Annotated in this window: 80 protein-coding genes, 3 tRNA genes, 2 pseudogenes and 1 other annotated feature (1 of these 86 cut by a window edge); of the genes and pseudogenes, 35 read left to right on the forward strand and 50 right to left on the reverse strand. The window is 59.0% G+C overall.

What is annotated here, in order from left to right; all coding sequences use genetic code 11:
* From speB to AKG12_RS08985, 3 genes are all read left to right on the forward strand, one after another.
* Positions 1-90, forward strand: the end of a protein-coding gene (gene speB / locus AKG12_RS08975) for an agmatinase (protein WP_046800332.1). The gene continues 864 nt to the left of window position 1, outside the view; 90 of the gene's 954 nt are visible here — the last part of the coding sequence; the start codon falls outside the window, past its left edge; the stop codon is at positions 88-90.
* A gap of 69 nt (positions 91-159) precedes the next feature.
* Entirely contained in the window at positions 160-1,092 is a 933-nt protein-coding gene (gene argC, locus AKG12_RS08980; protein ID WP_052818548.1) for an N-acetyl-gamma-glutamyl-phosphate reductase, read from the forward strand.
* Positions 1,093-1,102: 10 nt separating this feature from the next.
* Complete coding sequence (locus tag AKG12_RS08985) at positions 1,103-1,948, forward strand: aminoglycoside phosphotransferase family protein (RefSeq protein WP_052818549.1); 846 nt, start codon at positions 1,103-1,105, stop codon at positions 1,946-1,948.
* A 6-nt stretch (positions 1,949-1,954) separates the two neighbouring features.
* On the opposite strand, the gene AKG12_RS08990 is transcribed toward AKG12_RS08985, so the two are convergent.
* Complete coding sequence (locus AKG12_RS08990) at positions 1,955-3,058, reverse strand: COX15/CtaA family protein (RefSeq protein ID WP_197283313.1); 1,104 nt, start codon at positions 3,056-3,058, stop codon at positions 1,955-1,957.
* A gap of 244 nt (positions 3,059-3,302) precedes the next feature.
* Here AKG12_RS08990 and AKG12_RS08995 point away from each other — a divergent pair, with 244 nt between their 5' ends.
* Both AKG12_RS08995 and uppA read left to right on the forward strand, forming a co-directional pair.
* Positions 3,303-3,515, forward strand: coding sequence for a DUF2842 domain-containing protein (locus tag AKG12_RS08995; RefSeq protein WP_046800379.1), 213 nt, complete (start codon positions 3,303-3,305; stop codon positions 3,513-3,515).
* 97 nt (positions 3,516-3,612) lie between these two features.
* Positions 3,613-4,845: a polysaccharide biosynthesis GNAT family N-acetyltransferase UppA gene (gene uppA / locus AKG12_RS09000; RefSeq protein ID WP_052818551.1), complete on the forward strand. Its 1,233-nt coding sequence runs from the start codon at positions 3,613-3,615 to the stop codon at positions 4,843-4,845.
* Positions 4,846-4,861: 16 nt separating this feature from the next.
* Here the strand turns inward: uppA and uppB are convergent.
* Positions 4,862-7,140: pseudogene (gene uppB / locus AKG12_RS09005) on the reverse strand (polysaccharide biosynthesis protein UppB).
* A 210-nt stretch (positions 7,141-7,350) separates the two neighbouring features.
* Here uppB and uppC point away from each other — a divergent pair.
* The 6 genes from uppC (at position 7,351) to AKG12_RS09030 (ending at position 13,161) form a co-directional block, all read left to right on the forward strand.
* Entirely contained in the window at positions 7,351-7,923 is a 573-nt protein-coding gene (gene uppC / locus AKG12_RS09010; protein WP_046800338.1) for a polysaccharide export protein UppC, read from the forward strand.
* Positions 7,924-7,939: 16 nt separating this feature from the next.
* A complete protein-coding gene (gene uppD / locus AKG12_RS09015) occupies positions 7,940-9,082 on the forward strand; it encodes a polysaccharide biosynthesis type 4 glycosyltransferase UppD (RefSeq protein WP_052818552.1) in 1,143 nt (380 codons plus the stop codon).
* Positions 9,083-9,322: 240 nt separating this feature from the next.
* Positions 9,323-10,876: a polysaccharide biosynthesis glycosyltransferase UppE gene (gene uppE / locus AKG12_RS09020; RefSeq protein WP_052818553.1), complete on the forward strand. Its 1,554-nt coding sequence runs from the start codon at positions 9,323-9,325 to the stop codon at positions 10,874-10,876.
* Positions 10,873-12,114: a polysaccharide biosynthesis O-antigen ligase family protein UppF gene (gene uppF, locus AKG12_RS09025; RefSeq protein ID WP_052818554.1), complete on the forward strand. Its 1,242-nt coding sequence runs from the start codon at positions 10,873-10,875 to the stop codon at positions 12,112-12,114. The genes uppE and uppF overlap by 4 nt, the downstream gene beginning before the upstream one ends.
* A 78-nt stretch (positions 12,115-12,192) precedes the next feature.
* Positions 12,193-12,342, forward strand: a complete 150-nt coding sequence (locus AKG12_RS29300; protein WP_003496532.1) for a hypothetical protein — start codon at positions 12,193-12,195, stop codon at positions 12,340-12,342.
* 174 nt (positions 12,343-12,516) lie between these two features.
* Positions 12,517-13,161, forward strand: a complete 645-nt coding sequence (locus tag AKG12_RS09030; protein WP_052818555.1) for a hypothetical protein — start codon at positions 12,517-12,519, stop codon at positions 13,159-13,161.
* Positions 13,162-13,234: 73 nt separating this feature from the next.
* Here the strand turns inward: AKG12_RS09030 and AKG12_RS09035 are convergent, their stop codons facing one another.
* Complete coding sequence (locus AKG12_RS09035) at positions 13,235-13,771, reverse strand: DUF1269 domain-containing protein (protein WP_052818556.1); 537 nt, start codon at positions 13,769-13,771, stop codon at positions 13,235-13,237.
* Positions 13,772-14,023: 252 nt separating this feature from the next.
* On the opposite strand from AKG12_RS09035, the gene AKG12_RS09040 reads away from it, so the two are divergent.
* From AKG12_RS09040 to AKG12_RS09050, 4 genes are all read left to right on the forward strand, one after another.
* A tRNA-Pro gene (locus AKG12_RS09040) sits at positions 14,024-14,100 on the forward strand.
* Positions 14,101-14,370: 270 nt separating this feature from the next.
* Positions 14,371-14,631: a hypothetical protein gene (locus AKG12_RS09045; protein WP_046800344.1), complete on the forward strand. Its 261-nt coding sequence runs from the start codon at positions 14,371-14,373 to the stop codon at positions 14,629-14,631.
* A 122-nt stretch (positions 14,632-14,753) separates the two neighbouring features.
* Positions 14,754-15,239, forward strand: coding sequence for a hypothetical protein (locus AKG12_RS30700; RefSeq protein WP_197283310.1), 486 nt, complete (start codon positions 14,754-14,756; stop codon positions 15,237-15,239).
* A 369-nt stretch (positions 15,240-15,608) separates the two neighbouring features.
* Positions 15,609-15,812, forward strand: coding sequence for a hypothetical protein (locus tag AKG12_RS09050; RefSeq protein WP_046800346.1), 204 nt, complete (start codon positions 15,609-15,611; stop codon positions 15,810-15,812).
* Between the two features lie 329 nt (positions 15,813-16,141).
* Here the strand turns inward: AKG12_RS09050 and AKG12_RS09055 are convergent, their stop codons facing one another.
* Together AKG12_RS09055 and AKG12_RS09060 are read right to left on the reverse strand one after the other, a co-directional pair.
* Entirely contained in the window at positions 16,142-16,696 is a 555-nt protein-coding gene (locus AKG12_RS09055) for a dual specificity protein phosphatase family protein (protein ID WP_046800347.1), read from the reverse strand.
* A gap of 138 nt (positions 16,697-16,834) precedes the next feature.
* Complete coding sequence (locus AKG12_RS09060) at positions 16,835-17,422, reverse strand: YqaA family protein (protein WP_046800348.1); 588 nt, start codon at positions 17,420-17,422, stop codon at positions 16,835-16,837.
* 520 nt (positions 17,423-17,942) lie between these two features.
* Here AKG12_RS09060 and AKG12_RS09065 point away from each other — a divergent pair.
* Positions 17,943-18,587 (forward strand): exopolysaccharide biosynthesis protein, encoded by a 645-nt coding sequence (locus AKG12_RS09065; RefSeq protein WP_046800349.1) that lies wholly within the window; start codon positions 17,943-17,945, stop codon positions 18,585-18,587.
* A gap of 4 nt (positions 18,588-18,591) precedes the next feature.
* Here AKG12_RS09065 and AKG12_RS09070 read toward each other — a convergent pair whose 3' ends face one another.
* Positions 18,592-18,867, reverse strand: coding sequence for a hypothetical protein (locus AKG12_RS09070; protein WP_046800350.1), 276 nt, complete (start codon positions 18,865-18,867; stop codon positions 18,592-18,594).
* A gap of 176 nt (positions 18,868-19,043) precedes the next feature.
* Between AKG12_RS09070 and AKG12_RS09075 the strand changes: the two genes are divergently transcribed.
* Positions 19,044-19,118: transfer RNA gene (locus AKG12_RS09075), tRNA-Asn, on the forward strand.
* Positions 19,119-19,218: 100 nt separating this feature from the next.
* On the opposite strand, the gene AKG12_RS09080 is transcribed toward AKG12_RS09075, so the two are convergent.
* Positions 19,219-19,632: a DUF2934 domain-containing protein gene (locus tag AKG12_RS09080; protein WP_052818557.1), complete on the reverse strand. Its 414-nt coding sequence runs from the start codon at positions 19,630-19,632 to the stop codon at positions 19,219-19,221.
* Between the two features lie 171 nt (positions 19,633-19,803).
* On the opposite strand from AKG12_RS09080, the gene AKG12_RS09085 reads away from it, so the two are divergent.
* Positions 19,804-20,043, forward strand: coding sequence for a hypothetical protein (locus AKG12_RS09085; RefSeq protein WP_052818558.1), 240 nt, complete (start codon positions 19,804-19,806; stop codon positions 20,041-20,043).
* Between the two features lie 65 nt (positions 20,044-20,108).
* Here AKG12_RS09085 and AKG12_RS09090 read toward each other — a convergent pair whose 3' ends face one another.
* The 3 genes from AKG12_RS09090 to AKG12_RS09100 form a co-directional block, all read right to left on the reverse strand.
* Positions 20,109-20,552, reverse strand: coding sequence for a TIGR02594 family protein (locus AKG12_RS09090; protein ID WP_080842170.1), 444 nt, complete (start codon positions 20,550-20,552; stop codon positions 20,109-20,111).
* Positions 20,553-20,665: 113 nt separating this feature from the next.
* The gene (locus AKG12_RS09095; RefSeq protein ID WP_052818610.1) at positions 20,666-21,223 is read right to left on the reverse strand and encodes a methylated-DNA--[protein]-cysteine S-methyltransferase; all 558 of its coding nucleotides are present in this window, start codon (positions 21,221-21,223) and stop codon (positions 20,666-20,668) included.
* A gap of 133 nt (positions 21,224-21,356) precedes the next feature.
* Positions 21,357-21,638: a DUF982 domain-containing protein gene (locus tag AKG12_RS09100; protein ID WP_046798901.1), complete on the reverse strand. Its 282-nt coding sequence runs from the start codon at positions 21,636-21,638 to the stop codon at positions 21,357-21,359.
* Positions 21,639-21,826: 188 nt separating this feature from the next.
* Here AKG12_RS09100 and AKG12_RS09105 point away from each other — a divergent pair, with 188 nt between their 5' ends.
* From AKG12_RS09105 to sseA, 4 genes are all read left to right on the forward strand, one after another.
* On the forward strand, positions 21,827-23,266 hold the full coding sequence (locus AKG12_RS09105; RefSeq protein WP_052818559.1) for a cryptochrome/photolyase family protein: 1,440 nt from the start codon (positions 21,827-21,829) through the stop codon (positions 23,264-23,266).
* A gap of 122 nt (positions 23,267-23,388) precedes the next feature.
* Positions 23,389-24,426: a cysteine synthase A gene (locus AKG12_RS09110; RefSeq protein ID WP_035217756.1), complete on the forward strand. Its 1,038-nt coding sequence runs from the start codon at positions 23,389-23,391 to the stop codon at positions 24,424-24,426.
* Positions 24,427-24,438: 12 nt separating this feature from the next.
* A complete protein-coding gene (locus AKG12_RS09115) occupies positions 24,439-25,176 on the forward strand; it encodes an alanyl-tRNA editing protein (protein ID WP_052818560.1) in 738 nt (245 codons plus the stop codon).
* A 16-nt stretch (positions 25,177-25,192) separates the two neighbouring features.
* On the forward strand, positions 25,193-26,614 hold the full coding sequence (gene sseA / locus AKG12_RS09120; RefSeq protein WP_052818561.1) for a 3-mercaptopyruvate sulfurtransferase: 1,422 nt from the start codon (positions 25,193-25,195) through the stop codon (positions 26,612-26,614).
* A gap of 242 nt (positions 26,615-26,856) precedes the next feature.
* Here sseA and AKG12_RS09125 read toward each other — a convergent pair whose 3' ends face one another.
* Both AKG12_RS09125 and AKG12_RS09130 read right to left on the reverse strand, forming a co-directional pair.
* Positions 26,857-27,501 carry a dihydrofolate reductase family protein gene (locus AKG12_RS09125; RefSeq protein ID WP_052818562.1) on the reverse strand — a complete coding sequence of 215 codons (645 nt, stop codon included), beginning with the start codon at positions 27,499-27,501 and terminating at the stop codon, positions 26,857-26,859.
* 53 nt (positions 27,502-27,554) lie between these two features.
* The gene (locus AKG12_RS09130; protein WP_052818563.1) at positions 27,555-28,433 is read right to left on the reverse strand and encodes a DUF4344 domain-containing metallopeptidase; all 879 of its coding nucleotides are present in this window, start codon (positions 28,431-28,433) and stop codon (positions 27,555-27,557) included.
* A 163-nt stretch (positions 28,434-28,596) separates the two neighbouring features.
* Between AKG12_RS09130 and AKG12_RS09135 the strand changes: the two genes are divergently transcribed.
* The 3 genes from AKG12_RS09135 to AKG12_RS09145 all read left to right on the forward strand — a co-directional run bounded on the left by AKG12_RS09135 (position 28,597) and on the right by AKG12_RS09145 (position 31,704).
* Complete coding sequence (locus AKG12_RS09135) at positions 28,597-29,064, forward strand: DUF1203 domain-containing protein (protein ID WP_052818564.1); 468 nt, start codon at positions 28,597-28,599, stop codon at positions 29,062-29,064.
* Between the two features lie 99 nt (positions 29,065-29,163).
* The gene (locus AKG12_RS09140; protein WP_046798894.1) at positions 29,164-29,499 is read left to right on the forward strand and encodes a PilZ domain-containing protein; all 336 of its coding nucleotides are present in this window, start codon (positions 29,164-29,166) and stop codon (positions 29,497-29,499) included.
* A 216-nt stretch (positions 29,500-29,715) separates the two neighbouring features.
* Positions 29,716-31,704 carry a bifunctional 2',3'-cyclic-nucleotide 2'-phosphodiesterase/3'-nucleotidase gene (locus tag AKG12_RS09145; protein WP_052818565.1) on the forward strand — a complete coding sequence of 663 codons (1,989 nt, stop codon included), beginning with the start codon at positions 29,716-29,718 and terminating at the stop codon, positions 31,702-31,704.
* Between the two features lie 44 nt (positions 31,705-31,748).
* Here the strand turns inward: AKG12_RS09145 and AKG12_RS09150 are convergent, their stop codons facing one another.
* Together AKG12_RS09150 and AKG12_RS09155 are read right to left on the reverse strand one after the other, a co-directional pair.
* Entirely contained in the window at positions 31,749-32,291 is a 543-nt protein-coding gene (locus tag AKG12_RS09150) for a DUF2087 domain-containing protein (protein ID WP_052818566.1), read from the reverse strand.
* A gap of 375 nt (positions 32,292-32,666) precedes the next feature.
* Entirely contained in the window at positions 32,667-33,635 is a 969-nt protein-coding gene (locus AKG12_RS09155; protein ID WP_052818567.1) for a LysR family transcriptional regulator, read from the reverse strand.
* 148 nt (positions 33,636-33,783) lie between these two features.
* On the opposite strand from AKG12_RS09155, the gene AKG12_RS09160 reads away from it, so the two are divergent.
* Positions 33,784-34,401 carry an FMN-dependent NADH-azoreductase gene (locus tag AKG12_RS09160; RefSeq protein ID WP_046798890.1) on the forward strand — a complete coding sequence of 206 codons (618 nt, stop codon included), beginning with the start codon at positions 33,784-33,786 and terminating at the stop codon, positions 34,399-34,401.
* 42 nt (positions 34,402-34,443) lie between these two features.
* Here AKG12_RS09160 and AKG12_RS09165 read toward each other — a convergent pair whose 3' ends face one another.
* The 3 genes from AKG12_RS09165 to ilvA all read right to left on the reverse strand — a co-directional run bounded on the left by AKG12_RS09165 (position 34,444) and on the right by ilvA (position 37,483).
* Positions 34,444-35,709 (reverse strand): GGDEF domain-containing protein, encoded by a 1,266-nt coding sequence (locus AKG12_RS09165; protein WP_052818568.1) that lies wholly within the window; start codon positions 35,707-35,709, stop codon positions 34,444-34,446.
* A gap of 117 nt (positions 35,710-35,826) precedes the next feature.
* Entirely contained in the window at positions 35,827-36,135 is a 309-nt protein-coding gene (locus tag AKG12_RS09170; RefSeq protein ID WP_046798888.1) for an HlyU family transcriptional regulator, read from the reverse strand.
* A 73-nt stretch (positions 36,136-36,208) separates the two neighbouring features.
* Entirely contained in the window at positions 36,209-37,483 is a 1,275-nt protein-coding gene (ilvA, locus tag AKG12_RS09175) for a threonine ammonia-lyase (RefSeq protein WP_080842658.1), read from the reverse strand.
* A gap of 80 nt (positions 37,484-37,563) precedes the next feature.
* Between ilvA and AKG12_RS09180 the strand changes: the two genes are divergently transcribed.
* The gene (locus AKG12_RS09180; RefSeq protein ID WP_046798887.1) at positions 37,564-39,021 is read left to right on the forward strand and encodes a TrkH family potassium uptake protein; all 1,458 of its coding nucleotides are present in this window, start codon (positions 37,564-37,566) and stop codon (positions 39,019-39,021) included.
* 96 nt (positions 39,022-39,117) lie between these two features.
* Positions 39,118-39,372, forward strand: a complete 255-nt coding sequence (locus tag AKG12_RS09185) for a heavy-metal-associated domain-containing protein (protein WP_052818569.1) — start codon at positions 39,118-39,120, stop codon at positions 39,370-39,372.
* A gap of 308 nt (positions 39,373-39,680) precedes the next feature.
* Here AKG12_RS09185 and AKG12_RS09190 read toward each other — a convergent pair whose 3' ends face one another.
* The 16 genes from AKG12_RS09190 to AKG12_RS09265 all read right to left on the reverse strand — a co-directional run bounded on the left by AKG12_RS09190 (position 39,681) and on the right by AKG12_RS09265 (position 55,552).
* Entirely contained in the window at positions 39,681-41,174 is a 1,494-nt protein-coding gene (locus tag AKG12_RS09190) for an ABC transporter substrate-binding protein (RefSeq protein ID WP_046798886.1), read from the reverse strand.
* Between the two features lie 238 nt (positions 41,175-41,412).
* The gene (locus tag AKG12_RS09195; protein WP_052818570.1) at positions 41,413-42,423 is read right to left on the reverse strand and encodes an ABC transporter ATP-binding protein; all 1,011 of its coding nucleotides are present in this window, start codon (positions 42,421-42,423) and stop codon (positions 41,413-41,415) included.
* Positions 42,424-42,434: 11 nt separating this feature from the next.
* On the reverse strand, positions 42,435-43,499 hold the full coding sequence (locus AKG12_RS09200; protein WP_046798884.1) for an ABC transporter ATP-binding protein: 1,065 nt from the start codon (positions 43,497-43,499) through the stop codon (positions 42,435-42,437).
* A gap of 139 nt (positions 43,500-43,638) precedes the next feature.
* The gene (locus AKG12_RS09205; RefSeq protein WP_082178768.1) at positions 43,639-44,577 is read right to left on the reverse strand and encodes an ABC transporter permease; all 939 of its coding nucleotides are present in this window, start codon (positions 44,575-44,577) and stop codon (positions 43,639-43,641) included.
* Positions 44,567-45,511, reverse strand: coding sequence for an ABC transporter permease (locus AKG12_RS09210; RefSeq protein WP_046798882.1), 945 nt, complete (start codon positions 45,509-45,511; stop codon positions 44,567-44,569). Before AKG12_RS09210 ends, AKG12_RS09205 begins: the two co-directional genes overlap by 11 nt.
* Positions 45,512-45,580: 69 nt before the next feature.
* Positions 45,581-46,069 carry a Cu(I)-responsive transcriptional regulator gene (gene cueR, locus AKG12_RS09215; RefSeq protein WP_052818572.1) on the reverse strand — a complete coding sequence of 163 codons (489 nt, stop codon included), beginning with the start codon at positions 46,067-46,069 and terminating at the stop codon, positions 45,581-45,583.
* A gap of 11 nt (positions 46,070-46,080) precedes the next feature.
* Complete coding sequence (locus tag AKG12_RS09220; RefSeq protein ID WP_052818611.1) at positions 46,081-47,103, reverse strand: 2Fe-2S iron-sulfur cluster-binding protein; 1,023 nt, start codon at positions 47,101-47,103, stop codon at positions 46,081-46,083.
* Between the two features lie 13 nt (positions 47,104-47,116).
* The gene (locus AKG12_RS09225) at positions 47,117-49,621 is read right to left on the reverse strand and encodes a heavy metal translocating P-type ATPase (protein WP_052818612.1); all 2,505 of its coding nucleotides are present in this window, start codon (positions 49,619-49,621) and stop codon (positions 47,117-47,119) included.
* Positions 49,622-49,783: 162 nt separating this feature from the next.
* Positions 49,784-49,869 (reverse strand) — tRNA-Leu (locus AKG12_RS09230).
* Positions 49,870-50,007: 138 nt separating this feature from the next.
* Positions 50,008-50,733 (reverse strand): hypothetical protein, encoded by a 726-nt coding sequence (locus tag AKG12_RS09235; RefSeq protein WP_052818573.1) that lies wholly within the window; start codon positions 50,731-50,733, stop codon positions 50,008-50,010.
* A 187-nt stretch (positions 50,734-50,920) separates the two neighbouring features.
* Positions 50,921-51,454 carry a MerR family transcriptional regulator gene (locus AKG12_RS09240; protein ID WP_046798879.1) on the reverse strand — a complete coding sequence of 178 codons (534 nt, stop codon included), beginning with the start codon at positions 51,452-51,454 and terminating at the stop codon, positions 50,921-50,923.
* A 267-nt stretch (positions 51,455-51,721) separates the two neighbouring features.
* Positions 51,722-52,060: an integration host factor subunit alpha gene (locus AKG12_RS09245; protein ID WP_003502236.1), complete on the reverse strand. Its 339-nt coding sequence runs from the start codon at positions 52,058-52,060 to the stop codon at positions 51,722-51,724.
* Between the two features lie 242 nt (positions 52,061-52,302).
* Entirely contained in the window at positions 52,303-53,274 is a 972-nt protein-coding gene (locus AKG12_RS09250) for a beta-ketoacyl-ACP synthase III (RefSeq protein WP_046798878.1), read from the reverse strand.
* A 4-nt stretch (positions 53,275-53,278) separates the two neighbouring features.
* Positions 53,279-54,340, reverse strand: a complete 1,062-nt coding sequence (plsX, locus tag AKG12_RS09255) for a phosphate acyltransferase PlsX (RefSeq protein WP_003496661.1) — start codon at positions 54,338-54,340, stop codon at positions 53,279-53,281.
* Positions 54,341-54,440: 100 nt separating this feature from the next.
* Complete coding sequence (locus tag AKG12_RS09260; RefSeq protein WP_052818613.1) at positions 54,441-55,004, reverse strand: YceD family protein; 564 nt, start codon at positions 55,002-55,004, stop codon at positions 54,441-54,443.
* A gap of 8 nt (positions 55,005-55,012) precedes the next feature.
* A complete protein-coding gene (locus tag AKG12_RS09265) occupies positions 55,013-55,552 on the reverse strand; it encodes a ubiquinol-cytochrome C chaperone family protein (RefSeq protein WP_052818574.1) in 540 nt (179 codons plus the stop codon).
* Between the two features lie 270 nt (positions 55,553-55,822).
* Between AKG12_RS09265 and AKG12_RS09270 the strand changes: the two genes are divergently transcribed.
* Positions 55,823-56,353 (forward strand): outer membrane protein assembly factor BamE, encoded by a 531-nt coding sequence (locus tag AKG12_RS09270; protein ID WP_046798876.1) that lies wholly within the window; start codon positions 55,823-55,825, stop codon positions 56,351-56,353.
* Between the two features lie 80 nt (positions 56,354-56,433).
* Here AKG12_RS09270 and AKG12_RS09275 read toward each other — a convergent pair whose 3' ends face one another.
* The 12 genes from AKG12_RS09275 to AKG12_RS09330 all read right to left on the reverse strand — a co-directional run bounded on the left by AKG12_RS09275 (position 56,434) and on the right by AKG12_RS09330 (position 68,815).
* Positions 56,434-58,572: a sodium-translocating pyrophosphatase gene (locus AKG12_RS09275; RefSeq protein ID WP_052818575.1), complete on the reverse strand. Its 2,139-nt coding sequence runs from the start codon at positions 58,570-58,572 to the stop codon at positions 56,434-56,436.
* Between the two features lie 220 nt (positions 58,573-58,792).
* The gene (locus AKG12_RS09280; protein ID WP_052818576.1) at positions 58,793-60,016 is read right to left on the reverse strand and encodes an MFS transporter; all 1,224 of its coding nucleotides are present in this window, start codon (positions 60,014-60,016) and stop codon (positions 58,793-58,795) included.
* A 21-nt stretch (positions 60,017-60,037) separates the two neighbouring features.
* Positions 60,038-60,535, reverse strand: coding sequence for a transcription antitermination factor NusB (gene nusB, locus AKG12_RS09285; RefSeq protein ID WP_052818577.1), 498 nt, complete (start codon positions 60,533-60,535; stop codon positions 60,038-60,040).
* A 4-nt stretch (positions 60,536-60,539) separates the two neighbouring features.
* Entirely contained in the window at positions 60,540-60,986 is a 447-nt protein-coding gene (locus AKG12_RS09290; RefSeq protein ID WP_020809943.1) for a 6,7-dimethyl-8-ribityllumazine synthase, read from the reverse strand.
* 164 nt (positions 60,987-61,150) lie between these two features.
* Entirely contained in the window at positions 61,151-61,783 is a 633-nt protein-coding gene (locus tag AKG12_RS09295) for a LysE family translocator (protein WP_052818578.1), read from the reverse strand.
* Between the two features lie 281 nt (positions 61,784-62,064).
* Complete coding sequence (locus AKG12_RS09300) at positions 62,065-62,676, reverse strand: riboflavin synthase (RefSeq protein WP_052818579.1); 612 nt, start codon at positions 62,674-62,676, stop codon at positions 62,065-62,067.
* Positions 62,676-63,920 (reverse strand): bifunctional diaminohydroxyphosphoribosylaminopyrimidine deaminase/5-amino-6-(5-phosphoribosylamino)uracil reductase RibD, encoded by a 1,245-nt coding sequence (gene ribD, locus AKG12_RS09305; RefSeq protein ID WP_052818580.1) that lies wholly within the window; start codon positions 63,918-63,920, stop codon positions 62,676-62,678. Before ribD ends, AKG12_RS09300 begins: the two co-directional genes overlap by 1 nt.
* A 2-nt stretch (positions 63,921-63,922) precedes the next feature.
* Positions 63,923-64,402, reverse strand: coding sequence for a transcriptional regulator NrdR (gene nrdR / locus AKG12_RS09310; protein WP_003496675.1), 480 nt, complete (start codon positions 64,400-64,402; stop codon positions 63,923-63,925).
* 47 nt (positions 64,403-64,449) lie between these two features.
* The gene (gene glyA / locus AKG12_RS09315; protein WP_052818581.1) at positions 64,450-65,739 is read right to left on the reverse strand and encodes a serine hydroxymethyltransferase; all 1,290 of its coding nucleotides are present in this window, start codon (positions 65,737-65,739) and stop codon (positions 64,450-64,452) included.
* 188 nt (positions 65,740-65,927) lie between these two features.
* Positions 65,928-67,259: a L,D-transpeptidase family protein gene (locus tag AKG12_RS09320; RefSeq protein ID WP_046798868.1), complete on the reverse strand. Its 1,332-nt coding sequence runs from the start codon at positions 67,257-67,259 to the stop codon at positions 65,928-65,930.
* A 374-nt stretch (positions 67,260-67,633) separates the two neighbouring features.
* On the reverse strand, positions 67,634-68,143 hold the full coding sequence (gene ldtR, locus AKG12_RS09325) for a transcriptional regulator LdtR (protein ID WP_169539083.1): 510 nt from the start codon (positions 68,141-68,143) through the stop codon (positions 67,634-67,636).
* A gap of 234 nt (positions 68,144-68,377) precedes the next feature.
* Positions 68,378-68,815: a DUF6163 family protein gene (locus tag AKG12_RS09330; protein WP_046798867.1), complete on the reverse strand. Its 438-nt coding sequence runs from the start codon at positions 68,813-68,815 to the stop codon at positions 68,378-68,380.
* Positions 68,816-68,999: 184 nt separating this feature from the next.
* Here AKG12_RS09330 and hemB point away from each other — a divergent pair, with 184 nt between their 5' ends.
* From hemB to AKG12_RS09350, 3 genes are all read left to right on the forward strand, one after another.
* A complete protein-coding gene (gene hemB, locus AKG12_RS09335; protein ID WP_052818582.1) occupies positions 69,000-70,013 on the forward strand; it encodes a porphobilinogen synthase in 1,014 nt (337 codons plus the stop codon).
* A 98-nt stretch (positions 70,014-70,111) separates the two neighbouring features.
* The gene (locus AKG12_RS09340) at positions 70,112-70,570 is read left to right on the forward strand and encodes an RDD family protein (RefSeq protein WP_052818583.1); all 459 of its coding nucleotides are present in this window, start codon (positions 70,112-70,114) and stop codon (positions 70,568-70,570) included.
* 178 nt (positions 70,571-70,748) lie between these two features.
* The gene (locus tag AKG12_RS09350; RefSeq protein ID WP_046798863.1) at positions 70,749-71,507 is read left to right on the forward strand and encodes an arginyltransferase; all 759 of its coding nucleotides are present in this window, start codon (positions 70,749-70,751) and stop codon (positions 71,505-71,507) included.
* 84 nt (positions 71,508-71,591) lie between these two features.
* On the opposite strand, the gene parC is transcribed toward AKG12_RS09350, so the two are convergent.
* Positions 71,592-73,844 (reverse strand): DNA topoisomerase IV subunit A, encoded by a 2,253-nt coding sequence (gene parC / locus AKG12_RS09355; RefSeq protein ID WP_052818585.1) that lies wholly within the window; start codon positions 73,842-73,844, stop codon positions 71,592-71,594.
* Between the two features lie 229 nt (positions 73,845-74,073).
* On the opposite strand from parC, the gene AKG12_RS09360 reads away from it, so the two are divergent.
* Positions 74,074-75,264 (forward strand): aq_1923 C-terminal domain, encoded by a 1,191-nt coding sequence (locus AKG12_RS09360; RefSeq protein WP_046798861.1) that lies wholly within the window; start codon positions 74,074-74,076, stop codon positions 75,262-75,264.
* A gap of 143 nt (positions 75,265-75,407) precedes the next feature.
* Here AKG12_RS09360 and AKG12_RS09365 read toward each other — a convergent pair whose 3' ends face one another.
* The 4 genes and pseudogenes from AKG12_RS09365 to aspS all read right to left on the reverse strand — a co-directional run bounded on the left by AKG12_RS09365 (position 75,408) and on the right by aspS (position 83,007).
* Entirely contained in the window at positions 75,408-76,889 is a 1,482-nt protein-coding gene (locus AKG12_RS09365) for a SulP family inorganic anion transporter (RefSeq protein ID WP_052818614.1), read from the reverse strand.
* A gap of 74 nt (positions 76,890-76,963) precedes the next feature.
* Positions 76,964-77,019, reverse strand: a sequence feature (sul1 is cis-regulatory element that is thought to sense ions involved in sulfur or methionine metabolism; They are found in Alphaproteobacteria).
* A gap of 78 nt (positions 77,020-77,097) precedes the next feature.
* On the reverse strand, positions 77,098-79,203 hold the full coding sequence (locus AKG12_RS09370; protein WP_052818586.1) for a methyl-accepting chemotaxis protein: 2,106 nt from the start codon (positions 79,201-79,203) through the stop codon (positions 77,098-77,100).
* A 310-nt stretch (positions 79,204-79,513) separates the two neighbouring features.
* A pseudogene (gene creD / locus AKG12_RS09375) lies at positions 79,514-80,964 on the reverse strand (cell envelope integrity protein CreD).
* 255 nt (positions 80,965-81,219) lie between these two features.
* Entirely contained in the window at positions 81,220-83,007 is a 1,788-nt protein-coding gene (aspS, locus tag AKG12_RS09380) for an aspartate--tRNA ligase (RefSeq protein WP_052818615.1), read from the reverse strand.
* Positions 83,008-83,187: 180 nt separating this feature from the next.
* On the opposite strand from aspS, the gene AKG12_RS09385 reads away from it, so the two are divergent.
* Complete coding sequence (locus AKG12_RS09385; protein WP_052818587.1) at positions 83,188-84,459, forward strand: MFS transporter; 1,272 nt, start codon at positions 83,188-83,190, stop codon at positions 84,457-84,459.
* An 82-nt stretch (positions 84,460-84,541) separates the two neighbouring features.
* Complete coding sequence (gene rnd / locus AKG12_RS09390) at positions 84,542-85,702, forward strand: ribonuclease D (protein ID WP_052818588.1); 1,161 nt, start codon at positions 84,542-84,544, stop codon at positions 85,700-85,702.
* Positions 85,703-85,784: the final 82 nt, after the last annotated feature.

An 85,784-nucleotide genomic window follows, 5' to 3' on the forward strand; every position in this document is an offset into this window, starting at 1 on the left:
GACCACGCGGATATAACTGCCATTGCCGGAGCCACCGTTGCAATGTATATGCTTGGCCTGCGTGCCGAACGGCTGGCCAAGGCTGGCTGAGACAAAAACGGCACCTGCCAAACTGATTCCGAATACCCTTACAACCCTTTGAAAAGTCAGGACAAGGACATGACAGCGAAGATCTTCATCGATGGCGAACACGGCACCACGGGTCTGCAGATCCGCACGCGCCTTGCTGGTCGCCGCGATATTGACCTGCTGTCCATTCCCGAAGCCGAGCGCCGCAACGCCGCAATGCGCGAGGATATGCTGAACAACGCCGACATTTCCATCCTCTGCCTGCCGGATGACGCTTCCCGGGAAGCGGTCTCGATGGTGGCCGGCAACAACAATGTCCGCATCATCGATACCTCGACCGCCTATCGCGTCCACAAGGACTGGGCTTACGGTTTTGCCGAAATGGACAGCGAGCAGGGCGACAAGGTTCGTTCCGCCCGTTTCGTCGCCAATCCGGGTTGCTATCCGACGGGCGCCATCGGTCTCATCCGTCCCCTGCGCGCAGCCGGCATCCTGCCCAATGGTTATCCGGTCAGCGTCAATGCGGTCTCCGGTTATACCGGCGGCGGCAAGCAGATGATTGCGCAGATGGAAGACCAGAGCCGCGACGACGCGATCAGCGCCAATAATTTCCTCTATGGCCTGACGCTCTCCCATAAGCATGTGCCGGAAATGACCATTCACGGCCAGCTTGACCGCGCACCGTTGTTTGCGCCTTCCGTCGGACGTTTCCCACAGGGCATGATTGTGCAGGTGCCGCTGTTTGCCGCCGACCTCAAGGAAGGCACGAGCATCGAGACGGTCCATGCCGCGCTCACGGCCCATTATGCGGGCCAGGATATCGTTAGTGTGGTGCCGCTTGCCGAAAGCAAGGGGCTCGCGCGCATCGACGCCGAGGAACTGGCAGGCAAGGACACGATGAAGCTCTTCGTCTTCGGTACGCCGGGCGGCGAACACATCAACCTCGTGGCGCTGCTCGACAATCTCGGCAAGGGCGCATCCGGTGCTGCCGTGCAGAACATGGAACTGATGCTCTCCGCATGAGGCTTTCTGCATGAGCGGAACCATCCCCTCTTTTCCGGCCTCGTGGAATATCGAGGCCGCAAAACAGATTGCCGACACGCCGGCCGGGGTGGTCTACGCGGTAACGCGTGGTGACGGCTCTCCTGCCGTCGCCAAAGTCCTGAAAAAGAAAGTGCTTGAGGACAGCCTTCGCGGTGCGGATTTCATCGCGTGGCGGGCGGGTGTCGGATGCGTGGAGCTGCTTGAGCGTTCCGATGATATTCTGCTGATGGAACATGCCGGCGCGGAGACTTTGCGCGATGTGTTGTTCCGCGACGGCGACGACGACGCGACCACGCAAATTGCCGCCGATGTTCTGCTCCAATACCATCAGCCATCACAGCAGCCCCCGCCCTCAAGCCTGCTGACGTTGCCTCTCTATTTCGAAAGCCTGTTCCGCAAGGCCGAACAGGATCGCACCGACGGCGTGGAGAGTATCTATGTCGACGCCGCCGCGCTGGCGCAGGAGCTGATTGACCGGCAACGGGATGTGAAGCCGCTGCATGGCGATCTGCATCACGAAAACATCATGCGCAGCGGGCGCGGCTGGATCATCATCGACCCGGCCGGCCTGATCGGCGATGCGGCGCTTGATGTCGCGAACATGTTCTCCAATCCACTCGACCGCTTCGATCTGACACGCAGCGAGGCGCGTATCGCCTCCATGGCGGCGATTTTTTCCAGGGCGCTGCAGCGGGATGAACGGGTGTTGCTGCAATATGCCTTCGCTTATGGCTGCCTTTCGGCCACATGGCACGAAGAGGACAGCAACGCGGAAGAGCGCGACAACGAACTCGCTGTCGCGGCTACCGTCAAAACGGTGCTGAAGCAGTTCTGAGCGCGCTCAGTCCCTGACTTCGACGGCGACAGGTGCCGGATATTCGCCAATGAAACCGCGCCAGTGGGCAACCGCAAATCCAAGCACGATCAAGGCCATGCCCTGATGGGCGAGCGCCACATGGATATCCACATGCATGAGAAGCGTGGTGATGCCGAGCGCTGCCTGAATGGAAACGAGCACGAAGAACAGCACGGCGCGGCGTGCGTGTGGCGTATTCGGCAGGGCACGGGCAATGGACACCATGTGCCACAGCGTGGCGGCGAAAAGCGTATAGGCGCCGACACGGTGGATGAACTGCACCGTCTTGGGGTTTTCGAAGAGGTTGATCCACCAGGGCTGCTGCAGGAGGAGATCACCCGGCACCAGTGAACCGTCCATCAGCGGCCAGGTGTTGTAGGAAAGGCCGGCATTCAGCCCCGCCACCAGCGCGCCGAGATAGATCTGGAACAGACAGAGCACCGTCAACAGGCCGGCAAAGCCCCTGCCCGTCTTTTCGTCAGCCGCTTCAGGCGAATGATGCGACAGGCCACGCAATATCCACATGCAGCCCGCGAAGATGAGGCAGGCGATGGTCAGATGCGTGGCGAGGCGATATTGCGAGACATCCGTGCGATTGACGAGACCGGAAGAGACCATCCACCAGCCGATAAAGCCCTGAAAACCGCCAAGCGCCAGAAGGCCGACGAGGGGCAGGCGCAGGCGCTTTTCGACGCGGCCCGTCAGCCAGAAAAAGGCGAGCGGCAGGGCGAAGATGAGACCGATGGCGCGGGCAAGCAGGCGATGCGCCCATTCCCACCAGAAAATCGTCTTGAACTCATCAAGCGACATGCCCCTGTTGATTTCTTGATATTGAGGAATGCGCTTGTAAAGCTGGAATTCCTCTTCCCATTCGGCAACCGAAAGCGGCGGGATGGCGCCGTGGATAGGCTTCCATTCGGTGATCGACAGGCCGGATTCGGTAAGCCGCGTGGCGCCGCCGACCAACACGAGACAGAAAAGCGTGAAAAGAACGACGCGCAGCCAGATGCGCAGCAGGCGGCGGTTCTTTTCCTGCTTCTGCAGGGCAGCCTCCACCACCATTTCCGCGGAACCGTTTGCCATCGTCATGCTGCTCGAACGCATCTTTTCAGGTCTCCCTCATACAGTCATGTTGATTAGCCCCAACCGGCACCACAAAACAAGGCCTCAGGGTTTGCGGCATCCGGTCGCGGCGGTATAGTCGCGCTTACATATCAGATCGTCCTGCCTCTTCTTCGAATCGCCAAGACGATCTATTTTTTTGTTTTGCGCATGTCTTTTTCCCAAAACCGATGACACTTTTGGGAGACATGCTCTCATGATGGAAGATTTCATGCCCCCTCGCCTCAGATCGCTTATCGGCACCATCGTCATCATCTGCCTCGTCGTCATCTACGCCGTGGCCGCGACGGCCATTGCATCGGCGACGCTGGCGCAATCGCCCTGGTGGGTGCATCTGGCCTATTTCGTGCTGAGCGGGCTTTTGTGGATATTGCCGGCCATGCTCATCATCAAATGGATGGCAGGGCCCAAAAAACAGGGATAAGCGCCAACCGTTGCGCAACACCCTGAGGTCGCAATTTTATAAACTGATTGTTTGCCGCTCAGCGATATAGTCCCACCGAAACAACCGGAGAGAGTGGATGGCGGCTGAGGGGCCGGTCACAGTCAGCGAGAGCAAAGCGTCGAGCGCCATGCAAGGCGAGCGGCGGGGTGCCGACCGTCTGGTGATCGATCTCGTCGATGACGCTTCCACCATCCGCACCGATTGGGAGCGGATGGAGAGCGACCCGCTCAATTCCCTGCATCAGGGTTTCGGCTGGTGCTCCATCTGGGCGCAGACCCAGAAAAGCCCGCTGCTCATCATTCGCGGCAGACAGGGCGCAAAGACAGTCTTCCTGCTGCCGCTCGAAATCGTGCAGGAAGGCGGTATCCGCAAGGCGCGTTTTCCGGGCGGCCGTTTTAACAATATCAATACCGGGCTTTTCGAGCCGTCCTTTGCCGAGCAGGCAGAACATAAGACGGCGGCAGCGATTGCCCGCGAGGCACGAAAACTGCTGCATGGCCGGGCGGATATTCTGGCCTTGCAGAACATACCGCTCACCTGGCGCGGCAGGACCAATCCGCTTTCCTATCTGGCTTCCGTCGAAAATCAGAACCCGGCCTTTCAACTGCCGCTGCTGGAGAGTTTTGAAAGCACCTTGCGACAGGTCAATGCCAAGAGACGACGGAAGAAATTCCGTATCCAGAGCCGAAGGGCCGAGGAAATGGGCGGTTACAGCCATGTGATTGCCCGTTCGCCACAGGAAAAATGCGAATTATTGCAGGCCTTCTTCCGGCAAAAGGCCACCCGGTTCGCCTCCCAAGGCATCCCGGATGTTTTCCGAAGCCAATCGGTGAAGGAGTTTTTCTACGATCTGGCCAACTTCCCGGAAACGGGTATGGACAGTCTTCTGGAGCTGCACGCCATTCGCCTGCATGGGGAATACGAGGGCGTCATTGCCGCCATATCCGGGCTTTCGCGCAAGCAGGACCACATCATCTGCCAGTTCGGATCGATCGATGAGGTGGTTTCGGAACTCAGCCCCGGCGAGTTGCTGTTCTGGCTGATGATCGAACGCGCCTGCAGAGAGAAAGCCGCACTCTTCGATTTCGGCGTCGGCGATCAGCTTTACAAACGCAGCTGGTGCCCGCTTTCCACCGCCCAGCACGATATATTCCTGCCGGTGACGTTGAAGGGGCGCGCAGCTGCCTCGGCCTATGTTGCCATCGCAAGGACGAAAAGCCTGATCAAGTCCAACCCGGCGCTTTATACGCTGATCCAGCGTTTTCGCGCCGGGCGGCCAAGGACGGACGCCATGTCTGTTGCTGACTGAGAGGGTTTGCCGTCCGTCAGGCGGCGCTCAGATGACCCGGCTTGCGCATGCCCGTCATCGGCAATGCCTGTTCGTAGCCCTGGGCCACCAGCTCACCGAGCGTCTTCTCCAGCATCTCGCCATCCTTGCCGGGCACGGAAACGATGATTTCCGCCGGCAGATTGCGCAGCATTTTTTCAAGGCTCGAAATCTGCACCGGCCGCATTCAACCAACACCGTATCATAGGCGTCAGATAGAGCGCTTAGAATCATCGTCAGGCGATCGATGGCCCGCATGGCCTCACGCGGCTGCGCATTGCCGCGTGGCACGATATGCGCATCGGACAGCCGGTCGCCGTGAATGGTTTCGCCAAAGGCGGCGGCACCCGCCAGAAGGTCCATGACACCAGGCAGCCCGGCCTCGGGCACCATCAGACGCGTGGGACAGGCAGAGGCCGTCATATCGACGAGAACGACCGAGCGGCCCATTTCAGACAGGGCGCGCGCCAGCATGACGGTAGTGGTCGAACCGCTGTCTCCGGCTGGAGACACAACGGCGGCGACGGGCTTGGCAAGGCGGGTGGCCAGGAAGCCCGCAACGGCATCGATCGAGAAATCGTCGGAGGTTTCGATCTCGTCTTTCTCTGCCTCTTCTTTCAAAGGCGTTACCTCTTCCACCGGCAAAACCGGAGACGAAGCAGCAGCAGTGGCAGCGGCGACTGGTGCCGGCCGCACCTCTTCGACAATGGGTTGCTGCTGGTAGGCGGCAGCGGGCATGGCCTGGGCGACCGGCGGCGACGGCTCATGATGTGTGGCAACCGGTTGTTGCGGCAAATCCGTAGTCTCGTCCGTGCCGGCGGGTTTCCGCGTCGGCGCAGGCGGATCGGAGAGTGGCGGAACATGATTTCTGCCCACCGGCTTCAAGGCGCGCCCGGTGAAGAGTTCCACCAGCATGACGACGATGCAGGAGAGCAGGAAGGCCGCCAGCGTGACGACGATGGTGATGGCCCCGGTTTTCGGGAAATAGGGTTCACGCGGCTCCACCGCGCCTGAGATCACGCGCGCGTCGGCTGGCGTGGAATCTACCGAACCGGCGCGCGAGGTCGCCTCACGGTAACGGGCAAGATAGGTTTCCAGAAGCTGGCGTTGGGCCGAAGCCTCGCGTTCCAGATCGTTCAAGCCGACCTGCTGCTCCCCGGCGCGCACGCTTTCCGATTTCAGCACGTTCAATTGCTGCACCAGTTGCCGTTCGCGCAGGCGGGAAACATTGGCTTCGTTTTCGAGGCTTGCCAGCACCTTGCGGGTTTCTTCCTGAATCTGCCGCTGTATGCCCTCCAGCTGGTTGCGTAGCGCCCTGATGCGCGGATGGCCTTCCAGCAGCGAGGAGGTCAGATCGGAAATCTGGCTGCGGATACCCGTTTCGTTTTCCTTCAACCGCTGGATCGTCGGGGAACCGACGACGTCCGGAAACGTATCGAGCGGCCGGCCGCTGGAAAGCGCATTGCGCACGCCTTCCGCCCGTGCTTCCGCATTCGCGCGCTCCCCACGGATACGGCCGAGTTCGGTCGAGATATCACTGAGCTGGCGGGTGGCGAGCGTTTCGCCCTGCCCGGCCGACAGGAGATCGGATGAGGCGCGATAATCCGCGACCTTCCTGTCCGCCTCACGCACCTTTTCGCGCAGATTGGCGATTTCCGGCTCCAGCCAGCGCGCTGCCTCCGTGCTCGTATCGAGTTTCGCGCCACTTTGCAGCGCGATATAAGCCTTCATCATCTCATTGGGGATGGCGGCGGCGAGCTTCGGGTCTTCCGAAGAAAACTCAACGGTGATGACGCGTGAGCTTTCGACCTGATAGACCTGCAATTTCTCGCGGAAAGCCTTCAGCACCCGCTCTTCGGGTTGCACCTGCAGCGGATCTTTCTTGAGGCCGACGGCGACCAGCAGGCCCGACACCAGCGACGGACGCGCCTCCGGGTCGAACTCCTCCAGCTCATAGAGCTTCATGTTTTTCGCGACCTGCTTGATGAGGTCGACCGATTGCAGGATTTGCACCTGGCTGGAAACGGTCAATTCATCGAGCACCGGCTCGGCTGGCGCATTCGACTGCTGCGAAGCGCCGAAGGAGGCCGCGCGGGATTCGATGAGGACACGCGCCTCGCCCTTATAGGCAGGCGACATCATGCTGGCGATCACGAAGGCGGCGCCGCCGGCCAGAAGCGTGACGGCCGCGATCCGGCCCTTGCGCCGCCATATGGCTGCAACAAGCTGTGCCAGATCGATATCCACATCCCTGTCGTCAATGCGATCGCCGTTCATGTGGGCTCCGTAACCGAGACAAACCTCGGGCGCTCAAATATAGATGGCCAATTTTCGCGGATTGTAAGTCTTGGCGGTAACACAACAGTTAATCTCGACGAATCCGACAAAATAAATCGGATATTGCAATACTCCGGACTGACTGTTTACCGCGCATTAACCCTAACAGAACGATAAGAATGCTCATAGATCGACTCGGAGCCAGATGAGATGCCGCTCGCCGGATCACGACATGTCACCGCACTGACGCTTGCCGTTCTGACGGCCCTTTCCGGTTGCGCGGCATATCAACCCGCGCCGCGCTCATTCAATGAGGCGGCCCTGCAACCCTATCATGTCGATAGCGGCGACAGGCTGCGCATCAACGTCTTTGAACAGGTGGGGCTGACGAATACCTATACGGTCGATCAGGCTGGTTATGTCGCCTTCCCGCTTGTCGGCCAGGTTCCTGCGCGCGGCAAGACGCTGCCGCAGCTCGAAGCCGCCATTGCCGCGAAATTGCGTCAGGGTTATCTGCGCGATCCCGACGTGACGATCGAGATCGACCGTTATCGCCCCGTCTTCATCATGGGTGAAGTTGGTCGTCCCGGCCAATATTCCTATGTGCCGGGCATGACGGTGCAGAACGCCATTGCCATTGCCGGCGGGTTCACCCCGCGCGCCAATCAGGCCGATGTCGATCTTACCCGCAAGATCAATGCCGAGGTAATGACCGGCCGGATCGGCATCACCGCTCCCATTCTGGCGGGCGATACGGTCTATGTGCGTGAACGCTTCTTCTGAAAACGGAGTGGCACACATGTCGGATGACGGCCCTCCCCTGCGCATCATTCACTGTTTCCGCTCCCCCGTCGGCGGTGTCTTCCGCCATGTGCGTGACCTGATCGAAGAACATGTGAAACAGGGCCACAAGGTCGGCATCGTCTGCGACAGTTCGACCGGCGGCGTGCATGAGGAGCGGCTTTTCGCCCAGATCACCCCGATGCTGGAGCTCGGGCTTACCCGCCTGCCCATCAGGCGCTCCATCGGCCCCGGCGACCTGTTGGCGCTCTGGAGGTCCTATAATCAGATAAAAAGTTTGCGGCCGGACATCTTGCACGGGCACAGCGCCAAGGGTGGCGCTCTTGCCCGGCTGATCGGCTCATTGTTGCGGGCGAACAGGTATCGCGTAGCCCGCCTCTATTCGCCGCATGGCGGCAGCCTGCATTATGACCGCAAGAGCCTGAAGGGGCAGCTGTTCCTGCGGCTTGAGCGGTTTCAGGAACACTTCACCGACGCGCTCTGTTTTGTCTGTAATTTCGAGCAGCGAACCTATGAAGCCAAGGTTGGCAAGCCGCGCACCCGAACGGCGATGATCTATAACGGCGTGCAGGAAAGCGAGTTCGAAACCGTGCCTGCCCGCGAGGATGCCGCCCGTTTCCTCTATATAGGCATGTTGCGCGATCTCAAGGGCCCGGATGTCTTCATCAAGGCCTTCGCCAGGATGGAACGCAGCATCGGCCACCCTATGTCCGGCGTTATCGTCGGTGACGGGCCGGACAGGGACAAATATGCGGCGATGATCAACAAAGCCGGGCTTTCCCGGCGGATTGCCATGCATGCCGCCATGCCCGCCAGACAGGCCTTCGAGCTGGCGGAGACAGTGGTGGTTCCCTCGCGCGCCGAAGCCATGCCCTATATCGTGCTTGAGGCGCTGGCAGCGGGCAAGACGGTTATCGCCTCACATGTCGGTGGCATTCCCGAGGTTCTGGGAGAAGACAGCGAGGCGCTGGTTCCGGCAGGAGACGCCGAGGCGCTGGCGAAGATCATGGTCAGGGACGCTGAAAACGACGATTGGGCAAAGCGGGTGATGCCCCCACCCAACAGCTTTAAGGCGAAATTTTCAACGCCTGTCATGGCCGATGACATGATGAAGCTTTATCGCGACCTGCTTTCCCGCTAAAGCGCGCCTCATGTCTAAAGACATTTTAAAAACACGATTTTTAATTGTATATTCCGCTATCCTGTAGAAAAGCATCATAAACGTTTCTTAGCATGTTTCGGCTAGTTTCCTGCTCGTAGAGCGCGTGTGTCCGTTCGGACGCTACGCACGGACGCTTTACCACTTTGAAGTTGCGCATCGTTCCCATCGGAAATCGGTCTCGATTTTCGGGCCGATCCGCTAGAGGGTGCGGACCAAGTAATGACCAAGGCTGACAAGGACAGACTGCAATTCGATCTGGCGTCGTTGCGCAAGCAAATCTCCGAGCGCGAAGCCGGTGAGCCTTCGGCGTCCGAGACCGTTGTTCTCAATCCGCTTGCGCGGCAGATCGCCAACCAGCTGCGGGCCGGCAACCATTCACCGAATATGGTGATCGGCCAGTTACGGCTGCTGGAATTCACGATGCTTGTGGTCATTGCCGCCATCGTCAACGGCATCGCCGCCGATCGGGGTCTCGAAACCTTTCTGGCAGTTTTCAGCGCTGGCGTGCTGGGCGCGGCACTCTGCGTGTTCCTGCTGCAGGCGGGCGATTGTTATCAGTTGCCAACGCTACGCACGCCGCTGAAGATGTTTGCCCGCATTCAAGGCGCCGTCTGCCTGTCTTTCGTGGGCGCCGCCTGTTTCCTTCTCGTGTTTTTTCCCGATGCGCTGCATTCCTGGCCCGCTTTCGGCATATGGTATGCGATTGGCGCGATAGCCATTTTCACCGGACGGCTGATCCTTGGCTTTGCCATTCGCCACTGGGGTCGCAATGGCGTCATGGAACGCCGCGCCGTTATCGTCGGCGGCGGTGATGCTGCCAGAGACCTGATCCGTTCGCTCGAGCAGCAGTCGGACAACGATATCCGCATCTGCGGGATTTTCGACGACCGGAAAAGCGAGCGCTCTCCCGATGTCGTCGCCGGTTATCCCAAGCTCGGCACCTTTGCCGAACTGGTGGAATTTGCCCGCCTGACAAAGCTCGACATGCTGATCATCGCCCTGCCGCTCAGTGCAGAGGCCCGCATTCTCCAGCTCTTGCGCAAACTCTGGGTGCTGCCCGTCGATATTCGCATCGCCGCACATGCCAATAAATTGCGGTTCCGTCCACGCGCCTATTCGCATGTGGGCAATGTGCCGATGCTCGATGTGTTCGACAAGCCGATCCGCGACTGGGATTCGGTGGCGAAACGGATATTCGACATCACCTTCAGCCTCCTCGGCATCGCCCTTTTCTGGCCGGTGATGCTGGGTGCCGGGATTGCCGTCAAGGCCACCTCCAAAGGCCCGGTCCTCTTCAAACAGAAGCGTCACGGCTTCAACAATGAGACGATCAATGTCTGGAAGTTCCGCTCCATGTATACGGAACTCAGCGATCCGACCGCCAAGAAGGCCGTCACCAAGAACGATCCGCGCGTCACACCGGTCGGCCGCTTCCTGCGCAAATCGTCGATGGACGAGCTGCCGCAGCTCTTCAACGTTCTCTATGGCGATCTCTCGCTGGTCGGCCCTCGCCCGCATGCCGTCCATGCCCAGACCGGCGATCTGAAATATACCGAAGTGGTGGAGCATTATTTCGCACGCCACAAGGTCAAGCCCGGCGTGACCGGCTGGGCGCAGATCAATGGCTGGCGCGGCGAAATCGACCATGGCGACAAGATCAAGTTCCGCACCGAATATGATCTTTATTACATCGAGAACTGGTCGCTTTTCCTCGATCTCAAGATCCTGTTCCTGACGCCGATACGGCTGCTCAAATCGGAAAACGCCTATTGACCAACGTCGGTTACCAGCACGCACCGGGTTTTGACGCGCCTCTGGCTGCCATGCGGCTCGTCGGTTCGTTCTTCATCGCCTTCGGCGTGTTCCTCTCCGGCTTCGTCATCTCCGAACCGGCGCCCTACGAGCTGATGATGGTCGGGCAAGTGGCCATCTGGTTCCTGCTGGGCCTTCGCCTTTCCCGCACCGTCGTGCTGCTACTGTGCCTGCTGCTCGCCTTTAATGTCGGCGGCTATCTTTCGCTCACCACCATGGCCGATCTGGACGAGGGACCGCTCTACCTCGCCGTCTCGACCTTTCTGGCGCTGACCTCGGTTTTTTACGCGGCGATCATCGAGGACAAATACCAGCGGCTGCTGCTGATTTTTCGGGCCTGGCTCGCCGCGGCGCTGATCACCTCGCTACTCGGCATCATCGGATATTTTCACGCCCTTCCCGGCTTCGAAGTCTTCACGCTTTACGATCGTGCCAAGGGTGCCTTTCAGGACCCGAACGTCTTTGGTCCCTTCCTGGTGACACCGTCGCTTTACCTGATCTATGGCCTGCTCACCGGCAAGGCGATGCACGCGCCCTGGCGTATCCTCGGCCTGCTGATCCTGTCGCTTGGCGTGTTCCTGTCATTTTCGCGTGCGGCATGGGGTCTGTTTCTATTCGCCGCCCTCCTGCTCGTCTTCGTCATGCTGCTGAAGGAGCGCACAGCCGCATTTCGCCTGAAAATTCTCGTGCTGTTTCTCGTTGCGGTCGCGCTCATGGTCGCAGCCGTCATCATCGCGCTGCAATTCAAACAGGTCTCCGACCTGTTCTTCAGCCGCGCCTCTGCGGTGCAATCCTATGATGGCGGGCATCTGGGGCGCTTTGCCCGTCACTATCTTGGTTTCCTGCTGGCGATGGAGCATCCGCTCGGCATCGGGCCGATGGTGTTCGACAATATCTTTCCCGCCGCCGAACATAATATCTGGTTGAAAAGCCTGACAACGCATGGCTGGTTCGGCTTCGTGATCTATCTTACACTGATCTGCTGGACGATCGCTGCCGGTTTCAGGCATCTGCTGCGGCCGCGGCCATGGCAGCCGTTCCTGATCATTTCCTGGGTGACCTTTGTCGGCCACGTCATGATCGGCGCCGTCATCGATACCGATCACTGGCGGCATTTCTTCCTGCTGCTCGGCATATTGTGGGGCTGCATGGCACTGGAAAAACGCGAAAGCCTGCGCCGCCGCACAAGCAATGCCTAAAATACTTCCCCTTACGGAACCCTGCGCGATTTCATGCGTTTAGCCCGCGATTATGATCGTCAAACGGGGAGACATCTTATGACGCAGACCAATAATCTCTATCTCATCATCGGCGCACTCCTGGTGGTCCTTGTCGGCCTTGGGGCCTATGTCTGGCACGAGGAAAGCAAGCCGAAGGGCATCGAGATGAATATCGGCCCGAACGGCGTTTCCGTTCAGGAAAATTAAGACGCAAGCGTCGCGCAAACTTCTTTCAGTAGACCGGGTGCACCCCAAGCCCAAGCGGCGCGGGACGCACCCGGTCTTCTTATGAGAGGAGACGAAAGGCGGGATCAAAAATCCGCGCCAAGCCGGTTCGGTACGAATGATGCGTATCGGGCTGATCATGGAAAAGTTACCGAAATGGTCTCCTCCGTCGACCTGTCCACCCGCCTCACCGCCACCAGATTAGCCCTCAAGGCAATCAAGGAGCAGGATGACAATTCCACCGCGGCCTCATCGTCCTCGTCACGGGCAGCGCTTCTTGGCGCCTATGGCATCGATACGTCTTCTTCTTCCACCAATACGAGGCTGACACAGCTTCTGGCGCAATATGCGCAGACCACCGGCGAAGAGACGCAAACCGAGACTACACCGCAGGCGTCTTCCGGCGACATCACGCAGGCCGCTTTCATGAAGGATCTGAAGGCGATGCTGGAGGATTTGTCCAAGGACCCGGACAAGGCCTCGCAGGCAAAGGCGATGCTGGAAGCACTGGCCGCCGGCACGCTCACCGTATCCGATCCCTCCGAAGGCGCGCAGATCAAGGCGTGGGACGTGAAGGCCGATTCGAAAACCACCTCGAAACCGGCAACCGAGATCGCCACGACGGGCTGGAGCGATTTTCTGAAGGATCACCTCAAACGCGACGGCTCAGCCTATGTCAAGAGCGCCAGCGGCGCTTATGTCGACAGCATCTCCGGGAACAATGCGTTTTTCGGCAGCGTCGGCAGCCGCTACTATTATCTCAGCTGGCCGCAGGCGAAACCGGGCACGCTGACCGTCTAAGCGGCCGCTTCCGGAACCATCTGGACAAAACGCTGCAGCATGGATCATGCCGCAGCGTTCTTCCTGTTTTCATCTAAGCGGCGGGTGCAGCAGCCTGCGCGGTTTCACCCGACAGAGCTTTTTGCAATTGCGCTTCCTGATCGGGAGACAGCGAGGTCTTGATGACCCGGCCGCGCAGCCCTTCCAGTTCCGCCATGACCTTTTCCGGCTGCACCTTGCGGATCAGCACGAACAGCGCCGAAGAGCCATTGGGGATGGTTTCGCCAAGGGATTTGATGAAATCGTCATCGATGCCGAAATCGGTGAGCGAACCCGCCAGCGCGCCCGTGCCGGCACCAATTGCGCCGCCAATTGCAAAGCCCGCCAACGGATTGAGGAACAGCAGGCCAACAAGGCCGCCCCAGAGGCCACCGGACAGAAAACCGGAGCTTGCGCCAAGCGCCGTCAGATTGACGCTCTGCTTCAGATGCACCTTGCCGTTTTCATCACGAACGACGACCACGGCGTCTTCCAGATCGACCAGATATTCCTTTTTCAGCCCCGCAAGCTTCAGAAAAACCCGGTCAGCCTCTTCCGTTCCATCAAAACCAACAACGACGAGTTCAGACATATATTTATCTCCCTGAGTTTCAGTTCCGCTGCAATTGAACGCTGAAGTTCACGGCAGGTTCCAGCCATGATGGAAAGAGGATGTGTCATGCGTTTGACGGAAGCAACCGGCAGAAGGTGGAACGACAGTCCTTCACCCTTCCCCCTTCCCCCTTCCCCCTTCCCGCCATCCACACCCATTGTTCCTTTTTTTGAGAAAAGGCGATTTTCCGCTTGCGCCCTAACAGGCTTATATATAAACGGCTTTCAGGTTCGGAGCGTAGCGCAGCCCGGTAGCGCACTTGACTGGGGGTCAAGGGGTCGTGGGTTCGAATCCCGCCGCTCCGACCATAAAAATCAGATAGATAGCCAGTTCCCCCAGAGCTGGCTATATTTGTTTTAGCCACATTGTAGCCAGCGGGTCCCCCGAGCAACTGCGCGTTAGCTTTGCGCGGTGTTTGGTTCTCCCCCGCCCTGACGGCGCGCACTTGACTTGCAGGAGGCTGATGGATTGAACGCTGACCAAATTTGTTCTTACCGCCATCGCCGTCTTTCTAACGGTTACCGCGTTCAAGGACACCCCCAGCACCCTGACGAAGCCTGAGCCTGAAGGACATTGACATGGCGAAGAAATCAAAAATCGAACACTCTGAATTCTCAGGCGAATTCGAAGATGACGGCGTCACGGTCCTCGTCGATATTTACCGATCCGCCGGCACACAGCAGGATTGGAAGCTGGAGGTCATAAGCGAAAATGACCTTGTCACCACCTGGGACGAGCCTTTCGCCACCGACAAAGACGCATGGGAAGAATTTCTTGCCACGTGCGAAAAGGACGGCATTCGCAGCTTTCTTGAAGACGAGGATCCCGCAGTCCATTAGGGTCAGGCCCGCGGTATTCACCACACTGAGGAGAACAAAAAGCTTTCGGCGTTAGCGTCGGTCGCAATTGTTGCTTCGTCATGGAATGGTGACTTGCCCCTCAAGCCTATCAAAAGCAAAGATTGCCCATCGTTGTGGCTACGGGAATCCATTCGTGGCCCTGGCGGTATAAGCCAACGCACAGCGATGACCGCAACGCGGCTGAAGCGATCAGAATAATTCTCGAGCGGCAGTTGCTGGGAAATTGCATTTTCGGCAAGCGCCTTGGCGTAATTTTTGACGATACTGCCGCAACCTGCCTGGATGCGGATCGCTCAACACACCTCCGAAAGCGCATCCGAGTTTCCCTCGGAAAGCGTGAGATTCGGACCATCAAGCAGGTGATTTTAGACAAAGTGGCTCGTGGCCTTGCCCTGTGGCGCGAATTGCGGCCGCATCACTGGATATCGGCCCGGCTAACCTCAGGCGTCAGGAGTGTGTCCGGCGGGCGTTTACGATCCGCTGGTTTCTTTTTCCTTCTTCGCCTGATCGTGATGCCACTTGATGGCGAAGTACATGCCTGTACCCAATACGATAATCTTGAACGGGAAGAAGACTATAGGGAATAAATCCACCCAATTCCAATCCGTCATTTTGAATATTTCCAGTCTATTACTTGACATAATCTCCCGCAGGTAGAGCTACGTCAAAACTGCTGCCTCAGCAACTTCATTCATGCACTAAAGCACGGTCTTTTTGACGCAGCCCCGCCCCTCACCCGGGGCCCTTGCATCATGTCTCAGCGGTCCCCCGCCGTTTGGCGATCATCAGCCGTCTGAGTTCCTTCCTGTATCGAGGAATGCGGTTCTAATGAACAGGTTCGCGATTTGCTCTTTGTCATGCCACTCGCCTTTCACTAAAGAAAACGACGGCCGTATTGCTTTGTTGACTCTCCGCTAAAATTAGAACATTTAGTGAACAAAAGAGAGGTCGCTAATATGTCCGATGCTGCAAAATCCACCCCTGTACGGCCCGACGACATAGCCGGATACGTCATCCAGTGTCACGATGGCGATGCGAGAGCGGCGGTTGAAACGCTGCTTGGTGAAATCGAACATTTACAGGAACAGCTTTCCCTTGCGGTTGCCATCATGGGCAAAGGATATACGCGTGGCTGGACGCCGGATATGGCAGGCGATTGAGTCGGCTGTTTGCCGTTGGATGCGGGCTACCGGGCGAGGAGACCTTACCTTTGACGGACCCATGCCGTTGATGTGAGTGCAGCGCGCACCTGCCAGCATCGCTCTCCAGCAAGATATCTCCGACAGATCGTGCGTTGCCGGTCAAGTCGATTACAGACCGGATCCTGGTCCCGCTTTCCCACCACTCCGCCGCTGTCATGGCCTTGCCACTTCAGCGCGCCCTGCACCGAGAATCGCGCCCAGCCTGACCGCATCGGCAATCAAGATGGAACGCAAATCCCCTTGCCGGGAACGATCCATGATTTACGCAGGATTGGCCTGAAGCGCCCTCAGAACTCGTTCGACGCGATGGCGAAGTCGTCGGTGACTGGCATGTGCTCCACATTCTCCCAGGTTCTGTCCATGGCATAGGTTGCCGAGAGATAGGGGATGCCGATGTGGCCGTAACGCACCGAAAGCTGGCTTTCCGCCTCCTTTTCGCCGAGACGCGCAACGCGGCTGAGATAAAGAGCGGTGGCGAGGCCCGTGCGGTCAGCGCCGGCCTTGCAGTGGATGAGGATAGGTTTCGGCGCATCGCGCATGATCGCAACGAGCTGGTTGACCTGGTCCATGTTGAGTTCCTGGCTGGCCGACATGCCGAAATCGATGTGCTTCAGCCCAAGCTCGCGTGCTGTTTCGACCTCACCCCGGTACCAGGCCTGGGATTCATTCGGTCCGCGCAGGTTGATAACCGTCTTGATGCCGTGATCTTTGGTGTAGCGCACAAGCTCTTCATTGCTCGGCTGGTTGGAGCGATAAAGCTGACCGGCCACGACCTCGTGAAAATTGCCGAGAAGCTGGATGGCGTAGAGATATCCGCCTGCCGCAAGCACAACAAAGCCCATGCCCCCAAAGGAGCACTTCCAAAATCTTCGCATAATAAAACGGTTCCCTTACTCGACAAGAGAACCGATACAGACGGATTCTGACAGCAAGCTGAAAGTTATGCGACAGTATTGTAAGAGTAGAAAAATTGCGTTCGATCAACGCACGAAAACGTAAACCGCATAGACCGCGATGAGCGCCGCGGCTGCCGCTGCCGTGATGACGCCGAGGCGTTTTTCGATGAAATGGCGCACTGAATCACCGTATCTCTGCAGCAATCCGGCAAGGATGAAAAAGCGGGCGCCACGTGTGACGACGGCTGAAAGAATGAACAGGCCAAGGCTGATATTGGCCGCGCCTGATAGGATCGTCACCACCTTGATCGGCGGCAGGTGCGCAAGCCCCGATGTCACCAGCAGGAGCACGATGGTTTCGTAGTCCACCGAGTTCTTCAGGTGCTCGAAACTGTCGAGCTTGCCGTAAAATTCAAGAATGGGCCGCGCGATGCTCTCGAAAGCATAATGGCCGAGAAACCAGCCGGCGATGCCGCCGAGGACCGAGGCGACAGTCGCCACAAACGCATAAAACATCGCCTTTTTCGGCTTGGCCAACACCATGGGCAGGAAAAGCACATCCGCGGGCACGACGAAGACGGAGCTTTCCACAAAAGCGACGATCGCCAGCCACCATACGGCGGTTTTGCGCGCCGCAAGCGCCATTGTCCAGGCATAGATGTTTTTCAGCATGTCATGTCCCCGGGGAAGAGTGTGGAGAAAAGTCAAGGCGGGAGCGCCGAGGCATCTCAGCAGTGATTTACGCGATTTACGACGGCGCGCAGCGGACCGAGAAGAGCCAGCGCCGCAGCAGGATTAGACACAACGCAAGAGAATGGCAAATGTTGGAAGAATTATTTTTGCATCGCAAAAAATGGGAAATACCAGCGATTCCAGCCCACACCGATACTCGGTTGCTGCGATGCGAAATTTCATCCTGCGGTAGATAAACTCGCCTTTTTGCTGTAGAATAAGAGATGTAAGAAGTGGAGGAAGTTATCATGGACTATGTAAACTTCATTACGTCGATCAACCCGGTGATACTCGCCATCCTGCTGGTGGTTCTTCTCGCCGGTGCCTATAGCCACTGGGTTTCGCACTAATAAAGCGAAAGATACGACGAACCATGACCATGCCGGTTTCTATCGGCGATAGGCATGTGGCCTGATGAATGTTATCAAACCCGGAGTTAAAACAACTTCCGGGAAGCGGCATGACGAACGAATTCGCATTCACTGATACGTCTGAAAAGCTCAGCACCACGCTGGAGAAGCTTATAGGCAAATTGCAGGGCCAGACGATCACGTTGCGCGAACTGATGGAAGCGATCGGCGAACAGGGCCTGTTGCTCATCTGCGCAATTGCGTCCCTGCCCTTTCTCATTCCGGTCTCCATTCCCGGCGTCAGCACGGTGTTCGGCGCGGCAATCATCCTCGTCAGCCTCGCAATCACGCTGAACCGCCTGCCATGGCTGCCGGCCAAGATTCTCGACCGGCAGATGGAGACGGCAAAACTAGTGCCGGCGCTTCAAAAAGGTGTCGCCATCGTTTCCAAGCTTGATGGTTTTATTCGTCCGCGTGTACCGGCGCTCACCACCGGCATCGTCGCCAACAGAATAAACGGCCTGGCGCTGATGACTGCGGGCGTATTGCTGATGATGCCGCTTGGCTTCATTCCCTTTTCCAACACCCTGCCCGGCGTCGCCATCCTGCTTTTATCCGCAGGCATGATTCAGAGAGACGGCGTGACCGTGCTGGGTGGCTATCTGTTTCTCGGCCTGACGGCGATTTATTTCGCAGCGCTTGCCTATGCCGCCTTCTGGGCCGGACAGGGCATCAGCAGCTCGATCGGCGGATAAGCGCCTACCGATCCCTGTCACGGGCTTCGCGGCGGTTCTGTCGCGACGCCCACCAGACCGCAAGCCTTCGCCGCCTGCGGCGCACCGCCGGCAGATCGTGCGAGAGTACGACAAGACCGAGCGGAATCATCCAGAAACCGAGAACGGGCAAAAACCCCAACGTTCCGCCAACCACCAGAGCGGAGCCGGTGGCGATCCTGCCAACCCGCGAACGCGGCATGGCAAGGCTCCATTTTCCGACATGGAGGCGACCCGTTTTGTGGTTCATTCCGAATTTCATTCCATCCTGCCCTTCAGCGTCTGGCCTGTGGATAATTTTTTGACCTTCAATAAGCCCGGAAAATCGGGACTTCAGAGGGATAAAACAAGAGGAATGCGTTTTTTTTGAAAAAACCGCTTGGCAAATCGGAAAAGCATTTGTATTACCCCGCTCACACCGCGCCAAGCAGCGCACGTTCCCTGGTAGCTCAGCGGTAGAGCATTCGACTGTTAATCGACAGGTCGCCGGTTCGAATCCGGCCCGGGGAGCCATTTCTCTCAAAAACATGTTTTGAAGAGCGAAGTGCAGCTGCATTCGCCCGATCCGGTTCGTGGCATTTTTCGCTCACCTGACGAGTGGGCCTTCCGGCAATCAGGTCTTCTTGACTGCGCGCTTCGTTGCCTTTGCAGCGTTGGTGAGCGCCGGCGGATCGCTGGCCGGGAAACTTTCTTCAAGGCTTTCCGTGAGATCGTCGACTTTGTCCTTGCCCGTCGACTTCTGCTCCTTCTCAAGCGACTTTACCGCCGGGGATTTGGCCTTTGCTGCCGGAGCCTTCTTCGCTGGCGTTTTCTTCGCGGGCGCTTTGTCGGTCGATGTCTTGTTCGTCGATGTCTTGGCGGCAGCGGATTTTTTCACGCCGGCCTTATCCGCAGTCTTTGCGGCACCGGCGGAAACTTCCCGTTCAGCCTCGATCCAGTGGCGCTCATGATGCCCGTCAGGCTTGCCTTCCTTCTCCCATATTGCGCGCGCTTTTTCACGGATTGCGGCTTCGCGATCATGGCTCATAACGGGCCTCCCTCTTTGCGTTGCACCGGTTTTGATTGTGCCACTGAAAAAACAGAAAAAGCCAGACTTTGTTCCTCACAGACCGATCGCGATCGAGCATTTCTTCGAAAAAGGGAACCGTCATGGATGCGGGATCGTTTGCTCCGCGGAAACCCCGCAGGAGAATTATTCATGAGCACCCCGAAAAAACCGCAGAACGAACCGCTCGATATTCGCGACGAGGATGTGGCGCGTTTCGAAACCGACAGCGAACTCAAATCCAAGGACAGTGAGATTTATCCGGATGAGACGATGAACCTGCGCGCCCGACGGCAGGCTGCGCGCCAGCATGAGGATGCCTTCATCGTTGCCACCGACCTGGAGGACGATGACCAGCGCGACGCCGCTCCCGGTACCAGGGAGCAGCCATAGGCCCCTTAAAAACGGATAAGGCGGGTCATGGCCCGCCTTTATAAGAATAAATGATGTCCTGGTCTTCAACGGCGAACGGAGACGATGGCCTTGCGGTTGAAATTGGATACCTGCACACGGCCAGACTGGTTGCCGCCGAGGATCTGGGCGGTCTTGCCGCTCATGCTCTTCAAAATCCCGGCATGATAACCGCGGCCGTTGCGGATGACGACGATATCGCCGGGCTTGGCTTGGCCGACGGGAACGGCGTAACCGAAAGACGTCCAGGATTTCGCAAATCCGTAGGATTTCGGAGATTGTCGGCCGGCCTTGCTGGCGACGGCATGCAGGAAAAGGCCACACCAGGGGGTGCTGCGGGGGTTTGCCCCAAGAATATTCTTCAGGCTCTTGTTGTTTTTGGACTCATGCAGCCCGGTGTATTTTTCTGCCTGGTTCAGCATGCCGGCAGAAGCCGGCGCCACGACTGTAAAAGCCAAGGCAGCGGATAGAATTAACGCGGATACTCTCAAACGTCTCGCCCTTATGTTGGAGGGCGTCCGTGTATTGTGACAATTTAGCGACAATTTGACGAGAAATGGGCAGAAATCAGACGCCTATTCATGCGGCCTGATCTGTCATTGCTTCAAAACAGGCTGCCCTGCGCCTCATCGGCACGGTTGCGACCGGCATTTTCGAGGTCCAGCATGCGCAATTTGGTGGTGGTTCCGCCCGGCGCGGAGAAGCCGCCCAGCCGACCGCCGGCCGCCAGAACGCGGTGGCAGGGAATGATCAGCGGCACCGGGTTTTTCGCCATCGCCTGCCCGACATCCCGGGCCTTTTCCATGCCGAGACCGAGGGTCTTTACGATGCCGCCATAGGTCGTCGTGTCGCCCCAGCCGATCTGCCGCGCAACCTCGTAAACATCGAGAAAAAACCGTTCCTGCCCGGCGAGATCCAGTTCGACAGGGGTAAAATCGATCGCCTCGCCACTGAAATAACGGGTGATCATCGCGATGACCTCACGCGTGCGTGTGTCGGGAACCGCAATCGTTGACGACGGAAAACGTTTAAGGAGAAGCTTTTCGGTTTCCCCTGCGTCAGCACCGGGTAATTGCAGACGGGCGATGCCGCGCCCTGCCCATGCAAGGCCGCAATGGCCGAGCGCGGTTGGAAAAACAATATAGCCATAGTGGTTGGTCATCGCATTCATTCATCCGCTTCGGGCGCACACGATGCCATATCCTGCGTCCGAAACAACCCGTTTCCTGATTGTGAAAAAACAAGGCCACCCGGTTCGGCGGATGGCCTTTTCCATGCCAGTCCTGAAAAACAGCTCAGGATGCGATTTTATTCTGCGTCTCCGCCCTGTCCTCCATCAGGCATTGCGCCTGCCGGCTGGCCGCAACGAAGGCCGTGCGGGCGATTTCACCCGCCACGTCACCCATCAGCGAGGCGCGGCACAGACGCAGCGCCTGCTCGTGCGCCTTGTCGCCGCGTTCGGGCCATTCGTGCTGGAGAAAATCGAAGGCTTCGTAAACGCCGTTGAAAATCCGGGGAGCACCGTTTTCAAGGGAGATGGTAACGGGCTTTTCCCACTTAACGTCTTTCAGCAACATTGATTGCACTTCCATGCTCTATTAACCCGCGACAAACGCCGGCTCCTCCAGTTGGTTCCCTTCACCTGCCGTTTCAAGGGCGAAAAAATAACCCTCGATAAACCATGTGCCCCATCTTTCCATTCTAGCCGATTTGCGGAACAAAGCGTTTCAACACTCGTTCAAGCCGAAGTGAACCGGGTTCTTTCATGCCGATAACAGCCTCCCCCGTCATCGTCTGGTTCCGCAAGGATTTGCGCCTTTCGGACAATCTTGCCCTTCTCGCAGCTGTGGATCACGGCGGCCCCGTCATCCCCGTCTATGTCAGGGAAAAATCCTCTGGCCCGCTGGGCGGTGCGCAGGAGTGGTGGCTTCACCATTCGCTGGCCTCGCTTTCCGCCGCGCTGGAAAAAACCGGCAACCGCCTTCTGCTTTTAAGTGGTGATGCCGAAAGGACGCTGCGGCAGTTGATATCGGAAACCGGCGCAGACGCGGTATTCTGGGATCGTCGGTATGATCCGGTCGGCATGGCCACGGACAAGGCGTTGAAACAGACGCTGCGCAACGATGGCCTGACAGTCCGCAGCTTTTCCGGCCACCTGCTGCATGAGCCATCGCGGGTGCAAACGAAATCCGGCGGCCCCTACCGGGTCTATACGCCCTTCTGGCGGGCGCTGGAGAGTGGCGAGGAGCCGCATACCCCTGCGGAGGCGCCAAAGAGCCTGAAGGCGCCGAAGACATGGCCGACATCTGAAAAACTCGATGACTGGAAGCTGTTGCCGCTCAAGCCGGACTGGGCGAAGCACTTCAGCGACGTCTGGGCACCCGGCGAAGACGGCGCGCAGGAGAAACTCGACGACTTCATCGATGGCGCCCTGAAGGGCTATGAAGAAGGCCGCGATTTTCCGGCAAGGGACGCGACCTCGATGCTTGCACCGCATCTGGCCTTGGGGGAAATATCGCCCGCCACCGTCTGGCACGCGACGAAGGGGCTTTCCCGCCACATCGCCTCAAACGATATCAGCCGTTTTCGCAAGGAAATCGTCTGGCGGGAGTTCTGCTATCACCTGCTATTTCATTTCCCCGAACTGGACGAGAAGAACTGGAACGACAGTTTCGACGCCTTCCCCTGGCGGGACGACGAGAGGTCCTTCAAGGCCTGGACGCGCGGCATGACGGGATATCCGATTGTCGATGCCGGGATGCGACAATTGTGGCAACACGGCACCATGCACAACCGGGTGCGTATGATCGTAGCGTCCTTCCTCATCAAACACCTGCTGATCGACTGGCGGAAGGGCGAGAAATGGTTCCGCGATACGCTTGTCGATGCCGATCCGGCCTCCAACGCCGCCAACTGGCAATGGGTGGCGGGTTCGGGGGCGGATGCCTCGCCGTTTTTCCGCATCTTCAATCCCATACTACAGGGTGAGAAATTTGACGGTGATGGCGATTATGTGCGCCGTTTCGTGCCGGAGCTTGAAAAGCTCGAGCGGAAATACATCCACAAGCCATTCGAAGCGCCGAAGGAGGTGTTGAAAAAGGCGGGCATCGAGCTTGGCGAAACCTATCCGCTGCCGATCGTCGATCATGCAAAGGCACGCGAAAGAGCGCTTGCCGCCTATGCTGCGGTGAAGAACAACGCATAAAATTGGGTATCGGCAAAATTTTGCGTGGCTAAGCCAAAGCCGGGAAGATAATTTCTTGCCTTGAGGCGGTTGTAACGGGACATAACGGCACCTAATTTCCGCTCAGACAAGAAGGCTCAATCATGACCATTCATCCCTCTGCGCTCAGTGCTATCGGCAATACGCCGCTCATCCGTCTGAAGGCCGCCTCTGAAGCGACGGGGTGCGAAATCCTCGGCAAGGCGGAATTCCTCAATCCCGGCCAGTCGGTGAAGGATCGCGCCGCCCTTTACATCATCCGCGACGCCGAACGGCGCGGGCAGCTGCGCCCCGGCGGCACCATCGTGGAAGGCACGGCCGGCAATACCGGCATCGGCCTGTCACTGGTCGCCAATGCACTCGGTTACAAGACGGTGATCGTCATTCCCGAGACGCAGAGCCAGGAAAAGAAGGACGCGCTGAAGCTTCTCGGCGCCAAGCTGGTCGAAGTTCCGGCAGCGCCCTATTCCAACCCGAACAATTACGTCAAGGTCTCCGGCCGGCTGGCGAAACAGCTTGCCGCGACGGATGAGAACGGCGCGATCTGGGCCAACCAGTTCGACAATATCGCCAACCGTCAGGCCCATATCGAGACGACTGCACCCGAAATCTGGGACCAGACGGATGGCAAGGTGGATGGTTTCATTTGCTCGGTCGGCTCAGGCGGAACGCTGGCGGGCGTGGCCGACGGTCTGCGCGATTTCAATCCTGACATCAAGATCGGCCTTGCCGACCCTGAAGGTGCCGCGCTTTACGAGTTTTACAAGCACGGTGTCCTGAAATCCGAAGGTTCCTCCATCACCGAAGGCATTGGGCAGGGCCGTATCACCGCCAATCTGGAAGGTTTTACGCCCGACTTTTCCTATCGTATTTCGGATGCGGAAGCGCTTCCGGTGCTGTTCGATCTGGTGACGAAAGAGGGACTTTGCCTTGGCGGCTCCTCCGGCATCAACATTGCCGGCGCAATCCGCCTTGCCCGCGAGCTTGGTCCGGGGCATACAATCGTGACGATACTATGCGACTACGGTAATCGTTATCAGTCGAAGCTGTTCAATCCGGATTTCCTGCGCTCCAAGGGGTTGCCGATTCCGCAGTGGCTGGCGACGAAAAGCGAGATTGCGGTTCCGTACGAAACCGTTTGAGGACATGCCGAAATGCCTGTGAATGCCCTGTTCCGTGACGATTTTTATCTTTCCACCGTAGAAGCGATCGTCACGGCGGTGCATGAGGATGGCGGCATAGAATTCGACCAGACCTGCTTTTATGCGACGTCCGGCGGCCAGCCCGGCGATAGCGGCTTTCTCGAGCGGGCTGATGGGTCGCGTATCGAACTCGGCGTCACCAAAAACGGCGCCGACAAGAGCGTCATCATCCATGTGCCGCTCGAAGGCCAGCCTTCTCCTGAAGTCGGCGAGAAGCTGACCCTGCATGTGGACTGGCCGCGCCGCTACAAGCTGATGCGCATGCACACGGCCTGCCACCTGCTCTCCGTTGTCTGCCAGTGGCCGATCACCGGCGCGGCGGTCGGTGAAGACGAATCGCGTGTCGATTTCGACATGTCGGAAACCATCGACAAGGATGAGGTGACGGCAAAGCTGATGGCGCTGGTGAAAGCCAACCATCCGGTCTTCCTGCAATGGATCACCGATGAGGAACTTCAGGCCAATCCGGGCATCGTCAAATCCAAGAATGTGCGCCCGCCGATGGGCCTTGGCCGGGTCAGCCTCGTCTGCATCGGCGAAAATTCCAGCATCGACAGCCAGCCCTGCGGCGGCACCCATGTTTCCGAAACGCAGGAAGTGGGCGATATTCACATTGCCAAGATAGAAAAGAAGGGCAAGGAGAACAGGCGGTTCCGCATTCGTTTCGGCGCGCCTGAAGCTGTTGCCTGAGATCGGGAGAAACATCGTGAGCACGGATAAGAGCCGTTTCGTCGTTTCGGCGGACTGGGTGGAAAAACAGCTTGGCACAGCCCGGTTTCGTCTCGTTGATGCCTCGTGGTATCTGCCGGCGCACAAGCGCAATGGCGCGGAAGAATTCGCGGCCGGCCATCTGCCCGGCGCTGTCTTCTTCGATCAGGACAAGATCGCCGATCATACCACCGGACTGCCGCACTCCCTGCCCTCACCGGAGTTCTTTGCGCAGGAGGCCGGCGAGCTTGGTCTAAGCGAGAATGATACGATCGTGGTCTATGACGGCCCCGGTTTCTTTTCCGCACCGCGCGTGTGGTGGATGCTGCGGGTGATGGGCGTGCGCAAGGCCTATGTGCTGGATGGCGGCCTTGATGGCTGGAAGCGCGAAGGCCGGCCGCTTGAAACCGGCACGCCGGAGATCGAACCCGCGACCTTTACACCTGACTTCAACGAGAAACGCGTGACATCGCTATCGACCATGCGCGGCATCGTCGATAGCGGCAATAAGCAGATTGCCGATGCCCGTGGCGCGGGGCGTTTCACCGGTGATGAGGCCGAACCGCGTGCCGGCATGCGCTCTGGCCATATGCCCGGCGCGCGCAGCCTGCCAGCGACAGCATTTTCGGAGAACGGCCACTTCAAGGACCTGACCGCGATCCGCAAGATGGTGACTGACGCCGGCATCGATCTTGGCAAGCCGGTCGTGACGAGCTGTGGCTCGGGCGTTACCGCTGCCGTCATTACGCTGGCGCTGGAATCCCTCGGCCATCAGGATAATTCGCTCTATGACGGTTCCTGGTCGGAATGGGGCGGTCTGGAAGACACGCCTATCGCCACCGGCCCCGCCGAGCCTGTTCCCGTTGTATCGCATGGGCCTTTGAAGGCGCATGTGACGCAGCTGGAAATGACGACGCCGCCGAAGGTCAGCCTGCCGATCCCCGTCAACATCCAGACGGCACTGATGCGCGTCACCGATATTCCCCTGCACTTTTATCGCTATCTTTACTGGCGGGTGGGGAAACGCTGGCATTGGCAGAAACGCATGCGCATGAGCGATGCGGAACTGTCAGCCGTCCTCAAGGACCCCAAGAATAGCGTTACAGTTCTTTACATGAACGGTGCGCCCGCCGGTTTCTTCGAACTGAACAAGGCGAGCGACGAGGTGACCGAGCTTTCCTATTTCGGCCTGCTCGAAGAAGCGATCGGGGCTGGCGTCGGCAAGTGGTTCCTGTTGCAGGCACTTTACGCCGCCTGGCAGGACAATCCGAAACGGGTGACGGTGACGACCAATACGCTCGATCATCCGCGCGCGCTGCAACTTTACCAGATGATGGGCTTTTCGCCCGTCGGCACCTATGAGGCCTGGGTTGAGCCGCTGTCCGACACCGAGCTTCTGGAAATCTCGCTGCGTAATTGAGTACCGCATTGAGAGCGACGCGTGCCATTCTCCGATAAGGAGTGTCTGGTCCCCACTCCCTCATTCCTGTGCTCGTCACAGGAATCCAGTCAGCCCAAGTCCTTGGGCTGAAAGGACTCTCTCGCCGCGCAGACGCGCGTCGGCTGGATTCCTGTGACAAGCACAGGAATGAGGGTGGAGGCATCCGTGGGAGCGGCAAACTGCTCCGCGATGTCTCTGAAAATACTTAAACGGCGCAGCATTCATGCCTTGTTGATAATCAGATGCGTAGCGCCCTCGCCCGCCACGGTTCCGGTAGAGAGGTAGCCGAGCGCAGACAGGTCCATTCCCTCGAACAAATGTTCACCCTTGCCGAGAAAAACCGGGGCGATCGCCAGATGTAATTCATCGATCATGCCCGCAGCCATATATTGCCGGATGGTGGAAACACCGCCGCCGATGCGCACGTCCTTACCATCCGCCGCTGTCAGCGCCATGTCGAGCGCCGCCTCGATGCCGTCGGTCACGAAATGAAACACCGTGCCGCCCTTCATCGTGAAGGACGGGCGCGCATGGTGCGTCAAGACGAAAACCGGAACATGATAGGGCGGCTCGTCGCCCCACCAGCCCTTCCAGCTTTCATCCGGCCATGCGCCGCGCACCGGCCCGAACATGTTGCGTCCCAATATCCATGCGCCGATATTTGCGAAGCTCTTTTCGGTAAAATCCTCATCCGTACCGGTCGAGCCGCCCTCCTTTCCGAACATGCGGTGAAAGGTCCGGGTTTTGACCGCCCATTGATGCAGCGTTTCGCCGTTCACCCCCAGCGGGTTCTGGAGACTCTGGTGCGGTCCCGCGCCATATCCGTCAATCGAAATGGCGAAATTGCGAACGACAACCTTCGGCATGGCACGCTCCTCCCATTCGGCAGGGCCAGATCGCCAGCGTCCGGCAATCGACCTCAGATTTCCCGTTCCAGATTGACCGCCGTCGGAATTTGCCCACCGGCAGCGCCCTTGTCTTCCGTGACGGTGCTCAGCAGATGATCGGCAATCAGCTCCGCCTGGAATTTACCAAGCTCATAACAATAGGTGATCTCACGCTTTTCAGCCGACCAGTAGACATCAGGACGCCCGCAGGTCCTGGCCGTGAGCTTAACGTCACCCTTCAGACCGTAAGCGCCGAAACTGCGGCTGATGAGATCGAGAACCTTCGATTCCCTGATCATGATGGCGTAGGCTTCAAGCTCGGGATCGCGCGGCGGCATATAACTGACAATGAATTTGGACGGCGTCTGGCTGCGATGTGGGCTCAGAAAATTCTCCCAGGTCGAAGCGACGCGCGGATAGGCGGCGGCGCACTTGTCGAACTCGGCGTTGTCCAGCCCCATCATGGCGGCGAGATCGCCATAACCATCCTTGTCGCGGCCGACCATCAGGCAGGCCATGTTGCGGTCACGGCTTTTCTCGGGAACGAGCGCGGAAAAGACCGGTGCTTCGTGCTCGGGCAAGGTTTCCGCCTCGCGTCCGAGATACCAGCTATCGGTGGCGTTGACGAGCGCGGTATCGAGCCATTCCTCGTTGGCCTGGAGAATGAGCGTGCCCGCCAGCTGGTCGGCCGGCGCCTGCACGCTGCCGGTCTCCACGGTTCCGAAATCCGAAATCAGCATGCGCGCGCCCTCGTGATAAAGCGAGAAGATCGCGTTGCCGATGACGAAATTGACCGCCTGCTGCAACTGGTCGTCGGACAGGCCATCGAGACCGGCGGCAGTCTGTGCCTGAGCCGGGGCCGTCAACGAAACAAAAGCCAGCGGAACGGCGGCCAGAAAACGACGCAACATAAAATCAGACCTTCCGGGAACGAGGAGCGTCACTGATTCCCGATGCAAACGAGTCATGCAATGGGCTGGTTGCATCACCTGTCAAGAATCGGGTGGATAGCACTCGGTTTGGAGATCATAGCTGCAAAGAAGCAACGCCGATCCAAACCAGAAAGAACCCGCCATGACCGATCTCGTCTTTATTGCAATGCCGGCTAATGAAGCCGAAGCCTTCCGGGCAGGCGCTGCGGACGCCTATGGCAACCCGCCGGAACGGAGCGTTTCTCCTGGAGGCATGCCCTGCCGCCATTGTCTTTCCCAGATTGGTGAAGGCGAAGGAATGCTGATCCTCGCCTACCGGCCGTTTCCGTCGCTGCAGCCCTATGCGGAAACGGGACCTGTGTTTTTGCATGCCGAAGCCTGCGAGCGCTATCCGCAAACGGAGACCCTGCCGCCGATGCTGAACAGCCCGGATTATATCGTGCGCGGATATGGCGCCGACAACCGCATCGTCTATGGCACCGGCGCAGTGACGGCGACGGGCGATATCGTGTCTCGCGCACGACATCTTCTGGAGCGCGCTGACGTTGCTTATGTGCATGTCCGTTCCGCCCGCAACAATTGCTATCAGTGCCGTATCGCCAAAGCATAATCACAGCATTGTCTAGAATTTTAACCGAACAACTAAACGGGTCTCAAACTTTTACAGCTTATTATGCCCGTATCGGAAACAATTGATTTGAGCAGCAAAATGGCAAACAACCTCAATATGGCGACCCGCACCGCGCCGCGCAGCAAGACCAGGATTTTTGCGACCGTGCATTATTTCAGCCAGTCGACCAGAGCCCGCGTCCTTGATCTCTCGGCGACCGGCATGGCGCTTGAGCTTGATGGGCCTTTCGCTGCCGCCAAGGGCAGCCGGGTCAAGGTGCAGAGCGAGGATCTGGGCTTCATCGAAGGCGTCGTGCAATGGCAGCACCAGAACCGCCTCGGCCTGCAGCTGAAGCTTTCCACCAACACGCTGGCGCAGCTCTCCTCCTATTTCCGCTTCTTCCATGAAGAAGTGAAACCGACCCTTGCCCGCTGATCTTCTCTGCCTGAAAGCCGGAATGCGCTGCCCGGAAGAAGCGCATTCCCCGATGTGGAAGCGTGTGCATCGCACTCCAATGACAAAAAATTTATCAAACGGTTGAAAACGGACCTATCTGTCACCGGCTTGTCATTTTGGTGATGGACTCCTCGGCGATTGCTTCTACCCTGTCCGCTTCTCAAGACAGAGCAAGCTTCATCCGAAGGAGTTCCCATGTCGCCGCTTCTCGCTCTCCACCCCATCACCCGCCGTTCGCTGCTCGGCGGCATTGCGGCCTCTTCGGCGCTGGTGCTGCTGCACCCCTTCGCCGCCCGCGCCTCTGCCAATCAGGCGCATCTGCGCATCATGGAAACGACAGATATCCACGTCCACGTCTTTCCCTATGATTATTACGCCGACAAGCCGAACGACACGATGGGTCTGGCGCGCACTGCCTCGATCATCGGTGCCATCCGCGCCGAGGCCGGAAACTCGATGCTGGTGGATAATGGCGACTTCCTGCAGGGCAATCCGCTCGGCGATTACATCGCCTATGAGCGCGGCATGAAGGCCGGCGACAAGCACCCCGTGATCAATGCCATGAACGTGCTGGGTTATGATTGCGGCACGCTCGGCAACCACGAATTCAATTACGGCCTCGACTATATGTCGAACACGCTGGCCGGCGCCGGTTTCCCCTTCGTCTGCGCCAACCTCACCAAGGGTCAGCTGGCGTCGGACCCCAAGCAGGACGAGCTGTTCTTCAAGCCTTATATCATTCTTGAAAAGCAGATCCGCGACGGCGGGGGCGTCACCAGCCCGGTCAAGGTCGGCATCATCGGCTTCGTGCCGCCGCAGATCATGATGTGGGATTCCAAGAACCTCGAGGGCAAGGCCCAGACACGCGACATCATAGAGGCGGCCAAGGCCTGGGTTCCCGCCATGAAGGAAGAAGGCGCCGATATCGTCATCGCCCTTTCCCATTCCGGTATCGACGGCAAGGGCCAGAGCGATCGCATGGAGAACGCCTCACTTTATCTGGCGGGCGTCGAAGGCATCGACGCGATCTTTACCGGCCACCAGCATCTCGTCTTCCCCGGTCCGAAGACCTGGGACGGCATAGAGGGTGTTGATGCGGTCAAGGGCACGCTCCTGGGCAAACCGGCGGTGATGGCCGGTTTCTGGGGTTCGCATATGGGCCTCATCGACCTGCTGCTCGAAAAGGACGGCAAGAGCTGGAAGATCGTCGATTTCACCTCTGAAGCACGGCCGATCTATCACCGCGATGACAACCGCAAGATCGTTGCCGACTTCACCGACAAGCCGGAAGTCATCGCCGCCGCCAAGGCCGATCACGAGGCAGCCCTCGCCTATGTGCGCCGCCCGGTCGGCAAGACGTCTGCCCCGCTCTATTCTTATTTCGCGCTGGTGGCCGATGATCCTTCCGTGCAGATCGTCTCCAACGCCCAGACCTGGTACATCAAGGACATGCTGAAGGAAGGCCAATATAAGGACCTGCCTGTGCTTTCGGCAGCAGCCCCCTTCAAGTCCGGCGGGCGCGGCGGCGCGGATTATTATACCGATGTCCCCGCCGGTGACATTGCCATCAAGAACGTCGCCGACCTCTATCTTTACCCCAACACGGTGCAGGCGGTGCTGATCAACGGTGCGCAGGTCAAGAACTGGCTGGAAATGTCGGCTGGCATGTTCAACACGGTCGAGGCCGGCGCGAAGGATGCACCGCTGCTGAACGCCGATTTCCCGTCCTATAATTTCGACGTCATCGACGGTGTCACCTATCAGATCGACATTTCCAAGCCGGCGAAGTTCGACAAGGATGGCAAGGCGGTCAATCCCGACAGCAACCGCATCGTGAACCTTGAATTCAACGGCAAGCCGATCGATCCCGAACAGAAATTCGTGGTTGCCACCAATAATTACCGCGCCGGCGGCGGCGGCAAGTTCCCGGATATCGCCGCCGACAAGGTGATCTTCGTGGCGCCCGACACCAACCGCGACGTGATCGTGCGCTATATCATCGATCAGGGCACCATCAATCCGTCCGCGGATGCCAACTGGTCGTTTGCGCCGGTGGCCAATACCTCGGCAATCTTCGAAACCGGCCCGAAAGGCCGCCATTATGCGGCTGACATCAAGGGCGCAAAGATCGAAGATGCCGGCGACGGCGCGGAAGGTTTCGCAAAATTCCGTCTGGTTCTTTAAAGACCGCAGCCCTCCCGGCGAAACATCGCCGGGAGGGTGTTTCTTCAGTCGCGGCCTTTCACGATACGCAACAGCAGCGGCAGCTCCATCGGCGGCTTCTGCTCGATGCGTTGGTAATCGCTACCATCGCGGTTGCGGCGGATGAGCTTCAGGCCGACCATGTCGCGACGCAACATCGCGGCATCGCCAAACAGATGTAGATCATTCAGGAAGCTGCTGAATTCCCGTTCGGAAAAACTGCGCCCGGCGGGAATTTTCGCCCATAGGTACCAGAGGCACAGTTCCTGCTGGGAGCGACGCGCAGGCCATTGCATCAGCCTGCCGGCGGCATCGAAAATCCGCGCGGTCTTCAGCACCCTGCCCTCATTGGCAGCTGGCATTGTCTGCGGCGACGGATGGCTGCTTTCGGCGGATGATGTGCGCGCGGCGCGCAGATGCTGGAAATTGCGGAACCCGGCGGCCCGGCTCAGAAGATTGAGCATCTCCACATGGCTTGGCTGGCGCTCCAGCCTGCCGATCTGTTCGCGAACGGATTTGGCAAAGGTCGAGAGATCGGCGATATCAATGGAAAGGATCGAACGTGGCATGACTTATCCTCGCGTGCCATTCCGAAGAGGTGTCGCTGATCGCCGGCTTCCGACAAGGCACGGGATAAGTGCTGTCAATTGCTCAATATGCAGGTTTAGCTTCCCTTGCGGGACGGCGATGCCTCGGTGAACTGCTGACCGTGGTTAGGTATAGGCAGACCGTTCGTTGCCGTCAATTGGCCCTGTGGTGGTGTAACGCGAGGTTACCGCCCGTTTCTTCTCCCCGTGGGGGAGAAGGTGGCCCGAAGGGTCGGATGAGGGGGCAACGCCAGCGATAGACCCCACCCTTTCCCCCTCATCCCGCTGCCGCGACCTTCTCCCCGGCGGGGAGAAGAAGCTCGCGGCACCCGTTCGCTCCACATGCAATAGCCAATGTCACTCAGCGGCGACAGCAATATCCCTTTGCTTGTTCGCGGCAAGCATCCCATTGAAATCCTTATGCTTCGGACAGGCCGCGAGGCGTTCCTGAAATGCCTCGGCAAGCCATTGACCCGCAGGACCTGCGGGTGAACCCACCCGCCGCAATGCAAAGAGCGGATATTCACCCTGTTCATAGGCCTCGAGTTCAAGTGCCTTCAGGCTGCCATTGGTCAGGTCATTACGGACGATCGATGCGGGCAGGCCGCCCCAGCCAAGACCACCCTTGATCAGCTGGTATTTCGTGGCGATATCGCTCACCCGCCATGTCTTGTAGGAGAGCACATTAAAATCGCGTCCTTTGGTGAGGCCCGAGGCATCGGTGACGACGAGCTGGACCTCTTCACGCACATCCGCCAGGGTCAGCGGCCGCTCGATCTGCGCCAGCGGATGATCGGCAGCGACGACCGGCAGCATGAAGGAATGGCCGACTTTTTCCACGACCAGCTCATCATCCTGGCGCATCAGCGCACCGCCGATGCCGATGCCCGCCTTGCGGGAGAGCACCATCTCCATCACCATACCCAGCTCGCCGACATTGAGGCTGAGGGTGACGGTGGGGAATTGCTCGCGAAAATCCCGCAGCACGGCAACAACGGCTTCTGCCGGAACCATGGTGCTGATGGCGACGGAAAGCTCCGCTTCAAGCCCCTGCTTCAGCCCCTTGGCGCGGGCGCGCATTTCCTGCAGGCCGGCGACGATGCGCCTTGCATCCTCCAGCATGGCGCGGCCTTCATCCGTCAGCTTCGGCTGGCGCACGCCGCCGCGCTCGAACAGGGTGACTTCGAGCTGCGCCTCGAGATTGGCGATGGTATAGCTGACAACCGACTGCGCGCGGTTGAGCGCCCGCGACGCAGCGGAGAAACTGCCGGTCTCGGCAACGGTCAAAAATACCTGCAACTGGTCGAGTGTGGGGTTCGCGTCCATGTCCCATCCATTTCATCGATAGATTGCTTCCACATTATCACAGTTTTCTTGATGGCAGCAATTTTCCATATAGGGGCAAAGGAAGGGCATCGTGCTCTCCCGCCCTCCCAAGGCGCCCGTCAATTCATCGCATATGCAAGGAAAGACCATGTCCAACATTCTGCTCATCACCTCCAGCCCGCGCGGCGACGAATCGGTTTCGAACAAGTTTTCCGGTGAACTCGCGAGCAAGCTGAAGGCCAAGTCGGCGGCGAATACCCTTGTCCACCGCGATCTCGCCGCCGATCCCATTCCGCACCTCGACACCGTCAAGACGGCTGCAATCCGCAAGCCGGCCGACCAGCGTACGGCTGAAGAAGCGGTTGCCGCTGAATATTCCGACAAGCTGGTTGCCGAACTTATGGCTGCCGACACCGTCGTCATCGGCACCGGCCTCATCAACTTCAACATCTATTCCGGCCTGAAGTCGTGGATCGACAATGTCGCCCGCGCCGGTCAGACCTTCCGCTACACCGAAACCGGCCCGGAAGGCCTCGCCAAGGGCAAGAAGGTCTATATCGTACTCGCCGCTGCCGGCGTTTATTCCGAAGGCCCGGCCGTATCGATGAACCATGCCGTTCCTTACCTGAAGACCGTTCTCGGTTTCATGGGCATGACCGATGTGGAAGTGATCTATGTCGAAGGCCTGGCATTCGGCCCGGAAGCCGTCGAGAAGGCCATTGCCGCCGCCGGCGCCAAGGTTGCCGAGCTGGCACAGGCCGCCTGAAGCATAGAGAATGGCAGGCTGATGCCGGCTGGATTGCCGGTCTCAGCCAACCCACATTCCGAAACGGCCGTGGACCTGATCCCGGCCGTTATTTTTTGCTGCATACAGCCGCGCATCGGCCTCCGATAAAAGCGCGCGAAAAAGCTGCCCGTCCTCAAAGGCAGTGGCGACGCCAATGCTGACCGTCAAAGGCGAACCGTCTGGGCGGCGCAGATCCGCCAGGATCGCCACCCGCAGCCCCGCGGAAAACGCAAGCGCCGCCTCATGCGCCATTGCCGGCAGGAGAGCCACGAATTCCTCGCCACCGAAGCGGTATAGATGTCCATGCGGCTGTACGCTGCGTTTCAGCACGGCGGCAAATTCCCGCAATATCTCATCACCCTGGAGGTGGCCGAAGGTATCGTTGACGGTCTTGAAATGATCGATATCGACGATCAGCACGCTGACCGGCCGCTGTTTCTCCAGACATTCCACGACGACCGAGGGCGCATCGAGTTCCATGCGGGCGCGGTCGGACACACCTGTCAGCATGTCGCGGCCCGAGCGGGACAGAAGCTCTTCATAACGCTCTCTGAAAGTGAGATCGTTGAAAACATCAGCAACGCTGCGGCATGTCAGGAAACGCCCCTTGGTCGATGTCAGACCGAGATAGAGGGCGAACAGGGCCGAATAGATGCCAACCGCGACCATCTTCGCCTTCCAGCCATCGTAGAAGACATTGACCGGCGCATCGAACAGATATCGCAATGCCCCGTAAAAAGCAGCCTGATCAAAGCTTAAAATGACGACGCCACAGATCGCAAAGCGCAGCACGATGTGGCGCTGCAAATACCGCCCCAGCTTTTCGTAAAGCAGGATGATGGCGATGGCATCGACATAGAGAATGCTGGTGCCCCAGACCATCAGCACGCCCACCTCATCAAGAAAACCGGTATTGACCGACTGTCCGGGGACGATCGCCACCGTCTGATGAAACCGGATGATCTGCGCCATGATGACGGTCAATATATTGCCGAGAAGCAGACCGTAGATCGGCTGGCGCACGACCGCCGCATCCTCGCGCATATAAAGCATGAGGATCATCATCAATTTGCCGGCAAAGAGGATGGAAGAACCCGGCGAGGCCACGCCGAAAGGCAGGCCGACATAAAAGACGGCGGCCAGATAGGTTTCCATGAAATGCATGACACCCAGCGCGGTGAGAAAAACACCGATGCCGAGAATATGCCGGTAATGAAGGAATGCCGTCATTACCGAAAAATAGACGATGGCCTCCGTAAGGAAGAGGGCCAGATTTGCCCATTGCATCGGCACACGCCCTATCGATCCACATCACGCCGGTCTATCGGCGCAACTCCATGCCCTTCAAGGACGATAGGCCTAAGCAACCAACGGAATCTTAATTTAGAGAGTAAGAAAACGTCATCATTTTCCTGGGAAAAGCGATGAACCGTTCTGGTCGATGATCAGCTTCGCCTTGCGGATCGTGAACTCCACCGCATCATCCATGCTGCTGAAGACATCGGCGCGCACGAATTCATGCACCAGCACTTCCTCGCCAGCCTTTTTCTCGATGCGGCCGGCCAAGCGGAACTGGCCGCCTTCCTTCAACGGCGTCGCATAGATCAGATAGTCGCCATGCGCATGCGGCTCCGCCTGCACCGTCTTCTGCGGTGCGTCGGACGGCTGGCCAGAACCGAAGGCCGAAAGGATTTTGGAAAAAAACGATGCCATGGTTTTCACTCCCTGATCTATATCGTGTTTGAAGGGCGGATATGCCCCGCCCTTCCCTGCCGTTCTTGCCCGATCAGATGATCAGGTTCGACAGGATGTCGTTTTCAGTAATATCCTCATAACCAAGGCCTGCGGCCTCAAAGCGCTCCAGAAGCCCTGCGAAGTTTTCCTGCGCGTTGGTTTCGATACCGATCAGGATCGAGCCGAAATTGCGGGCCGATTTTTTCAGATATTCGAAACGGGCGATATCGTCGTCCGGGCCGAGCAGGTTGAGGAAATCACGCAGCGCGCCGGGGCGCTGCGGCAGGCGCAGAATGAAATATTTCTTCACGCCGGTGTAACGCATGGCGCGTTCCTTCACATCCGGCAGGCGCTCGAAATCGAAATTGCCACCGGAAACGACGGCGATAACCGTCTTGCCTTCCAGCCTCTCGCGGCCAAGCTTTTCGAGCGCGGAAATCGCCAGCGCGCCGGCGGGCTCCAGCACCACGCCCTCAAGGTTCAGCATCTCAATGATCGTCACGCAGATGGCGTTTTCCGGGATGAGCATGACCTGCTCGGCCGGAAAATCCTTCAACGCCTTGAAATTCAAATCGCCGATGCGGGCGACGGCAGCGCCATCAACAAAATTATCGACCTTGTTCAGCGTCACCGGTTCTCCGCGTTCAAGGCTCTTTTTCAGGCTCGGCGCGCCTTCCGGCTCGCAGAACACGAAGTTCTCCTTACTGACAGTGCCGGCGAGGAAACCCGTGAGGCCGGCCGAAAGCCCGCCGCCGCCAACCGGCATGACGACGATATCAGGCTTGGTGCCTTCCGGAAGCTGGTCCATGATCTCGGCGGCGACCGTCGCCTGACCCTCGATGATATCCTCGTGGTCAAACGGCGGCACCATGTAACCGTCATTGTCCTGCACGTGTTGACGCGCGGCTGCATAGCACTGGTCGAATATATCGCCCACCAGCCGGATTTTGATGAATTCTCCACCAAAGATGCGGGTCTTTTCGATCTTCTGCTGGGGTGTCGTCACCGGCATGAAAACGACGCCGTGAACGCCGAAATGGCGACAGGCGAAAGCAAAGCCCTGGGCGTGGTTGCCGGCGGACGCACAGACGAAAACCTTGTCCTTGCCGGCCTTGGCCACCGCCTTGCGGAGAAAGTTGAATGCGCCTCTAATCTTGTAGGAACGAACCGGGGACAGATCTTCACGCTTCAGCCAAATCGACGCGCCATACCGACGGCTGAGATGTTCATTCAACTGCAACGGCGTTTCCGGGAATATTTCCCGCACTTCCCGCCGCGCTGCTTCCACAAGCTGCTTGTCCACGATAGTCAATCCATTGAAATTCATAATGGCACCCGCTATGCCATAGGAAGGCGTCGGAGACAAAGACTCATTTCAGCGCGGCCACGAACTCTGGGTTTCATTTCTTGAACAGCAACCTTCTGCGCTCGGTCATATACGTTTCGTCCATCTTCGGGCTTTACATGGCGACGGCCATGTTCCTTCCAGCGTTGACCGACCTTTATTACGGCAATGACGACTGGATGGTTTTTGCACTGTCGGGTTTCATGTGCGGCGGCTTTGCGCTTGCCTGCGCGCTTGCGACGCGCGGGCCGATTGCCGCCTTCAACAAGCGTTTCGGCTTCCTGCTCGTCAATATTCTCTGGCTGGTCTTTTCCATCGTCGGGGCAGTTCCGCTTTATTTGTCCGAACTCAACCTGACGCTTGGCCAGGCCCTTTTCGAATCCATTTCCGCCATCACGACGACGGGATCGACCGTTATTGCCGGTCTCGACAATGCGCCGCAGGGCATCCTGCTCTGGCGCTCGCTGCTGTGCTGGCTGGGCGGCATCGGTATCGTCGCGCTGGGTCTCTTCATCCTGCCGCTGCTGCGCGTCGGCGGCATGACCTTCTTCCGCATGGAATCCTCCGATACCGGCAACGACCGGCCCTTCGCGCGGCTGGCAAGCTTCACCCGCGCTTTCGTGGCGATCTATATCATCATGACGCTGGCCTGCACGGTTGCTTACGACTTTGCCGGCATGTCGCATTTCGATGCGCTGAACCATGCCATGTCGACCGTCGCAACCGGCGGGTTTTCGACCCATGACGCATCTTTCGCCTATTTCAACAACACGGCGCTCCTGTGGATCGCCACCGTCTTCCTGATCTTCGGCAGCCTGCCCTTTTCGGTGATGATCCTGCTTGCCGTGCGCCGCCGGCTGGAGACGCTGCGCGATCCGCAGATCGCCGTCTTCCTCGGCTACCTCTGCGCGATTTCGATTGCAGTCGGCGTTTATCATCACCTTAGAAACGGCGTGCCGCTGGATGACGCGCTCAGCCATTCCTTCTTCAACATGACATCGATCCTTTCCACAGGCGGTTTCGCCAGCGACGACTATACGCTCTGGGGTCCCTTCGTCATCATCGTCGCTTTTTTTGCGACCTTCATGGGTGGCTGCTCCGGCTCGACGGCTGGCGGCATAAAGGCGTACCGGTTCCTCATCATGTTCAACGTGGTGCGGGCCGGGCTGAAAAAGCTGATCTATCCGAATGCCGTTTATTCGGTCCGTTACGGACAGCAGATCGTTGATCCGGATACGATCCGGACGATTTTCCTGTTTGTCAGCTGTTTCATTGCGCTGTGGATCGCCGGCAGCCTCGCCATGAGCCTGATGGGATATGATTTCCTCACCGCCACCTCGGCCGTTGCGACCTCGCTTGCCAATGTCGGCCCCGGCATTGGCCCGATCATCGGTCCGGCGGGAAATTTCTCCACGATCAGCGACCCGGCGCTTTATCTCCTCTCGGTGATGATGCTGCTCGGGCGTCTCGAAATCCTGACGGTTCTGGTGCTGCTGATGCCGATTTTCTGGAAGAATTGAGATCGTCGATCCTGCGTGAATAAAGCGCTTGACCTTCCCACGTTGGAATAGTCCAGGCTCTCCCTGTTACGAATTCCAACCAAGGAGAACCGCCCCATGTGCACCGCTCACCAGCATCACGCCGAAACCACCACGGCACCGGTTGATGCCGATCTTTCTTTCCATGTTGAAGACATGACCTGCGGTCACTGCGCCGGTGTGATCAAGGGCGCGATCGAAAAAACCGTTCCCGGTGCCGCCGTGCATGCCGATCCGGCAAGCCGCACCGTTGTCGTCGGCGGCGTTTCAGATGCTGCACGTATTGCTGAAATCATTACCGCTGCAGGCTATACGCCGGAAGCATGCGCCTGATCTGAAAAGACACCGGCGGCGCTTTATCCCAGCAGCCGCCGGATCGCTCTACCCAGCTTCACTCAAATTCTGTGACAGCCCTTGGACGACATATGTATTCGTCCCCCTCGCCTCCCGATAGGGCAGATGCCCTCTCCCTTCGACAGGGATGACGGTGGAGGTTTTCCCGATGCTAATGACGTAAATCATCACATACCGTCATCTTGGCCATGAGCCGAAATGCGGGAGGAGAAGTTCTCCAATTTACCATCAAAAAAGACCCGGCTCTTGCGAGCCGAGTCCCTCTTCATCGGCAATATCGCGCCAGATTACTTGGTCGCCAGATCCTTGGTCATGACAAAGTAGTTGAGCGGATGGGGTTTGTAATTTTCGAGCTTGGCCGAATAGGCATCAAACACCGTCTCATGGATCAGAAAGACGGAGACGGCTTCGTCGTAAATCTTCTGCGCCGCCTCGCTGTAAATGGCATAGCGCTTGGCGGGTTCGGCCGTCGCGTAGGCGGATTTGATCAGCTTGTCGGTCGCCTCATTGCAATAATGCGAGATGTTGTAGCTGCCGCCGCAGGTATAATCGGCATTCAGGAAACCGGCCGGTTCGGCAACATCCGTGGCATAACCGCGCGACAGCAGCGCCATATCGAACTTGCCGGCCAGAAGGTCGGGTTCGATCGCACTGTAATCGGCAACGCGGACATCAACCTTGATGCCGAGTTCCTGCAGTTGCGCCTGAATGATCGCCGCGACATCCTTCAGTTCCGTCTTTGCCGTATAGGCAAGCAGCGTCACCTTCAGGCTGCCGGGTGCAATGCCCGCTTCCTTCAGCAGATCCTTGGCTTTTTCCACGTCATAGGCGGGTTTGGCCTCCTTTGCAGCCCATGGCTCACCCGATGCAAAGGGCATGGCGGCGCCCTTCACCGCACCTTCATAGATGCTGTCGGCGATGCCCCCCGTATCGATGGCGGCCTGGATCGCCTGCCGCACCTTGATATTGTCGAAAGGCGGTCTGGAGTTGTTCAGCAACAGTTCCGTGATGCGGGGCGACGGGATAGGCGCGACCTTGACGCCGTCGGTCGATTCGATGGTCTTGACGGTCCATGGCGGAACGAGGCGCGAAATCTGTGCTTCCCCGGTTCTTGCCTGGGTGGCGCGGGTGTCGGCATCGGGCACAAAATTCACGCGGCCGCCCGCAAGTTTCGGCATGCCACCCCAATAATCATGATTGGCAGTCAGCATCATATGCTGGCTGGGATCGACCTCCGTGATCTTGAAAGGTCCGGTACAGGTTCCGACTGGATCGACCTTGCCATCCTTATAGGCCGATGGCGCGAGAATGGAGGTGGCAGGGCTCGCCATCTGCGCGGGCAGCAGCACCGATGGCTCGATCGTGGTTATCTTCACGGTATCATCGCCGCCCGCTTCGACGCTAGCGATCAGCTTTGGTGAAAAGGCACGGGCCGGAACCGGTGCCTGCAAAAGATTGGAGAGCGCATTGACCGCGGCCTTGGCATCCAGCGCTTCGCCGTTCTGGAACTTGACGCCCTTGCGTAGCTTGAATTCCCATACCTTAGGGCCGGTCTGTGCCCAGGATTCAGCCAGACTCGGCTCCAGTTTCATGTCGTAGCCGACACGTATCAGGCTTTCGAAACAACCCGCGCGAGAGCCGAGATAGGCATCGTCGGACGCCATCTGCCAGCCGGTCTTCACCCCGAAATTATCGTCATAGGTAATCGTGCCGGCCTTGGCTGCATCGGCTCCAAACGCAGTCACGATGGCGCATGTCGCCAAAAGTGCGTGCTTCATCATGGAATATTCCCCTTTTATTTTTGATGATAACGCTCACAATTCACTTATTTTCATAAAATTGCCGATTAAATTTCCTCAAGTCATAAGACAAAAGAATATCCAGTGGATACTCATCGAATATCCATCTGAATAACATTTATTTTATTGCGCTATACTCGGAATTTAATTCCGATATTAAACCTCAGACACACGATTCATCTGTTTTTACCAAAGCACAAAACCGCAACTGCTTCGTGCTTCAACTCCATTCACGCCAATGGTGGCAACGGGCGAAATGCTCGCCGGCAACGCCCTCCAGCACCGGCTCCTTTTCGCTGCAAATCGGCGTCGCATATTTGCAGCGGGTGTGAAATTTGCAGCCGCTCGGAGGATTGAGCGGGCTCGGCAAATCGCCGTCGAGCAGCATTTCCGGCGCGTAAAGGCCGGTTTCATCCAGCATTGACGAAGCGATCAAAGCCTTGGTGTAGGGATGTTTCGGCGCACGAAAAAGCTCTTCCCGATCGGCGATTTCGACGATCCGCCCGAGATACATCACCGCGATGCGATCGCAGAGATAACGCACAACACGCAAGTCGTGGGAAATCATCAGAACCGTCAAACCATGGCGGCGTTTCATGTCCATCAAGAGGTTGAGTATCTGCGTGCGCATGGAAGCATCGAGCGCCGAGGTCGGCTCGTCGCAGACAAGGAAGCTTGGATTGAGCAGAAGTGCGCGCCCGATGACGACGCGCTGCAACTGCCCGCCGGAACACTGGCTCGGATAACGGTCGAAAAACGATGAATCGAGACCGACTTCCTCCAGCATCCTGAACACACGCGCGGTGCGCTCCTCACGGTTGCCGATGCCGTGCTGGGCCAGCGGCGCTTCCATGCTCTGCCCGATGCGCATGCGCGGATCAAGCGCGGAATATGGGTCCTGAAACACCAGCTGCACGACCCGGCGCATGCGCCGCAGCGTCTCGCCCTGCATGTGCAATATGTCGTGGTCGCCGATGCTGACCTCGCCTTTGGTCGCGTGGGTCATCCGGGTGATCAGCCCGGCGACAGTGCTTTTACCGCATCCGGATTCGCCGACAAGGCCGAGCACTTCTCCTTCACCGATGGTCAGGGACACATCGTCGACTGATTTCACCACCCGGTGACCGAGGCCGGATATCGGATAATATTTGCAGAGGTTCTTCGCCACCACATAGGGGTGAGTGTCACTATCGGCGGATGGCGGGGTCTGTTTTACAGCTGTCAATTGCATCGTCCCCTCCTTCAGCAGATAGCGTGGTTGGTATGGTCGCCGGCATGGTCCTCACCGACCGCCCAGCACCGCGCCTTACGCCCTTCCGGTAGGGCATTCAGATCCGGTTCCGACGCCATGCACCGGCTGCCCATGTCGGCCGACTTGGCAAGCGCGCAGCGCGGATGAAACCGGCAGCCGCAGGACATGTCATGGGCCTGCGAGCTCGATCCGGGGATCGTCAGCAACTGTCCCTCACTGTCCGTGGTCAGAAGCGAGCAGCTGATCAGTGCCTTTGTATAAGGATGTTGCGGCGCCTTGAGGATCGCCTGTGTCGGCCCCTCCTCAACGATACGGCCGGCATACATCACCGCAATCCTGTCCGCGAAGGCGGCAACGACCGACAGGTCATGGGTGATCAGCAGGGTGGCGAGCCGACGCTTGCGACGTTCGTCATCAAGCAGACGCAATATCTGTGCCTGAACGGTGACATCGAGAGCCGTTGTCGGTTCATCAGCGATCAGCAGTTGTGGATTGCCCGAGAGTGCCGCGGCAATCATGACACGCTGCGCCATGCCACCGGAAAGCTCATGTGCGAAACATTGCGCCCGCGCCGACGGGTCTGGAATGCCGACATCTGACAGGAGGCCGACGACCCGGTTGAGCGCAGCGCTCCTGCTCATCTTGCGATGGACCCACAGCGGCTCGGCAACCTGCGTCTTAACCCGGCTGGTCGGATCAAGCATGGCCTGCGGCTGCTGGAACAGCATGCCGATATCGGCACCGCGCAGCGCATCGAGTTCGGAGGAGGAAAGCGCGAGGATATCGCGCCCGGCAAAGGAAATGCGGCCGGAATTGATTTCCGCGCCCTGCGGCAAAAGCCGCATCAATGACAGGGCCGTCATGCTCTTGCCGGAACCGGATTCGCCAACGAGAGCGACCACTTCACCGGCATTGACGGAAAGAGTGAGGCCAGAAATGACAAATTTTCGGCCATTTTGCGCCGGCACCGAAACGTGCAGGTCCTCTATTTCCAGAAGCGGTGCGCATTCGGGAGACATGGCCGTAATGGCATGCGTTTGTCCTTCGATATTCATAAGAGTTCCCCTTATTTTTATTGAATCGGAGGCATTTGCGTATTTTCATGCGGCTTCAGACGATATTACTCTCCTTCCAGTTCCTTTGCGTCAGCTATGTTTGACGATGATCAAGCCGGCCATTACCTGCCGACAGGCATCAATGACCATTCTGTTTTTTGGTCTCCAGGTTCAGCCCGTGGCCGATCCACGTCACGCTCAAGGCTGCGAGGAAAATCGCCAGGCCGGGTGCGATGACGAGAACGGGCATGCGCTCTGCATAAGCCTGTGCATCGGCCAGCATCAGCGCCCAGTCGGCGGCCGGCGGCTGCACACCGAGCCCCAGGAACGACAAACCACCGACCGTGATGAGCTTGTGGCCGAAACGCAGGAACGCCACGGCCGCAATCGGCCAGATCGTGTTCGGAATGATATGCCGGAAGATGATGAAGCGCCGCGTGCAGCCAAGCACTTCCGCCGCGCGGATATATTCGCGGGAATTGATCGACAGCGTCAGCCCGCGCGCCAGCCGCGCAAAAGGCGTCCAGCCGACAATCGTCAGCGACGCGATCAAGGTTCCATATCCCGGCCCGAAGATGGCGACGAGGAAGATGGCGATCACCACGTCTGGAATGGCGATGAGCAGGTCGACCACGCGCATCAGGACTTCGTCAAGGATACCGCGGCTGCGGCCGCTGATGATGCCGACAAAGGTGCCGATGGCGACCGACAGAATGACGGTGATGGCGGCAATCGTGACCGTGAAACGACCGCCTATCAGCAACCGGCTGAGCACGTCGCGGCCGAGATGGTCCGTTCCCAGCCAGTAGGTGGCGCTTGGCGCATTCAACCGCAGGCGAAGGTTCTGCTGTGCGGGATTATAGGGCGATATCCATGGCGCGATGACCAGCAGCAGGATGATGACGAGAAAGATCGCCGATCCCGCATAAAAGGTCCAATGCCGCCGGCTGATGAAGTCCGTGAACCGACTGAAGGTTGACGGGCGCTTGGGGGTGGCGGTCATTGGCGTGTTGGTCATGGGCGTATTGCTCAGGGGCAAGGCGGCTACCGGCGCGCTCGGGAACTGGCTAATGGTCATTGTGACCTCGCATTGCTGGATTGATCAGGACATAAAAGCCGTCGGCCAGGGTATTGATCAGGATGGAGAGGGCGACGATGCAGATGAAACCACCCTGCAGCATGGGGATGTCGCGATTGACCACGGCGTCGTACAGAAGCCGACCCATGCCGGGGATGGCGAAGATGACTTCCACGACCACCGATCCGCCAAGCAGGCCCGCGAGCCACAATGCAAAGAAGGTGACGACCGGCAGCGAGCCGTTGCGGACGCCGTGCCGCAAGACTGTGCTATGCATGCCGAGACCCCGGCTGCGGGCCGCGGTGATATAGGGTGCGCGCAGAACCTCGGCCATCGCTGCACGTGTCACCTGCGTGAAATAGGCGAGCGGGCGCAACGTCAGGGTCAAGGCGGGAAGCACCAGCGAACGCCAGCTGTCCCATCCCGCCGACGGCAACCAGCCGAGATAGAGCGCAAAGACCAGCGCCGACATGGGCGCGAACCAATATTCCGGCGTCGCAACGAAGGTCTGGATCATCAGCGTCGCGAAATTGTCGAGCCGCCCGCCTGGGCGCATCGCCGCCAGCGTACCGAGCGGCAGGGCAACGGCGACCGCGATTGCAAGCGCCGTCAGCGCCAGCGTTACCGATACGCCGAGAGAGCGCAAAAGCTCACCGGCCACGGGTTGGCTGCTGGTGAAGGAAAAGCCCAGATCGCCGCGCAGCGCGTTTGAGAGCCAGGCGAAATATTGCACATAGAGCGGCCGGTCGAGCCCGAGACTTATCCGCAGCGCCTCCACCGCGTGCGGATCGAGCGCGGTATCGCGCATACGGGAAAACAGGATGGTGCGGGCCGGATCGCCACCCGCCATATAGGGCAAAAGAAACGCGATGACGGAAACGATCGTCAGCATCAGGCACAGAATAAGGAAGCGTTGCAATATCTGTATCCACATGGCCCGGTTCCCTTCACCACAATTGGCGTTTGCTGCAATCGACCATCAGTCCCCGATGGGAACCGCTGTTTATTTCATAAGGCGCGATAACTCCGTCGCCACGCCGGAGGTGCCCTTCAGCATTCCGGAGCGCTTGGGCACAACCGCCACCGGAACAAAATCGGGATCTTCGGATTGCGCCAGATCCTGAATGATCGGGCAATCCGGCTCGCCATTGTCAGGGCAATAGGTTGCGAGATTTCGAAGCGTGTCGGCCATGTCGCGGAGCGAATGCATCTTGGCTTCCAGATCCACGACATGTTCCATGACGATGCGTTTGACATCGCAGGACGCACCGCCCGGATCACGCCACAGGGTCATCAGCTGCCTGATCTTTTCTATCGAGAAACCAAGGTCGCGTCCGCGCCTGATGAAACGCAGCGTTTCCAGATCATTGGCCGTGTAGACCCGGTATCCGGCATCCGTGCGGTTTGCCGATTTGATCAGGCCGATCATCTCGTAATGACGGATCATCTTCGCAGAAACACCTGACGCGGTGGCGGCTGAGCCGATATTCATGGATCCTGCTCCTATCTGTCCGGGGTGAAAAACACGTCTGCATGAATGTCGGCGGTGCGCATACCCCGCGCCACCAGTTGCGGCACGGTCGCCTCGATCATCGCCGGCGGGCCTGCGAGATAGGCTTTCCAGCCGTCAAGGTCGTCGAAATCATCCGCCACCGCATTGCCGACATAACCGCACCGCATCTGCGCATGTGGCTCATTGGAGAGAACCGGAACGAAGCTCAGATTGCCGTGCCGCGCGGTAAGCGCCTCGAAATGATCGACCATATAAAGGTCACGCAGGGCGCGGGCGCCGAAATAAACATGAATAGGACGGTCCCGGCCCGTCACTTGCCCCGTTGCAAGAGCAGCCTCGACAACCGCCTTGACCGGCGCCAGACCCGAGCCGCCGGCAATGCCAAGGATTGGCCCGCAATGTTTTTCCCGCAGGAATGACGACCCGAAAGGCCCTACCAATATGACAGGATCGCCTGCCTTGGCCTGCGCGAATATATGGCCGCTTGTCAGGCCGCCCGGCACATGCCGGATGTGGAATTCGATCAACTCCTCGTCAATCCGGCTGGCGATGGAATAGTCGCGCGGCGAACAGTCCGGGTAAAGCAGGCGCACATATTGACCGGGTTTGAAGGCGAACTGCGCCCTATCGTCGAGCCTGATGCGGATGAGCTTGATATCATGTGTCGCATCTACAGTTTCCGCCACCACGCCTTCGAAGCGGCCGGTCGGAATATCGGCGAATTCGTCCTCGCCATTGAGCCAGCCGATCGTCACGTCGCTCAGCGGCACGGCGCGGCAGGCAAGCGTCAGGCCTTCCGCCTTTTCCTCATCGGTCAATGAAAAGGGCGTGTGCTTGAGAAGATCGACCTCGCCGGAGACGAGATGCGATTTGCAGGCGCCGCAGCGGCCCATGCGACAGCCGTGCGGATAGGTGATGCCTGCCGCCAGCGCGGCCTGAAGCACGGTTTCACCTTGCGCCACCATGATGCTGCGTCCGATCTGCGGCAGATAGACTGTGTTGCCAGGCGTCATCATATCCGCCCTCCTATTCGGCCGCTGCGAGCTGCATGCCGGCCGCTTTGTCCACCAGCGGGGCACGGAAGCTTTTCAGGCGCAGCGCGTTCGTCAGGACAAATACGCTGGAAAGCGCCATGGCTCCGGCGGCAAGGACCGGCGACAGCAGAACGCCGTTGACAGGATACAATATTCCGGCTGCCACGGGAACGAGTGCGGCGTTGTAGGCGAAGGCCCAGAACAGATTCTGGCCGATATTGCGGATCGTCGCCTTGGAGAGAGCGATGGCATTGGCAACGCCGCGAAGATCGCCCGACATCAGCACCACATCGGCGCTTTCAATGGCGACATCCGTGCCCGTGCCTATGGCAAGGCCGACATCGGCTGCCGCAAGCGCCGGCGCATCGTTGATGCCATCGCCGACAAAGGCGACGCGTCGCCCGCCGGCGGCAAGTCTCTTCACGGCCTCGACCTTGCCATCCGGCAGCACTTCCGCCACCACCTCATCAATGCCAAGACGGCGAGCGATGGCTTCGGCGGTGCGACGATTGTCGCCCGTAATCATCGTGACCTTGAGACCCAGCGCATGCAGCGCCGCAATCGCTTCCGGCGTCGTCTGCTTCACCGGATCGGCAACGGCGATGATCACGGCCAACCTGCCATCGACGGCGGCATAAAGCGGCGACTGCCCTTCCCTGCCCAGCCGCTCAGCATCACCGGCGAACATGGCGACATCGTAGCCGAGCTTCGTCATGAAGCGATCCGCGCCCGCCTCGACCTTACGGCCGTCGACTATCGCCGCCACACCAAAACCGGGGGTGGCCTCAAAACCTTCCGCATCAGCAAGCATCAGGCCGCCATGTTTCGCAGCCTCAACGATTGCCTCGGCGATGGGGTGTTCGGAACGGCTCTCAAGCGAGGCAACAAGGCGCAGCACCTCGTCAGGGTCGAAGCCCTCGGTTGTGCTGAAATGTACCATTTTCGGCTTGCCGAGCGTCAGCGTGCCGGTCTTGTCGACGGCGATAACATCGGCGTCGCGCAGGGTCTGGAGCGCGTCGCCGCGCCGGAACAGCACACCCATCTCGGCAGCGCGGCCGGTGCCGACCATGATGGAGGTGGGCGTGGCAAGGCCCATGGCGCAGGGACAGGCGATGATGAGGACGGCAACAGCGTTGACAAGCGCGAAGGTCAAAGCCGGGTCCGGCCCAAACACGAACCAGACGATGAAGGTGGCGAGCGCCGCCAGCATCACCGCCGGCACGAACCAGTTGGTCACCTTGTCCACCAGCGCCTGAATGGGCAGCTTGTCGGCCTGCGCTTCCTCGACCATGCGGATGATCTGCGCGATCAGCGTATCAGCGCCCACCTTGGTGGCGCGGAAGGTGAAGGAGCCATTGCGGTTGACCGTACCGCCGACGACTTCGGAACCCGCCGCCTTGGTCACCGGGATCGGCTCACCTGTTATCATCGATTCATCGACATAAGAGGAGCCATCGAGCACCAGGCCATCGACGGGCACCTTTTCGCCCGGACGAACGACGATCACATCACCCGTCTGCACATCCTGCAACGGCACATCGATGGTTTCGCCATTGCGCAGGACACGGGCCGACTTGGCCTGCAAGCCAACCAGCCGCTTTATCGCCTCGCTGGTGCGACCCTTGGCGCGCGCCTCGAGAAAACGGCCGAGCAGAATGAGCGTGACGATGACCGCCGCCGCCTCATAATAGACATTGGCCGTACCGCTTGGCAGGATTTCCGGCAGGAAAGTCGCGACCACCGAAAATCCCCAGGCGGCAGCGGTGCCCAGCACCACCAGCGAATTCATGTCGGGTGCGAGCCGCAGAAGTGCGGGTATGCCCTTTTTGAAGAAGCGCAGACCGGGTCCGAAGAGAACAAGCGTGGTCAGCGCAAATTGCAGATACCAGCTTTCCCGCATGCCGACCGTTTCCATCACGAAATCATGGATGGCGGGGACCAGATGCGAGCCCATCTCCAGCACGAAGACCGGCAGCGTCAGGACAACGGCCACGGCGAGGCTGATTTTCAGACCGCGCAATTCGGCTTCGCGCCGGTCCGGCTCATCACCCTTGGCCTTATCTGCGGCGATCTCGCTCGCCTTGTAGCCAGCCTGGCTGATTGCTTGCGCCAGCCTGGCAGCAGAGACGGCATTGCCGGCAACGCGGACGGTGGCGCGTTCCGTTGCCAGATTGACGCTTGCATCGGCGACACCGGCAACAGCCTTCAGCGCCTTCTCTACACGCCCGACGCAGGAAGCGCAGGTCATGCCCTCAATATCGAGTTCGATGGTTTTCTCATCGACGCCATAACCCGCATTCCGCACGGCTGCGATGACAGCCATCACATCGGGCGGGCCGGAAAAGGCAATATCGGCGCGCTCGGTCGCGAGATTGACCGAGGCCTTCAGGACCCCCGGCACCTTGGCAATCGCCTTCTCGACACGACCGACGCAGGAGGCGCATGTCATGCCATCGATCGCAATCTGATGACTCGCCCGGATCTCTATTTGTGACATGCGTATGACCCCTCTTTTCTTTATATCGAAAAAGATAGGGCTTCCCATCGTGGCAAGGTCAATAGGTTCTTTTTGATGATTTTCAAGAACGGACGACGGCACATGAACGGGCGTTTTTACGCCGGCTCAGAACGTCGGATAGGGTATAAATCAAAGGGAAGATGGTGCGGACGGCGGGACTTGAACCCGCAAGACCAATGGTCGGCAGATTTTAAGTCTGCTGCGTCTACCGATTTCGCCACGTCCGCATTACCGCGCCGCCTGCCGATCCGGCTCCGGCGCTGCAACTTGCTTCGTCATTAGTCGGGACAGGATTAAACAGTTCCGATCCCGAATGCTGACAGCGCCTCATCTACACAGGCAGAACGGTCTCGGTCAACGGGGCCTCAGCCACACCAGGACTGATTTTTTGCAGATGCCGGATGTGCCAGTCCTTCGCGTACGAGCTGATCGGCAAAGGAGACGCCTGAACGCGAAAGACGTTTGCGTTCCATGGCTTGCCCGCTGGCACCCGCGGAAGAGGCGACATCGAAGGTACCGGCATTCAGCATGTCCCGAAGCCTGACCTTGGCGACGAAACCGCGCTGGCGTTCTTCCATACAGCGCGCCCGGTCGATCTGCGGAACCTCGATGCCGGCGAGCTGCATTTTCACGCCCTTCATCCAGAACGTGTTGCCGTCGGCCACACAATTGTTAAGCCCGGAGCGGCCACAAAAGGCAAAGGCACCGCTCTTTTCACCAATAGAGATTTTTTCGATCGTGGGCCGGGCTTCCGGCAGAATGGCGGCGACCTGGCTCTGCGATGATGGGGATGGCATGGCGATGGAGCGTGGCGGAACCGGCCCGTTGCCGGGCGAAACCGGCGATGCAGGCCGAATGCTCGCCACTTTTTCCGGTGCGGCCTCGCGTTTCGCTGCGGTTGCGAGTTTCGGGGTATTCGTTGTCGCGGATGTCGCCTTCGCAACATGGCGCTGCGGCAGAAGACTATCGCGATATTCGTAAGCCTGAATACCGCCGGCGACGAGGCCCAGCATCAGCACCCATGGCCAGACGCTGCCACCAGCCGATTTCTTCGCCGTCCGGCGTCGCCCTGTCGATTTTCGATTGCTCACGATCGGACTCCTTGTTTACGGAGCCGCATTATCAGCCAAAGGAGTTTCCGAAAGGTTGGCATTTTAGAGCATTTGCGCATTCTTCGAATCACGAAAGCGCTCTAACTCTTTGTTTTGGCGCATTTCCGGACGGAAAATCGGGATTCATTTTTCCTGGAAATGCTCGAACAGACCTGTGGATAAATGATCAGCGAACCTGATCGAGAAGCCGCTTGCATTCGAGCAGATCGAACAGGGCTTCCTGAAGCAGCGCCTGATCATCCTTGCCGATGCCCGACTTGCCGACCGATATCTCCGCATCGCTGTTGCCGCCGCCGAAGCCGAAGAAGCGACCGCTCGGCTTGGCCTTTGGACGGCCGACGACCTCGTCCCCATCGGTATCGATGACGCGCGGTTCGGCAACTTCCTTCTCACCGCTCGCCGCCATTATGGCTTCCATGGTGGCGAGATCACCCGAGGCAATGGCCGCCACGAAACGGTTGCCATTGGCTTTCAGCAGCTTCTGCACGCCCTTGATGGTGTAACCATGGTCATAAAGAAGGTGACGAATGCCTTTGAGGAGATCGATATCATCAGGACGGTAATAACGGCGGCCCCCGCCCCGTTTCATCGGCTTGATCTGCGGAAAGCGTGTTTCCCAGAAACGCAGCACGTGCTGCGGCAGGTTCAGCTCATCCGCCACTTCACTGATCGTCCGAAACGCGTCGGGGCTTTTGTCCAAATTTCCACTCCCATCCGGACCTGGAGCGCCATGCATCCAGCCGGGTGCTGAACAGAACGCCTATCATCCGCCGCACATTGCACCGTCGCGAAAACCGTATTCGATCTTCACGCCGATGCCCGTCACGGCAAGATACCAATTATTAAAATTGATTATGATGCGAGTCGACCGGATTTCAACGGCTTGCACGTTGAAATTCAAGCATGTTCACAAGAAGAATGGGGAAAAGGGCTTGCCATATGGCAAAAATGCCGTGCCGCAGCCAGCTTACGCCCCGGCCTTTTGGCCCTTTTGCTTGGCCTTGCGGGCCGTGTGCGCCTTGAGAATGCGCTGCTTCAGCACATTCGACGCCTTGAAGGTCATGACCCGGCGCGGCGAAATCGGAACTTCCTCACCCGTTTTCGGGTTGCGCCCGATACGTTCGTTCTTTTCCCGGATCTGGAATGTCGCGAAGGACGAAAGCTTGACGACCTCGCCACGGGTGATCGCGTTGCAAATCTCGTCGATGATCGTCTCGACCAGTTCTGCGGATTCGGTGCGGGACAGCCCGACTTTACGAAACACAGATTCTGCAAGATCTGCGCGTGTCACTGTCTTCCCGGCCATTTTTCCCCACAAACCGTGTCTGAATTTTTCTCTAGGAGCCGCCGAGATTATTTCCCTTGTGGCGACCGGTCAAGGGATTGTTCCAGATTCATTTGAGGCTTTCGGCAATCAGTGCAAGGGCTTAGGGCGCTGAGCGCGGTTTTGCCGCAACGACAGGGTGCTAAGGCGCGACAGATCAGGCCCCGACTGCGAAAAACACAACCGATTTCGCGTCGACGCCTCCCCGCGCAATGAATTTACCGTTACCAGCGCAGCAGCACCGCACCCCAGGTGAAACCGCCGCCCATGGCCTCAAGCATGACCAGATCGCCCTTCTTGATGCGGCCATCACTGGCCGCAACGGCAAGCGCCAGCGGAATGGATGCGGCCGAGGTATTGCCGTGCTTGTCGACGGTGATGACCACCTTTTCCGGATCGATGTTGAGCTTCTTCGCCGATCCGTCGATGATGCGCTTGTTGGCCTGGTGCGGCACCAGCCAGTCGAGATCATCAGCCGTCGTGCCCGTCGCTTCGAAAGCCTGTTCGATGACGTCGGTGATCATGCCGACAGCATGCTTGAACACTTCGCGGCCTTCCATGCGCAGATGGCCGACGGTGCCTGTCGTGGACGGTCCGCCATCGACGTAAAGCTTTTCCTTGTGCGAACCGTCAGACCGCAGCTGCGCGGTCAGGATGCCGCGATCGTCAGAAGTCCCCTCGCCTTCACCAGCTTCCAGAACGAGAGCGCCTGCGCCATCGCCGAACAGAACGCAGGTGGTGCGGTCTTTCCAGTCGAGAATGCGCGAGAACGTTTCAGAGCCGATGACCAGAACGCGCTTGGCCATGCCACCGCGAATATAGAGATCGGCGGTCGAAACGGCATAGACGAAACCGGAGCAGACGGCCTGCATGTCGAAGGCAAAACCATGGGTCATGCCGAGGCGATTCTGGATATTCACCGCGGTTGCCGGAAAGGTGTTGTCCGGAGTGGACGTCGCCAGAATGATGAGATCGATATCATCAGGGGTCAGGCCGGCATTGTCGAGCGCAGCGCGGGCCGCAGCCTCGCCGAGCGAAGCGGTCGTTTCGCCTTCGCCGGCGATATAGCGCTGCCGGATGCCGGTGCGCTGCACGATCCATTCGTCGGTCGTCTCGACGACCCCTTCGATTTCGCTGTTGGTCATGACACGCTTCGGAAGCGCTGCCCCGAAACCACGGACTATAGAGCGGATCATTCCCTTATTCCTCGTCAGCCACGAGAGCTTCGGGCGCCGGGGGCGGAAGCCGTCTTGCGTGGTAAATTTTCAGATCATTTTCAATCTTGGCCGTCAGACCGTTGTGCACCATGTCGTAGCCGACATCCACGGCGGAGGCAAAACCGATGGCATCCGTGCCGCCATGGCTCTTGATGACGATGCCGTTGAGGCCGAGAAACACGCCGCCATTGACCTTGCGCGGGTCCATCTTTTCCCTGAGCACATCAAAGGCGCTTTTCGCCAGAACATAACCGATCTTGGCAAAGAAGCTGCGGGAGATCGCCTCACGCAGAAGCGTGGTGATCTGGCGTGCCGTGCCTTCGGCGGCCTTCAGCGCGATGTTGCCGGTGAAACCTTCGGTTACCACCACATCCACCGTGCCCTTGCCGATATCGTCGCCTTCAACGAAACCGCGATAGTCGATGGTGCCAAGGTCTGCCTCGCGGATCAGCCGTCCGGCCTCACGCACCTCTTCCTGACCCTTGACCTCCTCAACGCCGACATTCAGCAGGCCGACGGTGGGACGGTCGATATCGAACAACGCACGCGCCATAGCACCGCCCATCAGGGCGAAATCCAGCAATTGCTGGGAATCGGCGCCGATCGTTGCGCCGACATCGAGAACGATGCTTTCACCCTTCAAAGTGGGCCAGATGCCGGCGATGGCCGGACGTTCCACCCGCGCCATGGTGCGCAAACAGAATTTGGCCATGGCCATCAGCGCGCCGGTATTGCCGGCGGAGACCACGACATCCGCCTCACCAAGCTTCACGGCCTCGATGGCGCGCCACATGCTGGAGACGTAGCGGCCGCGACGAAGCGCCTGGCTCGGCTTTTCGTCCATGCTGACCGAGACTTCACAATCGTGAAAGACCGACTTTTCCCGAAGTGCGGGATATTGTGCCAGAATGGGGTCGCATTTGCTCTTCTGCCCGTAGAGCAGAAAAGTTACATCGTTGTGCCGTTCAAGCGCCTTGGCGGCACCGGGTATGGCAACATCTGGGCCGAAATCGCCACCCATGACGTCAATTGCAATTCTGATCACTCGTCCCTTATCCTTTTTGCCGCCACTCAAGCGGATTTTGCGCGAAAATACCTTTTCCGGCTTTTGTTACAATAAAATTATTTCAGCCCAACGGGGCCATTCAGTCTTTTTTCCAATCTTTCAACGCGGCGAAAGGCGACGGGCGCTTTTCCTCTTCAGGCTCTTTGTCTGCGGCTTCCGGAAATTCCGCATCCGGCTTGCGTGGATAGGGATCGATCGCAAGGGCGGCGAATTCGGCAACCGCAGCGCCGACATCGATGCTGTCACCGGTGAACTGGTCGGGAATGTCAGGGCCATCGGGGTCGAGTACGATCTCGCCCTCCTCATTGGTGACCATCCGCGCCAGTTTCGATCCCTCCGGCACGAAAATATGCTCCACAGGCTCGTCGATCTTGCTCGTGACCGGCTCCAGCGTCACGACGCAGGACTGGGTCACGGCCGCATGCACCTCGCCCTTGATCTTCACGCCGTCCTTCTTCCAACGGGTAACCTGCAATTCCGCCTTCAGATAATCGACAGAAACCACATTCCAGAATTTTGCCAGCGCCTTCAGCTCCTCGGCGTTGGCTTCCAGACCAATCCTGACGGGATTGGCGGAAATATGGCCTACCTTTACGGGATAGGAAAAAGGCAGGTCGTCATTTGCGGCGTGTCGCGTGTTCATGGTGAACCTCATCGTCCAGGCAAGGGCAGCGTCAGGCTTCCGGTTGCTATTGTTTCTTCGGAGCCGGCGGAAAGGGCTGAAGAGGCTTCCATCATCCAGCCCGCCAGCCCGTCCAGCGCCGGCGCCGTCTCGTCTGCCTGCGGATATATATTGCGCCGGAGCGCTGCGGCAAGGGCAACGGGGTCGGATGCATCCAGTGCCGCCGCATAGGATTCGAGCCGCCCGTAAAACATGCCGGCGAATTTCTTCATGCGTTTCGGCACACCCTGGTCACCGATACCGAGTTCACGGATGGAATGATCGATATCCTGAAAAAAGGCGTCGACGATCTCCTGCGCAATCTCCTGGCCGCTGACCCCGGAAGATTTGGTGCGACGGAAATAGAGAATCATGATGACCGACAGCATCTCGAAACGGCCCATCACGGTATCGGGAACGCCGAAATCGAGATAAAAACCGGGCGTGCGGGCAGCAGCCGTCAAGGTCTCATATTGCCGGTCGACTATGGCGCGATTGTTGTTTTTCTTCTTGAACAGCCCGAATATCATCGTTTTTTTCCGAACGTGACCGGTGAATTCACTTACCGCCCCTCGCACTTGTTGCATGATCGTCAAAGCTGGTTTACCGAAGCATCCACGAATTGCAATGCTGTCGCGGTCACGTTCGTCTTTCGGCTGAAACAGTCGAAGAGAACCGGAGGAGTTCCAAAAGGCCGGGAAAGCATTGAATTCGGGGGGTGATCGGGATTTTCCGTCCCCGGATTGACACAATCATGTGCACAGACACTGTGCACCACGCAATGCCGGAAGGTGCCATTCATGATCGCAGTCGGGGAAAAGCAGTTGAGCAAGCAGAAATCCGCAAGTCACGGCAAAATTCTGAGCAAGACGGCCATCGCAATTGTTCTCGCATCCGGCCTGCTTTCCGCCTGCACCAGCACAACCGACGTGTTCCACAATGGCTACGTCATGGACGAGCAGTCGCTGCAGCTGATCCCGGAAGGCTCCAGCCGCGAACAGGTTCTGCTGACGATGGGCACGCCCTCCACCACGGCGACCTTCGGCAACGAGGTGTTCTATTACATCTCGCAGAAGCGCGTGCGCCGCGCCGCCTTCATGAAGCCGACGCTGGTCGAGCAGAACATTCTCGCCATCTATTTCAACAAGGACGGCGTGATCGAGCGCAAGGCCAATTACGCGCTGCAGGACGGCAAGGTCTTCGACACGATTTCGCGCACCACCCCGACGGGCGGCAAGGATCTCACCTTCCTGCAGCAGCTGCTCTCCGGCGGCACCTCGGGCGCCAACATCGCCAAGAGCATTCTCGGCCAGGGCAACAATACGCCCTGACCGGCAGGCAAAAGCATTCGCAAAATCAAAGGCCCGAGGATTGCTCCCCGGGCCTTTTTTGTGTGTCAGGTATCAGGCTTTCAGTGGGCAAGAACCGCCAGCAGCAGCAGTGCCACGATATTGGTGATCTTGATGGCCGGATTGACGGCGGGGCCGGCGGTGTCCTTATAGGGGTCGCCGACGGTATCACCCGTCACCGACGCTTTATGGGCATCCGAACCCTTGACGTGGCGCACGCCATCCTTGTCGATGAAACCATCCTCGAAGCTCTTCTTGGCATTATCCCATGCGCCGCCGCCTGACGTCATGGAAATCGCCACGAACAGGCCGTTGATGATGACACCGAGCAGTGACGCCCCAAGTGCGGCAAAGGCAGACGCCTTGGAGCCCGAGATCAGCAGCACGCCAAAATAGACGACGAGAGGGGCCAGAACCGGCAGGAGCGACGGGATGATCATTTCCCGGATCGCGGCTCTCGTCAGCAGATCCACCGCCCTGCCATAGTCAGGCTTTTCCGTGCCCGCCATGATGCCGGGTTTTTCGCGAAACTGGCGGCGTACTTCCTCGACGATGGCACCTGCCGCCTTGCCCACCGCCGTCATGGCGATCCCGCCGAAGAGGTAGGGGATGAGGCCACCGAACAGCAGGCCGGCAACGACGTAAGGATTGGCAAGGCTGAAGGAAATCTCGCCTATATCCTTGAAGTAAGGATAGGTATCGCCATTGGCGGCGAAGTAGGAAAGGTCGTTGGCATAGGCGGCAAACAGCACCAGCGCGCCAAGACCGGCAGAGCCGATGGCATAACCCTTGGTGACCGCCTTGGTGGTGTTGCCGACGGCGTCCAGCGCGTCGGTCGCCTTGCGCACATCCGGATCAAGGCCCGCCATTTCGGCGATGCCGCCGGCATTGTCCGTTACCGGGCCGAAGGCGTCGAGCGCGACGATCATGCCGGCAAGGCCAAGCATGGCGGTGACCGCGATGCCGGTGCCGAACAGGCCGCCGAGCTGGTATGTGCCGATGATGCCGCCGACGATGACGATGGCCGGCAGCGCCGTCGATTCCAGCGAGACCGCAAGGCCCTGGATGACGTTGGTGCCGTGGCCGGTAACCGATGCCTGGGCGATGGAGTTGACTGGGCGCTTGTTGGTGCCGGTATAATATTCGGTGATGACGACGATCAGCGCCGTTACGACGAGGCCGACCAGCCCGCAGAGGAAGAGGTTGGTGCCGGTAATTTCCATTCCGGCGACCGTGCCTATCGTTCCCCAGCCGACCGTTGCATAGGTGGCGACCGCAAGACCGGCGACCGAGAAGATGCCGGTGGCGATAAGCCCCTTGTAGAGCGCGCCCATGATGGAATTGTTGGTGCCGAGCTTGACGAAGAAGGTGCCGGCAATCGAGGTCAGGATGCAGGCGCCGCAGATCGCCAGCGGATAGACCATGGCGCTTTCCAGGATCGGCGTTCCGGCAAAGAAGATCGCGGCGAGAACCATCGTCGCAACAACGGACACGGCATAGGTCTCGAACAGGTCGGCCGCCATGCCGGCGCAATCGCCGACGTTATCGCCGACATTGTCGGCAATGGTTGCCGGGTTGCGCGGATCATCCTCCGGAATGCCGGCCTCGACCTTGCCGACGAGGTCACCGCCGACATCGGCGCCCTTGGTGAAGATGCCGCCGCCGAGACGGGCGAAGATGGAAATCAGCGATGCGCCGAAGCCGAGCGACACCAGCGCGTCGATGACCGCGCGCGAGCCGGGTGGATGGCCAAGGACCGAGGTCAGGATGAAATAATAGATGGAAACGCCAAGCAGCGCGAGGCCGGCAACCAGCATGCCGGTAATGGCGCCCGATTTGAAGGCGATATCGAGGCCGGCGCCAAGGCTGTGGGACGCGGCCTGCGCGGTGCGCAGATTGGCGCGCACGGAAACGTGCATGCCGACAAACCCGGCGACGCCGGACAGTACCGCGCCGATAACGAAACCGATGGCCGCGATGGCCGACAGCAGATACCAGGCGAGAACGGCGACGATCAATCCGACGATGGCGATGGTGAGATATTGACGGGTGAGATAAGCCTGCGCACCTTCACGGATAAAACCTGCTATTTCACGCATACGCTCGTTGCCCTGATCGGCATCGAGAACGCTCTTGGTCGTCCACACCGCGTAAACCACGGACAGGACCCCACATAAAATCACTAAGGGTATTACGGTCATGCGCACTTACCTCCCAAAAGGCCGGGTCTCACTCCCTCCCCGGCGCGGCGAACCATGTGCAAGGACATGGGCGTTCACACGCGCACCAGGTCCTGTCGGGGCCGTTTATTCCCCTCCCAAGGAAAAACAACCTGCGCGGCAAGATTGCGTTGGCGAAAGGTGCGGCGTCAAGCCCACAAATTTGCCTGAAACATGAAAGGGGTAGAGAAGGAACGCGACCTTATGCGGCGGTTTTGCGCTGCCTCAGCAGCAGCGAGAGGACGAGCAGCAGGCAAAGGCCTGCAACCGGCCAGATGACGAGGTTCATCACCGACCAGCCCCATGCCGTAAACACCTTGCCGGAAGAGAAGGACGAGAGCGCCACGGTGCCGAACAGTACGATATCGTGAAAGCCCTGCACCTTGTCCGCTTCATGCGGGCGATAGCTTGACGTGATGATGGCGGTTGCGCCGATAAAACCGAAATTCCAGCCAAGCCCGAGCAGAATCAGCGCCGCCCAGAAATTCCACAATTCGATGCCCATATGGGCAACGATGGCGCAGGCCATCAGCACGATAAGGCCGGCCGCCACGATTTTTTCCGCACCGAATCGGGAAATCAGCATGCCGGTGAAGAAGCTCGGAGCGAACATGGCCAGAACGTGCCACTGGATGCCGAGCGTGGCGAGTTCCGTGGGGAAACCGCAGCCGACCACCATGGCAAGCGGCGCACCGGTCATCATGAAGGTCATCAGCGCATAAGAACCGATACCGCAGATCATACCGGTGATGAAACGCTGGGTGCGGACGATTTCCGACAGCGGCCGCACGGCCTCCGTATGGGTGGATGCGGCCTTCGGGTCGGGCAATTTCAGGAATGCCAGAATGGCGATCGAGACAAGGCCGAGCGGCACCAGTGCGATGAACGCGCCGGCAAAAGTGACCGGTGCAAGCAGGTCCTTGCCGAGAATTGCCAGTTGCGGCCCGACGATGGCCGAAATGATCCCGCCTGCCAGAATCCAGGAAATCGCCTTCGGCTTGTAAAAGGATGGCGATGCATCGGCTGCGGCGAAACGGATTTTTTGCGTGAAGCCGCCGGAAATACCGATCAGCAGCAGGCCGACGGCAAACAGCCAGAAATCCGAGCGGAAGAGCGCCACCGCGGCGATGCCGCCGCCAATCGAGCACATCAGCGCGCCGACCATGAAACCGGCCTTGCGGCCGAGGAACCGTGAGGCCGCCGCAACGCAGATGGCGCCGAGCGCCACGCCGATATTGAAGCCGGTGAGCGGCGCGGTTGCCAGTGACTTGTCCGCGCCCAGTAGCTGATAGCCGGCAAGCGCGCCGACCGAAAAGCTCAAAGGCGCGGCCGATCCCATGATCGCCTGCGCCATAGTCAAGAGGAAGACGTTGCGCTTCGCCTCGTCCAGTTGAACTTCAAGCCCGGGGACGGAAACGGCGCTCATGTCTTCCTCACTTAACGTATCTTAGCGTTTTGCCTCGCCGCGCACCTGCTTGGCAATGCGGTCAAGCACCGCATTCACCAGCTTCGGCTCGTCGTGTTCGAAGAAAGCACGGGCGATTTCGACATATTCCGTGACGATGACGGCGACCGGCACGTCATTGCGCTCGAGAATCTCGAAGGTGCCGGCGCGAAGGATGGCGCGCACGGTGGCATCGAGACGCGACAGCGGCCAATCTTCCAGAAGGGCGGAACGCACCAGAGGATCGATCTTCGTCTGGTCACGGACGACGCCGGAGACGATGGAACGGAACCACGACGGATCGGCCTTCAGATAGGTATCGCCATCGACTTCCTGACCGAGACGGTGCGCCTCATATTCGGCCACGACTTCCATCACGCCGGTTCCGCCGACATCCATCTGGTAGAGCGCCTGCACGGCCGCAAGGCGGGCCGCGCCGCGCTGGTTGGCCGGTTTTACCGAGGGATGGCGCGGTTCGCCGCCATTATCAACATTCGACATGCGCTCAGCCACCCAGTTTTTTCTTCAGTTCGATCATGGTCAGCGCTGCACGGGCGGCAAAACCGCCCTTGTCCTTGTCGGAACGGCGCACGCGCGCCCAGGCCTGCTCGTCGTTTTCGACGGTGAGGATGCCGTTGCCGATCGGCAGCGATTCGCTGACGGCGAGATCCATCAAGGCGCGGGAAGATTCGTTGGAGACGATATCGAAGTGGTAGGTCTCACCGCGGATGACCATGCCGAGCGCGACGAAACCGTCATATTCCGTGCCGTCATTGTCGGCACCGTCAAGCGCCATGGCGATGGCGGCAGGAATTTCGAGCGCGCCGGGAACGGTAATGACGTCATAGGTGGCGCCAGCCTCATCGAGCGCGAATTTCGCACCTTCGAGAAGAGCATCCGCCATATCGTCGTAAAAACGTGCTTCCACGATAAGAAGATGGGGTTTGGACATGATATTTTCCTGAAAAGCTTGATGCCGGATCATACCGGCTTTTGCGGCGGTCAAACCACGGCTGGCCGTTTTTGGCAAGTAATTTCATATGTCACAGGCGCAGGAGGCCGCGTTTGCGGGGCATTTGGCCGGGTTTCACGCCTCCCGGCGCGGCTCCGCGACAATCAGGTTTTCTGGAAGGCCAGATGCACGCCAAGCCCCATCAGCACCGTTCCGGCAGCGCGCCGGGCGAGCACCTGCACCGCGCTGGAGCGCTTCAAACGCCCGACCATGGCACCTGCCAGAAGCACGCCGACGAGATCGGCAGAGGAAAAGATGAAATTGACGGCGATGCCGAGGATCAGAAGCTGCAACCAGACCGGAAAGGCGGCAGCCGGATCGACGAATTGCGGCAGGAAGGCAAGAAAGAACAACGCGGTCTTCGGGTTGAGCACATCGACGATGATGCTGTCGATGAAAGCGCGGCGGGCCGATTTCGGCTCGATGGTCAGATTGACCGCCTCGCCCTCGAGCTTGCTGCGCAGCATCGAGAAACCGAGCCAGACGAGATAAAGCGCGCCGCAGAGCTTCACGGCGAGATAAAGCCAGGGAACAGCCTGAAACAGCACTGAAAGCCCTGCCGCAGAGGCAAAGATGTGGAAATAGCAGCCGACATGGATGCCAAGTACCGCCATCAGCCCGGCAAACCGGCCACGCGCCATGGTCTGCGCCGCCGCATAAAGCATGGCAGGGCCGGGAATATAGGCGAACAGGGCGGTGGTTATGAAAAAGGCGGTCAGCAGTTCAAATGACGGCATGTCGAAATTCCCCTACCCCGTTTGGCCCGCTACCAATATGAAAGCAGCCGAAGAAACGTCTTTATAGCGTTTCCGACTTCATCGGAAGCAGGGTAACGCCCAATACCCGGTTTGGCGTGCTCGCCACTCCCCATCCGTCATTCCGGCCTTGAGCCGGAATCCAGTCGACGCACGTCTGTGCGGCGGGGAGAGTCCTTTCAGCCCAAAGACTTGGGCTGGCTGGATTCCGGCTCAAGGCCGGAATGACGGAAGTGCATAACAGCACAATGCCGAGCGTTCGGTTACGCCGAGGGAAATTCCGCAAGCCTTGCGGCGTAGCGTGCCATGGTGTCGACCTCGAAATTGACGAAATCGCCCGGTTGGCGCTCGCCCCATGTGGTGACGGTGAGCGTGTGGCGGATCAGCAATACGTCGAAATCCGTGCCTTCGACGGCATTGACGGTCAACGAGGTGCCGTCGAGCGCCACGGAACCCTTGGGCGCAACGAATTTCGCCAGATGGTCCGGCGCGCGCAGGCGGATACGTACCGCTTGGCCTTCCGGCTCCACGGCCAAGATTTCCGCCTTGCCATCGACATGGCCGGAGACGATGTGACCGCCAAGCTCGTCACCGATCTTCAGCGCCCGCTCCAGGTTGACATGGGTGCCTTGTCTCCAGCCGGCAATCGTCGTCAGGCGCAGCGCTTCTTCCCAGGCTTCGACCTCATACCAGCGCTCGTTGCTGCCGTCTTCCGGCAGCCTCGTTACCGTCAGGCAGATGCCGCCGTGGGAGATGGACGCGCCCATATCGATGGTCTTGGGGTCGTAATTGGTCGCCACCCGCAGACGAATTCCTTCAGCCAGGGCTTCCAGCTCGGAAACGGTTCCAACGTCGGTGACAATTCCGGTAAACATCAAATCGGCCTTTCATAATCGAAGCAGCGATCCGGCCCATAGGCGGTTTCGCTGACCAGAGCATAATCGCCCGTGATATCGGCACGGCGGAGCGGCGTTTCAATGCCGCCCTCACCGATCACGACGGGGCTTTCGAACAGCATGATACGGTCCACCAGCCCGGCTTCAAGGAATGATTTTGCGGCAAAGGCGCCACCTTCGACCAGAAGTTCCGACATGCCGCTATCGGTTAGGGTGTGGAGGAGGTTTTCGAGGGTCGTGGCTTCGAGGATCTGGACGCCGGCGTTGGTTAGTTGCTGGCGCCGGTGGTCGGGGCTACCCCCCTCTGCCCTGCCGGGCATCTCCCCCTCACGGGGGGAGATCGGCAAGGGGCTGGCCGCTCGTGCAAATCGCGCCTTCGGTTCATCCTCTCTGCTCGTCGATGCACGATGGAGCGCCGCTCCATCGATCTCCCCCCTTGAGGGGGAGATGCCCGGCAGGGCAGAGGGGGGTAAAGCGGCAACGACCACCGGCACCTCCCGCGCAGTCCTCACCAGCTTCGACGTCAGCGGCAACTCTAACTGCCTATCCAGCACGATCCGCACCGGCGAGCGCTGTTCCATGCCCGCAATACGCACCGTCAGCTCCGGATCGTCGGCAATCGCCGTGCCAATACCCACAAGGATGCAATCGCAACGCGCCCGCAGCTCATGCACGGCATGGCGCGCCTCAGGACCGGTGATCGCGACCTGCCCCTCGCCTTTCCTGCCGATCATCCCATCAGCGGAAACAGCAAGCTTCAGAATCACATGTGGGCGTTTTTTCACCTGACGCGTGAGGTAGCCGGCAAGCGCGCGCTGGCCTTCCGCCCGCAGCAGGCCGGTTTCCACAACGATGCCGGCATCGCGTAAAATCGTATAACCTCTACCGGAAACCCGCTCATCGGGGTCATTCACCGCCACGACGACACGCGCGACGCCGTATTCCACCAGCGCATTGGCGCAGGGCGGGGTCTTGCCCCAGTGGGAGCAGGGTTCGAGCGTCACATAAGCGGTTGCACCACGCGCCGCCTCACCGGCGATTTCCAGCGCCTGACGTTCGGCATGGGGTCGGCCGCCGATGGCGGTCACGGCTTCGGCGATGATTTTCCCATCCTTGACGAGAACACAGCCCACGGAGGGGTTGGTCAGCGTCTGGCCCTGGTGGCGAAGCGAAACCTCGATTGCCCTTGCCATGAACCTTTCGTCATCGGCACGGCTCGTCACGGCTAGACTCCGGCGTCCGTATCGCGGGCGATCTTGGCGTTGATTTCGGCGATCACGTTTTCAAAATCCTCGGCATGGCTGAAATCGCGATAGACCGAGGCGTAACGCACAAAGGCCACGTCATCGAGACTTTTCAGCGCTTCCAGCACCTGCAGGCCGATTTCTTCCGAAGGAATTTCCGTCTCGCCCGAACTTTCCAGGCGACGAACGATGCCGGAAACGGCCCGCTCGATCCGGTCGCGATCAACCGGGCGCTTGCGCAGCGCGATCTCGAAAGATCGCACCAGCTTTTCCCGGTCGAAGGGCAGCTTGCGGCCGCTTTTCTTGATGACCATCAGCTCGCGCAATTGCACGCGCTCATAGGTCGTGAAGCGGCCGCCGCAATCGGGGCAGATGCGCCGCCGACGGATGGAGGTGTTGTCCTCCGCCGGACGCGAGTCCTTGACCTGTGTGTCTTCGGAACCGCAAAATGGGCAGCGCATCGTTTTCCTCTCTTTTCAGGTGCATGTACAGGTACATGCGGCCTTTCTTACATGTACGGGTACATCGGGAAACGGTCGGTCAAGCCGACGACCTTTTCACGCACCGCAGCCTCGACGGAGGCGTTGCCCTCGTCCGAATTGGCAACCTTCAGACCATCGAGAACCTCGACGATCAGCTTGCCGATTTCGCGGAATTCCGCTTCCTTGAAACCGCGCGTCGTGCCAGCCGGCGTGCCGAGACGGACACCGGAGGTGACGAAGGGCTTTTCCGGATCGAAGGGAATGCCGTTCTTGTTGCAGGTGATATAAGCGCGGCCGAGTGCGGCTTCTGCACGCTTGCCGGTGGCGTTCTTCTTGCGAAGGTCAACCAGCATCAGGTGGTTGTCGGTGCCGCCGGAGACGACATCCAGACCGCCTTCGACCAGCGTTTCAGCCAGCGCCTTGGCGTTCTTGACGACCTGTGCGGCATAGTCCTTGAACTCCGGCTGCAGCGCTTCACCGAAGGCAACGGCCTTGGCGGCGATGACGTGCATCAGCGGGCCGCCCTGCAGGCCGGGGAATACAGCCGAGTTGAACTTCTTGGCCAGATCCTCTTCATTGGTGAGGATCATGCCGCCACGCGGGCCACGCAGCGACTTGTGCGTCGTCGTCGTTGCAACATGGCAATGCGGGAATGGCGACGGGTGCTGGCCACCGGCAACGAGACCGGCGATGTGGGCCATGTCGACCATCAGGTAAGCGCCGATTTCATCGGCGATCTCGCGGAAACGCTTCCAGTCCCAGACGCGCGAATAGGCGGTGCCGCCTGCGAGGATGAGCTTCGGCCGGGTTTCCTTGGCCTTGCGCTCCACCTCGTCCATGTCGAGCAGGTTGTCGCCTTCGCGCACGCCGTAAGACACGACGTTGAACCATTTGCCGGACATGTTGACCGGCGAACCATGTGTCAGGTGACCTCCCGAGTTCAGATCGAGACCCATGAAGGTGTCGCCCGGCTGCAGGAGCGCAAGGAACACGGCCTGGTTCATCTGCGAACCGGAATTCGGCTGGACGTTGGCGAAGTTGACGCCGAACAGCTTCTTGGCGCGCTCGATGGCAAGCTCTTCAGCAATGTCGACAAACTGGCAGCCGCCGTAATAGCGCTTGCCCGGATAACCTTCGGCATATTTGTTGGTCATGATCGAACCCTGCGCTTCAAGCACGGCGCGGGAAACGATGTTTTCCGAGGCGATCAGTTCGATCTCGTGGCGCTGGCGACCCAGTTCCTTCTCGATCGAGCCGAAAATATCCGGATCAACTTCGGCAAGCGGACGGGAGAAGAAAGCATCTGTGTTCGACATGGTGAAGGCTCCTGAAACAGTAATGCGATGGCGTCTTAGCGTTCCGCCCGGACAAGAGCAATACGAGGTGCGAGATTTGCCCGTCAAAACGCGACGTTGCGACAAAAAACGGCAGGTGTTTTCAGAAAATCGCCAAGAAAAAAGCCGCACCCGAAGATGCGGCCTGTTTTCATCGATAAAAGCGCAGATCAGTTGCGCGGCAGAAGGTCGTCATCAACAGGGCCGGCCGGCTGCTCCATGCCGGTGGTGGTGTTGAGCGCCAGTTCGGCGTTGCCGTCTTTTTCATAGATGTCATCGCGGAACTGCACCACGCCGTCCTTTGCAGACCATGCGGTGATGTAGACGAAATAAACAGGCACTTCCTGCGCCAGCTTGATAGGCGTGTTGACGCGGGTGGCGATGACGCGTTCCATTTCCTGACGCGACCAGCCGGGCGTGTCGCGCAACAGCCAGCTCGTGAGGTCGCGCACGTTCTGCACACGCACGCAGCCGGAAGATTCGAACCGCATCAGCTTGTTGAACAGGCCCTGCTGCGGCGTGTCGTGCATATATTCGTTGTTGGGATTGTGGAAGTTGATCTTCGTCGAGGACATGGCGTTGATCTTGCCGGGGTCCTGGCGGAACATCAGGTTCGGAGCCTTCGGCGCGAACCAGTCGACCGCGGTCGGCGACACTTCCTGCCCCTTGCCGTCGATGAGGCGGATATTGTTCCGCTCCAGATAGGTCGGATCCTTCTGCATCAGCGGCACGATGTCCTTTTCGACGATCGAGCGCGGCGCTGTCCAGTAAGGGTTGAGGATGACTTCGTAGACCTTGGAATTGATGACGTGCGTCGGGCGGCTGGCGCGGCCGACAACGGCCGTGTTGCGCAGGACGACGCGCTCATTCTCCACCGCCTCGATGGCGGCGGCCGGAATATTGACCATCAGGTGACGCTGGCCGAGATCGCCCGACATGGACTGGATGCGCACGAGGTTCGTCTGCAACTGCGCCAGACGGATCTGGGCCGAAACATTGAGCGCCTTGGTGGTATACTCACCGCTGACGCCATCGGCCGGAAGGCCATGACGGGCCTGGAAACGCTTCAGTGCGCCATCGACATAACTATCGAAGGCGCTGGAAATGCCGGCTTCGCGCGGCAGGTCGCCGGAAACCATCAGTCGCTGGCGAAGCGCCTGTACGGAGGGATCAGAGACGCCGATCTGAAGACGCTGCTGGCTGACGGGCACATCCGGCCAGCCGCCATTCTGCACGATCTGCTGATATTGCATGATCGCCTGCTGCATGTAGACCGGTGCTTCCCGACCGAGAACCGGATTGTTGGAAACGACGCCCACCGTGGAACGCGACGTATTGGCGTCGAACTGGTCATCCCAGTTGCCGCGGCGCGACGAACCCATAAGGTCGTTCAGCGCATTCTGCGCCAAGGCCGGCGCGGCAAGTGCTGCAACACCAACGGAAACGGCTGAGCGCAGAAGCGCGCGGCGCGATACGGAATCGGAAACGGATTTCTTTGTCATTTTACCTACCAGCCACTCTCTTCGGCATTCTCAACAATGCCTAAATCAATATGATTAACAAACACGTACAACGTGCCTGCCGGCCGGTAATGCTCGAGGCCCAGGGTCTGGGCACTACAGTCTGGCGGAACAGTCGGGACTTGCCGCGACAGCAGGAGAAACAGCCGGCTCCCTCACCCTTGCCGGTCCCATATCAATATGGCCAATTCGTGTCACGAGCCTTTTCTCACAAAGCTGTGTTGCCTGAAAATAAAGGCGAAGGCTCGGATAAGACACCGGGCTTGACATGAAAAATGAGCGACGGCGTTGCGCGGAATCCGCAAGCCGGAGGCAAAGCGTTGCCCCCGGCTTAAACAGTGAAACCGTCGCGGATATTAGAGACGATAAGCGATCGAGTCGTTCCAGAAGCGATCGAGGCGCTGCAGCAGCTTGTTCATTTCGGAGAACTCGCCGGTGCCGATGCCGCCGACCTTTTCGATCGAGCCGACGTGGCGTTCATAAAGGCGGGCAACCGTTTCGGCGATGGCCTGGCCTTCTTCGGTCAGGCTGATGCGGACCGAGCGGCGGTCGACACGCGAGCGCTGGTGGTTGATGAGGCCGAGGTCGACCAGCTTCTTGACGTTGTAGGAAACGTTCGAGCCGAGGTAATAACCGCGGGAGCGAAGTTCACCGGCCGTCAGTTCGGAATTGCCGATATTGAACAGCAGGAGCGCCTGTACGGCGTTGACGTCATCACGACCCTGACGATCGAACTCGTCCTTGATGACATCGAGGAGGCGGCGGTGGAGGCGTTCCACCAGATGCAGCGACTCCATGTAGAGCGAACGGATGGTATCTTCGTGTGCGTCGGCAACAACGGCCTGCGGCTTAACTTTGCTATTGATCATGACTGCCTCACTGTTTTGTTTGGCGGTGTGTTTGTTTGTCTCCCGCCTTGAGTGAGAACCTAATCAATGCGCATAAAATTCTACTTAAAAGCTACGATTAACAAATGGTTACCTGCATTTTCCCTGGAGGGACCAACTTGTGGCGAAGCGGGAATGGCCTACAGTCATGCATTATAAATCAATGACTTAGAGATAAAAAACAGCGTCAAAACAGGCCGTATTGCTTTATTCTTATGGTAAATCAATTCTTGCGCGTTCTTCATTCTGGCGGTGATCCAGCCAGAAAGCGACCAGAAATAGTATATAAATGGTTGCCACGAGACCGTGCATGACGGGTACCAGCGTGTTGGCGCCGAAGATGTGGGGCCACACCTTATACATAGCGATCTGCGCGCCTGCCCCCATGACCCACATGACCGCCCCCCAGGAGGCCCCGAGCCAGAGGCCAAGTGCCGCAACCGGGAAAATGACCGCCAGCGCACTGCCCGCCACACGCCACGGCAGGTTCAGCATGTCGAACCGGCCCTGCCCGCCCAGCGAATACCCCGTGAGCATTGCCCAATATTGCAGGCCGAACCAGAAACAGGAGACCGCGACCAGCCTCATGAAGACCAGAAAGAGGATTTCCGTAAGCGGACGCTTCGGCAGAGGTTGAGAATCAGGTTCCATGGCCGGAAGATACGGTCTCGACGGGCGGGCGACCAGCCCATATTGAATCCGGTGGCCTGCCTTGTCAAAGCATCGTTGCCGGGCAAGGCAGACAGGAGGGGAAGCCAGGGCAACATTGTCGCATTCGCACGCCGCATGCTTCATGTTATGCAGCTTTCCAAATTTGACCGAAGGACATTCTGACATGCAGGACAAAACGCATCTGGTCGACGAGATAACCGGCCATCGCCGCATGCGGCGCAATCGCAAGGCGGATTGGACGCGCCGTCTGGTGCAGGAGAACCGCCTGACCGTCGACGATCTCATCTGGCCGGTCTTCATCGTGCCCGGCAGCAATATACTCGATCCCATTCCGGCAATGCCCGGCGTCAACCGGATGAGTATCGACAAGCTCGTCGAAGCGGCGAAGGAAGCCGCCGACCTCGGCATCCCGGCGATCGCCACCTTTCCGAATATCGAGATGGAGCTGCGTGACGAGACCGGCTCGAACGCGCTCGAGGCGAATAATCTCATCAATCAGGCGACCATCGCCGTCAAGAAAGCCGTTCCAAATATCGGCATGATCACCGATGTCGCGCTCGATCCCTTCACCAGCCACGGACATGACGGCATTCTGCGCGGCGACGAGATCGTCAATGACGAGACTGTGGAACAGGTCGTCAGGGCGGCAATCCTGCAGGCCGAAGCCGGCTCCGACATTATCTCCCCTTCAGAGATGATGGATGGCCGCATCGGCGCCATCCGTCGCGGCCTTGATGCCGCTGGGCACCAGAATGTCGGCATCATGGCTTATGCGACGAAATTCGCCTCCGGCTATTACGGCCCCTACCGTGAAGCCATTTCGACGGCCGGTCTGCTGAAAGGCGACAAGAACAGCTATTATATCAGCCCTGCCAACGGCATGGAGGCGATCCGCGACGCAGCACTCGACGTGGAGGAAGGCGCCGATATGCTGATGGTCAAACCCGGCCTGCCCTATCTCGACATTTGCTGGCGGCTGAAGGACAATTTCGGCCTGCCGACCTTCGCCTATCAGGTGTCCGGCGAATATACCCAGATCAAGGCTGCGGCCATGAATGGCTGGATCGACGGCGAGCGGGTGATGATGGAAACGCTTCTCTGTTTCAAGCGTGCAGGCTGCGATGGCATCTTAAGCTATTTCGCCATCGAGGCCGCACGCAAACTCGCAAAGGGCTGACACCCGACGCTTATTGTATTCAGTCGTTTTCTTCCCATATTGTCTGCTGACACGGCACATATGCCGAGTTGTCAGACCTTCTCAGGAGAAAACGACCGATGAGCCTCGACCAGAACCCCACCTATGCCGCACCGGACGACTGGCGCGCCTATAGCGGCGTCCTGAGCCGGCGCGTCTTCGCGTTCCTGATCGATTACGCGATCGTTCTGCTGCTTTGCATTCCGGCCGCCGTGATTGTCTTCTTCCTCGGCGTGATTACATTCGGCCTTGGCTGGTTTCTCTTCCCGGCGCTGTTCGTAATCGTCGCGGTGCTTTATTTCGGCATATCACTCGGCGGCCCCTCGCAGGCCACACCCGGCATGCGGGCGATGGGCATCGCGATGGCGCGCATGGACGGACGGCGAATCGATTTCCTGTTGGCGACCGTGCACATCGTGCTTTTCTGGGTCATCAACTCGGTTTTGACACCTTTGATTCTTCTGGCAGGCCTGTTTACCGAGCGCTCGCGCCTCGTTCACGACTTCCTGCTCGGCACCGTCATGGTCAGAACACGCTGATATCGAAGAAAGCCACGAAAACGTGGCTTTCAAAGGCGGTAAATACCTCATCCCGCAGTTGACGTTTTCCGTCATTTTGCCATTCTGTGACATTATGCATGTCGCTTGAAGCGCCGCCGCCAACCCCGTGAAATCGCGGCGCGCTTTCATAACAGACGCAGGAGGCGATCACGGTTCGATGAACACGCAGGCGACGCCCTCCCCCCAATTCTATCTTACGGCGCCGGCCACCTGCCCCTATCTGCCGAACCAGATGGAGAGGAAGGTCTTTACGCATCTGGTTGGCCCGCGCGCCTCGGAAATGAACGACCTTCTGACCCAGGGCGGTTTCAGGCGTTCGCAAAACATCGCCTATCGCCCCGCCTGCGAAAACTGCCGCGCCTGCGTTTCCGTGCGCATCCTGACCGAGCAGTTCCAGCCGACGAAATCGATGCGGCGCGTATTGTCCATCAACAAGGATGTCGTCGCCACCGTTCACGCCGCCGAGCCTTCCACCGAGCAGTTCTCCCTGTTCCGCCGTTATCTCGACCACCGCCACCAGTCTGGCGGCATGTCTGACATGTCGGCGCTGGACTATGCGATCATGGTCGAAGACACGCATGTGAACACCCGCATCATCGAATACCGCGTGCGCGAACCGGGCTCAGGCATTGATTCCAGCAAACGCGGCGAGTTGCTGGCCGTGGCGCTCAGCGACGTGATGAGCGACGGGCTGTCGATGGTCTATTCCTTCTTCAACCCCGATCTTGAAAAACGCTCGCTCGGCACTTTCATGATCATCGATCACATCACCCGCACCCGCGCACTTGGCCTGCCGCATGTGTATCTCGGCTACTGGGTCGATGGTTCGGAAAAGATGGGCTACAAGACCCGCTACCATCCGCAGGAACATCTGACGCCGCGCGGGTGGGAGGTTTATGAGCCTGGCGAAGAATAACGGGGGCGCCACGTCCTATTCAATTCGGATAGCAAAAACACATGAAAGACGTCCCGAGTAAACTTCCGGGACGCCACTAAAATATTACCCGCCAAACTTCCCGCTACGCGGAAAACCCTTTGGCACGGTGCGGCCCGCCGTTGCCCGGTCGGCCAGCCATTCGCGGAGTTCGTCACCCACCTTGTTAAAGAGACGCCCGGCCGTGTCGGACCAGCTCAGACCCTCGGCAACGGCGAAACATTTCACGTCAATGACGCCGCCATCCTTGTAGCGTTGCAGGCGCACGCCCTTGCCACGTGACATTTCCGGCACCTGCGACAGCGGGAAGGCCAGGAGCTTGCGGTTTTCGCCGACGACGGCGACATGATCGCCCGTCACCGGCACCGCGAGCTTGGCTTCATCAGGCATCGAGACATTCATGATCTGCTTGCCCTTGCGGGTATTCGCGACCATTTCACTTTCCGCCACGATGAAACCGTTGCCGGCCGTGGAGACGAGCAGCAGCTTGCGCGACGGGTCGTGCACGAAGGCGGTCAGGATGTCCTGATCGTTCTCCATATCAACCATAATGCGGATCGGTTCGCCATGGCCGCGCCCGCCGGGCAGCTTGTCGGCGCCGAGCGTATAGGCCTTGCCGCCGGTGGTCAAAAGCAGCAGCTTGTCGGTCGTCTGCGCCGGGAAGGCAAGCTTCGGGCCGTCACCTTCCTTGAAGGTCAAGGCCGACGTATCGGACATGTGGCCCTTCAACGCCCTGATCCAGCCCTTCTGCGAGATGACGATGGTGACCGGTTCCTTCTCGATCATCGCCTGCTGGATGGCCTCGATATCGGCATCCGGCGCATCCGCGAACTGTGTGCGGCGACGGCCGATCTCGGTTGCCTTGGCATATTTCTTTTTGACCTCGCCGATTTCCCAGGCGACGGTCTGCCACTGCTTGTCGTCGGAAGCGAGCAGACCTTCGATTTCGGCCTTCTCGCTGCTGAGTTCATCGAACTCCTTGCGAATTTCGAATTCCTCGAGCTTGCGCAGATTGCGCAGCCGCATGTTGAGGATGGCTTCGGCCTGATTGTCGGTGAGCGACCACTTGGCCATCATCACCTGTTTCGGCTCGTCCTCCTCGCGGATGATGCGGATAACCTCATCCAGATTGAGATAGGCGACCAGCAGGCCGCCCAGAATCTCAAGCCTGCGGTCGATGGCGGCAAGACGGTGGCGGGAGCGGCGGACGAGAACATCCTTGCGGTGCGCCAGCCACTCGCTCAGCACCTCATTCAGCGCCATGACCTTCGGCACCTTGCCCAGCGACAGCACGTTCATGTTGAGCGGCAGGCGGCTTTCGAGGTCAGACAGGCGAAACAGCGATTCCATCAGGAGCGTCGCATCGACGGTGCGGTTCTTCGGCACCAGCACAATGCGCACATCTTCAGCGGATTCGTCTCGAACATCTTCCAGCAGCGGCAGCTTGCGGGCGAGCAGCAGCTCGGCGATCTTTTCGATAAGCCGCGATTTCTGCACCTGGAAGGGAATTTCGGTGATGACGATCTGGTAACCGCCACGGCCGAGATCTTCCGTTTCCCACTTGGCGCGCACGCGGAAACCGCCACGCCCCGTCTTGTAGGCCTCGAGAATATTCTCGCGGCTTTCGATGATCACGCCGCCCGTGGGTAGATCGGGGCCGGGAATGAACTCCACCAGCTTCTCGACCGTCGCATCGGGATGCTTGATGAGATATAGCGCCGCATCGCAAAGTTCGTGGGCATTGTGCGGCGGGATCGATGTCGCCATGCCGACGGCAATGCCAGAGGCACCGTTGGCCAGAAGATTCGGGAAAGCGCCCGGCAGGACCACCGGTTCCTCGTCTTCCTCGTTATAGGTGGCGCGGAAATCCACGGCGTCTTCGCCGATGCCTTCCAGCAGCAGCGCCGCCACGTCAGTCATGCGCGCTTCGGTGTAACGATAGGCAGCAGCACCGTCGCCATCGATGTTGCCGAAATTGCCCTGCCCGTCGACGATCGGATAACGTTGTGAGAAATCCTGCGCGAGACGCACCAGCGCATCATAGACCGACTGGTCGCCATGCGGGTGGAACTTACCGATAACGTCACCGACGATACGGGCGCATTTCTTGAAGGCCGAATTGGGACGAATGCCCATTTCGCTCATGGCGTGAATGATACGGCGATGCACCGGCTTGAGGCCGTCACGCACATCCGGCAGCGCACGATGCATGATCGTGGACAAGGCGTAAGCGAGGTAGCGCTCTTCAAGCGCCGCCTTCAAATCGACCGGATGAATGTTATCGTCTCCGCCAGACGGAGGTACAAGATTTTTTCCCATGGTGCTTGACTAGCGGAAATGCCGATTCCCGGCAAGAAATTCGGGGGTCTGCCCTGTGGATGAAAGCACCTCTCTCACGAGGTTTTTTGTTAACCGCGATCTAAATGCCGCAATGCCGCCGTCATGCGAATCGATCTAAATCCTATAGACCTTTGAATAATCGTGAATATAAGTATCACCATTAGCATTCTGACACGGTGCACATCCGTACGTTGAGGGAAGAAACATCATGAGACTGAAATCCACCCGGCAGGTTCTTTTCGCCAGTGCCGCGCTTCTTACGCTTTCGGCACCGGCTTTTGCGCTGGATGGCGGGGATGTGCTGAAGAAGATCAATGCAGCCTATGCCGCGCAGGGCGGCGAGATCGCCGCCGGCTCGGTTGCCGTCAACGGCTCGACGGTAACTCTGAACAGCGTGACCTTCAACGCGGCTGCCGATCCGGCCAAGAAAATACCGGTCGGCAACATCACGCTTGAAGGCGTCGAGGAAAACAAGGGCGGTTATACGATCAAGAACGCCCGTTTCGACAATATCAACTACAGCCAAGAAAACGTGGAGATCAAGGCAAGCGACATCTACATGTCGGGCCTCGTCATTCCCGCCGATGCAACCACGGGCACCGTGGATGCACTGATGTTCTATGACGAAGCGCATAGCGGCCCGGTTTCGGTTTCCATCGACGGCAAGCCGGCTTTCTCGCTTGAAGAAAGCACCGCGACGATGTCCGTCAGCGATGACAAGGCCTCGATCGGTTTCGAACTCGATGCATCCGGCTTCAAGGCCGATCTCAGCGAAGTCACCGACCCGGCCACGAAGGACGCAATCGAGAAGCTCGAACTCAAGGCCCTTTCCGGCGACATGACCATGAGCGGCAGCTGGGAAGTCGCCTCCGGCACCGTCGATGTCGAGGAATATGCCATCGACCTCGACAATGTCGGCCGCCTCAACATGTCGTTCGGCTTCTCCGGCTACACGCTCGCCTTCATCAAGTCGATGCAGGAGACGGTAAAGGCGCAGGCCGCCAATCCGAACAAGGAACAGGCGGACCAGGCGGCAAGCCTTGCCATGCTCGGCCTGATGCAGCAGCTTTCCTTTATCAACGCCGAAATCAGCTTTGAAGACGCCAGCATCACCAAGCGCGCCATCGATTACGCGGCAAGCCAGCAGGGCATGACGAGCGACCAGCTTGCCCAGACCATCAAGGGCATGGCCCCCATCATGATGGCCTCGCTCAACGTTCCGGAATTGCAGAACATGGTGTCGGTGGCGATCAACACCTATATCGACAATCCGAAGAACTTCGCCATCACCGCAGAACCGGAAAAGCCGGTTCCGTTCCCGATGATCATGGGCGCTGCGATGGGCGCGCCGAACACCCTGCCGAAAATGCTCGGCGTGACGGTGACGGCAAACGAATAAACAAAAAAGCCCCGGTTTTGCCGGGGCTTTTCTTTTGCGCTTAGAGCACGTCCAGTGAAAGCGAAATCGGAGGACGTGCTCTAGCTATTTATTTCTGCGCATTTTCCGGACGTAAACCGCTACGCAGTTTTACTGGAAATGCCTTAGTGCAGCGGGGCTGCCGCCGCACCCTGCTTGTCGTGCAAGGCGAAACGGTCGATCATGTGGGCGCTCGCCTCGTTGACACCGATCACTTCGACCCGCTTGCCGACTTTACGGAATTTCAGGACGACCTTATCCAGCGCGCCGACCGCCGAAATATCCCACAGATGCGCCTCCGTGACATCAATCGTCACCGCCTCCACCTCTTCGGCAAAATCAAAGGCGGCGATGAAGCTCTCCGTCGAAGCGAAGAAAATCTGACCGTCGACGCGGTAGATCCGCTCCCGGCCATCGGCTGAAAGCTCCGGCCGGACATGGAAGAGCTTAGACACCTTGCCTGCGAAAAACACACCGGAAAGAAGCACGCCCGCCAGCACACCCTTTGCAAGGTCATGGGTGGCGAGCACCGTGCCGACGGTTACCAGCATGACGATGCTTGAAGATGGCGGGTTGCGGCGGAGATCAAGGATCGAACGCCATGAGAAGGTGCCGATGGACACCATGATCATGACTGCCACCAGAGCCGCCATGGGAATGATGCGCACGAGATCGTCCAGCACCAGGATGAGGAACAGCAGGAACGCACCCGCGATGAAGGTGGACAAGCGGCCGCGACCGCCGGAGCTGACATTGATGACGGACTGGCCAATCATGGCGCAGCCGCCCATGCCGCCGATGAGGGCAGAGGCGATATTGCTCGTCCCCTGCCCGATGCATTCCTGGCTCTTGTTGCTGCCCGTATCCGTCATGTCGTCGACGATCTGAGCCGTCAGCAGCGATTCCAGCAGGCCGACGGCGGCGAGCGCCACGGAATAGGGAAAGATGATCTGCAACGTCTCGAAGGTAAAAGGCACCTGCGGCAATGCAAAAATCGGCAATGTTGACGGCAACTCGCCGAGATCGCCGACCGTGCGGATATCCATACCGGAAAACACCGCAACACAGGTCAGGACAACGATGGCGACCAGCGGTGACGGGATGATCTTCGTGACCAGCGGGAAGAGATAGATGATCGCAAGGCCAGCCGCGATCATGACATAGGTTTCAACCGGCACGCCGATCAGTTCGGGCAATTGCGCCATGAAGATCAGGATCGCCAGCGCATTGACGAAACCGGTCATGACAGAGCGCGAGACGAAGCGCATCACCCGGCCAAGCCTCGCAAAACCCGCCGCGATCTGCAGCACGCCCATGAGGATGGTGGCGGCAAAGAGATATTGCAGGCCGTGCTCCTTGACGAGCGTGACCATAAGCACGGCAGTGGCAGCGGTTGCCGCCGAAATCATGCCCGGCCGCCCGCCGGTGAAGGCGGAAACGCAGGCGATGGCGAAGGAGGCAAACAGCCCCACTTTCGGATCGACGCCGGCAATGACGGAAAAGCCGATGGCTTCGGGAATGAGGGCGAGCGCGACAACGATGCCGGAAAGCACATCGCCGCGAATATTGGAAAACCACTCACGTCTGTAAGTCTGAAATCTGTTCATCTGATTTTTTCGCAAAGAATGACGCACCGGCCGGAGCCATGTCCGGTAGATTGAAAAGGAATGTCGGTGCTTTGCGTTGTCTGGCGGATCGGCGGCCAGAAGAGCCACCCGGGATTTCACCGGGTCCGTGGTGAGTACCCCACCTATAAACAGCAAAAAAGCGGGCGGCAAGTTGCGCGCCCGCTTTTCGATGCAGCGAAATGAGGTATCAGGCCGCTTCGCGCAAGCCACGCTCCTCTATATGCATATCACTCAGCCGGAACTGACAGACCAGATCCTTGAGACGGGCCGTCTCGCTCGCCAGCATGGCGCTGGCGGCATTGTTTTCCTCGACCATGGCGGCATTCTGCTGTGTACCCTGATCCAGATGGTTGACGGCAGTATTGATCTCGGAAAGCCCGAGCGACTGCTCCTTTGTCGCGACGGCGATGGCTTCGATATGGCCGTTGATCGTCTTGACCGAGCCGCCGATGCGCGACAGGGCAGCACCTGTTTCCCGCACGAAACGAGCACCGTCCTTCACCTCGGTGCTGGAGTTGCGGATGAGCACCTTGATCTCGGCCGCCGCTTTTGCAGAGCGCTGCGCCAGTTCGCGCACCTCCTGCGCGACGACGGCGAAACCGCGCCCCGCCTCGCCTGCACGCGCGGCCTCCACACCAGCGTTGAGCGCGAGAAGATTGGTCTGGAAGGCGATCTCATCGATGACGCTGATAATGCTGCCGATCTTGCCGGATGATTGCTCGATCTTTTCCATGGCCATGATGGTGTCGACGACAAGATCGGCCGTGCGGGTGGCATCCTCATCGGCCGAATGGGCGACCGTGCGGGCTTCCACCGCGCGTTCCGCCGAAATGCGGATATTCGCGGTCAATTCATCGAGAGCGGCGGCGGTCTCTTCCAGCGAGGCGGCCTGTTGCTCAGTGCGGCGGGCAAGATCGGCAGCGCTCTGGCTGATTTCCTGGCTGCCGCCGTCAATCGCAACGCTCGACTGCACGACGCCGGACATGGCGGCGTCCAGCTGGCGGATGGTGCGGTTGAGATCGTGGCGCAACGTCTCGAAATCCGGGGCGAAAGGCTCGTTCAACTCGAAGGAGAGATCACCGGCGGCGAGGCGGTGCAGCGCTGCCGCGAGACCGCTGGTCGCCTGCATCAGCCGCGCCTGTGCCTCGGCCTCCGCCTCTCGCTGGAAGCGGGCCTTTTGATCTTCCGCCTGTTGCCGGGCCGCAAAAGTCTGGTTCTCCAGTTCGATCTTGGCGATGGCGGCCTGCCGGAAAATTTCCAGCGCCTGCGCCATGGCGCCAAATTCATCCTTGCGGCGCAGGCCGGGAACGGCGAATTCGGTTTCACCTTCGGCAAGACGACGCATCGCGCCGGTGATCAAGGTCGCGGGGCGGGTTATCGAACGGCCAATGAAATAGACCCCGGCAAAAAGGATCACGACGGTCAGGGCAATGAGGGCGACGACGATCGAAACCGTGGTTTCCGCCGCATTTTTGTTTTCCAGCGCGCTTGCCTGCCGCTCCTGCCGATAGGCCGAGGAAATATCGGCGACAACGGGCAGCAACGCATTGTAGGCGGAAGCGACCGTTTCGCGCGCTTTTTGCTCCTCCAGCACCGCCTGCGCATAAAAGCGGAATGAGGCGGTGTAGATTTCCAGCGCGTCCATGATGCGCTGGCGCTCCGCGCCTGGCCGATATTCCAGCTTTACCAGCGCCTTGAAGGTTTCCACCTCGGCGGCATGTTTCGTCGCATAGGTTTCGTCGCGCCGCAGGATGAAATCCTTTTCGTGCCTGCGCATCATCAACATGCTGGCGCGGATTTCGGCATTGGCAACGGTGTCGATGTGTTTTTCAATGGAATGCACACCATTACGCATCGCGCCTTCAAGTCCGTCTGCGGGGGTGAGACCCAGCTCCTGATTTTTGGAAACCAGCGCTTTCATGCGTTCACCATAGGCAGCAACACCCTGCGCCAGCGCATCAAGTTTCACGCGGGTCTGCGATGTCGCGCTGCCTTCGAGGGAATTGACGGACTGCGCAACCCTGCCCATCGTCTGGTCGAACTGCGCCACGGAATTCATGTCCCTGGAAAGCAGGAAGTCCCTCTGGTGCAGGCGGCTTTCATGCAGAGCGTCCACCAGCGTCGTCAACACCCCGTCCCTCTGGATCAGCGTGTCTTCAGCGACGCGATAACGCTCCTCCATCTGCCTTTGCCACAGCAGCATGCCGGCGATGACGGCGATACCGCACAGCGCAGCCAGCGCCAGCATGGACACGCGATGCGCAATTTTGAACGTCGAGACCAGCGAAAACATTCAACCCTCGTTTGTGAAACTTCGTGGGGCGATGAATGATCGACAAGGCTTAAGAAGTTCTCTACCGGATTTGTCAGTTTGATTAAGTTTTTATGACAACCCACAGGTTAAACAGAATACACAGCGGATGCCCGCAAGCAAAAAACACTCCACGATTAAGATGCCTCTAGCAAAAACAGAGTAGACAACAGGTGGGAAAGCGTTGCCATCCCGCCCCAGTATTCGCTCCCCGCTTTTCTCATCTGACACCAAGTCGGACAAGGAAAAACGGGGAGTTACGACGATTCGAGACCAATCTGGCTGGAGTAAGCTAGACTATGCCGCCTCGTTTGCAGAGTTGCGAATCTGCGATGCCCCTGCCCCCCGACCAATCGACCCGGCGGGTGGCGTACATGGTTGCGGCTATGGCAATGAAGGAAATCACAGCACCTGCCAGCAACGCATACTCGTCTTCGTTCAAAACCAGATACATGACGCCGTAGGCGACCGCCAATGCGGTAAACAATGCCACACCGTTCCTGCGACTACTGGTTGCGCTTCCGAGATACGATGCGATCAGTGCCGCCGTCGATGTTGATGCCGTGATATAGGCAGCCGTGAAGCCAGTATGCTCTGAGAGTGCCAGCAACAACACGTAGAAAATAATCAGCGCCAACCCCGTCAGCACATATTGTATCCAGTGCACGACAGTGCCGCCCTTGAGTTCAACGATGAAGACGGCAAGGAAGACCAGCGAGATGAAACCGATCGAATATTTCAGCGTCCGGGCGATGATCTGGTAGAATTTCACGGGTTCAACGAGGTTGATCGTCATGAGGCTGCCCGACAGCGGCAGACGCGTGCCCTCCACCACCCGATCTATGCCCCTGGCAAGATAAGGAATGGTCCAGTTCGCCTTGAAATCCGTGGCGGTGACGGTCTTCTGCTCGGGCAGGAACAGGCCTTCAAAGCCCGGATGCGGCCAATCGGCGTTTGCCGCAAAGCTCGTCGTCTGGCCGGCCGGCGCCACGGCGAAACTGCCTGAACCATTCAGGGAAAAGGCGATATCGAAGGCGAAGCCGGTTTCGATGAGGTTTCTTTCAATCACCCTGTGCACTCCGGCATCGGACCTGATGGCGATTTCCGGACCGGCGCGGTTGGTCAGTGCCGAAATATCCCGCATGCCGGGATCAAAAGGCAGAACCGGGCCGCCATCGATTTTGACGCCGGCGCTGGAGCGGATGCCGGTAATATCCTGTATGCTGAGGACGAGAATGGCGTTCTCCAGTCGCGGCGTGCCGGAAAAGCGCGCAAGATCCTGCAGGATGCCGGAACCGAAGCGGCCTTTCAGCATGACGTTGCCGTTGTAGACCGGCAGGCTATAGATCGACAGCTGCTTTTCCTCGGTCTTCAGATCGGCCGCAACATCAAGCGTTTCGGCATGACCAGCACCCATTCGGTCGTGCGGTCGACGATGCTCTGGCCATTCACCTCGCGGCGGCGGTCCACGTCGAAAGGCACGGCAAGATAGGGACCGTTCACCACCTGATCACCGCCCCAGCCATTGGCAATCCGGCCCGACACATCTTCCGCCCGCGAGGCGCGCTCTTCCGTCAACCCCCAGACAAGCAGGAGCGGTACGAGCAGAACCATGGATATGAAGCCAATCATCAGGAACTTGGCGCCCGGCGAGCGCAGGCTGACGGCGAAATTGCTGCGCGGCGGGGCTGGAGGCGCATATCCACCCGCCGGCGCGATATCTTTTTCCGTTTCATGTACCATTCTGAAATCCTTATAAATATGATCACGCCGAAACCGAAAGCGAAGTTCGGCCGGCGCTGTCCCAAGTTTAAAACCCCAAATAGTCTTGCGTCCCCCCAGGTGAACGCGGAGCCTATACTGGAAGCGGATTTCGGCTGATTGTGCGCGGAATTCGGTTTAACTCGCGGTAAAATTGTGACTTTGCCGCGTTCGTTGCAAAAACAAAAAGGGCCGGCGTTGCCGCCAGCCCTTTGTTTGAACCTGAATAAATCCAGATCAGTCCTTTTTGGACGGAACCACGCGCAGCGCCAGTTCGCGAAGCTGCGTCGGCGTTGCCGGCGACGGGGCATTCATCAAGAGGTCCTGCGCCTGCTGGTTCATCGGGAACAGCGTGATTTCGCGAAGGTTCTTGGCGCCGACCAGCAACATGACCACACGGTCGATGCCGAAAGCGCAACCGCCATGCGGAGGCGCGCCGTACTGGAAGGCACGGTAGAGACCGCCGAAGCGCTCTTCCACATCGCTCTGCGACAGGCCGACCTTTTCGAAGGCCTTCACCATCAACTCAGGCGACTGGTTACGGATCGAGCCGGAAGCGATTTCGAAGCCGTTGCAGACCGCGTCATACTGGAACGCCTTGATGGAGAGCGGATCCTGCCCTTCCAGCGCTTCCATGCCACCCTGCGGCATGGAGAAGGGGTTATGGGCGAAATCGATCTTCTTTTCTTCGTCGTTGTATTCGAAGAAGGGGAAATCGACGATCCAGCACATTTCAAAACGGTCGCGGTCGATCAGGTTCAGTTCGTCGGCAGCGCGGGTGCGCGCCTCACCGGCGAACTTGTAGAACTTGGCGGGATCGCCGGCGACGAAGAAGCAGGCATCGCCCGCTTCAAGGCCGAGCCGCGTGCGCAGCGCTTCGGTGCGTTCCTCGCCGATGTTCTTGGCGAGCGGGCCGGAGCCGCCGACCTTGCCGTCTTCTTCCTTCCAGAAGATATAACCGAGGCCAGGCTGGCCCTGGCTCTGCGCCCACACGTTCATGCGGTCGCAGAAAGCGCGCGACCCGCCGGTCTTGGCAGGGATCGCCCAGACCTGAACCTTGGGGTTGGAAGCGATCATGTTGGCGAAGACCTTGAAGCCCGAACCGTCGAAATGTTCGGTTACGGCTTCCATGACGATCGGGTTGCGCAGGTCCGGCTTGTCGGAGCCGTATTTGCGGATCGATTCGTCATAGGGAATGCGCGGCCACTGTTTCGTCACCGGCTTGCCTTCGGCAAACTGTTCGAACACGGCCGTCATCATCGGCTCCATCGTGGTCCAGACATCTTCCTGGGTCACGAAGCTCATTTCGACGTCGAGCTGGTAGAATTCACCCGGCAGGCGGTCGGCACGCGGGTCTTCATCGCGAAAGCAGGGAGCGATCTGGAAGTAGCGGTCGAAACCGGCCACCATCAAAAGCTGCTTGTACTGCTGCGGCGCCTGCGGCAGCGCGAAGAACTGGCCTTCATGGATACGCGAGGGAACGAGGAAGTCGCGCGCACCTTCCGGCGAGGATGCGGTGAGGATCGGCGTGGTATATTCGGCAAAGCCCAGTTCACCCATGCCCTTGCGCATGGAAGAGATGATCTGCGTGCGCTTGACGATGTTCTTGTGCAGCGTCTCGCGGCGAAGGTCGAGGAAGCGATATTTCAGGCGTACGTCTTCGGGATATTCCGGCTCACCGAACACCGGCAGCGGCAGTTCCTTCGCAACACCAAGAACCTCGATCTCCTGCGCATAAAGCTCGATCTCGCCGGTCGCCATGCCCTTGTTGATGGTGTCCTCTGAGCGCGCCTTGATGAGGCCGTCGATGCGGATGACCCATTCGCCACGCACCGTCTCGGCAACCTTGAAGGCCGGGCTATCAGGATCTGCCACCACCTGGGTGATGCCGTAATGGTCGCGAAGGTCGATGAAGAGAACGCCGCCATGATCTCGCACGCGGTGAACCCAACCGGAAAGGCGAACGGTTTCGCCGACGTCGGACTTGCGGAGAGCGGCACAGGTGTGGCTGCGGTAACGATGCATTTTTATATCCTGGAACGTGTCGTGCGCCATGTGGGCCGCACTGTCGAAATTGGCCGGAAAAACGCATGACCAGCCTGATTTGTCAAGGCAAAGCGCAAGATTGTCGCCTCCTGACTGTCCTTTCCCCCGCCTTGGCTTTAGATAGTGCTTATTCAGCCCGCCAAACCGAGTCGGCCCGCAATGAGCCAGATCAGACCCCTTATCCCCCTTCTCGTCACCGCCGGCATATTGATCGGCGGCAACGGCCTGCAGGGAACCTATATCGCGCTGCGCGGCCTGTCCGAAGGGTTTTCGGCCAGTACCATCGGCCTCATCAGCGCCGCCTATAGTCTCGGCTTCGCACTCGGCTGCATTTCGGTGACGCGCCTGCTGCGCAAGATAGGTCATATCCGCACTTTCGCCACCATGGCGGCGGTGGCGTCGGCCGCGTCGATCGCCATGCCGCTTGTCCTGCATCCGCTGTTCTGGCTGGCGATGCGCTTCATCATCGGCATTGCGGTCGCCTGTCTTTTTGCGGCCATCGAAAGCTGGATCAATGCGCAGGTGACGAATTCCAACCGGGCGCGGACGCTGTCCATCTATCGTTTCGTCGATCTCGGCTCCGTCACGCTCGCCCAATATGTCATTCCCGTCGCCGGCATCGACGGACCGGTGGTGTTTTCGCTGATCGCCATGGCGCTCACGCTTTCGCTGGTGCCGATCTCGCTTGCCGACAAATCCAACCCCGCCCCGCCGAAACAGATCCCCTTCAATCTGTTTGCCGTCTGGCGCATTTCACCACTTGCCGTGGTCGGCTGCGTCGCCGTCGGTCTCAGCATGGCGGCGTTTCGCAATATCGGCCCGATCTATGCCGAACAGATCGGCCTTTCGGTAACGGCGATCGCCACCTTCATGAGCGCCGGCATCATCGGCGGCGTGGTGCTGCAATATCCGCTCGGCGTCTACTCCGATCGCTATGACCGGCGCATCATCATTCTCGCCACCACCGCCGGCTCTGTCGTCGTCGGCCTGTTTCTTGCCTTCTTCGCCGGCACGGATGAATGGAGCAACATCATCGGCGTCTTCGTGTTCGGCGCATTCGCCCTGCCGCTTTATTCGCTCAGTTCCGCCCACGGCAACGACCATGCCAAGGAAGGCGAACATGCGATGGTTTCGGCCGGGCTTTTGTTCTTCTGGTCGGTGGGGGCCACCGTCGGGCCGCTGCTCGCCTCCGTCCTGATCGACCAGTTCGGTCCGAAGGCGCTGTTCAGCTATACGGCGGCGATCCAGATCGTTTTCATCGCCTACACCATACACCGGCTGCGGGTGCGTGAGGGCGTTCCAGTGGAGGAGAGGAACTGGCGGTTCCGTTCGCTTTTGCGCACATCCGCATATTTTCAGAAGCTCGCCGCCCCCATGCCGCCCAAAAAGGACGGCACGGAGCCCAATCCGCCCGAGAAAAACGATCCTTGAGCCTTCAAAAGCGGGCTTTGTATTGACATGCGCCCGGCAAAGGGAAAGTAAGACGGATAATTTTCACGAGTGGCCATTTGCAATGATTGAAACGACTGCCGCCCTCGCCGAAGCCTGCACGGAACTGGCGAAATCGGAATTCATCACCATCGACACCGAGTTCCTGCGGGAAACGACCTTCTGGCCGGAGCTGTGCCTCGTGCAGATGGCAAGCCCGACGCTTGAAGTGCTGGTCGATCCGCTCGCCAAGGGTCTCGATCTGACGCCGCTTTTCGAGCTGATGGCCAATCCTGCTGTCGTGAAGGTTTTCCACGCCGCGCGGCAGGATATCGAAATCATCTACCATCTCGGCGGGCTCATCCCGCACCCGATCTTCGACACCCAGGTCGCCGCCATGGTTTGCGGTTTCGGCGATTCGATCTCCTACGACCAGCTGGTGCAGAAGATCAAGAACGTGCAGATTGACAAATCCTCGCGCTTCACCGACTGGAGCCGCCGCCCGCTGACCGAAAAGCAGCTGGATTACGCGCTGGCCGACGTGACCCATCTGCGCGACGTCTATCTCTCGTTGAAGGCGCAGCTGGAGCGTGAAGGCCGCTCGCTGTGGCTGACCGAAGAGATGGACATTCTGGAATCGCGTGACACCTATGACATGCATCCCGACGACGCCTGGCTGCGGCTGAAATCGCGCCTGCGCAAGCCGACCGAACTCGCCATCCTCAAATTCGTCGCCGCCTGGCGCGAGCGTGAGGCGCGTTCGCGCAACGTGCCGCGTTCCCGCGTCCTGAAAGACGATGCGATCTTCGAAATCGCCCAACAGCAGCCGAAGGACGCCGAGGCGCTGTCGCGGCTTCGTACCATCCCTAAAGGCTGGGAACGCTCCACTTCCGGCACCGCGATCGTCGAAACCGTAAATGCGGCGCTGGCATTGCCGAAAGAGGAAATGCCCAAGGCGCCGCGTCACAGCCACGCGCCGGAAGGCTCCGGTGCTGCCGTGGAACTTTTAAAGGTTCTGCTGAAGCTGACGGCCGACAAACACGGCGTTGCCGCCAAGGTCATCGCCAACAGCGACGATCTGGACAAGATCGCCGCTGAAGGTGAAAACGCGACCGTGGGGGCACTGAGCGGCTGGCGGCGCGAACTCTTCGGCGATGTGGCGCTGAAACTCATCAACGGCGAAGTGGCCCTGCGTTTTGCCGGCAAGAAGGTCGAGGCGGTTGAGGTTGCGGCAAGCGAGCCGTAATCACCCGCCCGCCGCTGGAGAGTTTCCGCTTTGACTGGAACTGCTCTACCCCAATTTTGCCCGTATCGCGTTCCATCTCTTA

The sequence above is a fragment of the Agrobacterium sp. SUL3 genome, from assembly GCF_001263295.1.
Lineage (GTDB): Bacteria > Pseudomonadota > Alphaproteobacteria > Rhizobiales > Rhizobiaceae > Agrobacterium > Agrobacterium tomkonis.

What these genes read in the sequence shown, in the direction of transcription:
- uppE (WP_052818553.1), top strand. Translation starts at nt 9,323, where the DNA reads ATGACCAAGGCTGACAAGGACAGACTGCAATTCGATCTGGCGTCGTTG.
- AKG12_RS09300 (WP_052818579.1), bottom strand. Translation starts at nt 62,676, where the DNA reads ATGTTTACCGGAATTGTCACCGACGTTGGAACCGTTTCCGAGCTGGAA.
- AKG12_RS08995 (WP_046800379.1), top strand. Translation starts at nt 3,303, where the DNA reads ATGCCCCCTCGCCTCAGATCGCTTATCGGCACCATCGTCATCATCTGC.
- AKG12_RS09385 (WP_052818587.1), top strand. Translation starts at nt 83,188, where the DNA reads ATGAGCCAGATCAGACCCCTTATCCCCCTTCTCGTCACCGCCGGCATA.
- AKG12_RS09290 (WP_020809943.1), bottom strand. Translation starts at nt 60,986, where the DNA reads ATGTCCAAACCCCATCTTCTTATCGTGGAAGCACGTTTTTACGACGAT.
- AKG12_RS09145 (WP_052818565.1), top strand. Translation starts at nt 29,716, where the DNA reads ATGTCGCCGCTTCTCGCTCTCCACCCCATCACCCGCCGTTCGCTGCTC.
- AKG12_RS09055 (WP_046800347.1), bottom strand. Translation starts at nt 16,696, where the DNA reads ATGGGCTTTGTTGTGCTTGCGGCAGGCGGATATCTCTACGCCATCCAG.
- AKG12_RS09155 (WP_052818567.1), bottom strand. Translation starts at nt 33,635, where the DNA reads ATGGACGCGAACCCCACACTCGACCAGTTGCAGGTATTTTTGACCGTT.
- AKG12_RS09030 (WP_052818555.1), top strand. Translation starts at nt 12,517, where the DNA reads ATGGTCTCCTCCGTCGACCTGTCCACCCGCCTCACCGCCACCAGATTA.
- parC (WP_052818585.1), bottom strand. Translation starts at nt 73,844, where the DNA reads ATGGGAAAAAATCTTGTACCTCCGTCTGGCGGAGACGATAACATTCAT.
- AKG12_RS09110 (WP_035217756.1), top strand. Translation starts at nt 23,389, where the DNA reads ATGACCATTCATCCCTCTGCGCTCAGTGCTATCGGCAATACGCCGCTC.
- ilvA (WP_080842658.1), bottom strand. Translation starts at nt 37,483, where the DNA reads ATGAATTTCAATGGATTGACTATCGTGGACAAGCAGCTTGTGGAAGCA.
- AKG12_RS09350 (WP_046798863.1), top strand. Translation starts at nt 70,749, where the DNA reads ATGAACACGCAGGCGACGCCCTCCCCCCAATTCTATCTTACGGCGCCG.
- AKG12_RS09170 (WP_046798888.1), bottom strand. Translation starts at nt 36,135, where the DNA reads ATGGCATCGTTTTTTTCCAAAATCCTTTCGGCCTTCGGTTCTGGCCAG.
- cueR (WP_052818572.1), bottom strand. Translation starts at nt 46,069, where the DNA reads ATGAATATCGGCTCAGCCGCCACCGCGTCAGGTGTTTCTGCGAAGATG.
- argC (WP_052818548.1), top strand. Translation starts at nt 160, where the DNA reads ATGACAGCGAAGATCTTCATCGATGGCGAACACGGCACCACGGGTCTG.
- AKG12_RS09195 (WP_052818570.1), bottom strand. Translation starts at nt 42,423, where the DNA reads ATGCAATTGACAGCTGTAAAACAGACCCCGCCATCCGCCGATAGTGAC.
- AKG12_RS09245 (WP_003502236.1), bottom strand. Translation starts at nt 52,060, where the DNA reads ATGGCCGGGAAGACAGTGACACGCGCAGATCTTGCAGAATCTGTGTTT.
- AKG12_RS09275 (WP_052818575.1), bottom strand. Translation starts at nt 58,572, where the DNA reads ATGACCGTAATACCCTTAGTGATTTTATGTGGGGTCCTGTCCGTGGTT.
- AKG12_RS09280 (WP_052818576.1), bottom strand. Translation starts at nt 60,016, where the DNA reads ATGAGCGCCGTTTCCGTCCCCGGGCTTGAAGTTCAACTGGACGAGGCG.
- AKG12_RS09220 (WP_052818611.1), bottom strand. Translation starts at nt 47,103, where the DNA reads ATGACGCCTGGCAACACAGTCTATCTGCCGCAGATCGGACGCAGCATC.
- AKG12_RS08990 (WP_197283313.1), bottom strand. Translation starts at nt 3,058, where the DNA reads ATGACGATGGCAAACGGTTCCGCGGAAATGGTGGTGGAGGCTGCCCTG.
- AKG12_RS09295 (WP_052818578.1), bottom strand. Translation starts at nt 61,783, where the DNA reads ATGCCGTCATTTGAACTGCTGACCGCCTTTTTCATAACCACCGCCCTG.
- uppA (WP_052818551.1), top strand. Translation starts at nt 3,613, where the DNA reads ATGGCGGCTGAGGGGCCGGTCACAGTCAGCGAGAGCAAAGCGTCGAGC.
- AKG12_RS09160 (WP_046798890.1), top strand. Translation starts at nt 33,784, where the DNA reads ATGTCCAACATTCTGCTCATCACCTCCAGCCCGCGCGGCGACGAATCG.
- aspS (WP_052818615.1), bottom strand. Translation starts at nt 83,007, where the DNA reads ATGCATCGTTACCGCAGCCACACCTGTGCCGCTCTCCGCAAGTCCGAC.
- AKG12_RS09105 (WP_052818559.1), top strand. Translation starts at nt 21,827, where the DNA reads ATGCCGATAACAGCCTCCCCCGTCATCGTCTGGTTCCGCAAGGATTTG.
- nusB (WP_052818577.1), bottom strand. Translation starts at nt 60,535, where the DNA reads ATGTCGAATGTTGATAATGGCGGCGAACCGCGCCATCCCTCGGTAAAA.
- AKG12_RS09125 (WP_052818562.1), bottom strand. Translation starts at nt 27,501, where the DNA reads ATGCCGAAGGTTGTCGTTCGCAATTTCGCCATTTCGATTGACGGATAT.
- AKG12_RS09140 (WP_046798894.1), top strand. Translation starts at nt 29,164, where the DNA reads ATGGCAAACAACCTCAATATGGCGACCCGCACCGCGCCGCGCAGCAAG.
- AKG12_RS09330 (WP_046798867.1), bottom strand. Translation starts at nt 68,815, where the DNA reads ATGGAACCTGATTCTCAACCTCTGCCGAAGCGTCCGCTTACGGAAATC.
- AKG12_RS09085 (WP_052818558.1), top strand. Translation starts at nt 19,804, where the DNA reads ATGAGCACCCCGAAAAAACCGCAGAACGAACCGCTCGATATTCGCGAC.
- AKG12_RS09050 (WP_046800346.1), top strand. Translation starts at nt 15,609, where the DNA reads ATGTCCGATGCTGCAAAATCCACCCCTGTACGGCCCGACGACATAGCC.
- AKG12_RS09115 (WP_052818560.1), top strand. Translation starts at nt 24,439, where the DNA reads ATGCCTGTGAATGCCCTGTTCCGTGACGATTTTTATCTTTCCACCGTA.
- uppD (WP_052818552.1), top strand. Translation starts at nt 7,940, where the DNA reads ATGTCGGATGACGGCCCTCCCCTGCGCATCATTCACTGTTTCCGCTCC.
- AKG12_RS09210 (WP_046798882.1), bottom strand. Translation starts at nt 45,511, where the DNA reads ATGTGGATACAGATATTGCAACGCTTCCTTATTCTGTGCCTGATGCTG.
- AKG12_RS09190 (WP_046798886.1), bottom strand. Translation starts at nt 41,174, where the DNA reads ATGATGAAGCACGCACTTTTGGCGACATGCGCCATCGTGACTGCGTTT.
- AKG12_RS09340 (WP_052818583.1), top strand. Translation starts at nt 70,112, where the DNA reads ATGAGCCTCGACCAGAACCCCACCTATGCCGCACCGGACGACTGGCGC.
- AKG12_RS09270 (WP_046798876.1), top strand. Translation starts at nt 55,823, where the DNA reads ATGATCGCAGTCGGGGAAAAGCAGTTGAGCAAGCAGAAATCCGCAAGT.
- nrdR (WP_003496675.1), bottom strand. Translation starts at nt 64,402, where the DNA reads ATGCGCTGCCCATTTTGCGGTTCCGAAGACACACAGGTCAAGGACTCG.
- AKG12_RS09205 (WP_082178768.1), bottom strand. Translation starts at nt 44,577, where the DNA reads ATGACCATTAGCCAGTTCCCGAGCGCGCCGGTAGCCGCCTTGCCCCTG.
- AKG12_RS09035 (WP_052818556.1), bottom strand. Translation starts at nt 13,771, where the DNA reads ATGTCTGAACTCGTCGTTGTTGGTTTTGATGGAACGGAAGAGGCTGAC.
- AKG12_RS09045 (WP_046800344.1), top strand. Translation starts at nt 14,371, where the DNA reads ATGGCGAAGAAATCAAAAATCGAACACTCTGAATTCTCAGGCGAATTC.
- AKG12_RS09365 (WP_052818614.1), bottom strand. Translation starts at nt 76,889, where the DNA reads ATGAACAGATTTCAGACTTACAGACGTGAGTGGTTTTCCAATATTCGC.
- AKG12_RS09260 (WP_052818613.1), bottom strand. Translation starts at nt 55,004, where the DNA reads ATGAACACGCGACACGCCGCAAATGACGACCTGCCTTTTTCCTATCCC.
- hemB (WP_052818582.1), top strand. Translation starts at nt 69,000, where the DNA reads ATGCAGGACAAAACGCATCTGGTCGACGAGATAACCGGCCATCGCCGC.
- AKG12_RS09095 (WP_052818610.1), bottom strand. Translation starts at nt 21,223, where the DNA reads ATGACCAACCACTATGGCTATATTGTTTTTCCAACCGCGCTCGGCCAT.
- AKG12_RS09250 (WP_046798878.1), bottom strand. Translation starts at nt 53,274, where the DNA reads ATGATCCGCTCTATAGTCCGTGGTTTCGGGGCAGCGCTTCCGAAGCGT.
- rnd (WP_052818588.1), top strand. Translation starts at nt 84,542, where the DNA reads ATGATTGAAACGACTGCCGCCCTCGCCGAAGCCTGCACGGAACTGGCG.
- AKG12_RS09185 (WP_052818569.1), top strand. Translation starts at nt 39,118, where the DNA reads ATGTGCACCGCTCACCAGCATCACGCCGAAACCACCACGGCACCGGTT.
- AKG12_RS09080 (WP_052818557.1), bottom strand. Translation starts at nt 19,632, where the DNA reads ATGAGCCATGATCGCGAAGCCGCAATCCGTGAAAAAGCGCGCGCAATA.
- AKG12_RS08985 (WP_052818549.1), top strand. Translation starts at nt 1,103, where the DNA reads ATGAGCGGAACCATCCCCTCTTTTCCGGCCTCGTGGAATATCGAGGCC.
- AKG12_RS09225 (WP_052818612.1), bottom strand. Translation starts at nt 49,621, where the DNA reads ATGTCACAAATAGAGATCCGGGCGAGTCATCAGATTGCGATCGATGGC.
- AKG12_RS09200 (WP_046798884.1), bottom strand. Translation starts at nt 43,499, where the DNA reads ATGAATATCGAAGGACAAACGCATGCCATTACGGCCATGTCTCCCGAA.
- AKG12_RS09165 (WP_052818568.1), bottom strand. Translation starts at nt 35,709, where the DNA reads ATGCAATGGGCAAATCTGGCCCTCTTCCTTACGGAGGCCATCGTCTAT.
- AKG12_RS09065 (WP_046800349.1), top strand. Translation starts at nt 17,943, where the DNA reads ATGACGAACGAATTCGCATTCACTGATACGTCTGAAAAGCTCAGCACC.
- AKG12_RS09100 (WP_046798901.1), bottom strand. Translation starts at nt 21,638, where the DNA reads ATGTTGCTGAAAGACGTTAAGTGGGAAAAGCCCGTTACCATCTCCCTT.
- AKG12_RS09370 (WP_052818586.1), bottom strand. Translation starts at nt 79,203, where the DNA reads ATGTTTTCGCTGGTCTCGACGTTCAAAATTGCGCATCGCGTGTCCATG.
- uppC (WP_046800338.1), top strand. Translation starts at nt 7,351, where the DNA reads ATGCCGCTCGCCGGATCACGACATGTCACCGCACTGACGCTTGCCGTT.
- AKG12_RS09130 (WP_052818563.1), bottom strand. Translation starts at nt 28,433, where the DNA reads ATGTTGCGTCGTTTTCTGGCCGCCGTTCCGCTGGCTTTTGTTTCGTTG.
- glyA (WP_052818581.1), bottom strand. Translation starts at nt 65,739, where the DNA reads ATGTCGAACACAGATGCTTTCTTCTCCCGTCCGCTTGCCGAAGTTGAT.
- AKG12_RS09150 (WP_052818566.1), bottom strand. Translation starts at nt 32,291, where the DNA reads ATGCCACGTTCGATCCTTTCCATTGATATCGCCGATCTCTCGACCTTT.
- AKG12_RS09135 (WP_052818564.1), top strand. Translation starts at nt 28,597, where the DNA reads ATGACCGATCTCGTCTTTATTGCAATGCCGGCTAATGAAGCCGAAGCC.
- AKG12_RS09320 (WP_046798868.1), bottom strand. Translation starts at nt 67,259, where the DNA reads ATGACAAAGAAATCCGTTTCCGATTCCGTATCGCGCCGCGCGCTTCTG.
- AKG12_RS09060 (WP_046800348.1), bottom strand. Translation starts at nt 17,422, where the DNA reads ATGCTGAAAAACATCTATGCCTGGACAATGGCGCTTGCGGCGCGCAAA.
- AKG12_RS09360 (WP_046798861.1), top strand. Translation starts at nt 74,074, where the DNA reads ATGAGACTGAAATCCACCCGGCAGGTTCTTTTCGCCAGTGCCGCGCTT.
- AKG12_RS29300 (WP_003496532.1), top strand. Translation starts at nt 12,193, where the DNA reads ATGACGCAGACCAATAATCTCTATCTCATCATCGGCGCACTCCTGGTG.
- AKG12_RS09265 (WP_052818574.1), bottom strand. Translation starts at nt 55,552, where the DNA reads ATGATATTCGGGCTGTTCAAGAAGAAAAACAACAATCGCGCCATAGTC.
- AKG12_RS09070 (WP_046800350.1), bottom strand. Translation starts at nt 18,867, where the DNA reads ATGAAATTCGGAATGAACCACAAAACGGGTCGCCTCCATGTCGGAAAA.